Here is a 113,391-nt window from a genome sequence, read left to right as displayed (position 1 = left end):
CGGCGGCGACGGCTGGCGAACCGTCAGTGGAGCCGTTGTCGACCACGATGGCGCGGTAGCCGGACGGCAGCCCGCCCAGTACGGCAGGGAGCGCGGCTGCCTCGTCCAGACATGGCAGCACCACGTCGATCGTTGTGTGCATACCGGCGACGCTAGGCCCGCCACGGGCCGTCCGGAGCGCTGTGGCTCCTTACGAATCGCTTACCCGGCAACGACTCCTTACGACTCTCTGACGTCTCACCGTCCGGCTGTCGGTTGCCTGGTCGCAGGTCGTACCGTCGGCCGTCACCATGACCATGATGACCCGGCCGGGACGACCCCGGTCCGCCGACCTGATCGTCCTCGGTGCCGAGGCGGCACTGCTCGCCGTCGCCGTCTGCGTCGGCGCGCTGCTCAACCATCAGGGCGTACGGCTGCACGCCGACACGGCGCCGCTCTACGCCTCCTGGCAGCCGCACCTGGGGCCCGGCACCCCAGCCGCGCTGCTCGTCGCCGCGCTGGTCGTCTGGCAGGGCACGCGCTGGGCGACCGACCTGCCGTGGCATCGGCTGCTGGCCGTCGGCTACCTCGCCGCGGTGCTCTGGATGCTGTCGCTGGCCCTGGTGGACGGCTGGTCCGCAGGGTTGACCGAGCGGCTCACCGTGCAGGCAGAGTATCTGCACGAGGTACCCGGGGTGACGGATGTCGGCGTCATGCTGTCCGGCTTCGCCGACCGGATCCTCGACTTCCAGCCCGACTCGTGGTCCACCCACACCGCCGGTCATCCACCGGGGGCGTTGCTGGTCTTCGTCTGGCTGGAGCGGGTCGGCCTGGGTGGCGGAACGGTGGCCGGGCTCGCCTGCGTGGTGCTCGGCGCCACGGTCGCGGTGACGGTTCCGGTGGCGTTGCGGGCGCTCGGCGTCGAGGACGCGGCTCGGGCCGTGTGGCCGTTCCTGGTGCTCTTCCCGGGGGCGGTGTGGGTGGGCGCGTCAGCGGACGGGATCTTCACGGCGGTGGTCGCGGCCGGGCTGGCGCTGCTGGCGGTGGGTGGCCGACCAGCGGCCGCGTTCGGCGGGTTGCTCCTCGGCTTCGCGCTCTACCTGTCGTACGGGTTCGTCCTGGTGGGGTTGCTCGCGTTGGCGGTGGTGCTGCTCCGGACGCGGGACCGCCCCGGTGTGCTGCTGGTCGCGGCGACGGCGGTCGCGGTCGTCGTCGCCGTGTTCACCGTCGCCGGCTTCTGGTGGCTGGACGGCTACCACCTGGTGGCACGCCGTTACTACCAGGGTTGGGCGGCGGAACGTCCGTACGGCTACTGGGTCTGGGCGAACCTCGCCGCTCTGCTGCTCTCGGCCGGCCCGGTGGTCGGGCCGGCGGTGCGCCGGGCGGTGGCCGCCGTGACGATCCGACCATCGGGCGCGGCGGCCCTCCGACGGCGGATCACCGGCGCCGGACCCACTGTGTGGCTGCCCGTCGCGGCGGCGGCAGCGGTGCTCGCCGCGGACCTGTCCGGGCTCAGCAAGGCCGAGGTGGAGCGGATCTGGCTACCGTTCGCCGTCTGGTTGCTGGTCGCCACCGCGCACCTGCCCACCCGCCACCGCCGGTGGTGGTTGGCGGCCCAGGCCGCCACCGCCCTCGCCGTCAACCACCTACTGTGGACGGTGTCGTGACCGTCGCCGGCTCCCGCATCACCGCGGTGGTGAAGTCGACGATGCCGGCGGCGAAGCCGACCCGGGCGGTGAAGCCGAGCAGCCGGGTGGCGCGGGCCGGGTCGGCCACGACGTGCCGCACGTCGGCCGCCCGCCCACCGCCGACGGTGACCGGTGGTGGGCCGCCCATCGCCACGGCCAGCTCGTGGGCCAGCTCGCCGACGGTGTGCGGTTCACCCGAGCAGACGTTCACCGGCGTCAGCGGATCCGGTGCCGGGGTGTTCAGGGCCAGCAGGTTGGCGGCGGCCACATCGCTCACGTGCACGAAGTCGCGCCGTTGCCGGCCGTCCTCCAGGACCCGGGGCGGTTGCCCGCCGGCCAGGGCCGACCGGAAGATCGACGCCACCCCCGAGTACGGGGTGTCCCGCGGCATTCGCGGACCGTAGACGTTGTGGTAGCGCAGGGCCCAGACCGATCCGCCGGTCTGCCGGGCCCACGCGCCGGCGAGGTGTTCCTGGGCCAGCTTGGTGGCGGCGTACGTGCTCCGCGGCTCCAACGGCGCGTCCTCGGGCACGAGACCGGGGGAGAGTGACCGGTCGCAGCGCGGGCAGGTCGGCTCGTACCGCCCCTCGGCCAGGTCGGCGACGCGACGGCCGGCAGGCCGGACGACCCCGTGGGCGGGGCAGTGGTAGCGACCCTCGCCGTAGACGACCATCGAACTGGCCAGCACCAGTCGGCGTACCCCGGTGGCGTGCATCGCGGCGAGGAGGGTGGCCGTGCCGAGGTCGTTGTGCGCGGCATACCGGGGGGCGTCGGCCGGGTCGAGGCCGTGGCCGACCATGGCCGCCTGATGGCAGACCGCGTCGACGCCGGCCAGCAGCCGGGTCAGCAGCTCGACGTCCCGCACGTCACCGACCGCCAGGTCGTGCCGCTCGGTCCAGGACGGTGCGCTCGCGCCGTGCGCCTCGGGCAGCAACGCGTCCACGGCCACCACCTCGTGCCCGACCTCGGTGAGCAGGTCGGCGACGTGGGAACCGATGAATCCGGCCGCACCGGTGACAAGTATCCGCATTCCGGTCACCGTATGACAGCGGGCCGGCCCGCTCGGGTCTGCGCGCCCAGCCGTAAGAACCTCGCAAGGTTTGCCGGTGCGGGCGGGCCCCGGTGCGTGGCTACGCTGGGCCGATGGGCATCCGAGGGGCGACGGCGACCGGTCGGAACGGGGATGGTTCGTGACACAGCGCGTGCTGGTGGTCGACGACGACCAGACCGTGAGCGACGTCATTCGTCGTTACCTCGAGAATGACGGCTTCCAGGTGAGCCTCGCGGAGGACGGTGCGGCAGCGCTGGCGGCGGTGGAGCGGCAGGCACCCGACCTGGTGGTGCTCGACCTCATGCTGCCCCGGATCAACGGCCTGGAGGTGTGCCGGGCGTTGCGGGTACGGCCCGACGGCGTACCGATCGTCATGCTCACCGCCCGCGGTGACGAGGCCGACCGCATCCTCGGGCTGCAACTCGGCGCTGACGACTACCTCACCAAGCCCTTCTCTCCCCGAGAACTCGTGTTGCGGGTCCGTTCGGTGCTTCGCCGCGCCGGCGGTCACCCGCCACCCGAGCGGCCGGAGGTGCTCACCGACAACGACCTCGTGGTGCACACCACGTCCCGAACCGCCCGCCTCGGCGGCACCGATCTGGCTCTCACGCTGCGGGAATTCGACCTGCTCGTGCACCTCATGCGCCATCCGTCCCGGGTGTTCGGCCGGGCCGAGCTTCTCGAGCAGGTCTGGGGCTGGAACTTCGGGGACCACTCGACGGTGACAGTGCACGTACGCCGACTGCGGGAGAAGATCGAGACCAACCCGGCCGATCCGCAGCGCATCGTGACCGTCTGGGGCGTCGGCTACCGCTACGAGCCGGCCGATGCGTGACGTACTCCTGATCTTCGCGATCGCCCTCGGCGCGGCACTCGGCATCGGGCTCGCCGGCGCGGTGCTGCTCCGCGCCCTCCGCCGCAGCTCGATCACCGTGCATCTCAGCGTGCTGCTCACCACCACCGTTGTCGCCGTCGCCGTCGGGGTGATGGCGGTCGCGGAGGCGATGTTCCTCTCCACACACGACACCGAGGTTGTCCTGATCACCGTCGCGGCGGCGGCGGTGGTCAGTCTCGCCGTCGGCGGGCACTTCGGCCGCCGGCTGGCCCGCGCCGCGGTCTGGCGCGACCAGGCCCGGGAGCGGGAACGGCAACTGGAGAAGGGCCGGCGCGACCTGGTCGCGTGGGTGTCGCACGACCTGCGGACCCCGCTGGCCGGGCTGCGGGCGATGGCGGAGGCGCTGGAGGACCGGGTGGTTCGCGATCCGGACACTGTCGACGAGTACCACCGACGCATCCGCGTGGAGACCGACCGGATGACCCGACTCGTCGACGACCTGTTCGAGCTGTCCCGTATCAACGCGGGAGCGCTGCGGTTGTCGTTGACGGCGGTGCCGCTCGGCGAGGTGGTCTCGGACGCGCTGGCCAGCACCGTGCCGTTGGCCGAGGCTCGCCGAATCAAGCTGATCGCCAGCGAGTCGGGGTGGCCGACGGTCGCCGCGAGCGAACCCGAACTGGCCCGGGTCGTGGCCAACCTGCTGCTCAACGCGGTCCGCTACACCCCGGCCGACGGCACCGTACGCATCGAAGCAGGCCGAGAGGAGGACCACGCCTGGCTGTCGGTCGCCGACACCTGTGGCGGAATTCCCCCGGACGACCTTCCTCGGCTGTTCGACATCGCGTTCCGTGGTGAACCGGCCCGCACCCCCGGCCCCGGCGACGGTGGGGCGTCCGGAGGGCTCGGCCTGGCCATCGTTCGTGGCCTGGTGGAGGCACACGGAGGTCGGGTCGAGGTACGCAACACCCCCGACGGCTGCCAGTTCATGGTCCGACTGGCGACCGCCTGAGCAGAAACGGCGGGACCACACCGTTTGCCGGCTCTCACCACGCTTCGCATCTGTCGGAGCCGCCGTCGCGGTGTCTGCGCGCGGCCCGTCAGACCAGCCAGTGACCATCACGCATCAGGTCACGACCGGCGATCTCGTTCTCCTCCCGCCACGCCTGGATCCGCCGAGGTGTCACCCGCAGGTACGCGTACCGGGTTGCGCCGACCCGCGCATCCCAGAGTCTCGCGGCGAACGCGTCGGCCAGCTCGACCGGCACGGTGTCGCGGGTGAACGTCTCGACGGTGCCGTCGATGAGAACCACGTCGCGCGTCGTGCCGAGCGACATCCGCACCCGCCCGGAGGCTCGCAGATTACGGGCGGTCGGGCTGGACTCGGCGGTGGCCAGGGTGAGGGCCGTGCTGTCCCAGAGGAACGACAGCGGCACCAGGTAGGGGTTGCCCTCCCGGTCCGCCGAGGCGACCCACGCGTCCAGATCGTGTTCGAGGCGAGCGAGGGTGTCCCGCTTACGGTGCGCCGGATCGCGCGGTGCTTCGGGTTCCACGGCTGAGTCCTCCATGCGGTCGGCGTGGCGTCACCGGGCGTCCAGCCCCCGACGGCGCGGTACTTCGGAATCAGAAGGCGCGGCTCAACCGACCCGCTGGGCCAGCACCTGCCCGGGCCAGGAGCCGAACAGGAAGGGTTCGGTGCGGGTGAACCCTTGGCGCTCGTAGAACGCCACCAGCTTGCCGCCGCCGCCCGCCCAGCAGTCGACCCGCAGCAACCGCACGCCGGCTCGCCGGGTCTCCTGCACGGCGTGTGCCAGCAGGGCCGACCCGAGGTTCCGGCCGGCGAACCGCCGGTCGGAGACCAGGAGGCGGACGTACCGCTCGGGTTCGTCCACGGGCGCGATCGGTACGCGCGGGTCGGGCCCGGAGCCCAGCACCATCGCTGCGGCCGGCATCTGATCCACTTCCGCGATGAACGGGAGGTTCTCGGTCAGGTACCGATCGACCTGTGCCACCCGTGCCGGCTGCGTGGAGAACGGCGTCGTGCCCCACTGCTCGGTGTTGCCGCGGTCGTTCATCCAGGCCACCGCGGAGTCCAGCATGGCCAGGACGGCAGGCGCGTCGGCCGGGCCGCCGTTCCTGATGAGTACGCCGTGGCTGGTGTCGTTCATGGCGGAATGGTAGTCCGTGGCTGGCGGATCACGACCGCGGTCGTCAGCCGGTCGGGCTGCCGCCTTCGGGGCCGCGATCCTGGGAGGCCAGGTTCCGATCGATCGCCGCCAACAGGCGCTCAAGGGCCTTTCGGTCGCTGTCGGTCAGGCCGCGAAGGATGGCCGCCTCGTTGGCCAGATGCTCCTCGATGAGCCGGTCGGTCAATGCCACACCCGCCGGAGTCAGCCCGACCACTCTGCCACGCGCGTCGGCCGTGGAGACCGAGCGGGACACGAGGCCGCGGGCGATCAGTCGGTCCACCCGCTTGGTCACCGCCCCGGTGGTGACGAGCATCCGTTGGCTCAACTGCCCCGGGGTGAGCGTGTACGGCTCGCCCTCGCGGCGCAGCGCCGCGAGCACGTCGAAGTCGCCGTTGCCGAGGTCCGCGGTGGCGAACGGCGGTCGCAGGGCCGCATCGAGCGCGGTGGCCAACTGTTGGATGCGACCGATGATCAGCAGCGGAGTGGGGTCGAGGTCTGGTCGTTCGAGACCCCACTGGCCGACGATGTCGGCGATCCGGTCGTCATCCACTGTTGCATCTTACCTTCCAGGGAAGATAAATTGTCTTCCGTGGAAGATAACGTGACGTCGACGTCCGCCCCGGTAGCCACCACCTACGTGGATCCGTCCTGCCCGTTCGCCTGGATCACCGCACGCTGGCTCATGGAGGTCGAGAAGATGCGGCCGCTCACCCTGCGGTTCGAGGTGATGAGCCTCGCGGTGATCAACGAGCATCGTGACCTGGAGCCCTGGTACCGCGAATTCAACGACCGGGCGTGGGGGCCGGCCAGGGTCTGCGTGGCGGCGGCCGAGCAACACGGCGCCGCCGCCCTCGCGCGGCTGTACCCGGCGCTCGGCCGACGGATCCACGACGGCGGCGACAAGGACTTCGACACCGTCGTCCCGCAGGCCCTGGCCGAGGCGGGCCTACCCGCCGACCTCGCCGACGCCGCCCGGCGCAGTGACCTCGACCCGCAACTGCGGGCCAGCACCGCCCGCGCGCAGCAGCTGGTGGGCGAGGACCTCGGCACCCCGACGGTCGTCATCGACGACGTGGCCTTCTTCGGCCCCGTGCTGACCTCGATCCCTCGCGGGGAAGAAGCCGTCCGCGTCTTCGACGGCGCCCGCCTGCTCGCCGGCTGCCGGGCCTTCTCCGAGCTCAAACGCGCCCGAACCGACGACCTCACCTTCGCGTAGCCGCGCCACCGCGCTCCTCAGCGTTCGGGATGCCCCGGTGCGCCGCCCACTCCGGCGCGAGGATCGACATCACCGTGGCATCGACCCAGTCGTCGCCGTCGTGCAGAACCTGCCGCAACACACCCTCGGCAACGAAGCCGACCTTCTCGTACACCCGGCGGGCCCGAGGATTGAAGGCGAACACCTCCAGCGAGATGCGGTGCAGGCCCAGCCGCTCGAAACCGTGACCGACGACCAGGCGTACCGCCTCGGTGCCCAGGCCGCGGTCGCGGCCGGCGGCGGTCAGCAGGGTGCGGAAGTTGCAGTTCCGGTTGACCGGATCCCAGTCGTTGAGGACCACCTCGCCGACGCAGGCCCCGGTGGCGCGGTCGACGACCGCCAGGTCGAGTCGGTCGGTCTGCGCGTTGCGGCTGCCGTACCAGGAACGCATCCGCTCCTCGTCGGGGACGTCGTCGGCCGCGCTGCCGGTCAGCCGGGCCACCTCGGGGTCGGCCACCGCCGCCCGGAAGGTGTCCAGGTCGTCGTCCACGAAGGGACGCAGGATCACCCGCTCACCGGTGAGCGTGGGTTTGATCGAGAAGTCGGGGGTCGCCTGGTCACTGAGCATCGACTGATCCTCGGCGGGACACCGGCGAAGGGCAATCGGTTTCCGGCCGCCAGCCGCCGGCATCGACCGCCCGGCGCGCCAAGCGCACCGCCGTCGACGACACCGCGGCCAGTTCGGGCCGTGCCGGCAGGAACACTGTGGGTACGCCCAGCGACTGGTTCATCGCGGCGAGCTGGTACTCAGCCCGAAGGTCGGTGGTGTGACGAACTCCGCGGACGATCACTCCTACGTCGTGGAGACGACAGTAGGTGGCGGTCAACCCGCTCCAGGCCGCAACGGTGACCGAGGTCCACTCGACCGGCAGAACGGCCCGGACGGCGGTCGCTCGCTCCTCTTCGTCGCTGCCCGGCTGTTTGACGCTGTTGACCGCGACGAGCACCACCACTTCGTCGAAGAGGGCGCGTGCCCGGTCCACCACGTTCACGTGCCCCGGGGTGAAGGGATCGAAGCTGCCGGGGTAGACGGCTCGCACCCGTACCCGGTCGGAGGTCGGTGCTGTCGGATGCGACGGTTCGGGTGTCACGGCCGCAGGACCCGCTCAGCGTCGCGGACGACCTGCTCCGAGGCGATGAGGCCTGCGGTTTGCACGTCATGGCTGCGGCCGAGCGCGGCGAGTCGTTCGCTCACCCGGCAGAGGTGGGCGTACAGCGTGCCACCGGGATGGGTGATCTGCTCGGCCCCATGCCGGCGCAGCCAGACCCGCACGCCGTCGTTGGTGCTCATGGTCCGACTGTAGGGATCGGCCCTGGGATTCGGCGGCCCGCGGCGTGGACGATTTGTCACAGCGCCGGCGACATGGCGACCGCGCGCGTCGTGTCGCGGCCAACCACGTGCGGTACGCCGGCAGCGGCTGCCTGAGCCAGTGACGGTCGGGCAGGGGAGCGACGGTAGTCGATGCCTTGACACTGGTAGTTGCGATCGCTAACACTTGTCCGCAACGGCGTGGTGGGAGGCGTACCGAGGTGCCATCGACGCCGCCACCGCCCGTGGATTCAAAGTCATCCTCGCCTACTGGGAGGACGGCGCGGCCTCCGGCGGCAGGATCACGAACCTCGCCGCGTGGAACGCGATGTGGTCCACCGTCACGAACACGTACGGCTCGAACACCAATGTCTACTTCGAGCCGATGAACGAGCCACACGGATACAGCTCTGCCGAGTGGCGCACGGTGGCGGCGAACTGGCTCAGCTACCACTACTCCGCGGTGCCCGGTCGGGTGCTCATCGGCGGCACCGGCTTCAGCCAGGACCTGCGCGACATCTGCAACGACGGCCGCTTCAACTCCACGCTGCTGTCCTTTCACTACTACGCCTTCTTCTACGGCGCGATGACGTACGACGCGTTCCGCAGCCACATCCAGGCCCGCCTGGGCACCTGCGCCTCCCGTGCGGTCGTGACCGAGTTCGGCGCGCCCATGAACGACGGCCGTAACTACGCCGACGCGGGAAGTACCGACAACTTCGTGCGCTACATCCGGGCCATGGCGCAGGTCATGCGGGACAACCAGATGGGTGGCACCTACTGGCCGGCGCTCGGGGGCAAGCCCGGCACCATCGGCTACGACTGGTACTCGATGTTCGCCCTCAGCGGCAGCGGCACCGACCTCAACCTGAGCACCCGCAACACCTCCGGCGCGGACCAGATCCGGTACGCGTGGGGCGACACCATCGGCGGCGGCCCCACCACGCCTCCGCCGCCGACGGGAACGTTCTACCGGATCACCGCGCGGCACAGCGGCAAGGCCATGGACGTCCAGCAACCCAACACCGACAACGGCGCGCGCGTCGGCCAGTACACGTACGGCGGCAACGCGTGGCAGCAGTGGCAGTTCCAGGACGCCGGCAGCGGCTACTGGCGCATCATCAGCCGGCACAGCGGAAAGTGCCTCGATGTGGTGGGCGCGTCGACCGCCGACGGCGCCGAACTCATCCAGTACACCTGCGGCGGCGGCACCAACCAGCAGTTCCAACTGGTCACCAACGGCGGCTACTTCCAACTGCGGGCACGACACAGCAACAAGTGCGTGGACGTACCGGCCGCCTCGACAGCGGACGGAGTGGTCCTCAAGCAGTACACGTGCAACACCGGCGCGAACCAGCAGTGGTCGCGCACGGTCGTCTCGACGTAACGACCGATCTCTGGCTTCGGCGTCGGCATTCGCCGCAGTCGGGCCCGACCGCGAAGCGGCGGCAGGTGCTGGCGATGATCAGGCAGCCCTCCGGACGAGGGCCGGCGGTGACAGCGACTGCGCTGTCACCACCGGCGTGGCCTACCCGAGGGCAGTTACGGCAGTGGACGGCCGAGGCGGGCACAGGTAGGGGTTCCGTAGGTTCCGCCCGTGTAGGCGGGGAACTTCAGAGACGCGCGTGACTGCGGCCCGAACTGGCCGTCCGCGCTGATGCCCGCCTTGCTCTGGGCGAACTTCAGCGCGTTGAAGGTCAGTTGGCCGAACGCCCCGTCATCTTCGAGCCGCGCCTTGCCGGCGGGTGCGAGGTAGCAGTCGTTCAGGGCCCACTGGAGGGCCACCGTGCCCGGCCCGGCGTCGCCCCAGACCAGCGAGCACGGCAGGACGCCGTACTTGCCGACCGGCGCGGCGACCTGATAACCCGCCTGGTTGCTGACGACGTCGTAGGACTCGCATTCCGGCTGACTACGAGCGTGGGCGGGGCTGGCGGCGACGAGCGTGCCCGCGAGCACGGTCATGAGCAGTGCGAGCAGTGCTGCCAAACGCTTCATCGTGTTCTCCTTCATCGCAGTGTCGTCCGGTGCCCGGGGCCCCCGTCGGGCTGCTCCCCGGGCAGTCGGACTCCTCGGCGGACAACCACCGCACGGCTCGTGTCCTGGAGCCAGGCTGGTGCGGGGCGAGGTTGTCCGACAGAGCGGCGGCGCCGGACAAACAACGTCGGACAATTCCTCGGACGTCTGCGCAGCTCAGTCAGCGACTCGGCGGTGCGCCGCAGGAGGGGTCGTACCGCTCTGATCGGATGTGCGTCGCCCACTCCTGCCGGGTCAGCTCACGGCCGACCATGGCGCAGATCTGGGCCCTGGCGGCGCGGAGGTCGAACGACCAGCGGATGATTCGGCCGTCCTCAGCGCCGGAGAGGAGATCTCCGGCCGCGGTGAAGGCGAGCCCGCGGACTCGCGCGCCGTGGCCGCTGAGGGTCGCGACGCGTTGCCGGGTAACGGTGTCCCAGACGACGATGGTGCGGTCGTCGCCAGCGGACGCGATCCTGCGGCCGTCGCGACTGAAGGCAAGGACCTGGACCGGCGCGGTGTGGCCGTGCAGAACGGCGAGTTCGCTGCCGGTCGCGGCGTCCCAGAGCTTGACGGTACGGCTGTCGCCGGCGGTCGCGAGCAGGGCTCCGTCGGGGCTGACCGCGATGTCCTGCACCGTGCCCTGCTGGCTTTTCACCCGGCTGAGAAGTTTGCCGGTGGTGACGTCCCAGGTGTTGACGTAGCCGCCCACGCTCGCGCCCAGGAGCCGGCGGCCGTCCGGGGTGAAGGTCAGCGACGTGACGATCTGCGCCGGGAACCTGGCCGTGATGTCGGTCGGATTGTTGATGTCGCCGACGTCCCAGACGAAGGGGCCGAGCGTGGCAGCCGCGACGAGACGGCCACCAGGATCGAAGGCGACGTCCGTGGACGCACCGACTCCCTTGGATACGATCGGTCGTGTGGCCTGTCGTTGACGGCGCAGATCCCAGATCGTGATGATGTTGTTCCGGGTCACGGCGGCGATCCGGAGCCCGTCGGGGCTGAACGCGACGGCCTGCACCTCGTCTGCGTGCCCGGCGAGGACGGCCACCTGTCTGCCGTCGGTGTCCCAGAGGCGGACGGTGCCGTCGCTGCCGGCCGAGGCGACACGGGTGCCGTCCGGGCTGATCTTCAGGTCTTTGACCTGCGCGGCGAAACCGCTGAACGGGGCGTCATCCAGATCGTGGAGCACGATGGTTCCGTTGAAGCCGGCGGAGGCGAGCATCGTCCCGTCCTGGCTCAGTGCGACGGAGACCGTCTCGGTGCGGCCCCGGTCCTGAAAGGTTTGCAGGGACTCGCGGCGTCGCACGTCCCAGATGGTGATCGCGCCGTTCTCATCGGCCACGGCGAGCCTGCTGTCGGTGGGCGCGGAGATGGTCCATGCGTAGCGGCCGGCCAGCGGTAGCGGCGGAAGGCCGACCGGTTGGCCGTCAGCAAGATCCCACAGGTACACCCCACGGTCGTCGGCGGAACCCGCGAGGACATACCCCGAGGGCCCGAAGGCGACCGAGAAGACATGCTCGGCGGGCAGTCTGGCGAACACCGTGCCGGTCGCCACACGCCAAACGGCCGGGTGCTCCACCCCGTCGGTGGAGACAAGGATCGCGCCGTCGTGGCTGAACGTGAGCGACCTGACCGGACGCCGGTGCTCGCGCAGCACGGTGCGAGTCGTGGTCCGCAGGTCGTAGAGGGCGATGTCGCCGGCACGGCCGGCAGTCGTGTCGGTGCCGGGGCCGGCCGCCAGGCCGACGGCGAGCTTGGTCCCGTCGGGGCTGAAGGCCATGCCCGACCCGAGCCTGTTCTCCGTCAACCGGGTCTTCTGTAGACGCGTCGCTACGTCCCAGATGATGATGGACCTGTCGATCCCGACGGAGGCGAGCAACCTTCCGTGGTCTGCGAAGGCCAGGTCGGCGGTTCGACCGGTGTGGCCGGGAAGGGTGGCGACCCGCTCGCCGCGTGCGGGGTCCCACAATCCGATGGTGCCGTCACCGGCCGCGGAGGCCAACAGGGAATGGTCCGGGTTGAACGCGACCGTGTAGATGGATGGCCCGCCGACGTTGAGTTCGGCGCGGCGGGGCGCGGCCGCCGCGCTGAGCACGCTTCCCTGGGTCTCGGTGTTCGAGTCGAGGTGGTCGGCCTCGACGGCCAGCAGGCCGGCCAGATCGGGATCGGTGGCGAGCAGGGATCGGGCTTGCAGCGACAGTTCACCGGAGAGCGTGGTCACCTGCTGTCGGCGGGCGTCCTGGCGTTGTCGTACCGCGACGCCGCCACCCAGCAGAGCGAGTACCAGCAGCGTGGATATGCCTGCGACGAAACGCTTGAACAGGCGGGCCTGACGCCGGGCGACGTTCTGTTCGGACTCGGCGAGCGCGGAGCTGGCGTGCAGGAAGGAGCTTTCGAGCTCGTTGAGCTCCCCTGGCTGGTCCTCGGCCAGAGCCTGCGCGCCCAGCAGTTGGGTTCCCCGGTACAGGGCGCCGGCATCGCGGTCGAGCGTCGCCCAGGTGTGCGCGGCTTCGGTGAGTCGCCGGTGGATCAGCAGGTTCGCGCGATCGTCGGTCAGCCATCGGTGTAGCCGCGGCCAGGCCCGGATGAGCGCCTCGTGGGCCACCTCCACCGTGCCGTCGCCCATGACCACCAGACGGGATTCGGCCAGCTGGTCCAGGACACGGGCGGTGACAGCCTCGTCGGCGATACCGTCGAGTTCGGTACGCCTGATGGGCCGCCTGGTGTCCTCGGTGCCGTCGCCCAGTGCGGTGAGCCGCAGGAAGACCCGGCGAGCGGCTTGTCGCTCGGCTGCCCCGAAGTCGCCATAGGCCCGCTCGGCAGTCTGGGCGATCGACCCGCGTACGCCGCCGCTCGCCTGATAGGCCGACAGGGTGAGGGTCTCTCCGCTTCGTCGTTGCCACGTCTCGAGGAGCGCGTGCGAGACGAGCGGCAGCGCGCCCGGCTCGTCGGCGGCATCGGCGAGCACCGTGCTGATGAGGTCCGCCTCGACGCCCATGCCGACCTGGGCGGCGGGCCGGATGATGATCTCCCGCAGGTCGGTGGCGCTCACCGGCCGGACCAGAAGGTGCGCCTCGTCGTCCAGCACGGCGGCCAGGTTCGGATACTGCATGAGGTGGGTGAGGAAGTCGGCGCGTACCCCGAGCACCACTGTGGTGCGGCGGTCAGGCCCCTGCGCGGCGTCCAGCAGCGCCTCGATGAACCGTCGGCGTTCCGCCTTGTCGGGGCAGAGTGTGAACACCTCTTCGAACTGATCCACCACCAGCAGCGCGCGGGCCTGCGGCGGGCCGCCCGCCAGAGCGTTGCGCACCGCGATGTCGAGCGCGGCGCCATCCGACGCCAGGTCCTTCCGGATCTCTGAGGCATCCTGGCCGGTCAACTTGGCGACCTCGGCGGCCAACGCCTCCAGCGGGCGCTCGGTCGGCGTCAACAACATCGTCCGCCACCGCTGCGCGAGCTTACGGTCGGCGGTGATGGCTCCCAGCAGGCCGGCCCGCAGCAACGAGGACTTGCCGCTTCCGGAAGCCCCGATGACAGCGCTCAGGCACCGCTGATCGGCCCGTGCCAGCAGCCGTTCGACCAACTCCGTACGGCCGAAGAACAGCTCCGCCTGTTCCGGCTGGAACGCCGTCAGCCCCTGATACGGGCAGCGCTGGGCGATGGCCTCGGCGGCGCCGGAGGCTTCCGCCGCTTCGGCGATGGCCGACCACCGTGCCCGCCACTCGGCCAGGTCGCCGCCACAGGCCTGGGCGTACGCGAGCGTCACCTCCAGCGACGGCAGCCGGTCACCCTTCGCCGCGTCCGCCAACGTGCTTGCCGAGTAGTGCGCGCGCCGAGCCAGGAGCCGATAGCTCGGGTTGCCCGCGTGTTCCCGCAACTGCCGTAGCTGCCACGCCAACCGTTGCACCGGGCCCGCCGTCGGGTCCACCGGCTTCTCCGGACGGCCCAATACCCACCTCCGCACACTGGGCCGTAACTCTGGCCGCGCGACCATGGCGAGCTTCGGCACGGACACCCATCGGATCGGGCCAGGAGAAGTATCCAGTTGCGGCGATGCGGTCGCGGCCGGGGGCCCGCTGACACCGGCGGGCAGCAGGTAACGGCTGTCCCATCGGAGCGGGGGAACACTCAGCCTGGCCCGGCGTTGCGCTACCGTCAAGGCGCCCATGCTGGCGTCGATCAGCCCGCGTCCGCTGCTGGCCCGCAGGACCCCACGCAATCCAAGGAGAACCCGATGCCGGAGCCTGAGCCCGCCCAAGACGCAGACGCGGTGGCTGCCGACACCTCGACGACGGCCGATGCCGATACCGACCAGCCTGCCGTTCCCGCGAACCGGGCTGCCCGACGCGCGAAGGGTAAGGTCGCCTCGCCTCAGCCGCATGGAAAGGGCCAGCACCTCGGCGGCCGGGGTTCGGTCCAGAGCCCTCGCCAGTACGGTAACCGCCGTAGCGGTTGATCCGTTCCCGCCACGGCGCTCTCCAACCGTGGCCACCGGTGTCGTTTCGCGTTGCGGCGCAAGCAGACCGTGCACAGTGGAATTCGAAGGCCGACGGACGGCGGTTTGTCGGCGACCACGGGTACGGTGAGGTGCTCGACGCGCACGGGCATCGGCGGCACGTCGTCGGGGCGGGAGCAACCAGCCCGTGGCGACGCACCGTGGGAGGGAGCGAGGGTGACGCAGCGGAAAGCACTTGTGGTTCGGGGCGGATGGGAGGGGCACCAGCCGGTCAAGGCGACCGAGATGTTCCTCCCCTTCCTCGAACGAAGCGGCTACGCCGTACGGGTCGAGGAGTCGACGGAGGCCTACGCCGATGCCGCCGCGATGGCCGAGACCGACCTCGTCGTGCAGTGCATGACGATGTCGCAGATCACCGCGGAGCAGGTGGCGGGTCTCAGCGCGGCGGTCATCGCCGGCACGGGCTTCACCGGCTGGCACGGCGGCATCGTGGACTCGTTCCGCGCGTCAGCGGAATACCTGCACCTGGTGGGCGGCCAGTTCGCCACCCATCCGGGCCTGGAGCCGTGTGAACGTCACGGCGGCCCTGAGGACAACTTCCTGCCGCACACGGTGCGCGTCACCGACCTCGGCCGGGAACACCCGATCACCGCGGGGATCGAGGATTTCGACCTCGTCACCGAGCAGTACTGGGTGCTGCACGACGACCTCATCGACGTCCTGGCCGAGACCACCCACCCGACCCAGGCGTGGCACCCATGGCACCGGCCGGTCACCTCGCCCGCGATCTGGACCCGGCTCTGGGGTGCCGGGCGCATCGTCGTGACGACCCCGGGGCACAGCCTGGACGTGCTGGAGCACGCGAGCGTTCGTACCGTCATCGAGAGGGGGATGCTGTGGGCGACCCGCACCGCGTCGGCGTCGTAGGTCTCGGGGTCATCTCCCACGTCTACCTGGACACACTCGCTGACCACCCCGAGGTGAGCATCGTCGCGGTGGCCGATCTCGACGCCGACCGGTCGGCCGCGGTCGCCGCCACGATCCCCGGCGCCGAGGCGATGAGCGTCGAGCGTCTGCTGGCCCGCCCGGACGTGCAGACCGTGCTCAACTTGACCATCCCCGCAGCGCACGCCGACATCTCGCTGGGCACGATCGAGGCGGGCAAGAACGTGTACGTCGAGAAGCCGCTCGCCGTGACCTTCCCGGACGGGCGCTCGACCATCGAGCGGGCCGCGTCGGCCGGCGTCCGCGTCGGGTGCGCGCCGGACACCGTCCTCGGCACCGGCACGCAGACGGCGCGGGCGGCGATCGACGCCGGGCTGATCGGGCGCCCGATGTCCGCGTCGGCCGTCATGGTCACTCCGGGGCACGAACGCTGGCACCCCAACCCCGACTTCTACTACGCCCCGGGTGGCGGCCCGATGCTGGACATGGGGCCGTACTACGTCTCGGCGCTCATCCACCTGCTCGGGCCGGTCCGCGCGGTGACCGGAGCCGCCAGCCGCCTGCGCGCCGAGCGCGTCATCGGCTCGGGCCCGCGCGCCGGCCAGCGGATCCCGGTCGGGGTGGACACCCACCTCACCGGCGTGCTCGAACACGTCAACGGTGCGCTCTCCACCATCACGACGAGCTTCGACGGCGTCCAGACGACGGCCGCACCGATCGAGGTGCACGGGGAGGCGGGCACGCTCGCCGTGCCCGACCCGAACTACTTCGACGGCGAGGTCCGCCTCTTCGCCCTCGGCGACACCGAATGGCGCGCTCTGGAACCGCGGGCCGGTTACGCCGACGGTTCCCGGGGAATCGGTCTGATCGACCTGGTCCGGGCCGACGATCAGCGTCCGCCGCGCGCTGGCGGCGACGTCGCGCTGCACGTCCTCGAAACGATGACCAGCCTGCTCCGGTCGGCGACGGAAGGCCAGCGGATCGAGCTGACCACGGCGCCGGAGCGACCCGCTGCGGTTCCGCTCACTCCGGTCGAGCAGTGGAAGGCGCACCACGCGTACGGACACTGAACGGAAGCCCGGCTGGGCCACGAGCGGCGACCGGCTCGCCGAAGCCGAGGCGCTCGCTCGCGCCCGGCCGGGTCGGTCGGGCTCAGCCGGTACGGGTCGGGCTCAGCCGGGTCGGCGCGGGCCGGCAGGGTGCGCTGGTGGGCCGTGCCCGGTGGTCATCGTGTGCTGCCGAAGTGGTGGGTCAGCGCGGCGCGCAGCGTGTCGACGTTCCCGGCGGACCAGGCGATGAAGCAGTCGGGGCGGATGAGCAACGCGGCGGCGGTCGTGCCCTCCAGTTGCCCGGTGACCACGTCGACGCGGTCCCGCCAGGGCGCGGCGACCTCGGCGTAGGCGCCGGTGGAGTCCAGCAGCAGTGGCCGGGCGGTGCGGGTCAGCTCCGCGAGGCGCGTCGGCCCGTGGTCGCCGTGCACGATCACGTCGGGGGCGCAACGGCCGGCCAACGGGTCGGCGGGGTCGGCGGGGTAGTGGATGTCCGCGCCGGACATCAGCGCGGCGATGTGCCCGGTCACCTCCGGCTTGCGCAGCAGCTCGGCGAAGAGTTCCCGCAGGCCGGTGATCTCGTCGCCGGGGCCGATGAGCGCCGACTGCGCCTGAGTGGACATCACGACCCGTTCGGCGACGGGGCGACGCTCGGTCTCGTACGTGTCGAGCAGGCCCTGCGGCGCCCAGCCGCGCACGGTGGCGGCGAGTTTCCAACCCAGGTTGACCGCGTCCTGCAGGCCGAGGTTGAGGCCGGGGCCGCCGATCGCGGAGTGTACGTGCGCGGCGTCACCGACCAGCAACACCCGGCCGGCGCGGTAGCGGGCGGCGATGCGGGTGTTGCGGCCGGTCAGCCGTCGCAGCAGGCCGGGCCCGTCAGGCGCGTCGAGGGGAACGTCGGCGCCGAGCACCCGGGCGACGCTGGCCCGCAGCTCCGCCAGGTTCATGGGGGTCTCGTCGTCCGTCGGTGTGTCGGGCCACTCCGTCGTGCTCAGGATCGCCGGGCGGCCGGGGAACGGGGCCCAGGCGATCAGGCCACGGGCGGTGCGGGTGTGCTGGAACGGCGGGACGACGCCGTAGCCGGGCACGCGCAGGCCGCCCGTCTGGGGGTCGACTGATGACGCGGGCACGGTCACCGTGGCGGTGCGGGAGATCGACCGGTCGTTGGTGACACCGGGAAAGTCGATGCCGGCCAGACGGCGTACCGCGCTGCGGCCACCGTCGGCGCCGACGAGGAAACGGCAGCTGAGCTGCGTACCGTCGGCGAGGTCGACCTCGACCCCGTCGGGGCGTTGGTGGAGGTCGACGACCTCGTGGCCGCGGCGCAGGTCGACGCCGAGCTCGACGGCCCGGGCGGCGAGGGCGGCCTCGAGCTGGGCCTGCGGCACCCCGAGCACGTAGTGCGGGTTCTCCGCGAGCACCGTGAGGTCCAGCGGGAACGCGCCGAAGGTGAAGGCGGGCTGGGGGACCGGTGGGGTGCTCTCACCGCTGAGCCGCGCGTAGAGGCCGCGCCGGTCGAGCAGGCGGACGACCTGGCCCACGAGGCCGTTGGCGCGAGCTTCGCCGGTGGGCGCGGCGTGGCGTTCGAGGACGACGGGGTGCACGCCGGCAAGAGCCAGTTCACAGGCGAGCATGAGGCCGTTGGGGCCGGCTCCGACGATTGCGACATCGATCATTATGATGATCCCTTCGGGGTGCGCGTCATCGCCACGGCAGGCGCGGCACGTGGCCGGTCTGCCGCGGGAGGTGTGACGCGGCTTGAGGCGTGGGTGGGGTGGTGTCCTGGACGACGCGGGCGGCTCAGTGCGACGGGGCAGCTCAGTGCGACGGGGCAGGGAGGCCGGCGGCGACCTGGGTGAAGGCGTCGGTGATGAGGCGCTCGATCGGGGTGGGTGGGTCGGCGCTGTCCAGATAGTGGTGCATGGCAACGGCGACGGCTGCGCTGGCGGCGGCCGCGACGAGCCGCGGATACATGTCGGTGGCGAGGTCGGTGGCGGTTCGCTCGGCGACCGCGGCGGCAAGCTCGGCCTCGGCGAGCGCTGTGGCGCGCAGCCGTTCGCCCTGCAGCGCCGGCTCGGCGAGCATGGTGCGGACACCGGCAACCCACTGCGCGTGGTCGGGGGAGGGCATCGCCTCGACCTCGGGGCCGCGGGTGAACTGCGCCAACGCGGCCTGGGTGAGCGCCACCCAGAGCGGCTCGTCGGCGGGACGTTCCCGCAGTGCGGCGGCGGTGCGCAGGCTGCGGTCGAGGTGGCGGGAGGCGATCGCCTCGGCCTTGCTGGAGAAGTAGTTGTTGAAGGTGCGTGGGGAGACGCCGACCGCCTCGGCGATGTCCTCGACGCGGACGTTGTCGTAGCCACGCTCCGCGGTGAGGTGGATCGCCGCCCAGCCAAGCGCCGCCCGTGTCTCGGCCTTCTTGCGTTCCCGCAGCCCCGTCATGCCACCACGCTAGCACTAGTTGCGCGTCACGCAAATATGCGTGCCCCGCAAAACCTCTGATTCGCGTGCGTTCCGCTCACCCGGGCCCGCGAGGTGCTCACGTCGGCCGGCGGGACGGCCGGCCGACGCCGAGAATGGGACAGTGGCACCCGCCTTCGTCCTGCACGACCACCGCAGACCGCGACCGCACTTCGACCTGCGGCTCGAGGAGGACGGCGTGCTGCGCTCGTGGGCGGTGCCCCGCGGTCTGCCGGACAACCCCGGCGACAACCGGCTCGCGATCGCCGTGCCCGACCACGGCCTCGATCACCTCACCTACGAGGACGTCGACAAGTCGATCGCCGACATCGGCACCTGGGAGGAGCACGATCGCACCGACCGCCGGATGCTGTTCACCCTGCACGGCCGCACCGGCAGCCGGCGATACGCGTTGATCCGCACCGGCGAGGGGTGGCTGCTCCACCTGACGAAGCAGCAGCCTCCGGACGAGCGCGGATAGCCCAACCGTCAGGAGAACGTCGGCCTCAGTTCGAGGACGTCGCGTGGCACGTCGGGCTCCACCGTCTGCTCGCGGGACATCCGGGCGATCTGCATGGCGACCCGCCACACGACCTGGGCGTACGCGTGGTCGAAGCGCATCGCCATGATGCCGTAGAGCCCCTCCCTCTCGTATTGCTGCTGCGCCTCCGGATCGAGACCGGCGACGTTGAAAGCGTTGATCTGCGCGATCGCCTGCGGCATCGGCCCCGACGTCGGCACCCAGGACAGCGGCAGGAACCCGGTCGAGGGCACCGGCCCGCCGCCGCGTTGGTTCGTGGTCCGTCGCCGAGCGAAGCCGTCCCACTCCATCGCACACCAATGGCTGTTGAAGTACGCGGGGCTGAGCAGGCTGACGAAGACCTGACACGTCCCGACCGCGTGCAGCACCTGATCCTGCCAGCGTTCGCCGCCGTCCACCGTCAGGTCGACATAGCCGGCCACGTGGCCGGGCGGCACCCCGAGGATTTCGTTGACGTTCGACGACAGGTCGTCGAAGAACTGCGGCACGTACCGGCTGGCCTCGGCCCTCGGCGCGGCGGGGCGTCTCGGCCGCTGGACCCGGGCGTAGCTCAGGTAGAACACCGGGGTCAACATCGGGTGCGCGGCGGGCGGGTCGGGCTCCGTCCGCCGGGGCTCGGCGCGGGCGGGGGCGGTCGGGCTGACGATCAGGGACGTGTCCGGCTCGCGAGGGTACAGCGTCACGATCACCATGCCGCCGGAGAACGACACGGTCGGCTCGGGCGCGCCGATGCGACGGCACTCACTCAGCGCACGGGGGATGCCGGAGCCTTCGCCCTCCACGACCTTCACCCAGGTCAAGATGTGCGCCAGCCGGAAGTTGGGACGGCGGGACTCCGAGGTGAGGTCACCGAGGGAGCGCCGGACGTCCGGAGACAACTCGGCGCCCTGCCACGAGCCCGGGTTGACCACCTCGATCCGGTCGGCGTAGACCCGCACGTGCACGCAGCTCTGCGCGTGTTCGTAGTCCCGGTGTACCAGCGCGTTGGCGATGATCTCGCGGACCGCGATCATGGGGTAGTCGTAGACCGGCTGGGCGCGGGCGTCGTCCTCGGTGGGTTCCTCCCCCCGATGGACCAGCTTGGCGACGAAGTCGCGGGCGTACACGATCTGCTCCGGGACCGACCCGGCAAACGGCGGCTGCGCGTCCATCAGCGCGGTCTTGTCGAGCCCGTGCACCTGGGTGCACTGCACGACCGCGGTGGGCACCACGGCCGTCGGGTCGTCGCCGAACAGCAGCGCACCCGCCCGGGTCAGCCGGCCGTGGCGCAGCAGGTTCGCGCGTTGCAGGAACTCCACTGTGGTGAGCTGCTCGGGCATCCAGCCGGTGATCTCGGGTCGCAGGTCCGCCCGGAACCTCGCCACCCGGTCGGAGTCGATCCCGGTGTCGGCTGTTGTCTCGTCGATGAACGGCCGCGGCGACGCCGGTGCGGCCGCCGGCCCGGCCCGTTCGGCGGCGGTCGGCCGGGCGGGGCGCCGAGCGATGGGGATGTCACCTTTGCCGTCGAACTTCCGGTGCGGCGTGATGCGGTTCCTGAGCCGTTTCGCCACGTACGCGTACAGGTTGTCCAAGCCCACGTAGCCGGTTGACCCGTCGGTCGTCGCGTCGTGCCGGAGCCCGTCGATGAGCGCCTGGGTGAACGGACTCGGCATGCCGGTGCGTTCGGCGTCGGCGGCCGCCCCGCTCGGCGGGCAGGCGGCGATGAGAAAGCTGCCCTCGCCGAATTCCGCTGATTCCGGAAACGCGCCCTTCCAGGCGCCGGCCTCGCAACAATCGAGGATCACGATCTTTGTCCGAGCGGCAGCATCAGTGATCATCTGGCCGAGGGAAATGTTTGACACGGCCGTGCCCGCGAGCCGGCCGGTGACCGTGTTGCGGCAGCACAGGAACAGCGAATTGTGCCGGCTGCGGGCGTGGCCGCTGAAATAGAACAGCAGGGTGTCGTCCTGGCCGCTGTCGGCGAAGAACTGGCTGGCCGCGTCGAGCAGTTCGTGCGCCGGTAGGTCCATCCGGACGTCGACGTTGCGCTCGTCGAACATGCCGGTGTGCTGATCGACGAGAGCGTGCCGCAGCAGCGGACCGTCGGTGCTCGGGCCGCGTAACGTGGCCAGCGCCGAGGTGTCCGCCTCATAGACCGAATTGCAGACCAGCAGCGCACGATACACAAATCGTCCTCAGGATGTTCGGTCTTGTGCGGACAGGTTATCGTGCCGATGTGGCCGGACAGAAGGAGCGCGCGTGGCAACGGTGCGGGTGACGTTCGACGTCGCGGGGCTTCCCAGCCATCATTCCGCTGTTTCCGCCGCATTGGCGGAGTTCGACGCCGACCTGCGCAGTGCCGCCGTATTGCGGGCGGCCGCCCAGGAGGTGCCCGCCGGAACGCCCGGTACCAAGGGGCAGTGGGGCGACCTGGTCGTGACGCTGACCGGGCCCGCTGTGCTCGCCGCCGCGGTCCGCGTGTTCCACCTGTGGTTGAGCCGGGACAAGCGGCGCTCGATCACGGTGACGACGGTGGTGGCCGGCGGTGACGGGGAGCAGCGGAGCACCACCACGATCGAAGGCGAGAACGTCTCGGACGAGACCGTCCGCCAGGCCCTGGAGCGGTTCGAGTAGCCAACTCCCGCGTCAGGTCGCGGGCGGCTCCACCTCACCGCAAGATCGACCGCCGTCCGTCGGGTCCGGCCAACGGCCCTGCGGCGAAAGGGGCATTCGTGGCCGCTGTGGGGCATCGCCACGAACGTTGGCTTTACCGCAAACACCAATCTATGGTGGGGGCATGCCGTCGGTGACCTTCCGCTCGCCCGCCGCCACCATGGTGGCGGTGAGCGGTGCTGTCCGCGTGCCGACGGTCACACGCCGCAAGGCCGACATGCGGGTGCCGGTTGTCCGCGCGCCGCACGCCGCGCTCGCCGACAGGATGTCGAGCCCGGTGCGAACCGGCCGAGGCCCACCCGCGCAGTCGTTGCACACCCAGAACGACCGCCAGGGCGAAGCTATCCAAGCTTCGGCCCTTTTTGTTTTCCCCGTCCATTTCCCTTTGAAAGGGCAGAGCATGAGCGTCGATCATCGTCGCACCATCGACCAGAGTTGGCTCGCCGACATGCGAGCGTCCCTGGCGGACGACTTCGCCACCCAGACGGCCCGGCTGCGGGAACTGACCGAGCTCAACGCCGACACCGGCGACCCGGGCGAGGCCCACAACCAGGCCGCGCTGCTGGCCGCCACCCGTCAGACCATCGAGCAGATCACCGGTGCGCTGAGCCGCATCAGTGACGGCACCTACGGCGCCTGCCAGAGGTGCCACCGGAGCATCCCGGCCGAGCGGCTCGAGATTCTCCCGCACGCCCGCTTCTGCGTGCCGTGCCAGGAGAAGCAGAACAGGTGACGCCCGGTGTGGCTGCCGCGCCGCCGGCACGGCAGCCACACCATCCCGTACGGGACGTCTTTCATTCAGTGAAAGCTCCGGTTCCCCGGCGGGGACGTCACACGGGACGATCCGGCTCCATCGACGTCCGTCGGCATGGAGGTCCGGTCGCATGGCATTCGCGCGTAACCAGTGGTATGTGGCGGCCTACGGCAGTGAGGTGGGGCGCAGCCTGCTCGCCCGCACGGTGCTCGGTGAGCCGTTGGTGCTGTACCGCACCGGCGCCGGGAAGGCGGTGGCGCTCGCCGACCGGTGCGTGCACCGGCGCTTCCCGCTCTCGGAGAGCCGGCTCGACGGCGACACCATCGTCTGCGGCTACCACGGCTTCACCTACGACCCGAGCGGCGCGTGTGTCTTCGTACCCGGTCAACAGCGCATCCCCCGCACCGCGCGGGTGGTCTCGTTCCCGGTGGTGGAACAGGACTCCTTCATCTGGGTCTGGATCGGCGACCTGGACCGGGCCGACCCGGCCGCGATTCCCCGCGCACCCTGGCTCGCCGACCCGCGCTACGCGGTGGTGCGGGGCATGGCGCCGCTGAACGCGCGGTACAGCCTGCTGGTGGACAACCTCCTGGACCTGTCCCACGAGACCTACCTGCACGGCGGTTACATCGGCACGCCGGAGGTGGCGAACACCCCGATCACCACCGAGGTGGACGAGGACCGGGGGATCGTCTACGTCAGCCGGCACATGGACGACGCCGAGTGCCCGCCGTTCTACGCGCGCTCGACCGGGATCCAGGGCCGGATCACCCGGTGGCAGGACATCGAATACCACCCGCCCTGCCTCTACCTCCTGCACAGTCGCATCGCGCCGCAGGGTGTCTATCCGCCCGCCGAGGGCGAGGACAGCGAGGCGTTCCACGCCGAGATCGTGTACGCCATCACCCCGTCGACGGAGCACACCACCTATGACTTCTGGGCGGTGGCGCGCGACTTCGCCATCGACGACGAGTCGGTCAGTGAGTACCTGCACCACAGCAACCACACGGTGGTCATGCAGGACGTGACCGCGCTCAACATCCTGGAGCAGGTGCTCGTGACCGAGCCGGACCGGTACCAGGAGTTGAGCATCAACATCGACACCGGTGGCCTGGCCGCCCGGCGGCTGCTGGCCCGGATGGTCGGGTCGGGGACGGTGGGAGCGGCGCGGTGACGTCCCGGGCCGGCACGCTCACCGGGGAGCGGGTCTACCGGATCCACTGGGTGCCCGGCACCGACACCCTGCGCGGGATCTGCCACTGTGGTGCCGAGCGCCTCGCCGAGGAACCGGTCGAGTTGTGGGAGTGGCTGCTCGCCCACCCACAGGGCCACCAGGGTGCGGCCGTGCCGGTGCCCGGCCCGCCGAGGCGGCTGGCGATGCGCGGGTGACAGTGGACGCGCTGAACGGGGTGGAGCTGGTGGTCGCCGGACGCGATCAGGTGGCCGCCGACGTGGTGGCGCTGCGTCTGTGTCGCGCCGACGGTGGTGAGCTTCCCGAGTGGACGCCTGGCGCGCACATCGACCTGGAGTTGGGCGGCGGACTGGCCCGTCAGTACTCCCTCTGTGGCGATCCGGCGGACCGGTCCGCGCTGCGGATCGCGGTGCGGCGCGAACCGGCCGGACGCGGCGGCTCCCGGCTGGTGCACGAGCGGCTCACCGTCGGCGCGACCGTCCGGGTGAGCGGACCCCGCAACACCTTCCCGCTGGTCCCGGCGCGGCGGTACCTCTTCGTCGCCGGTGGCATCGGCATCACCCCCTTCGCGCCGATGGTCGCCGCCGCCGACGCCGCGGGCGCGGACTGGCGGCTGGTGTACGGGGGACGTACCCGCGCCACCATGGCCTTCGCCACCACCCTGCGGGAGAAGTACGGCGACCGGGTGAGCCTGCACCCGCAGGACGAGACCGGGTTGCTCGACCTGGCCGGGTTGCTGGGCCGGCCCGGTACCGGGCTCGTCTACTGCTGCGGGCCGGAACCACTGATCACGGCGGTGGAGGAGCTGTGCCGCGGTTGGCCTCCCGGCTGCCTGCACGTCGAGCGGTTCACCGCGCGGGGCGACGCCGGCGCGCCGGACACCACGATCGAGGTCGAACTCACGCTCTCCGGGCGGACGGTGACGGTGCCGCCGGGCACGCCGATCCTGCGGGCGGTGGAGGAGGCCGGCGTGCAGGTCCTCTCGTCCTGCCGGGAGGGCACCTGCGGTACCTGCGAGACCCCGGTGCTCGCCGGCGTGCCGGAGCATCGCGACAGCCTGCTCACCGCGCAGGAGCGGGCCGCCGGCGACACCATGATGATCTGCGTGTCCCGGGCCCGTACGCCCCGACTCGTGCTGGAGCTGTGAGCGCCCGGCGTGGGCGGGGATGATGACGGGGTGCGCGCAGAGCCGGGGCGGTCGGTGACGAGCAAGGTGCTGGCGCTGCTCGACGCGTTCAGCCCGGCCACCCCGGCGTTGACCCTGAGCGAGTTGGCGCGGCGCACCGGGATGCCACTGCCCACCGTGTACCGGCGGGCCGCGGAGCTGGTCGCGTGGGGGGCGCTGGAGCGCGGCGACGACGGCCGGTACCGGATCGGTCTGCGGCTGTGGGAGGTGGGTTCGCTCGCTCCGCGGGGCCTGGGGCTGCGGGAGCTGGCCCTGCCGGTGATGGAGGACCTGTACGAGGTGACCCACGAGAACGTCCAGCTGGCCGTGCGGCAGGGCCTCGAACTCGTCTTCATCGAACGGATCGCCGGGCGGCACGCGGTGCCCGTGCTCACCCGGGTGGGGGGTCGCTTCGCGTTGCACGCCACCGGGGTCGGGCTGGTCCTGCTCGCCCACGCGCCCGCCGAGGTGCAGGAGCAGGTGCTGGCCGCGCCGCTGGAGCGGTACACCGAACTGACCATCACCGACCCTCGGCGGCTGCGCCGCTGCCTCGCCGAGGTGCGCCGGGCCGGGTACGCGGTCAGCGACCGTCAGGTCACCATGGACGCCCTCTCGGTGGCCGCGCCGATCCGCGTACCGGAGGGTGTGGTGGCGGCGATCTCGCTGGTGGTCGCCCACGACCGGGCCGACCCGGTGGCGCTGGCCCCGCTGGTGCAGGCCGCCGGTCGGGTGGTCTCCCGGGCGCTGAACAACTCCACCGGCCCTGCCGTCTGATGTAGACAGACTGCAAATCGTTGACGCCCGGTCAAATTCTGCATTACGTTGCCGGTGCGCGTGTTCCTCCCCACCTTCGTGCGCGGATCGGCATCGACGAAAGGGAGCACCTCATGGCACTGGACGGCAAAGTCGCCATCGTCACCGGCGCCGGGCGGGGTCTCGGCCTCGCCTACGCGCAGGAGTTGGCCCGCCGCGGCGCCTCGGTCGTGGTCAACGACGTCGACGCCGAGGCCACCGCCGACGCCGTGGCGGCGATCGAGGCGTCCGGCGGCCGGGCCGTCGCGGTGGTCGCACCGGTCGGCCCGACCGAGACCGCGAAGGAACTCGTCAGCACGGCCGTCGAGCACTTCGGGCGGCTGGACATCCTCGTCACCAACGCCGGCGTGCTGCGCGACACGGTGCTGTGGAAGATGAGCGACGACGACTTCGACACCGTCATCAACGTGCACCTGCGCGGCACGTTCACCACCGTGCGTGAGGCGGTGCGGCACATGCGGCAGGCCGGCGAGGGCGGGCGGATCATCTGCGTCGGGTCACCCACCGGGCAGCGGGGCACCTTCGGCCAGACCAACTACGCCGCCGCCAAGGCGGGCATCGTCGGCATGGTCCGTACCTGGGCGCTCGAACTCCAGCGGGCCGGCATCACCGCCAACACCGTCGTACCGGTCGCCGCGACAACGATGACCGCCACCGTCCCCTACTTCGCCGCGGCGGTGCGGGCCGAGGCGAACGGCGAGCCGATGCCCGCGTTCTTCCGGCACGAGCTGGGGTTCGGCACGGCGGACGACGCGGCCGGGCTCGTCGCGTTCCTCGGCTCCGACGCGGCGGCCTCGGTGACCGGGCAGGTGATCGGGATCGGCGGCGACCGCCTGCAGATCTGGACCCACCCCGAGGCCGCGCTGACCGCGCACCGCGAGGGCGGCTGGACGTACGACGCGCTCGTGCAGGCCTGGCCGACGACCTTCGCCGGTGCCGCGCAGAGCGTCGGTGAACGCTTCCCGAAACTCCCCGAGGAGTTCGAGACCCCGACGTCCTGACCGCCCCGAACAGCCCCGGAGGGTGGCCCGATGTACCAGTCCGCGATCGACCTCGACGACGTCACGGCGATCGACATGCACGTGCACATCGAGGTCGACGACCACGGGCACACCTCACTGCCCGAGCCGCTCGTGGCGGCGGCGTCGGCGTACTTCAGGACGGACGGCCCACGGCCCGCGGTCGACGCGGTGGCACGGTACTACCGCGAGCGGCGGATGGTGGCCGTCGTCTTCACAGTGGACGCGCGTACCCAACTGAAGCACCAGCCGCTGTCGAGCACCGCCATCGCCCGCGCGGCGGCCGAGCACGCCGACGTGCTCATCCCGTTCGGGTCGGTCGACCCGCGCACCGGGGGAGCGGCGGTCGAGCTCGCCGACCGGCTGATCCGGGAGGAGGGCGTCCGCGGCTTCAAGTTCCACCCCACCGTGCAGGGCTTCGACCCCAGCCACGACGAGTACGCCCCACTGTGGGATCTGCTGGAGCGGGCCGGTGTCCCGGCGCTCTTCCACACCGGACAGACCGGCATCGGCGCGGGTACGCCGGGCGGCCACGGTCTGCGGCTCGGCCTGTCGAACCCGATGCTGCTCGACCCGATCGCCGCCGACTTCCCCCACCTGCAGATCATCATGGCGCACCCGTCGGTGCCCTGGCAGGACGAGGCGTTGTCGGTGGCCACGCACAAGCACAACACCTGGATCGACCTGTCCGGCTGGAGCCCGAAGTACTTCCCGGCCGAGTTGGTGCGCTACGCCAACTCGGTGCTGAAGCGACGGGTGCTCTTCGGCACCGACTACCCGATGCTCACCCCCGACCGGTGGCTGCGCGACGTGCAGAGCACCGACCTCAAGCCGGACGTGCTCCCGGGCATCCTGAAGGACAACGCGGCCCGACTGCTGGGCCTTGCCGCCCGGTGACGACGAGAGGAAACGCCATGACGACGACCATTACCTACGACCGGCTCGGCGACCTCGCCGGCACCGACCTCGGTCACACCGGCTACCGCACCGTCACCCAGGACCAGGTGGACCTCTTCGCCGACGCCACCGACGACCACCAGTGGATCCACGTCGACCCGGAACGGGCGAAGACCGGCCCGTTCGGTGCGCCGATCGCGCACGGCTTCCTCACCCTCTCCCTGGCCGTGCCCTTCTGGACCGAGTTGCTCGAAGTCAAGGGCGTGACCACGAAGGTGAACTACGGCCTCGACAAGGTGCGTTTCCCCGCGCCGGTGGTGGTCGGGGCGCGGGTGCGCATGCGGGCCACCGTCGCCTCGGTGGCCGAGGTTCCCGGCGGTTACCAGCTCACCGTCGACCAGACGATCGAGATCGCGGGCGGGAGCAAGCCGGCGGTCGTCGCGCGAGGGCTGTACCGCTTCTACGCCTGAGCCCGGGGGCGACCGTCGGGCCGGGCGAGCACACCACCTCCACCCCCGGGAGAAGATGATGCAGCAGCACGGAATCGGCGCCTGGGTGGCCAGGCGTCGGCTCAAGTCCCCGGACCAGATCGCGATCATTTACGACCGGTCGCCGTTGACCTACGGACAGTTCGCCGACGCCACGGACCGGATCTCGGCGGTGCTGCGGGAGCGGGGCGTCGGCAAGGGTGACCCCGTCGCCTACCTGGGCGAGAACAGTCCCGAACTGCTCCAGGTGATGTTCGCGGCGGCCCAGGTCGGTGCCGTCTTCGTGCCGATCAACACCCGGCTCGCCGCCCCCGAGGTCGCCTACGTCCTCGCCGACTGCGGCGCGCGGGTGCTGATCCACGACCCGGACTTCGCGGTGCCGGTGGCCGCCGCCGTGTCGGCCGCCCGGACCCCGTACGTCATCGTCAACGGCGACGGCACCGCGGACCGACCCGGGCTGGCCCACCTGACCCGGGAGTCCACCGGCTTCACCGACCACGCCGACACCACCCACGACGATCCGGCGGCGATCGTCTACACCTCCGGCACGACCGGCCGGGCCAAGGGCGCGGTGCTGACCCACGGCAACCTCACCTGGGTGGCGCTCAACTGCGTGGTCGACTACGACGTCGTCTCCACCGACGTCGCGCTCATGATCTCGCCGCTGTTCCACGTCGCCTCGCTCGGGATGGGCGCCCTGCCGGTGATCCTGAAGGGCGCCACGATGGTCATCGAGAAGGGCTTCGAGCCGGGGCGCGCGCTCGCGCAGATCGAGCGGTACGGCGTCACCATGCTCAGCGGCGTACCGACCACCTACCAGCTGATGGCCGACCACCCCGCCTGGGCGTCGACCGACCTGTCGACGCTGACGAAGCTCACCTGCGGAGGTTCGGCGGTGCCGGCCCGGATCCTCAACGCGTACGAGGCGCGGGGTCTGTCGTTCTCGCAGGGTTACGGCATGACCGAGGCCGCGCCGGGGGCCACCGCGCTGCCGCCGGCGATGACCCGCGTCAAACAGGGCAGTGTCGGCCTGCCGCACTTCTTCACCGACGTACGGATCACCGACGCGGCCGGTGCGGTGGTGCCCACCGGCGTCGTCGGTGAGATCGAGGTCGCCGGACCCAACGTCTTCCCCGGCTACCACGGGCTCGCGGAGGCGACCGCCGAGGCGTTCACCGCCGACGGGTGGTTCCGCTCCGGCGACCTCGGCCACCTCGACGCCGACGGCTACCTCTACATCACCGGCCGCCTCAAGGACATGATCATTTCGGGCGGCGAGAACATCTACCCGCTCGAACTCGAGCAGCTGCTCACCGAGGTCGACGGGGTGACCTCGGCGGCGGTCATCGGCGTACCGGACGAGCGTTGGGGGGAGGTGCCGTGGGCGATAGTGACAGTACGGGAGGGCGCGTCGGTGGACACCGCCACCATCCGGGCCCACCTCGACGGCAGGATCGCGCGCTACAAGCTGCCGAAGAACGTCGTCATCGTGGACGAGCTGCCGCGGACGGCGTCGGGGAAGGTGCGGAAGGCCGATCTGCGGGCCCGATTCGGCGCCTAGCCGCGGGCCGGGCCGCGACGAGGTCGGCGAACTCCGCGGCGGACGCCCCGGCCAGCTTCTCGTGCATCCGGCGGTAGGTCTCCACCGATCTGGTGGCGGGCCACTGCGCGTCCATGAACTCGGCCGGCAGCCGGGGGTCGGCGCGCAGCAGCGCAAGCCAGTCCGCCACCAGCATCGTCCGTACGGTGAGGGCGCTCGGCGCCAGCGTCGCCGCGGACGGGTCGTCCCACACGTCGATGAAGGCGAGGTGGGCGCGCCGGATCGCCTCGATGTCCCACGCCGCGCGTACGCTCTCGCCGATCGGGAACCCGGCGAGTTCGCGGGCGTGGAAGGCGATCACGGTGTTGGGTGCGAGGTCCTGGCGCAGCGGCTCCAACGACCCGGCGAGGTCGACCTCGCCGGGCGCGAGCCAGAGCCCGTCGCGGATCGGCGCGAAGCCCTCCCAGGTGAGGGTGGAACGCAGCCGGTGGCGCAGCATCCGCTGGCCCTCCGGAATCGAGAAGGTGACCAGGGTCCAGCCGCTGCCCTGCGGGTCGAACGGCCGGGGGCCGCGAACGCGGTCCTTCGCCTCGCGCAACACCGCCGCGCCGTGTTCGGTCAGCGAGAACAGCGTCTCCCGGCCGCTGCGGCTGCGGGCGAGGATGCCGCTGTGCACGAGCCGGTCGAGGGTCGCGCGGGTGGCCGGCGCGGCCACGTCCGCACCCTCCAGCACGGTGATCAGGACGCTCGCCCGGATCGGCCCGGTGTCACCGTCGACGACATGCTCGCCGAAGAAGGCGAGCAACAACTGCTTCGGCTGACGACTACCCACAGCCCTTCCCTTCGGCGAACTCGTTGACCTGGCCGTCGGTCACGGCGCGGATCGCGGGGCCACCGCCTGCCCGCGCTTGGCCCGCTGGATCTGGTCGTAGACGTGCGTCCGCAGCTCCGTGAAACGGGGCAGGGCGCGGGTCGTGATCTGATCGCGCTCCGGCGGCAGGTCGATCGCGAGGTCCTCCTGGACCCAGGTCGGCGACGTGGACAATACTAGAACCCGCTGACCGAGATACACCGACTCGTCGATGTCGTGGGTGACGAAGACAACGGAGATGTTGCGGCTCGCGTGCAGCTCCCGCACCAGGTCCTCCAGGTCGGCCCGGGTCTGCGCGTCCACCGCGGCGAACGGTTCATCCATGATCAGGACGTCGGGCTGGTAGGCGATCGCCCGCGCGATCGCCACCCGCTGTTGCATCCCCCCGGAGAGCTGCCACGGGTGGCTGCGTGCGGCGTGCGCGAGGCCCACCGCCTCCAGGGCGTCGACGACCAGCTTGCTCCGGGCCGCGCGGGTCAGCTTCTTGTGCCGCAACGGAAGCTCGACGTTGCCGCGCACGGTGAGCCAGGGGTAGAGGCTGCGGCCGTACTCCTGGAACACGACGGCCATCGCCGGGCTGGGGCCGGTCACCGGTGCGCCGTCCATCTCGACCACGCCGCTGGTGGGCCGCAGCAGGCCGGCGAGGCACTTGAGCAGGGTGGTCTTGCCGCACCCGGACGGCCCGACGACGCAGATGAGCTCGCCGGCGTCCATCGTGAAGCTGATGTCCCCGATCGCCTCGACGTCGCCGGTCGCGGACTCGTAGACCTTCCGCAGGTGCTCCACCCGCAGCAGGGTGCGCCGGTCAGACACGGTTGACCTCCCTGATTCCGTGGTACCAGCGCAGCACGCGCCGTTCGACGAGACCGAAAGCGACGGCGAGGAAGACGCCGACGAGACCGAGCAGGAGGATGCCGCTCCACATCTCGGCGATCAGGTAGTTGCGCTGGAAGTAGGCGATCCGGTAGCCGAGGCCGGACGACGAGGCGAACATCTCGGAGATGACCATCAGGATCAGCGCCACGGAGAGGGCCTGGCGGACCCCGGCCATGATCCGTGGACTGGCGGCCGGGAGCACCAGGAACCAGAGCCGCTCCCACCAGGAGACCTGGAACGACCTCGCGGTCTCCTTCATGACGCTGTCAGTGCCCCGGACACCCTCGATGGTGTTCAACAGGATCGGCCACATCGCGCCGGAGACGATCACGACCACCTTCATGGTGTCCGTGATCCCGAGCAGGAGCATGGCCACCGGGATCAGCACCGGTGGCGGGATGGCCCGGAGGAACTCCAGCAACGGTTCGAGGAGGTCCCGCAACCAGTGGGTCAGGCCGATGACGGTGCCGGCGGCGATGCCGAGCACGATCGACGCGGCGATGCCGAGGCCGAGGCGGGCGAGGCTCGGCAGCACGTCCTCGACGAACGCCGGCCCGACCCAGGTCTGCCGGAAGGCCTCGGCGATCGTCAGCGGGTCGGGGAAGAACGTGCTCGTCGCCCTCGTCGCCACCACACCCCAGAGCACCAGGAGCAGAATCGGCAGCCCCAACGGGTAGGCGAGGCCCGCCGCGATCCGGGACCCGACCGTCCGACCACGCCGCGTGGCGGCGATCCGCCCGGTGTACGCGGTCACAGCGGCTCCTCTCCTCGTACCGACTGGTGCCACGACAGCACCCGACGCTCGACGAACCGGAAGACGATGTTCACCGTGAGCCCGAGCAGGCCGGTGACCACGACCAGCGCGTACAGGCCGGGGGCGTCGCCGGCGGACCGGGACAGTTCGATCATGCGGCCGAGGCCGGGGTTGCCGATCACCATCTCCGCGGTGATGGCGAGGATGAGCGCGACCGCCGCCGCGAGCCGCAGCCCGGTCATGAGGTACGGCAGGGTGGTCGGCAGGACCAGGTGCGACAGTTGCTCCCGCCGGGTCAGGCCGAAACTGCGGGCGGTGTCGCGGGCCACCGCGTCGACGTCGGCGACACCGTAGATCACCTGCACGAACACCTGCCAGAACGACGCGTAGATGATGATGACGAGGGCTGCCTGCCGCTGGATGCCGAACATCAGCACGGCGAGCGGGATGAGGGCGACCGACGGGATCGGCCGCAGGAACTCGACCATCGTGTGGGTCGCGCGCCGCAGGAAGGGCACCAGCCCGACGACGGTGCCGAGGACGACGGCGGCGATGGTCGCCACCGTCAGGCCGATCGCCCAGGACGTCATGGTGCTGCCCAGCCGCCGCCAGAACGCGAGGTCGACGAGCTGCTCGAACAGCCGCGCCAGCACGTCCGTCACGTACGGCAGGTACAGCGGGTTGATCAGGCCCAGCGTCGGGATCAGCTGCCAGATGAGGAGGAAGCCGGTCAGGCCGACGACGCCCAGCGTCGCCCTGCGCAACGCGCGCAGTCGTCGGGTGGAGGGAACGCGCATGTCACTCCCGTCGTCACGCGGGGCGGTGAGGCCCTCCCCGCACCGGGGCCGGGGAGGGCGGGATCGCGCCGGCTACTGCTGCTGGATGAGACGGTCGAGGTTGGGTTGCTTGTCGAGCACCTTGTACTTCAGCGCGAGTTCGGCGAGCGTCTGCAGGCTCTGCCGGTCGATGTCCCAACCGAACGCCGGCAGCCGCACCGAGTCGGCCACCGGTGGCGGCAGCTCCAGGTTGTCCTTGATGGCCTGCCGCAGCGCCGCCTCGTTGGCGGGGTCCTTGGCCCACTCCAGCGTCTTCTTCATCGCCGCCGTGAAGTCCTCGACCAGCTTGGCGTCCTTCTCGGTGCGTTCCTTGGTGGTGATGGTGGTGAGCGTGGTCAGGCCGGGCACCACCGCCTGGTAGGGCGCGACGACGAAGGTGTCGCCGCGGCCCTTGAGCTGCGTGACGAACGGCTCCGGCACCCAGGCGGCGTCGATGTTTCCGGACTCGAGTTGGGCCGGGGCGTCCGGGAACGCGACCTCGACGAACTTGATCGTCGACGGATCGCCGCCGTCCTTCTCGACCGCCGCCATGATCGTCACGTCGCCGGCGGCGCCCAGGCTGTTGACCGAGACCCGCTTGCCGGCGAGGTCGGCCGGCCGCTTGATGCCGGACTTCGCCGAGGCCACCACGGCGTTGATGTCGTCGCCGTCGGCGTACGAGGAGGCGTAGTTGCCGATGATGACGACACCGAGATCGCGCAGGTCGGCCCGGAACGGGCCGAACGGCTGGCCGATCGCGAAGTCGATGTCGCCGTTCATGAGCGCGGGAATGGCCTGCGCGCCGCCCTGGGCGGGCAGCACCTCGACCTGGAGGCCGCGTTCGGCGAAGAGGCCCGCCTTGATGCCGCCCCACAGCGCGGCGGTCTCGGTGATGGGCAGCGCCGCGACCCGGACCGGGCGCAGATCGCCGGAATCCTGATCGGACGGTGTGGACGCGTCGGAGTCGGTACATCCGGTGAGGGCGATCGCGGTAGCGGCGATCAGCCCGAGAGCCATGACCTTCTTCATTGACGAGGCCCTTCCTGGGCGGGGGTGGTGGGTGCGTCGGAAGTCGGCGGATGCCTCGGATCTGCAGGTGAACTACCGCTGCGTGGGGGCGCACGCCGCTGTGGTGGCCATGGTCAGTCACGCCGGCATTGAAAGTCAAGAATTTCTGACGCCCGTCATGGATAAGTTGAACATCGCGACGTCGCGCCGGCTCCCGCTCACACCTCGGGCAGGCCCACGTAGTTCTCCGACAGGCTCCTGGCGTACGCCTCGGAGGTGGTGACATACCTCAGCGTGGCGATCTGCAACTTCGACTCGTACGGGTCGTCGCGCTCCAGCCGGTGCAGCATGGAGGTCATCCACCAGGAGAAGTGCTGGGCCCGCCAGACCCGGCGCAACGCCGTGGCCGAGTAGCCGTCCAGCAGATCGGTGCGGCCCTCGTCGTACCACGCGGCAAACGCGTCACCGAGCAGCGCGACGTCGGCGAGAGCCAGGTTCATTCCCTTGGCGCCGGTCGGTGGGACGATGTGGACGGCGTCCCCGGCCAGGAACAGCCGCTCCCACCGCATCGGCTCGACCACGAAGCTGCGCATCGGCGTGATGGACTTCTCCAGGATCGGCCCCTCGTTGAGTGACCACCCCGGCACCGTCTCCAACCGGGTCCGCAGCTCCGCCCAGATCCGCTCGTCCGGCCACGCGGCGATGTCCTCGTCCGGTGCGACCTGAAGATACAGCCGAGAGATCTCGGGGGAGCGCATGCTGTAGAGGGCGAAACCCCGCTCGTGGTTGGCGTAGATGAGCTCGTCCACGGCTGGCGGCGCGGCGGCGAGGACACCCAACCAGGCGAAGGGGTACGCCCGCTCGTAGGTGGTCAGCACCCCCTCGGGCACCGCGCCCCGGCTCACCCCGTGGAACCCGTCGCAGCCGGCCACGAAGTCGCAGCGCAGCTCCTCGTCGCGCCCGTCGCGTCGAAAGTGGACCACCGGTGAGTCCGAGTCGAGACCGTCCAGACGTACCGCCTCGGCCTCGAAGAGAATCGAGCCACCGGCCGCGAGCCGGGCGGCGATCAGGTCCTTGACCACCTCCTGCTGCCCGTAGACGGTGATCGCCCGCCCGGTCAGGTCCGCCATCGGCACCCGGTGCGACTCCCCGGCGAAGCGCAGCTCGATGCCCTCGTGGCGCAGTCCCTCCCGGCGCAGCCGTTCACCCACACCGCTGCGACAGAGCAGGTCGACAGAGCCCTGTTCGAGCACTCCGGCCCGGAGCCGGTGCTCGACGTGGTCGCGGCTGCGGCTCTCCAGCACCACGGAATCGATGCCGCGCAGGTGCAGCAGGTGCGACAGCATCAACCCCGCCGGTCCCGCGCCGACGATGCCGACCTGGGTACGCATCTCCGGCATGCTCCTCTCCTCCGGTGTCAGAACGGGTACCGCGTGATGGTGCCCCGCACGGTGAGCCACTGGGTCTCGGTGAACGCCTCGACGTTCGCCGCCGGCCCGCCGAACCGCGAGCCGGTGCCGGACGCTCCCACCCCACCGAACGGCGCCACCGCCTCGTCGCTCACCGTCTGGTCGTTGATGTGCACGATTCCGCTGGGGATCCGGTCGGCGAGCGCCATCGCCTTCATCACGTCGCGGCTCAGGATGCCCAGTGACAGGCCGTACTCGGTCTGCCGGGCCAACTCCACCGCCTCGTCCTGGTCGGTGAACGTGATCACCGGCGCGACCGGGCCGAAGACCTCCTGGGCGTACGCCGGGGTCGCGGGGGTGACGTCGGTGAGCACCGTCGGCCGGTAGAACAGCCCCTCGTACGTGCCCCCGGCCGCCAGCCGGGCGCCCGCGTCGACGCTCGCCGTGACCAGTGCGTGGATCTTGTCGCGCTGGCGCTCGTCGATGATCGGTCCGAGCGCCACCTGCTCCTTCGCCGGGTCGCCGACGGGCAGGTGGTTCGCCTTCTCCGCCAGCCGCTCGACGTACCGTTCGGACAGGCTCTCGTGCACCAGGTGCCGGCCGGTGGTCATGCAGATCTGCCCCTGGTGCAGGAACGACCCCCAGGCCCCGGCGGAGACCGCGAGGTCCAGGTCGGCGTCGTCGAGCACGATCAGCGCCGAGTTGCCGCCGAGTTCGAGGTGGGCGCGTTTGAGGTGGCGTGCCGCCGCCTCGCCGACCATGCGACCGGCCGCTGTCGAGCCGGTGAAGCTGATCACCCGCACGTTCGGGTCGGCCACCAGCGCCTCGCCGACGTCGACCCCGCCGGGCAGGACGTGCAGCAGCCCGTCGGGCAGGCCGGCCTCCTCGAAGACCCGGGCGATCGAGATGCCACCGCAGACCGCCGTGCGCGGATCGGGCTTGAGCACCACCGCGTTGCCCAGCGCCAGGGCCGGGGCGACGGAACGGGTGGCCAGGATGAGCGGGAAGTTGAACGGCGCGATGACTCCGACGACGCCGACGGGCAACCGGCGAGCCAGGCTGAGTCGCGGTTGGGCGCTCGGAATGATCTCGCCGAGCGGGTGCGAGGCCAGCGCCGCCGCCTCGTAGCACTCCTGCGCCGCGGTGTCGGTCTCCACGCCGGCCTTCGGAGCGATGGACCCGGCCTCCCGCACGATCCAGTCGCCGATCTCGGCGGCGTGCCGCTCGAACAGGTGCCCGGCCCGGCGCAGCACCGCGGCCCGTTCGGCGTATCCGGTGGCGGCCCAGGCGTGCTGGGCGGCGGCGGCGCGGGCGCAGGCGCGCGTCACATCCTCGGCGTTCGCCACGCCGACCTGGGCGATCTCCTCGCCGGTGGCGGGGGACCGCACGGGCGCCGTGCCGCCGGCCGGTTCCATCCAGCCGTCGCTGTGCAGCGTGCCCTGCCAGGTCATGGCGTCCAGCAGTGTCATGGCGGTCCTCCTCGGAGCGTGGGGCCGGTGGGGTGGTGAGGGGTGACGTTCACCCAGGGGCCCAGAGGTGTTCGCTGACCGAACGGGCGTTCTCTGTAAGAACGTTGGCACGTGGTCGGTCCCGCGTCAACGCATCGTCGACGGTGAGCGCCGAGCACTGTGGACGTCACTGGCCGGGCCCGGTGAACCTGTCGTTGACGGACGCCATTCCCCGTCGTACGTTCGAGATGAGCACGGCAGTCCGCATAGCGAACAGCGGACAGCACTGTTGTCGCGGGAGGCGGGAGGCCCATGGCGAAGCTCGTCTCGCTGGCCGAGGGCGTGGCGCACCTGGTCCACGACGGTGACGTGGTGGCCCTGGAAGGGTTCACCCACCTCATTCCGTTCGCCGCCGGTCACGAGATCATCCGTCAGGGGCGGCGGGACCTGACCCTCGTGCGGATGACCCCCGACGTCATCTACGACCAGCTCATCGGCGCCGGCTGCGCCCGCCGCCTGGTCTTCTCCTGGGGCGGCAACCCGGGTGTCGGGTCGCTGCACCGCTTCCGCGACGCCGTGCAGCACGCCTGGCCGCGCCCACTCGAACTGGAGGAACACAGCCACGCGGGGATGGCGAACCGGTACGTCGCCGGGGCGTCCGGGCTGCCGTTCGCCGTCCTGCGCGGCTACACCGGCACCGACCTGCCCCGGCACACCACCAACATCCGGCCCATCACCTGCCCGTTCACCGGCGAGACGCTCACCGCCGTCCCTGCCCTGCGTCCCGACGTGACAGTGGTGCACGCCCAGCGTGCGGACCGCAACGGCAACGTGCAGATGTGGGGCATCACCGGGGTGCAGAAGGAGGCGGTGCTCGCCGCCCACCGGTCACTGGTCACCGTCGAGGAGATCGTGGACGAGTGGGAACCCGTACCCGGGCAGGTCGTCCTGCCCGGCTGGGCGGTCACCGCGGTGGCCGAGGTGCCCGGCGGCGCACACCCCTCGTACGCCCACGGCTACTCGGTGCGCGACAACGACTTCTACCGGGACTGGGACGCCGTCAGCCGACACCGCGACACCTTCCGCGCCTGGCTGGACGAGCACGTGCACAGGGCCGGCGCGGCGGCATGAGTCAGCGCAGCGAGCGAGGGGAACGCGATGGCGGACTGGACCGCGGACGAGATGATGACCGTCGCCGCCGCGCGGCAACTGCGCGACGGCACCGCCTGCTTCGTCGGGATCGGGCTGCCCAGCACGGCGGCGAATCTCGCCCGGGCGACGCACGCCCCGAACCTGGTCCTCATCTACGAGTCCGGGTGCCTCGGCGCGAAGCCGGACCGGCTTCCGCTCTCCATCGGAGACGGGGTCCTCGCCGACACCGCTGACGCGGTGGTGTCGGTGCCGGAGGTGTTCAACTACTGGCTCCAGCCCGGCCGGATCGACGTGGGTTTCCTCGGCGCCGCGCAGCTCGACCGGTACGGCAACATCAACACCACTGTCGTCGGCGGTGACTACGACACCCCGAAGGTCCGGCTGCCCGGAGCCGGTGGCGCCCCGGAGATCGCCGCCTCCTGCGGCGAGGTCGTGGTGATCGTCCGGCAGGACCTGCGGACGTTCACCGAACGGGTCGACTTCGTCACCTCGGTCGGGTACGGGACGGGCCCGGGCGACCGGGAACGGCTCGGCCTGCGCGGCGGCGGTCCCCGCGTGGTGATCACCGACCTCGGCGTGCTCGAACCCGACCCGGTCACCCGCGAGCTCACCCTGACCCACCTGCACCCCGGCGTGACGCGGGAGCAGGCACGGGCGGCCACCGGCTGGGACCTCGCCGTCGCCGAGGAACCGGCCACCAGTGCGCCACCGACGGCCCGCGAACTCGCGGTGCTGCGGGCGCTGGAAGCGACGAAGTCCGACGGGAGACGACAATGACCACTCAGGACACCCGGGCGGGCGGCGGCCTGGTGCTGCCGCGGTACCGACGCGACGACGTCGACGCCCACCCGCCGCTGCTCAGTCCCGGCTACCGGTCGACAGTGGCGCGGGCGCCGAAACACCCACTGATCCACCTGCCGCAGCTGCTCACCGAGATCACCGGGCCGTTGCTGGGGGAGGGGCGGCTCGGCGCGCTCGACCACGACCTGACCCGCCAGCACGACGGTGAACCGCAGGGACAGCGGATCATCGTGCACGGCCGGGTCCGCGACGGTGACGGTCGACCGGTACCCCGCACGCTCGTCGAGATCTGGCAGGCCAACGCCGCCGGACGCTACCGCGACGCCCGCGACACCTGGCCGGCCCCGCTCGACCCCCACTTCACGGGGGTGGGTCGGGCGCTCACCGACGACCAGGGGCGGTACCGGTTCATCACCGTGCAGCCCGGCGCGTACCCCTGGCGTAACCACGACAACGCCTGGCGGCCGGCGCACATCCACTTCTCCCTCTTCGGCCGCGCGTTCACCCAACGGCTGGTGACGCAGATGTACTTCCCGGGCGACCCGCTCTTCTTCCAGGACCCGATCTTCAACTCGGTCCGCGACCCGAAGGCCCGGGAACGGATGGTCGCCCGGTACGACCACGCCACCACGACACCGGAGTGGGCGCTGGCGTACGAGTTCGACATCGTGCTGCGGGGCCGGGAGAGCACCCCCTTCGAGGACGAGGACGACGATGAGTGAGAAGCTGGGTGTCATGCCCGCGCAGACCGTCGGGCCGTACCTGCACATCGGCCTGCGCTGGCCCGACGGCCCGTACGTCGTACCCGAGGGCACGCCTGGCGCGTTCTGGATCAGGGGTCGGATCGTCGACGGCACCGGGATGCCGGTGGTGGACGCGATGGTGGAGAGCTGGCAGGCCGACCCGGACGGCCGGTTCGACCACCCGGACGACCCCCGGGGGGCCCGGCCGCCAGTGCTCGCCGGCTTCCGCGGATTCGGGCGCAGCGAGACCGACGGGCAGGGGTGGTACCGGTTGTTGACCGTCAAGCCGGGGGCGCTGCCCGATCCGGAGGGCGGCACCGAAGCCCCTCACCTGACCCTGTCCGTCTTCGGGCGTGGGCTGCTGCACCGCCTCGTCACCCGGCTCTACTTCCCCGACGAGCCGGCGGCGAATGCCGTCGACCCCGTGCTGCGCGGCGTCGACGCCGACCGCCGTGACACCCTGCTGGCGACACCCGCGGCGGACGGGTTCCGGTTCGACATCCACCTGCAGGGCGCGCATGAGACCGTCTTCTTCGCCGTCTGACGGGCTGCTCGGCGGCCTCTCCGGCACCCCGGACGTCGACGCGGAACTCAGCGACCCCGCGGTGCTCCAGGCGATGCTCGACGCGGAGGCCGCGCTGGCCCGGGCCGTGGCGGACGCCGGCATCATGCCCGCACCGGCCGCCGAGGCGATCGCCGCGCGGTGCCGCGCCGAGCGGTACGACCCGGGGGCCCTCGGCAGGGCGGCCGACGCCACCGGCAACCCGGTCGTCGCGCTGGTGGGTGAGCTGACCGCCGCCGTGCCGGAGCACCACCGGGCCTGGGTGCACTTCGGAGCGACCAGCCAGGATGTGCTGGACACCGCGCTGGCCCTGGTGGCGGTGCGGGCGCTCGGGCCGCTGCTGCGTCACCTCGACACCGCTGTGGACGCCGCCGCCCAGCTGGCCGACGTCCACCGGGACACCGTGATGGTCGCCCGGACCCTCGGTCAGCAGGCGGCACCCACCACGTTCGGGCTCAGGGCCGCCGGCTGGTTGACCGGTCTGGCCGAGGCCCGGGACCGGCTGCGGCAGGCCGGCGTGGCGCAGCCCGCGCAGCTCGGTGGCGCGGTCGGCACCCTGGCCGCGTACGGCCCGGACGGCGCCGACGTCGCCGAACGGTTCGCGGCGCACCTGGGCCTCCCGCCGAGCCCGCTGCCCTGGCACACCCGCCGGCAGCCCTGGCTCGACCTGGCCACCGCCCTCGGAGGGCTCCTCGTGGCCGCCGGCAAGGTCGCGCTCGACGTCGGCCTGCTCGCCCAGAACGAGATAGCCGAGGTCGCCGAGGGTGGCGTCGGCCGGGGCGGCTCCTCGGCCATGCCGCACAAGCGCAACCCGGTGGACTCGGTCCTCGTCACCGCCGCGACACGACGCGGTCCCGGTCTCGTCGCCACCGTGTTCGCCGCGGCGGTGCAGGAGCACGAGCGGGCCGCCGGCGCCTGGCACGCCGAGTGGGAACCACTGCTCGACCTGCTGCACGTGACCGGTGGCGCTGCCGCGCGGTGCGCCCGGATGCTCGTCGGGCTGCGGGTCGATCCGCGGCGGATGCGGGCGAACCTCGACGCGACAGGGGGCGTCCTGCTCGCCGAGGCGGTCGCCGCGCGACTGACGCCCGCCGTCGGTCGCCGGGCCGCGCACGACCTGGTGACCCGTGCCGCCGCCGCACCCTCGTTCCGCGCCGCGCTGCTCGCCGACCCCGAGGTCCGCGCTCACCTGTCCGACACCGAGATAGCCGAGGCGCTCGACCCGCACCGCTGGCTCGGCTCGGCCGGGCGGTTCGTCGACCGGGCCCTTGTCGCCGTTCGGGGAGCGGACGGATGACCGCCCGGCTGCATCTCACCGTCGACGGTCCGGCCGTCGCCCCGGTGCTGCTGCTCGGCAGCTCCCTCGGCACCGCCGCCGCGATGTGGGATCCCCAGGTGCCGGTGCTCGCCCGACGGTTCCGGGTCATCCGGTACGACCACCTGGGCCACGGGCGCTCGGCGGTGCCGCCCGGGCCGTACACCCTGGACCTGTTGGGCCGGGAGCTGCTGCGGACGCTGGACGACCTCGACGTGCCGTGGGTCCACTACGCGGGGCTGTCCCTCGGCGGCATGGTGGGCATGTGGCTCGCCACGTACGCGCCCGAGCGGGTTCGCCGGCTGGCGCTGCTCTGCACGTCGGCGTCGCTCGGCCCACCCGGGCAGTGGCGGGACCGGGCGGCGACGGTACGGGACGACGGGTTGCCGACGATCGCCGACGCGGTGGTGGCCCGCTGGTTCACCCCGGCCTTCGCCGCCGCCCGGCCGGAGGTGGTCGCCACCCACCGCGCCATGCTGACCGCGACGCCCCCGGACGGGTACGCCGCCTGCTGCGAGGCGATCGCCGCGATGGACCTCCGACCCGACCTCGGCCGGGTCGCGGCGCCGACGCTGGTCATCGCCGGGGCGGACGACCCGGCCACCCCGGTGTCGCACGCCCGCGAGATCGTCGGCCGCATTCCACAGGCTCGGCTGGCCGTGGTCGACGCGGCGGCGCACCTGGCCAACGTCGAGCAACCCGAGCAGGTGTGCCGACTCCTGCTGCGACACTTCGACGAGGAGCGTGGTGACTGATGAACGACGGCGAGCGGCACGAGGCGGGCATGACGGTACGTCGACAGGTGCTGGGCGACGCGCACGTGGACCGCGCGGTCGCCGGCACCGACGAGTTTACCGCCGACTTCCAGGACTTCATCACCCGCTACGCCTGGGGAGAGGTGTGGAACCGGCCCGGTCTCGACCGGCGTACCCGCAGTTGCATCACCCTCGCCGTGCTCGCCACCCTGCACCACGACGACGAGCTGGCGATGCACGTCCGGGCCGCGCTGCGCAACGGCCTGAGCCCGCAGGAGGTGGCGGAGGTCCTGCTCCAGGTCGGCGTCTACGCTGGTGTACCGGCGGCGAACCGGGCGTTCACAGTGGCCCGGGAGACCCTGCGGCAGGAGGCCGGGTGAGTGTGAGCGAGGAGGCGACCAGGTCGCCGGAGTTCGTTCAGTCGCTGGAGCGCGGCCTCGCGGTGATCCGCGCGTTCGACGGCGAACATCCGCAGCTCACCCTCAGCGAGGTGGCCAGAAGGACCGGGTTGACCCGGGCCGCCGCGCGCCGGTTCCTGCTCACCCTGGTCGAGCTGGGCTACGTGCACACCGACGGCCGGCTCTTCTCGCTGCGGGCCCGGATCCTCGAACTCGGCTTCGCGTACCTGTCCAGCCTCAGCCTGCCCGAGGTCGCCCAGCGGCACATGGAGGCGTTGGTGGCGCGGGTGCACGAGTCCTGCTCGGTGTCGGTGCTCGACGGCGACGAGGTGGTCTACGTCGCCCGCGTGCCCACCAAACGGATCATGACGGTGGGGATCAGCGTCGGCACCCGGTTCCCCGCGTACGCCACCTCCATGGGCCGGGTGCTGCTCGCCGCGCAACCGGCGGACTGGCTCGACGACTACCTCGCCACGGCGCAGCTGCGCCCGCTGACCCGGCGCACCGTCACCGACCCGGCGAAACTGCGCGCCGTCCTCACGAAGATCGCCGCCCAGGGGTACGCGATCGTCGACCAGGAGTTGGAGGAGGGGCTGCGCTCGGTGGCCGCGCCGATCCACGGCGAGAACGGGTCGGTGATCGCGGCGGTGAACGTCTCCGCGCACGCCACCCGGGGGTCCTTCGAGATGATCCGCCGGGAGCTGCTCCCGCCGCTGCTGGCCGCCGCGAAGCGGATCGAGGAGGACATCCGTGGTGGCCTGAGCCGGTCATCGGCGGCCGACGGGCTCAGCTCAGCTTGAGGGCCGGCGCGGTGACCGCCCGGGCCGGGCGCCGCAGATACCACTCGGCCACCGCAAGGTTGATCAGCCAGCCGGCGACCACCAGGCCGGCCCGGAGGTTCCCGTCGGGCTGTTCACCGACCGCGATGAGGTACGGCGCGTGGGTGAACGCCTGGGTGCCGGCGCCCAACCCGATCGCGTAGGCGCGCACCATCCACCTGCGGTGCCGGTCGATGTCCCGGCGGAGCACGGCGGCGAGACCGAGCAGGATCGCACCGGCCATGACCGAGCCGAAGACGAGCCGCATGCCGGCGAGCACGTCGTTGTCGTGGGCCGGCAGGTCGTACCCGACGGCCATCCACATGCCGCTGAACGCGACAGTCAGCCCGCACGGCACGAGCACGCGACCGGCACGGCGGTGCCAACGGTGGCGGCGCAGCCGGGGTACGAACTGGAACGCGCCCAGGACCGTGTAGACCACCGCGCCGACGATGTGCAGCACCACCGGCAGCGGATCGGCGACGAAGCGGGCGTTCTCCGGGGTGACCTCCGGCCCGGTGCCCAACTCCGTGAGCCGTCCCGCTCCGGCGAGCATCGGTATCAGGCCCAGCAGGATCAACGCGGCCGGCAGCCGCCACTCTCGCATCGTCATGCCACCGATGGTGGACGCCGCACCCGGCCCCGCTCATCGGCACATGGGCCGCGATCCGGTCGGCCCATGGTCGGACACCGCCGTCGTACCTTCGTCGCTCACCGGTGCCGCCGGCCGCGGTTGGTCTCGTACGCCCACATCGCCACCTCGACCCGGTTACGCACCCCCAGCTTGGTCATCAGGCTGGTCACGTGCGACTTGACGGTGCTCAACGTGATGTGCAGCTCCGCGGCGATCTCCTGGTTGGTGCGTCCCCGCGCGACGGCGACCAGGACCTGCTCCTCCCGGTCGGTGAGCGCGTCGATGGGCTGCTGGCGCGGCGCGGCCGGGTCCGCGTCGGCGAACGCCTTCAACAGCCGGGTGGTGACGCTCGGCGCGATCAGCGCGTCCCCGTTGGCCGCCGCGTGCACGGCCTGGCTGAGCAGTTCGGGACCGGCCTCCTTGAGCAGGAAGCCGCGGGCGCCGGCCCGCAGCGCCGCGTACACGTACTCGTCGAGGTCGAAGGTCGTGATGACGACCACCGCGAGCGGCTGCGCGACCGTTGGGCCGGCGAGCGCCCGGGTGGCCTCGATGCCGTCCATGCCGGGCATGCGAATGTCGAAGAGGCACACGTCGGGCCGCAGCCGCCGGGCGAGCTCGACCGCCTGCCGGCCGTCGCCCGCGCCGCCGACGACCTCGATGCCGGGCTGAGTGTTCAGGATGATGGTGAGGCCGGTGCGGACGATCTCCTGGTCGTCCGCCACGAGCACGCGAACCGTCACGCGCCGACCCCCTGGCGCGGGAGCACCGCCGTGACCGTCCAGCCACGGCCGGGATCGGGCCCGGCCTGGCAGGTGCCGCCGAGCAGGTCGGCGCGTTCCTTCATGCCCGTCAGGCCGAAACCGGGGGAGCCGGTCGGCCCGGCAGCCCCGGCCTCTCCGTCGTCGCTGACCCGCAGCCGCACCGACGTGTCGTCGGCCGCGACGCTGACCTCGATGCGGGTGGCGTGCCGGGCGTGGCGACGGGCGTTGGTGACCGACTCCTGGGCCAGGCGGTAGAGCGCGGAGCCGACACCGGGCGCGAGGTCGTCGAGGTCGCCGCGCAGATCCACCTCGACGCTCGGCCCGGTGCGGAACTGGCCGGCGAGCCGCCCGATGTCGGCGACCTGCGGGTGTGGCTCCCGGTCGGCGGGCTGGTCGTGGCGCAGGACGCGGACCATCGCGCGCATCTCGGCGAGCGCACGGGACGCCTCGGCCTCGATGGTGCGCAGCGCCTCGACTGCGGCGTGTGGCTGGCTCGCCGACACGGCGATGCCGGCCTGGGCGCGGATCGCCATCGCCGACACGTGGTGGGCCACCGTGTCGTGCAGGTCGCGGGCGAGTCGTTCCCGTTCCAACAGCTTCACCCGGTCGAGCTCGCGCAGCCGGGCGGCGGCCCGGAAGCGGATCGCGACACCCAGCGTGGCGGCGGCGAACATCACCGCGAAGCCGGCGACCAGTTCCCCGCCGTCGATCGAGCCGACCACGCCGGCGGCGGTCACCTTCGCCACCACGAAGAACGACCCGATCACGGCATCGCGACCGGAGCCCCAGCGCAACAGCGCGTAGACCAGCAGGACCAGGAAGCTCGCCGTGAACAGCTGGCAGGGATCGCCGGGGAGCACGAACGGGGCGACAGTCGTGCCGCCGAACGCGATCACCACCATCGCGAGCGGCCTGGTCCGTCGCCAGAGGATGGTGGGCAGCAGCGCGAGCGCGACGACGACGCAGCCCACCCGCCACGGCAGATCGGGTCGGAGAGCGCCTTCCACCAGCGTCGCCGGTGTCAGGACCGCGATCACCGCCCAGTCGCGCCAGAGCCGGGACGGGGCGGGTGAGACACGCGGCTCGGCCAACACCGCGTGCAGGCGAGGGTGCATGGGATCCATCGTACGAACGGTGGTGCGACTCCAGATCGTCCCAAAGTACGACCGGTGGCTACCGGGTGGCCTGCTCGCCGCATGGCGGGCGCCTCTCACGCCGGGTGGAGTCTGGTCCGGACGGTGGCGGCGTCCGGGTGGTCGAGGGCCGTGACGATGTCCAGGGCCCGCTGCCAGTCGGCGCGGCCGGCGGTCGGGTCGCCGAGGGCACACCGGGTGTCGCCGAGCCGGCTGAGGATGGCCGCCTCGCCCCAGCGGTCGCCGAGTTCGCGGGTCAGCGCGAGGGTGCGCTCGTAGCACTCCACGGCCCGGTCGTACTGGCCGAGGTGGTGGTGTGCGAAGCCGAGGCTGTCCCAGGTGGCGGCCTGGCCCTCGACGTCGCCAGCGCGGACGTACAGGTCGAGGGCGGTTTCGAGGGGGCCCAGCGCGTCGGCGTACCGGTCGGTCACGCTGTGCGCCCCGGCGGTCCCCAGCTGGGTGGCGAGGGTGGCCAGCCGGAAGCCGGACTGCTGCACTCGGGCGGCGACGACGATCAACGCCAGCGGCAGGCGGGCGCAGGCGGCGATGATCGCCTCCGCCGCCTCCGGCTCGGCGGCCACCCGTTGCGCGCCGAGCCGATCGGTGAGCAGCCGGCCGGCCGCGTCGCGGCTGAGCGGGCCGAGCGGGATCGGGTGCGCGCCGTCGAGGCCGACCAGAGCGGTGAGCTGGTTGCGGCTCGTCACCAGCACCATGGCGGTGGGTGTGCCGGGCAGCAGCGGACGAAGCTGTTCGACGTCGCGGGCGTTGTCCAGCACGAGCAGGATCCGTCTGCCGGCCAGTGCGCTGCGGTACAGGGCGGCCCGGGCGTCGAGGTCGGTGGGCACCCGGGCGGCGGGCACCCCGAGCGAGCCCAGGAGGCAGTGCAGCGCCTTCGCCGTGCTCAGCGCCTGCCCGCGCGGGTCGAAGCCGCGCAGGTTCAGGTAGAGCTGACCGTCGTCGAACCGGTCGGCGACGCGGTGCGCCCAGTGCACGGCCAGGGCGGTCTTGCCCACCCCGGCGGTGCCCGAGATCGCCGCGATCACGAGGGCGGTGGGCGCGGCGACGAGCGTGTCGAGCACTGCCAACTCGTCGTCCCGACCGACGAGGGTGGCCACGTCGGCGGGCAACTGCCGGGGCACCATCCGGTGGGGTCTGCGCGGTGCGCGGCGGCGGCGCTCCGCGATCCGATCCCGGGCGGTGGCCAACGCGCCCTGCTCGACCGGTGTGGCACCGAGGAGGCGGACCAGGGCGTCGAGCCGGTCGGTGGGCGGCAGGGTCTTCCCGGTGAGGTATTCCGCGATAGCGGTGTGCGACCAGCCCGTGCGGACGGCCAACTGTCGGTAGGTCAGCTCGCCGCCACCCTGGTGGCGGGCGTGCCTGCGTCGCAACGCCCGCAACAACCCGGCGAGGTCGTCGGGCGTTTGCGCCCCCGCAGCATCCAGCGCCCTGCCCCCCACCGTCAAAAATCGACGCCCGTCAGTGTACGGCGGTGTACGGAATCCCGGCCAGAGGCCCGACCCGATCGGCGATCCTGCCCGGGTGCAGAACGCACCGATCGAACCGATGGAGGTCACGTGTCCGTACGTCTCACCTCTCTGTTCCTGGGCCTGACCGTGCTCGCGGCGACGCTCACGGTCCCGGCGGCGACCGCGTCGGCGGCCCCCGACGCGGCCGTCTGCAAGACGAAGGCGGCCTGCGCCGACGGCGCCCTGCGCGTGATGTCGCCGAGCGGTTCGGCCCGCACCACCGGTGACATCACGGCCAACGCCATCCCGGTGCCCACGCCGCCCGCGTTCCCTCCGGGCACCCCCTGTTACCGCGAGGAGGTCTCCGAGGAGGTCTACGAGACCGCCACCTACACCACCATCTACGAGCTGTACTTCCAGGCGAGCGTCTGCCTGTTCCCCAACGAGATCGTGCTGTACGGCCTGGACACGTCCCTCGACTTCCCCAGCGGCGTGCAGGACCCCCGGCTGACCTCGATGCAGTTCGTGGTGCGCGACGAGATCGTCCACCTCAGCCCGACCGAGAAGGATGGCTACTCCGAGCTGTGGGTGACCTTCTGCACCGTCCCCGCGCAGCCGTCCACCTGCCAGCGGTACCTGCACCGACTGGGCCTCATCTTCAATCCGGCCTGGGTCTACCCGTTCTCCGTATTCGAGCGTCTGAGCTGACGGTGTCGGGGGCGTCGATGCTCCCATGACTGATCGGGGCGTCTCCCCGGCAACTCGCGGGACGCCCTGATCGCTCGTGCCGGCACCGGTTGCCAGCGGATCTCCACGGCGTTACGTTGAGACGCCATCGACGAACGTCTACATCGCTAGGTACGGGGGCCCGCATGTCCACGCCTGTCACTCGTCGCACCGTGCTCGCCGGTGGGGCCGGCGCCGCCATCGGCCTGGCCCTGCCCGGCCTCGCCGCCGCCCACCCCGACGGCCACCATCGCACCAGCGTGAGCTTCACCCTGGACGCGACAACCCTCGACGGCGGCGAGCAGGTCACCTCGGTCACCCTCGACACCAGCCGGCTCGGGCCGATCGATCCGGCCGGGCTGACCCCCGCCACGTTCACCGTGCACGCCAAGGCCACCAGCCCGATCCCGATCGCTCCCGGCGACCTGATCTTCAGCGAGTACGACCTGGACCGGACGGTGACCGCGGCCCGGCTCGACCGGCGCGGCAACATCGTGCTGGAGTTGAGCCACGGCGAGGGTCAACCCGGCGGCGGCACCCTCGGGTACATCCTGAGCAGGGGCCGCAACGTCCAACTGGACCTCGTCTACACCATCACCCAGAACACCCCGATCGTCCGACGCCACGGCTCGCCGCTCACCATCGGTCGCTTCGTGCAGGCAGGGCTGTCGAACCCCGAGGTGGACGCCTTCAGCTACCACGTCTCGGGCTCCGGCCTGAAGTACCGGCTGTACTCTCCCGACCACTCGCCCCGAGGCGGTCGACGGCCACTGATCGTCTGGCTGCACGGCGGCGGTGAGGGTGCCTCGCTGCCCGACGACTACTACGACAACGAGACCACACTGCGTGCCAACCGTGGCGCGCTCGGCTTCGCCACCCCGCAGGCACAGCAGATCTTCTCCGGCGCGTACGTCGTCGCTCCGCAGAGCACCTCCTACTGGATGGAGGACGGCCCCCGGTTCGCCCCGTTGATCCGCGAGATCGTCCAGGACCTGGTACGCCGCAAGCGGGTCGACCCCGACCGGATCTACGTGGTCGGTTGCAGCAACGGCGGCTACATGTCGCTGGAGATGACCTCGACCTATCCCGACCTGTTCGCCGCGTCGGTGCCGATCTGCGGTGTCGTCGAGCCGCTCGACGGGGAGGGCCCCCCGTTGCTCACCGACGCGGAGCTGGCCGGGATCCGCACGCCGACCTGGCTGGTCACCTCACGCGACGACGACACCGTGCCGCCCGAGACCAACACGATCCACGCGCACGACCTCATCCCGGGATCGTTGATCACCCTGTACGACCACGTCGTGTGGAACGGCTACCAGTTCCCCGGGCACTGGTCCTGGATCTACGTGGCCCGCAACGACCCGAGCCGCAACGGCACCCACATCTGGCAGTGGATGGCCCGCCGTCGTCGGTGATCCGCCGTCCGGCCCGGGTGGATCACCGCCTGCGGCGCAGCTCGCGCAACACCCCGTGTCGACGCAGCGCCCAGACGAGACGCCGCACGCGGGGGTGCCACACCACCAGCACCGCCGCCCGGCGGATCAGGCCGAACCGGTTGTCGCTCACCTGGTTCTCGACCGCCTGCCAGATCAGCTCGCGCACCTTGGCGCTCGCCAACACCGCCCGCACCTCACGCCGTACGGCGGGATCCTCGGCCGCCGACGCGATGGCCGCGGCCTGACCCGGCCGGTCCGCGAGCGGCTCCACCGCCGCCGCGACGAGGGGCCTGCGTACCTCGTCCCGCTCCAGCAGCAACAACACCGCTTCCCGGATCTGCGCGGTGTCCAGGGCCGACCGCAGCAGCCGGAGCAGGCTGCGTTCCACCTCGTGGTCGTGGTCCGGAACGGTGAGGGTGGCCAGCAGCCCTGCGACCTCGTCGAGGTCGACGACGTGTCGCACGCCGGTGCGGAACTCCGGCAGCTCCCAGGCAACCTGCAACGCCTTGACGAGATTGCGGTTCATGGGCCACCCGCTACCCGCGAGCGCCGGCCGGCGAAACCCCGCGACCGGTCCGGGGCGGCGCACCAGCCACGACCCCCCTGCGACGGGGCGAGCGGCCGCCCGGGGTCGGGCGGCCGCTCGTCATCGGGTCAGCACCAGGTCAACGTCGAGTTGATCCGGGTGACGTTGCTGATCGTGTTGTTCGCCCCACCGCAGGGGTTCTGGGTGATGTTGGTGTTGCTGACCGTCAGGTTCTGGAAGCGGATGCCCGAGGAGATCGGGAACTCCGATCGCGAGGCGATCCGCACCTCGCCACCGCCCGTCACCCTCCCGGACACTCCGGCGATGACGACGTTGTAGCAGTTCTCGACCAGGATCGAGTTGTTCCCGGTGTTCGAGATCGTCACCCGGTCGATGACCGCGCCACCGGACTCGGAGACGCAGAAGATGCCCCGACCGCCCCCGGACGCGATCACGGTGCCGACCCGGATGTTGGTCGGGTACGAGCTGCCCACCCGGCCGTTGCGGTTGGCCATCCGGAACGCCGCGTACCCGGTGCCGGTCCCGGCGCCCTGCGCGTCGACAGTGCCCACCGTGGCGTTGATCGTGTCGTTGAGCAGCAGCCCGGAATCCCGGGTGTTGCGCGCCGTGACCGTGCCGATCGTCAGACCGTCCACGCCGTACGTCTCCACCCCGTGCGTCCCGGTGCCCGACACGTACACGTTGTCGATGCGGATGTTGCGCACCTTGACCGCCCGATCGCCACCGTGGTTGTCGATACGTACGCCCAGGCCGGCGGAGAGCCGCATGTCGATCTGCCCGAGGGTCAGGTTGTTCACGTTGCGCATGAAGATCCCGTACAACGGCGAGCCGGTCAGTGTGAGGTTCTGCACCTCGACGTCGGTGGTGCCGCGCGAGTAGACCGGCGCCTGGTCGCCCGAGCCCGACCCGGTCACGTTGATCGTGCCGCACACGGCCAGTGTGGTGTACGACGGCAGCGACAGCCGGGAGCCGGCGCTCATCGATCCGGAACCGCGAACCACCACCCGCTGCTTCGACGTACGACCCGCCGAGAGCGAGTTGACCGCCGCCTGCATCGCCGACAGCATGTCCGATCCCGAGTAGACGGTCGACGAGCCGTTGCGGGCCGTCCAGGTGCTCCCGCTCAGCACCGCCTCGGCGTTTGTCGACCCGCTGCCGCAGCCGGTGGTGGGTGGCGTGCTGACACCGCCCACCGCGACCAGCTGCCACTGCTGGTTCGTGCCGTTGAGGTCGGTGTACTGACTGATCCGGCCGCCGTCGGCGGTGGACCGCTCCCAGACCTCCAGCACCTTGGCGGAGTGGCGGTTGACCAGCCGGACGTGACCGCCGTCGGAGTCGAGGACCTGGAACTGCTGGTTGGTGCCATTGGTGTCGGACCACTGCCGGTACTCAGCGCCGTCGGCGGTGTTCCACTCCCACAGGTCGACGACCTTCCCGCTGTGCCGGGCCTTGAGGCGGTAGTAGCCGCCGCCGGAGGAGACGAACTGGAACTGTTGCCACGCCCCGTCGTTGCGGGACCACTGCTGGATCACCGCGCCGTCCGCGGTCGAGGTGTCCCGGACGTCGAGGACCTTGCCGCTGTGCCGGTTGACCAGGACGTAGTAGGCGCTGGTGTCGATGGTCGCCGCGGCTGCCGGCGGTGCGCCGACCAGAACCGCGCCGGCCGCGCCGACCAGCGTGGTGATCATGGCGAGCACCAGGCCGGTACGCCGTCGGCGACGGACCGACCCGCCGCCGGACGGTTTTCTCGTGAGGGGGAAGGGCATCGCTCCTCCTGGCTGGATGGGCTCGGGGTGAGACGGGACGGGTGCCGAGGCCGGCGGGCGCTACTCCAGGTGAAAGGTCGCCGAGGCGCGGTCGGCGCTCGAACTGACCGCCTCCACGTAGAGCAGTCCGCCGCGATGGCGGACATGACGGCCGGGGAAGTTCTGCGACTCCAGGGAGATCCCGGCGCTGTCGGCGAGGCCGGCCTGGCGGCGGAAGCTCGCATCGCCAGCGAACAGGGCTGAGCCGTCGTTCTTCTCGACGTACAGGGCGAAGCCCCGGTGACGCAGGTAGTACCCGGGGAAGTTGGTCGACTCCAGCGACACCGATCCGCCGCCGGCGAGGCCGGTGACGATGCGGAACTGGGAGTCGGCCAGGTTGGTCACGTTCGGCTCGATCCGGGCCCGGTAGTCGTAGTGCCGGATGTAGCTGCTGGCCTGGTCGTGTGACCGCAACCGGACCGGGGTGGCCCCGTCGGGCACCGGGATGCCGAAGTTCGGGGTGCCGTCGGCGTTCCAGTACACCTTCTGCAACCGGGTGCGTCGGTTCGGGTCGTTGAGCGGATCACCGGAGATGTCGCGGTAGCTCCGGTCGTGGTAGACGAGGATGTCGCTCTGCCCGTCCTCGGAGACGGTGAACGAGTTGTGGCCGGGGCCGTACTGGTTGGTGGCCGCGTTGCTCGCGAACACCGGGCTGGGGCTCTTGCTCCACGAGGCGGCGTCGAGCAGGTTCGCGGTGGCGGCGGCGCTCAGCATCCCGAGGCAGTAGTTGGCGTCCGTCGCGCTGGCCGAGTAGGTCAGGAAGATCCGGCCGTTGCGTTGGATCACCGCCGGCCCCTCGGCGACGCGGTAGCCCCGGGTCTCCCAGTCGTACGTCGGCACGACGAGCCGGGTCACCGTGCCGGTGATCTGCCACGGGTTGGCACCCATCCGGGCGAGGTAGACGTTGGAGTTGTTGGAGATCCCCGGCTCCTGCTGGGCCCAGGTCAGATAGCGCACCCCGTTGGCGACGAAGGTGGAGGCGTCCAGACTGAAGGTGTCCCACGGGGTGGTGATCCGGCCGCGTTCGGTCCAGGAACCGGTGAACGGATCGGCGTTGGCGTTCTCCAGCACGTACATCCGGATCCGCCACACGTCATCGGTCCGTCCGGCGGCGAAGTAGACGTACCACCGGTTGTTGATGAAGTGGATCTCCGGTGCCCAGATGTGGGCGCCCATCTCTCCGCTGGTGTGGCGGCTCCAGATCGTGGTCTCCGCCGCCGTCGCCAGCCCCTGCAGGGTGGTCGCCCGGCGCAGCACGATCCGGTCGTACTGCGGCACCGTCGCGGTCAGGTAGTAGTAGCCGTCGGTGTGCCGGAAGATGTGCGGATCGGCCCGCTGGTTCGCCAACGGGTTGGTGTAGCTGACGGCCGGTGCGGCCTGCGCCGGCCCGGCCACGGGCAGGCCGGCCGACACGGCCAGCACCACCAGTACCGCGGCCAGCGCCGACCGCAGTCGCCGATGGCCGCCGCGGACGGCGGGCCCGTGGCGGAGGGCTCGGCGGGTGGTGGGGTCGGTGGGCGCGAGTGGCAGCGGCATCTGTCCTCCGCGAGCGTGGGAACGGCCATTGACCGGCGTGGGACGACACCCGCCGAGCGGCGTGCCGATGCGGTCGACGTCACCCGGCGATGTCGGGAAGGGCCGGGGGAGAGGCCCGAAAAGGAGGGAATGTGACGGTGGCGTTGCGGGCAGGTGGCGGACTCATGTTGGCGTTAACATCGATGCATGTCAAGGTATGCAAGTCGCTGACCTGGCGGCGACGGCCGCCCTCGTACCTGCGGGTAGTGTCCTCGGCGTGCTGCGACGGTGGATTCTGGCGATCCTGATGGCGGCCTGCGGCGTGCTGGTGGCGGCGACCCAACTGACCGCCGGGCTGACCGCCGTCGGCGCGGTCGAGTTGGTGGTCTTCCTGGTGTTGGCACTGCTGCTGTCACCGTGGGCCTTTCCCCGCTCGGTGAGCGCCGCCGAAGCGCGGCGGGCCAGCGCGGTGGACGGCCGGCCGATCGTGTACTGGCGTCCCGGCTGTCGCTACTGCCTTCAGCTGCGGTTCTCACTCGGCCGGCTCGCCCGGCGGGCCCACTGGGTGGACATCTGGCACGACCCGGCCGCTGCCGCCGCCGTCCGGGCGGTGGCCGGCGGCAATGAGACAGTGCCCACCGTCGTGCTCGGCGAACAGGCTGTGGTCAACCCCGACCGGGCCTGGTTCCGCCAGCAGCTCCGCTCGTCCTGAGCCGGCGTCACCCTCATCCCATCGGGTGGCCGGCACGGTACACGGCCAGCGGGCGACGCAGCGCCCTGATGTCGCTCGTCGGGTCGCCGTCCACGATCAACACATCGGCGTCGAACCCGGCGGCGATGCGGCCCTTGCGTCGTGCCAGGCCGCACACCTCGGCACCGACCGAGGTGGCCGCGGCGAGGGCGGCGGTGGCGGGAATGCCGCAGGCCACGTACTCGACGAGCGTCTCGGGCAGGATCCCGTGCGGCTTCGCCGGGCCGAGACCAGCGTCCGAACCGGCGACCAGACGGACCCCGGCCCGGTGCAGGGTGGCGACGCCGTCGCGCAGCGCGGCCTCGCTGAGCCCGGCCCGCGCCGCCATCGCCACCACCTCCGGTGGCGTGACCACGGCCGGGTCGGTGCCGAGCGTGGCGCAGACCGCCACCTTCGACGTGGCCAGCCGGTCCGCGAGGTCGCCGGGAACGCGGGCGCCGGACGCGGTCACGCAGGTGCAGTGCTCGATGCCGTCCACCCCGACGCGCAGCGCCTGCTCGACGGCGCTCAGCGCGTGCGCGTGCGCGGTCACCGGCAGGCCCAGCTTGTGGGCCTGGGTCAGCGCGGCGGTCAGCTCCTCGTCGGTGAACTGCGGTCTCGTGGTGTCGGTCCCCGGGGTGAACACCCCGCCGCTGGCCATCACCTTCACCAGGTCCGCGCCGGCCGCCGCGCGCCGGCGAACCCCCTCGCGGACCCCGTCGACGCCGCTCGCCTCGCCCCCCAACGACCAGCAGTGCCCGCCGACGCTGGTGAGCGGTGTGCCCGACGCCACCACCGTCGGCAGGTCGTCACGCACCCCCCGACCCCGCCACCGGAGCACCGCGTCGCGCCGGTCGCCCAGGTCCCGGACCGTCGTGACGCCGGCCGCCAGGTGCGTACGCAGCGACGCCTCGACGACCCCGTCGAGGTCGGCCTCGGGACGCTCGGCGAGCCGGCCGAGCGCGTCGGGGCCGGCGTCGGCGCACAGGTGCACGTGCGCGTCGACCAGACCGGGCAGCAGCGTGCCGTCGGGCTCCTCGCGTACCGGCCAGCCTGCCGGCGCCTCGGCCCTGCCCGGGTGTACGTCGGTGATCCGCCCGTCGGCGAGCAGGACCAGCACCCCGCCGTCCACGAGCCGTTCACCGTCGAACGTCCGGGCGACCCGAAGAGCCTGTTTCGTCATCGTCACCCCAGCCCACCCCGCTCGGACCCGGCTGACGTTCACGACGTCCTCGTCACCTGGCGTGGCCCGACCATCGCACCGTCACGTGCGCGCGGCCTCCCCCGCCAGAGCGATATCTCATCCCCGAACAGTGCCGCGGGTGTTCCACAATCCGCGTCGCCTCAGGAGCGGTGCGCCGCCACGTTGATGACGTTGCCGTCCGGGGCGCGGACGAAGAACCGACGCACCCCCCACGGCTCCGTGGTCAGCGGGTGCACGATCTCGTAGCCGAGCCGCTGTGCCTCGGCATACGCGGCGTCCACATCGTCCACCTGCACGCTGATGACCGAGTCCTCGGGTGCGGACGCGTCACCGGAGACGAGCTGCACGGCCACGTCGGGGTCGGGCGAGGTGTAGCGGGCCACCCAACCCAGGTTGAACGCCTCGGTGCTCAGACCGAGGAAGTCGGTGTAGAAGCCCTTCGCGTCGCTGATGTCAGCCACCGGAAGGTTGGGCAGGATGCGGACGACGCGCATGGGACCTCCAGCTCGGTTCCCACGATTATCCGCCTGACACGGCACCCGCCACGGTGCATCCTGACGCGATGGCAGCCGATGACATGATCGACTCCGAGAACTGGGCCGGCGGGTTCTACGAGCTGATCCTGGTCCTCGGGCCAGCCGATGACGCCCGACTCGACCGGGCCGCGGCTGCTCTGTGGCGAGCCGCTGACGTCCGCGGGTGCCGCGTCGGGGTTGACCTGGTGGAGATGACCCCCGGCGTGCAAGCGTTCACGACAGGCGGGCACCTGCGCGGGACGCTCACGCTGCCGTCCGGCGCGCGCGTGGTGTGCGGCAGCTACACGACCAGGTACGACAACGTCGACAACCTGGTGCTCTACCTGCCGCTCGGCGCGCTGGCCCGGGTGGACGGAAGGATCGGCGGGTACCCGTTCGGCCAGCGCAGCGGCGCCGAGTCGCTGACCTGGCGCGCCCCACTCGATCGTTGGCTGGCCGACATCGCTGTCACCGTCCACGCCGACGTGCCGTTCACCCGCGCCATCATCGGCTTCGAGGCTGACGACGACACCGACACCGCCGCCGGTGCCAGCTACACCGCTCGCCTGGTACCCGGGACCAACGGCATGGACTATCACCCTGCGACCAACTGACCGGGCACCGGATCCGGCGCGGTCCCCGTGCAGGTTGGCCGATGCCGGGCCGCCCGCCGAACGGCCGGGACCCGACTATTCCGCTGGTCGCACCCGGGCGACGCGTCGGCGGTAGTCGGCGGCCACGGCTATGACCAGCGGCCCCCACGCCAGAAGTGGGGCGTAGAAACGCAACACCTCCCAGCCGGGGACCGGATGTGCCGGTTCGTCGTCCCCGATTCCCACCCAGCCGCTCTGCACGACGTGGAACCGCTGATTCAGCAGGAAGTACGCGCAGACGGCGACGAGCAACCAGCCGCCGGCCAACGCCACGCCCACGACCGGACGCGCCGGGATGCGACGGCCACCGAAGCGGGGTATCCACGGCGGAACCCGCTGGCCCCACCCGTGCACCAGCCCGAGTGTCGACAGCGCCAACCCCATCGACACGGCGGACAGCAACAGCATGTACCAGTGCGAGACGGCATCGTCGGTGAACACCAGCGACAGTCGCCACAGCGCGGACGGCAGGACGCAGAGCGGAACGGCGTAGGCGGCCCAGAGCGCCCAGGGCGGCGCTGCGGTGCTCGGGTACGCCGGTGCCGGTGCCGGTGCCGGTGCCGGTGCCGGTGCCGGTGCCGGTGGTCCGGTTCGGGTCTGTTCGTCAGCGGCAGCCATGGACCAACGATCGCTGGCTGTGGGTTCGCTCTCCTCCCCGACAGCAGGGGAAGAGCTCCCTCACCAGGGGGACAGGGCCGCCCGGGTGCGGCCCCGGCTAGATCGTCCGCTCCTTGGCGAAGTAGGACTCGGCCGCCTCCAGTCGGGGCACCTCGACGTTCAGCCTGCGCGCCTCCGCCAGGGTGTCGCGGCAGACCGCGCGCAGTTCCTCGGGGTTGGCGTGCGCCTCCATCACCACGCGCATCGGCGGGAAGTGCCCGAACAGCCAGGCGAGTGCCGGCGCTGCCAGCCAGACCGGTGCCCTGAAGGGCAACAGGTCGCCGCGGTGCCGCCGCAGGTCGACGCCACGGGCCTCGACGAGCGGGAGGAGTTCGCGGATGGCGAGGACCGCCTCGCGCATGGTGCTGGTCGTGAGCTTGGACAACGAGCCCAGTTTCAGGCTCTGCGTGTGCAGGCCGGCGTTCTGCACGAAGTGGATCGACAGCCAGCCACGGAAGTCCCGGTTCTCCCGGAGCCTGAACCCCGCCTCGCGAAACACCTGGCGCACGGCCTGCTCGCGTTCGGTCGGAGCCCCGCCGAGGGTGCCGAAGGTGACCACGGGCAGGAGACTCCCACGAAGCACGCTGTCGTCGCCGAAACCGCCGCCGGCCCCGGGGAAGCCCCAGGCCAGCTGATCGGCGGGAAGGTGCGCTGTCGCGGCCAGCGGCTCGACCCACAGGTTGTTGAAGACGAGCACTGTGGCTCGGCCCACGCGCGGTCCCAGGAAGGCGGCGGCCTCCGCGAAGCTGTAGTGCTGCACGCTCAGCACGATCAGATCGAAGTCGTGGTCCGGCTCCAGGGACTCGCGATAGCGCACCGGCCACCGCTCGGCGACCCGCTTCCCCCACGGCCGTCGGCGCGCGTCCAGCAGATCAAGATCGATCGCATCACCGTACGCCGCTGCCCGCCCCGGCCGGACGTAGAACTCGACGTGGTGCCCGGCCTGTTCCAGGGCCCACCCGTACACCGCGCCGATCACGCCGCGACCGAACATCAGGATCTTCACCTGGCACCTCGTACCCTATAATTGGAGGTTGTCTCCGCTTTTAAAAATATGGAGACAGTCTCCACTTGTCAACCCTGGGGCCCCACGTGACCGATGCCAAGCCACTGCGCGCCGACGCCCGCCGCAACCGCGACGCCCTGATTGCCAAGGCTCGCGAGCTCTTCGCCGACGGTCGCTTCGACCTGCGCTTCGACGACTTCGCCAAACTCGCCGGCGTGGGCACCGGCACGCTCTACCGGCACTTCCCGACCCGTGAAGCGCTGGCCGAGGCGGTCTACCGTGAAGAACTCACCGCCATGTGTGAGCGCGCCCACGAGATGCAGGCCACCCTCCCCGCCGACCAGGCGCTGGAATCCTTCCTGCGCGGCTTCGTGGACCACCTGCACCACCACGAGGGCCTCGCCCGCACCCTCGCGACGCTGATGGCCACCCAGTCCGGCGCGCTGGCGGAGGGCACCCAGGCCCTGGGTCAGGTCGTCGCCGATCTCCTGGCCGCCGCCGCCGAGACCGGAGCCATCCGCGACGACGTGGGCGCCGGCGCCGTCATGATGACCCTGCACGGCATCTGCGCGGCCTACGACCACCCGAGCTTCCGCACCGATGCGGACGGCGTCGTCACCCTCGTCCTCGACGGCCTGCGCCGTGGGGAACCCTGATCAACGGGTCCCTGCGCCGACCGGCCACCTCAGTCACCGCCCAGCGCGGCCGCCTTGCCGAGCAGCACCGAGCGTTCGCGCTGATTGGCGCAGAGACGAGCGGCCAGCGCCAACTCGACGCGGGCCTCCGCCCGGCTTGATTGAATCGGCAGGTATCAATAGATTGAGGGTGGGCGCCGCCGAGGCCCGGGAGACCGGGCCGTCGGCGGCTGACAGGTCCGCCCCGAGCCGGGCATCTCGGTCGTCCGTACGACCGGCAGCTGTGGCGCACCGCCGCGCCGCATCCAGGGCACGTTCTCGCGTCGCGTCCGTCCAGGACGCGCCGCGGTCGTCGCCTCCGCTCAGCTCGATTCAGAAGGACCTTCCATGACGATTTTCCGTGCCCGCCCCGCCGCGACAGTGGTCGTCGTCGCCGCGCTGGCCGCCGCCGCGACCACCACCGGCGCGGCAGTGCTCACCGGCCCGGCGTCGGCCGCCCAGGGTTGCCGGGTCGACTACACACCCAACCAGTGGCCCGGCGGGTTCACCGCCGCCATCAAGGTCTCCCCGGGGGACACGGCCGTCTCCAGTTGGACCGTCACCTGGACGTACGCGGGGGACGAGCGGGTCACCAGCGGCTGGAACGCCACCGTCAGCCAGTCAGGATCGACGGTGACCGCCCGTAACGCGTCGTACAACGGCAGCATCCCGGCCGGCGGGTCCACCGAGTTCGGGTTGCAGGGGACGTACGGCTCCAGTCCCGGCGCACCGACCGGGTTCGCTCTGAACGGCGTCCCGTGCAACGGCGCCACCCCGCCGCCGACGACGCCCCCACCGACCACCCCGCCGCCGACGACGCCTCCGCCGACCACGCCGCCGCCCACCACCCCGCCACCGACCACCGAGCCGCCGACCGGGTGTGCCGGCGCGGTGCTCTGCGACGGCTTCGAGAGCCAGACCGGTTCGACGCCGTCCGGTGACTGGGCCGTGGTCAGCCCGGACTGTTCCGGCGCCGGCACCGCCGCCATAGACACCACCACCACGCACAGCGGCAGCCGGTCGGTCCGGATCAACGGCGCGGCCGGGTACTGCAACCACGTCTTCATCAGGTCCACCAAGAACCTCGGCAGTGTGGGCACCGTCCGCTACGGGCGGATCTGGGTCCGGCACACCAGCGCCCAGCCCACCGAACACACCACGATGATGGCGATGGTCGACGCCGCCGACGGCAACAAGGACCTGCGGTTGGGCGGCCAGAACGGCGCCCTGCAGTGGAACCGCGCCTCCGACGACGCGACCCTGCCCGAGCAGAGCCCGGCCGGGGTGGCACAGAGCGTGCCGCTGCCCACCAACCGGTGGACCTGCCTGGAGTTCATGGTGGACGGCGCGGCCGGTCAGCTGCGTACCTGGTTGGACGGCACCGCCATCGCCGGGTTGACCGCCGACGGCGCGCCGACGCACGACATCGACGGCCAGTGGTACAACCGCACCTGGCGACCGCAGCTCACCGACCTGAAGCTGGGCTGGGAGAGCTACGGCGGCGGAGCCGACACCCTCTGGTACGACGACGTCGCGGTGGGGTCCAGCCGGATCGGCTGCTGACCCGTCGGGGTCGTCGACGGCGACCGGCAGCGGTGCGCCGTCACGACGAGGGTGGTGTCTAGGGTGTGACCCCGAGGGTGGGTCACACCCTGGACCGCGTCGGCCTCGACCTGGCCGGGCCCCGCAGGAGAGAGCGACAATGGACCGCAACCTGGCCGACGTCCTGGACGCGGCGGCGCACGGGCACTTCCCACCACCGGACGGCGGAACCACGGTGGTGCCGCAACCCAGCCGCCGTGACGCCGGAGTCATCGCCTTCACCGGGCACTCGGTGGTGTTCACCGACGAAGACCCCCAGTGGGTACGCCGTGTGCTGAGCGGCACCGACTGCGACCCGTTGGCGGCCACGATGAACCCGCGTTTCCTGGGTGCGCTGCTCGACCGCACCCGGCGGTCCATGGACACCATCGACCTGCTGACCGTCGCGAGCAGCCTTGCCGGGCCGCCGCCACTGAGGCTGACCGAGCTTGTCGACGGCGATCATCCCCGCGAGGTCAGGGCCCGTCGGCGCCGCGACGACGTCCGGGTCTGGGCCGCCGAGGGTGGGGTGGTCGTGCTCGGCCGAGGGGTGGCCGGCCGTTGGGAGGCGGCGATAGAGGTCGACGACGCGCGTCGCCACCGGGGCCTGGGTCGGGCGCTGGCGACGGCCGCCCGGCATCTGGTGCCCGACGGCCAGCCGGTCTGGGCGCAGCAGGCCACCGGGAACGCCCGCAGTGTGCGCGCCTTCCAGGCGGCGGGATTTCGACCGGTGGGCGCCGAGGCGCTTCTTCTCCAGATCTAGAACCAACGCCGTTCAGTTAAGCGGCGGGTGTGGGTGTCAAGGCGTGTCTGAGACGGAAAGCAGCGGAGCTCCGGTATAGAGGGTGGTCACTCTAAGACGCCCTTGAACCTGGAGCTCCGCTGGCTGATCAGATTGCCATAACTCGGACGGTGTCGGTAGCTGCGGGGGTGTTCGCTGCGGGGCATCTGGGCGAGCTGACCCGGCTGGTGCCCTTCGAGATGGTCGATGATGTCCTGGCTTTGACCCGGCGCGCGCAGTCACGGATACGGCTGCTCCCGGCCCGGGTCGTGGTCTACCTCGTTCTCGCCTCGGTCCTGTTCGGTGACGTGGGCTATCGGCAGGTGTGGTCCCGGCTGGTCTCCGGGCTGCCCGCGCCCCGTGTATCACCGTCGGCCAGCGCGTTGCGCCAGGCCCGGCAACGACTCGGGCCGGCACCGCTGCGGGTGTTGTTCGACCTGCTGCGTGGCCCGGCTGCCACCACCGCCGGGCAGACGCGATGGCGAGGAATGCTGTTGACCGTGCTCGACGGGACCTTGCTGGTCGTCGCCGACTCGCCGGCCAACGCCGCCCGTTACACCAAACAACGCCTACTCACCGGCGGCTGCTCCGGATACCCCCAGCTACGACTTAGTGCCCTGCTGACCTGCGGCACCCGCTCAGTGATTGATGCCGTCTTCAACCCAGTCAGCGTCGGTGAACTCGACCAGGCCCGCGCCCTGGCCCGCAGCCTGCGCCCGGGAATGCTGCTGCTGGCCGACCGCAACTACGCCGGAGCCGACCTGCTCACCACGCTGGCCGCGACCGGTGCTGATCTCCTGATCCGCTGCAAGAACGGCCGCCGGCTGCCGATCCTGCGCCGCCACCACGACGGATCCTGGCTCTCCCGCATCGGCGCACTGACCATCCGTGTCATCGAGGCCCAGATCAGCATCACCACCGCCGCCGGCACCCGCACCGGCGACTACCGGCTGCTGACGACTCTGCTCGACCCGCACCACCATCCAGCTGCCGAACTGGTCCGGCTCTACCACGAACGCTGGGAGATCGAGACCGCCTACCTCGAACTCAAATCCAGCATCCTCGGCGGCCGCGTCCTGCGCTCACGCACCCCGGACGGCATCGACCAGGAAATCCACGCCCTGCTCATCGTCTATCAACTGCTGCACACCGCCATGGTCGACGCCACCGACAGTCGACCCGGTCTCGACCCGGACCGGGCCAGCTTCACCACCGCCCTGAACACCGCCCGCGACCAAGTCGTCCATGCCGCCGGCATCATCACCGGCACCGTCATCGACCTGATCGGCGCCATCGGCGCCGCCGTCCTGGACAACCTGCTACCCGACCGCCGAACCCGCACCAAAACCCGCATGATCAAACGCTCGAACAGCAAATACCAGGCCCGAGGCCCCACCATCGACCGACGCAGCTACCGAGCCACCACCAGCATCGACATCATCAGCCCCGACCCTTGACAGCCACCACCACGCCTTAACTGAACGGCGTTGGATCTAGAACGGATCGCGCGTCCACTGTGCGCAGACCGTGATCCGCAGGACGTTTCCACGATCACGTCCGGGGGCATCCCGGCGGTTGAAGGCAGCCGCCTCTACCCCCTGATCGAGGAGAAAACCATGTCGGTCCAGGCATTTCTCTACGTCGTCGCCGTCATCCTGATCGTGCTCGCGGCCCTGCCGTTGCCCACGAGGGGTGTCTCGCTCGCGCTTCTGGGTGCCGCCTGCGCCCTGCTCGCCTACGCCTGGCCGGTCATCACCGACTGATCCTGCCGTGAGTCATCGTGGGGTCCGTCGGTGGCCGGCAGCCCTAAGGCCTGTTTCATAAGGGCGGTCGAGCCGAGGCGGAGTCCGGGCGGCGGTCCGGCAAGGCGCGGTTTCGTCCGGATACCGATGTTGTATCCGGACGGAACCGCAACGCCGCCGGTCGTCGTCCGGGCCCGCCGCAGGCCGGCCAGTTCTTGTGAAACAGGCCTTAGCGCGATCGGGCTGCCGGCCCCGACCGTGAGTCTGTTGTCCTCAGGGGGCCGGGGTGCGCCGTCGCTGGCGGTACGCGGCTGCCTTGGCGCGGTCTCCACAGCCGCGCATGCCGCACCAGCGCCGCCGCGCGCCGCGTGACCGGTCGACGAACGCTCGGGTGCAGTGCTCGTCGGCGCACCAGCGGAGGGTCAGGCGGTCGCCACTGGCGTGCAACTCCAGGCAGTCGCGCGCCAGGACCGCCAGGACGGCGGCCAGGTCGCCGTCACGGTGCACCCCGTCGGCCTCAAGGCGCAGCGCGGGTAGCGGCTTCGCGGCGGCCGCATTGACCAGCTCGCGGTCTGCCGGACTCGGCCCGGTGCCGTTGATCAGGGCTTGGACCAGGCGGAACATCGCCTCTCGGAGCGCCTTGGCGTGGCTCAACCCGGCGTCGTCCACAGCGGGCGGCTGTTCGACGATGCCGGCCTGGACGGCCCAATCCGCTACGTCTCGCGGAGCGGTCAGCTGCTCGACATCGGTGTGCCCACGCTCGGCGAGCGTGGGGAGGAAGTCCAGTACCGGCCGATCGGCGATGAACTCGAACCTCACGTCACCATATTGACCGGTGACGGGATGCGATGCAAGAGTGATGCGATGGCATCACCGGTTGAACAGGTGACGAAGGTGGGTTCCGGTAGCCGTCGGGACAACGCTCGACTGGCCCGGTACCTGACCGCGGCGCTGCTGGCGCGTACCGCCGACGAAGGCGCACGTGTCGCGCTGGTGATCCTCGCCCTGGACCGAACCGGCAGCGCGGCCGTCGGCGGAACGTTGGTCGCCACCCTGCTCCTCCCACACGTCGTGGCTGCGCCCCTGGTCGGTGCGCTGGTCGACCGCGCGCGACGGCCGGCGGTCGTGCTCGCCGGCGCGATCGCCGTCTTCGCCGCCGCCCTCGCCGCCCCGGTCGCCATGCTCGGCCGTGCGCCGTTGTGGCAGACCTGCCTCGTCCTCGCGATCGCGGGGTGCTGCGGACCCGCGCTGACCGGCGGACTGACCAGCCGACTGGCGGCACTGGCCGGACCCGGACAGGAGGCTCGCGCCTTCGCGCTGGACTCGTTGTCCTACAGCGTCGCCGGCATGCTCGGGCCGGCCACGGTGGGGCTGCTGGCGGCGGCCGATCCCGGCGCCAGCGTTCTCGCGCTCACGGTGGCCGCCGCGCTCGGCGCCCTCGGCGTCACATCCCTGCGCCTGGTCGCCTCCACCACGACGGAGCGGCCACGAGCCGCCGGCCTGTTCGAGGGTGCCCGCGCGATCGCCCGGATCCCGGACCTGCGAACGATCACCCTCGCCACCAGCTTCGGTCAACTGGGCCTCGGCGGTCTGGCTGTCGTGGCCACCACCCTTGCTGCCGCGGCACAGGAACCGACCCGAGCCGGGCTGCTCCTCAGCGTGACCGCCGGTGGCGCATTGGTGGGATCGCTGCTCTGGGCATGGCGGCCGCTGCCCGCCCCCCACGCACCCCGGGTGACAGTCTGGGCGATGGCCGCGGTCGGCGTACCGCTCGCGTTGGCCGCCGCCGTGCACTCCCTACCACTGGCCGCAGCGCTGTTCGCGCTGTCGGGTCTCTGCACTGGACCGCTCGGCGCTGCGCTGTTCCTGGCCCGGAATCAGTTGGCCGACGAGACGATCCGCACTCAGGTCTTCACCATCGGCGCCGGGTTGAAGGTGGCGGCCTCGGCGATCGGGGCCGGGCTGCTGGGCCTCGCCGCCCCCCTCTCGGCGAGCGCCCAACTGCTGCTGGTCGCCGCCTTCCCGATCGTCGCGGGCATCGCTGGCGGCCTGCTGATGCGGCGCCGCCCGCGATCGTGTGCGGGCGGACTCATCGACCCTTGCTGAGTTTCTTTCACAAGCGTAGGAAGAACACCACCACCGTCAGCCCCTGCATCGATCCGCCGTCCAGCGTCGAAGGAGATGCCTGTGACCACCCTCAGAGGGCTCCGTCTCGCCGTGTCCGTGCTGGTGACCGCAGGCGCGGTCCTGCTCGGCACGGCGGCCCCCGCGGCACCGCCGACGCCACCCGCACCGGCCGGGCACCCGTCCTGCGACCCGATCGACCCGACCGCCTGCCTGCTGCCGTTCCCGAACGACTACTTCACCGTGCCGGACCGGAGCAGCCCCACCGGCAAGCGGGTACGGTTCGCCGCCGCCGCGATGCCCGCCAACGTGCAGGGAACCCCCATCGACCCGACGGAGTGGAACCGGCAGGACGGATTCAGCCCGGGCTCGCCGATCCTGGTGCGCGTACCCGGTCTCGACGCCACCGCGAGCGGGATCGCCCCGGTCACCGACATCGGCCGTTCGCTGGCACCGGACGCCCCGATCGTGCTGCTCAACGCCCGGACCGGCAAACGTACGCCGTACTGGGCCGAGCTGGACGCGCACGCCGCCGGCCAGCCCGACCGGCAGCTGCTGATCATCAGGCCGGCGGTGGCGCTGACCGAGGGCACCCGCTACGTGGTCGGGCTGCGTGGCCTACGCGACGGAAACGGGGCCCCGATCCGAGCACCGAAGGCGTTCACGGCGTACGTGACGGGTGCCGGCGTCACACACCGCGACCCCCGGGCGCCGCAGATGCGCAGGATCCTCACCGATCTGACCCGGACCGGCGTCAACCGGCACAGCCTCTACCTGGCCTGGGACTTCACGGTGGCCAGCCGGCACGGGCTGACCGGGCGGATGCTGGCGGTCCGCGACGACGCGTTCGCCGATCTCGGCCGGGCCGCGCCGTCGGTCACCGTCACCCAGGTGACCGACTACCGGCCGGAGCAGGACCCGCTGATCGCCCGGCAGGTCACCGGCACCATCGGCGTACCGTCCTATCTGACCGGCGACGGCGGGCCCGGCTCCCGGTTGCACTACGGCCCGGCCGGCGGCGCCGGGACGCCGCCCACGCCGAACGCACTGCCCACGCCGTCGGGCACGACACTGGCGGCGGACTTCGTCTGCAACATCCCACGCAGCGCCTCGGCAGCGAAGCCTGCACACCTCTCGCTGTACGGCCACGGGCTGCTCGGCCGGCCGACCGAGATCAACGCCGGCAACGTCAGGACGATGTCGAACACCCACAACTTCACCTTCTGCGCGACCAGTTGGATCGGCATGGCCGCCGCCGACGTCCCCTATGTGGCCGGCGCCTTCACCGACCTCAGCGCCTTCCCCGCGGTGGCCGACCGGTTGCAGCAGAGCTTCCTGAACTTCCTCTTCCTGGGCCGCGCGATGATCCACCCGGGCGGTTTCGCCTCCCACCCGGCGTTCCGGGACGCCACCGCCCGGCCGCTGATCGATCGCCGGGGCGGCCTGCACTACGACGGCAACAGCCAGGGCGGCATCAACGGCGGCGCGCTCACCGCCATCGCCCAGGACTGGACCCGGTCGGTGCTCGGCGTGCCGGCGATGAACTACTCCACGCTGCTGCAACGCAGTGTGGACTTCGCGCCGTTCCAGAGCGTGCTGGACGGCTACTACCCGGACAAGGTCGACCAGCAGTTGATTCTCGCGCTGCTGCAGATGCTGTGGGACCGGTCCGAGGCCAACGGGTACGCCCAGCACCTGACCGACCAGCCCCTACCGCGCACCCCCGCCCACCAGGTGCTGATGCACGTGGCCTTCGGCGACCAGCAGGTGTCACCCGCCGCCGCGGAGGTGCAGGCGCGCACCATCGGCGCTCGGCTGCACACCCCCGCGCTCGCCGACGGCTGGTCACTGGACGTGCACCCGTACTGGGGTATCGCGCCGATCCGCCGCTACCCGTACACCGGTTCGGCGATGGTGATCTGGAACAGCGGCGCGGCCCAGGCGCCACCGCCGACCAACCTCGCCCCGGCCGGGCCGGAGTTCGGCGACGATCCGCACGAGTTCCCCCGCGCCCAGGTCGGGGCCCAGAAACAGAAGGCGGTCTTCCTGCTCACCGGCAGGGTCATCGACGTCTGCGCGCGGACCCCCTGCCCCTGACCCGGACATCGTGACCCGGTGGGGCGCTGGCCCGGCCAGCACCCCACCGGGTACGTCGAACTCGTCAGGTCAGCAGCGCACCTCGGTCTCCTTCTGCGCCACGTCCGAGATGCCGCCGAGGGCGCGGGTGCACACCGACAGCGTGTTCGCGCCCAGCGACCAGACCTCCGGGCCGCTGGAACACTGCAGGTCGCGCAGCGTGCTTCCGGTCACGATGGAGGTGCACACCTGGTACGCGCCGTGGCTGGCCCGGTACTGCTGCCACACGTACGTGTAGGCGTAGTTCTTACCGCAGCCCTTGTACTGCTTGACCGATGCCGCGGTCTGACCGCCGACGGTGACGTACGCCGTCGCACCGATCTGCACCGAGCCCGCACAGCGCGGGTTGGTTTCGGCGTGCGCGGGGCCGGCGAACGCCAGCGTCGCGGGCAGAGCCAGACCGGCGGCCGCGAGGATGCGTACGCCACGTCGGATATGGCTTTTCATCGGGTGACCTCCTTCAATGCACCGGGGCGTCGCCCCCCGGTGTCGTCGATGCACCACATTGATGGCGGCCACCGCCCGTTCGGTACCCTCTGACACGCTCTGACAACGCCTGACAACGTCGTCTGACATGGGGGAGTGATGAAGGACCAACGTGCCGCCGCGGAGTCGACTCAGGACAGACGGGCCGCCGAGCGGTTCGCCGAACAGCTACGGGCCCTGCGGGCCGAGGCGGGTGACCCGTCGTTCCGGAAGATGGCGGGGCGCTCGGGCCGGATCTCGCACACCACGCTGCACGAGGCAGCCTCCGGAACCAGGTTCCCCTCCTGGGAGACCGTCCGGGAGTTCGTGCGAGCCTGCGAGGCGGACGAGGTCCAGTGGCGGCGTCGATGGGAGGACGCACAGCTCCCCGGGACGGTCCCCGGCATCGCTGACGCCGAGGTGACACCGGTGGGCACCGCTTCCCCGGCCGCCGTCGACACCCCGCCCGCCACTGCTGAGAGGCAGCCCGACAGCAGGATCGACGCCCCGCAGACCCACCGGCCCGTCGTCTCCGGCGTCCCCGTGACGCCGCCCGGGGATCGGGGCGCGCTGGTCGTCACGGGCTACCCGCAGACCGACGAGGAGATGGTGGGCGCGCGGCGGCACCGGCTGCCGTGGCTCGCCGCCGCCTCGGTCGTGCTGGTGGTGGCGATGGTTGCCGTCGTGGGTGTCATCGTCCGCGACAAGTCCCGGGACGACCCCGGCGCCGTGGCCGCGTCGCCCGCACCGCCGGCGTCGCCCTCCGAATCAGCGTTCTCGGACTCGCTGATCCCCGGCGACTCCAGCAAGTTCATCTCCGACGTGACCATCCCCGACGGCACCCGGGTGCGGGTGAACTCCCAGTTCGTCAAGGTGTGGGCCCTCAAGAACGTGGGGAAGGTCGCCTGGCACAACCGTTTCCTCGCCCGGACCAACCCGACCGCCGACGCCGACGGTTGCCAGGTGCCGGACCGGGTGGCGATCGGTGACACGCCCCCCGACGAGCAGGTGATGATCAGTGTTCAGGTCACCGCGCCGAGCCGCCCCGGTAAGTGCTGGGTCAGTTGGAAGATGGTCGACGAGAACGGGCAGGAGTTCTTCCCCACCCGCCGGCCGGTGTACTTCATGGTCACCGTCATCGCCTGAGCGCGGCCCCGATCGCCGGTGTCAGCGCACGATCAGCCGGTGTCAGCCCCGGTGCCGCCGAAGCTGACAACACCACATCCGTCGAGGTCGATGACCATCTGACGGATCTGACAGGACGGCGGGGGTACCGAACAGCCTGTCGATTCTTGCAAGGTGATGTCCGTTCCGAACGACTCACCAACCGCGAGGAGAATCGACAGTGCGTCGTCAGTGGTTATCCGTCGGGCTCGCCGCGCTCTGCGTGGCCGTCGGGGTCCCGGCCCACGCGTGGGCCGCCACATCCGGCACCACCGCGCAGCGAACCGTCACCACGGCCGTGCGGCCAGTCGTGGACATGGAAGCCACCGTCCTGGCCGCCCAGATCGACCCCCGTCGCCCCGACAACACCCTGACCCCGGGGGCGAAGAGCTCCGTACTCGCCGTCGAGCAGGCGTTGCAGGCGCAGGGCCTGCTGAACGCGCAGTGGGTCGACGGCTACTTCGGCACCGTGACCATCTCGGCGTACGCCGCGTACCAACGCTCGCTCGGTTACACCGGGCTGGCCGCGAACGGGCTGCCCGGCACGACGTCGCTGACGAAGCTCGGGCAGAACCGCTACACCGTCGCCAACACGATCGGCCCGGGCGCGAAGGTCCCGCGTGACGGGTACGTCGTCAACGCCCGTACCCAGGCGATGCTGGCCGAGGCGCAGCGGCTGCTCGGCTACCCCCTGGTGCTCGACCAGGGCTCGTACAACCCCGGCGGCGACCCCACCTCGGCCGGTACGCACGACGGCGGGGGTGTGGTGGACATCGCGGTCACCGGCATGACCGCGGCCAGGCGCACCGCCGTCGCCCGGGCCCTGCGCCAGGTCGGCTTCGCCGCCTGGGTCCGCAACCCGAATCAGGGCGACTGGCCGTGGCACATCCACGCCACCGCCATCAACGACACGGACCTGTCCAGTCAGGCGCAGCACCAGGTAGGCGACTACTACCTGGGCCTGAACGGCCTGGCCAACCAGGGACCGGACGACGGCCCCCAGGTCCCGATCAGGACCTGGGAGCAGTACCAGCGCGGGCAGTGACCCGCACCCCTCACCACATCCGAAAGGACACCATGAACATCCGGAAGAGCCTTGCCGCCGTCGGCGTCGCGCTGGCCGCGACCACATCGATCCTCAGCGTCGCATCGCCCGCCTCGGCGGCGGCCCGCGACGGGGTCTGCGAGAGCGGCGAGTTCTGCTACTACTACAACAGCGACAACGCGGGATCGGTCTCGGACTTCACCGGCTCGCTCGACGACTACGGCACCGAGCAGCCCTCGTGCTACGACTTCAAGGGCGCTGGCGCTGGCAAGGGCCTGTGCATCAAGAACGAGGCCGCCTCGGTCTGGAACCGCAGCACCAAGACCGTGCGCGTCTACTACAACAGCGGCTACGCCGGTTCCTACCAGGACTTCGCGGCCGGCGCGAAGGGCAACCTCAACGCCACGCTGAAGAACAACAACGCCTCGCACCAGTTCTCGCCGTCGACGCGCACGAACCTGTCGTACGCCCTGTACCAGGCCAGCGGCGGCTCGGTCACCTGCGGCTTCGACGGTTACACCACCACGCCCGGCCGGCACGAGGGCATCGACATCGCCCGCAGCAACGGCTCGGACGTGCGTGCCCTGGTCGCCGGAACTGTCATCTACATCGCGCGGGGCGCCACCGGCAGCGGCGGCCTGTCCACGATCTCGGTCTACAACTCCTCGCTCAACAAGTCGGTGATCTACCTGCACACCGCGCCGAGGTCCGGGCTGAGCGTGGGCGACGCCATCAGCAAGGGCCAGATCATCGCCGACGAGTCGTGGCACGGGGTGTCCTCCAGCTCAGGCGCGCACACCCACGTCGAGGTCCGGGCCGGCCGGCAGACCCACGCGGCCGTCAGCGTCAACGACCCCACCCTGGACAACGCCGACCCGACCGCGTTCTGGAACTCCCAGGGCTACAACGAGAGGTAGGACACCGTGAATATTCGCAAGGGCCTCGCCGTCGTCGGCGCCGTCCTCGCCATGTCCACCTCCATCCTGAGTGTCGCCTCGCCGGCAGCGGCGGCGGGACGGGACGGAACCTGCGACAGCGGCGAGTTCTGCTACTACTACAACAGCAACCAGGCCGGCTCGGTCTCCGACTTCACCGACTCGCTCGATGATTACGGTACGACCCAACCGACCTGCTACGACTTCAAGGGCGCGGGCAGCGGCAAGGGCCTGTGCGTGAAGAACAACGCGGCGTCGGTGTGGAACCGGACCGGCAAGACGGTGCGGGTCTACTTCAACAGCAACTTCGCCGGTTCCTACCAGGACTTCGCGTCCGGGGCGAAGGGCAACCTCAACGCCACGCTGAAGAACAACAACGCCTCGCACGAGTTGGTGAGCGGGCCGACGGGGTGCAGCACCGACGGCACCAACACCAAGCTGCCGAGCACGATCCTCGTGTACCGGGTCAGCCTCGGGCGCGTCGATCGGGTCGATTTCAAGACGTACGTCAAGAACGTCCTCCCGAACGAGTGGATCACGAGCTGGCCGGCCGCCTCGCTGGACGCCGGTGCGATGGCCGTGAAGAGCTACGGCTGGTACTGGGCGTTGCACTCGACCCGGAAGACGTCCGGCGGGCAGTGCTACGACGTCCGGGACGACACCGGCGACCAGGTCTACCGGCCGTCGTCGGCAGTGTCGTCGACGTCCGCCGCGGTGGACCGGACGTGGTCGGCCCGGATGACCCGCAACGGCAACATCCTGCGGGCGCACTACTGCGCGACGACGACCGCGTGCGGTGGCTGGGTGGACGGGGACTGGCTGTCGCAGTACGGCTCGCGTGACCTCGCCAACCAGGGCAAGACCTACCAGGCGATCCTGCGCTACTACTACAGCGACATCGCCCTGTCCTGAAATCACGTACCAACCGCGCCGCCCGCCGCAGATCGCGGCGGGCGGCGCGCGCGTGCCGGTTAGGCCGGCGGCTCGACGGCCTCGACGAGAATGTCCAGCACGTGCCGGTACGGCTGCCCGGTGGCCCGGCTCATGCCCAGCTCGCAGGTGCGGTTGCTGGAGGCGTACGCGTCGTGGTCGCGCTGGTTGATCTCGGTGGCCTGCGCCGCCGTGGCACCGGCAGTGACCTCGGGGTGCAGCAGCCCCCGGTCACCGGCGAAGGCGCAGCACCCCCAACTGTCCGGCACGGTGACGGTGTCGGCGACCGCTCGGGCCACGGTGCGCAGGTCGTCGATGCCGCCCAGGTGCACCGTGGAGCAGGTGGGGTGCAGGGCCAGCGAGCGCAGTCGCCGGGGCTGCGGCAGCGCCGGCAGGAGGTGCTCGGCGGTGAAGCTCACGCTGTCGACGACGCGCAGGCCGGCGTAGCGGGCCCGGTCCTCCTCGGCCAGCGCGGCGGTCAGCTGCATCAGCCCGTGCGTGCAGGACGACGCGTCGCAGACGACGGGCAGCCGACCCTCGTCGCTGGCCGCCCAGAGCGCGGCCAGGGTCCGTTCGGCCATCTCCCGGTGCCCGGCGGGGTAGCCCTTGGACTGCCACGGGGTTCCGCAGCACAGGCCCGCCGTTGCGGCCGGTACGACCAGCGGCACCCCGGCCAGTTCGCAGAGGCGCAGGAACGCCGCAGCCGTTCCGCCGGACCGGCCCTCCTCGGGAGCGAAGAGGCTGCCGACGCAGGCCGCGAAGAACACCGCCCGGGCGTCCGGAGCGCTGCGGGGCGCGGGGCGGGGCGCACCGGCGCGCGGCATGTCGTCGCTCCACAGCGGCATGAGTTCGGTCCCGCCGAGCCCACGGATCACCCCGGTGGCGGCGCGGGTCAGCGGCGCCGGTACGGCGTGCGCGGCGGTCAGTCCGACCCGGACGCCGGTCACGGCGGCCTGCCAGTGTCGTGCGGCGGTGCGGGCGGTGCGCTGGGCGCGGGGCGTGTGCCGCTCGGCGCGCAGCCGCTTCATGGCCGCCCCGGTGTCGATGCCGACCGGGCAGGCGGTGACGCAGAGGCTGTCCGCGGCGCAGCTGTCCACCGCGGCGTACGCGTAGTCGGCGGTCAGCTCCCGGCGGCGCTCCTCGTCGCCGGCGGCGGTGGCGAGGGCGATCTGTCGTTGCAGGACGATGCGCTGCCGGGGGGTGGTCGTGACGTCGGCGGTGGGGCAGACCGGCTCGCAGTAGCCACACTCGACGCAGGCGTCCAGCTCGGGGTCGACCGTCGGGACGGCCTTGAGCTGCCGCAGGTGCACTGTCGGGTCGTCGTTGAGCAGCACACCAGGGTTGAGCAGGCCGCTCGGGTCGCACAACCGCTTGAGTTCGCGCATCACGTCGTACAGTTCGTCGCCGTACTGCCGGCGGACGAAGGGCGCCATGGCCCGGCCGGTGCCGTGCTCGGCCTTCAGCGTTCCCCCTTCGGCCAGCACGAGGTCGACCATGTCGTCGGTGAACCGGGCGTAGCGGTCGATCTCGGCCGGGGTGTCGAAGGACTGGGTCAGCATGAAGTGCAGGTTGCCGTCGCGGGCGTGTCCGAAGATCACCGCGTCCGGGTAGCCGTGTCGGTCGAACAGGTCGATCAAGCCGTCGCAGGTGCCGGTCAGCCGAGGCATCGGCACCGCGACGTCCTCCAGCAGGGCGGTGGTGCCGGGCGGGCGCGCGCCGGCGACGGCGGTGTAGAGGCCCTTGCGCAGGTGCCAGAGGTTGGCCCGTTCGCGCGGGTCGCGGGTCAGCGCGGTGCCGGTGACGGCCGGCAGTTGGTCGAGCACGGGCCGGGCGTCGGCCAACGTCGCGGCCAGCCGCTCCGCGCTCTCCTCGGTGAACTCCACCAGCAGCGCGGCGTGGCCGGCGACGGTCAGCCCGCGCAGGGCCGGGCTCGCACCCGGGTCGCGCTGGCTGACCCGCAGCGCGGCCGCGTCGAGCAGTTCGGCGGTACGGGCGCCGGCGGCGAGCAGGGCCGGCAGCGCGTCGGTGGCGTCGGTGAGACGGGGCAGGATCAGCAGACCGGTGGCGGCGTGGTCGTGGATCTCGACGGTCCGGAAGACGGCCTCGGCCACGAAGCCGAGCGTGCCCTCGCTGCCGATCATCAGGTGGGCGAGCATCTCGACCGGGCTGCCGTGGTCGAGCAGCGAGTTCAACCCGTACCCCATGGTGTTCTTCATGGCGAACAGCCGCTCGATGGTGGCGCGTGACCCCGGCGTCGAGCGCACCCGGTCGCGCAGCCGCAGCAGCCCGGCGTGCAGCTCGGGCTCGTCGGCCCGCAGCCGGTCGTCGGCGTCGCGGGCGCCGGAGTCGACGACGGTGCCGGACGGGAGCACGAAGCGCAGCGATTCCATCGTCCGGTACGCGTTGTCGGTGGTGCCGCAGGTCATTCCGCTGGAGTTGTTGGCCACCATGCCACCGACGGTGCAGGCGGCCTCGCTGGCCGGGTCCGGGCCGAGCCGACGCCGGTAGCGGGCCAGCCGGGCGTTGGCCTGCCGGATCGTCAGCCCGGGTTGCAGCCGGATGCGCCGGCCGTCGTCGAGGACCTCGGCGTGCCGCCAGTCGGTGCGGACGTCGACCAGCACGCCCGCGCCGCCAGCCTGCCCGGCGAGGCTGGTGCCACCGCCGCGCAGGGTCAACGGCACGCCGGCCTCCCGGGCGCCGGCCATCAGCGCCCCGACCTCGGCCGCCGAGGCGGCGCGGACCACGGCCTGCGGTTCGAACAGGTACGGCGAGGCGTCGTGTGCCGCCGCCAGCCTCCGGGGCAGCTCGGCGCTGGCCCGGTTGGGATCATCGAGGCGCGCGCGCAGCAGTTCGGCGACCGCACGGGCGCGGACGCCGGCCGAGGTTGGCGCGGGTACGGCGGTGCTCATGGGCGATCCTCCCGGGGAGGGGCGGTCAGTCGGCGACGATCTGCAGCCGGTTGGGAGCGGTGCTGACCGGCGCGGGCAGCCGTAGCGGCTGCCGGCCGGGGGTGATGCTGCCGAGTACGGACGGGTGCCGCGCGCCGGTGCCCGAGCGCAGGGTGCCCGGCAGTCCGTGCACGGTCAGGTAGCCCAGCAGCGCGAAGGCCAACGCCTCCTTCGCGTCCGACGCGACACCCAGGTCGTCGCTGGAGGACAGCTCGACGCCGGGCAGCTCGTCGGCGATCATGCGCATCAGCGTCGGATTGCGCGCCCCGCCGCCGGAGACGACGAGCCGGGTGACGCCGTGATCGCGGCAGGCGTCGGCCACCGTGACCGCCGTCAGTCGGGTGAGCGTGGCCAGCACGTCCTGCGGGTCCGGCGTGGGCGCGTCGGCGAGGGCGGCCAGCAGGTAGGGCGTGTGGAACAGCTCCTTGCCGGTGCTCTTCGGGCTGGGCAGCCGGTAGTACGGCTCGTCGAGCAGCCGCCGCAGCAGGGCCGCGTTCACCTGCCCGGCGGCCGCTCCGCGTCCGTTCCGGTCGTAGTGCTCGGTGCCCCCGCTGAAGTGGCGGACGGCGGCGTCGAGGAGCGCGTTGGCCGGCCCGGTGTCGAAGGCGAGCGGGTCGGCGTCCGGCGCGACGACGGTGATGTTGGCGATGCCGCCCAGGTTCAGGGCGGCCGGGACGCCGGGCAGGCCGCCCAGCAGCAGCGCGTCGAAGAGGGCGACCAGGGGGGCGCCCTGGCCGCCGGCGGCGACGTCGCGGCTGCGCAGGTCGGCCACCACCGCAACACCGGTGGCCTCCGCGATCCAGGCCGGCTGACCCAGCTGGAGGGTGCCACGCACCGTGCCGTCCTCGACCCAGTGGTGCATGGTCTGCCCGTGCGAGACGAGCAGGTCGGCGTGGCCGTCGCAGAGTTCCGCGAGGGCCCGCACGCCGGCCTCGGCGAACGCCTGGCCGATGCCGGTGTCCAACACGCAGATCGCCTCGGTGGTGGTCGGGGCGGGCGGCAGGGCGGCGGCGATCCGGGTGCGCAGCTGCTCGGGGTACGGGTGACTGAGCCGGCCCAGCGTTCGCATCCGCAGCGTGTCACCGCTGAGGTCGAGGTCGGCGGCGGCGGCTTCGATGCCGTCGTAGGAGGTTCCGGACATCAGGCCGATCACGCGCATCACGTCCTCCTTCATGCCCGGCCGGCGGGCGCTGCCGTCTCGTCGACCTCGTCGGTGCGTCCATGGTCGTACGGCGTCTCCGGGGCCGGGTGGAACCGGCTCGACACCGCGCCGACGACCAGGGTGATCAGGACGCCGATCGGGACCAGCCACTGCGCGGCGATGGCGGTGGCGGTGGTGGTCCCGGCCGTCGTCACATCGATCTTGACGTAGCGGACGATGTAGGTCATCACCGCCACGGTGACCAGGAAGGCGATCACCGCGTCGACCTGGTTGGCCCGCTTGACCAGGCGGCCGAGCAGGAAGGCCCCGAGCAGTGCCCCGTAGGTGTAGCCGGCGATGGTCAGACCGGTCAGGTAGACGTTTCCGGTGCTGGAGCTGAACGCGCAGGCGAAGATCGCCATCAGCACCGCCCAGACCAGGGTCATCACCCGGGCGAGCCGGAGCATCACGTCGTCCGAGGGGACCGTGCGGAAGAAGCTGTGGATGAAGTCGGCGACGGTGGAGTTCGACATCGAGTTCAGCGCCGACGACAGCGAACCCATCGCGGCGCCGAGGATGCCGGCCACCAGCAGGCCCGAGATGCCCACCGGCAGGGCGTGCAGGATGAAGCTCGGGTACAGGTTGTCGCTGCTCGCCAGGCCGAGCTCCTTGAAGGTCTGACCCTTGTTGTACGACCACAGCAGTGCCCCGACCAGGGAGAACGCCGCGAACTGAATCACCACGAAGATGCCCGAGGAGATCATCGCCTGCTGCCCCTCGCGCAGCGTCCGGGTGGACAGGATGCGCTGGACGATCAGCTGGTCCGACCCGTGGCTGGCCATCGCGAAGATCGCGCCACCGATGATCGCGGTCGGCAGGGCGAACGGGCTGGTGAGCACGTGCGCGAGGTCGAAGTTGGTGTCGAAGAGCTGGAACTTGCCGGCGTCGAATGCCTGCGAGTAGCCGTCGAAGCCGACGGCGTGGCTGAGCACCGCGATGGCCAGGATCGCCCCACCCAGGTACAGCCCCATCTGGATGGCGTCGGTCCAGATGACCGCTTTGATGCCACCGAGGTAGGTGTAGACCACCGTGATGAGCGTGAGCACGATGATGATGGCCTGGTAGCTGACGTTCAGCCCGAACTCGTCGAGGAGCAGCTTGATGGGGATGGCCGAGGCGAACAGCCGTACGCCCTCGGCGAGCAGGCGGGTGAAGACGAACGTCACCGACGCCAGGCCCTGGAGTTTCAGGCCAAACCGCTCACCGAGGTACTGGTAGGCGCTGACGAACCCACCCCGCTTGTACAGCGGGATGAGCACCGCGGCCACGACGACCCGACCGATGACGTAGCCCAGGGCCAGCTCGACGTTGCCGAAGCCCTGACCGCTGTAGGCGCCGCCGGGAACACTGATCACGGTCAGGACGCTGGTCTCGGTGGCGACCACGGAGAACGAGACGGTCCACCAGGGCAGTCGGCCCTCGCCGACGAAGTAGTCCTTGGCGGACTTCTGTCTGCCGGACAGGCGTAGTCCGACGAAGGCGATCACCACGAGGTACAGCACGATCACGACGAGGTCGAGTTGACGCACGGCTCGCTCCCAACCAGCAGTTGTCAAGAAGTGACGTTGGACCAGGGTAACGCGAAACTTTTTGCCACCGCCCGTCCGGGCTGGTTACGCTGTGGTTTCAGCCTGCTGATACGGGGACTGTTCGCAGCTGCGCCACGGCCTGGCCGTGGCGGCGGGTCGCGAGGACGCGCTCGACGACGAGCCGTCCCGGGCCGCCGGGCGACCGGAGATCCGCGCCCCACCGGCCGGCGACTGCACACCAGCGAGAGGAACGAGCACCCCGTGGACCTCAGCACCCTCGGCACCGAGACCCGCAACGACAAGACCAGCGACCTCGACCGGATGTCTCCCACCGAGTTGCTTCTCGCGATGAACGACGAGGACCAGACGGTCGCCGAGGCCGTCCGCCGGGCCGTGCCGGACATCGCCGCTGCCGTCGACGTCATCGTGGCGTCGCTCCGCCAGGGCGGACGGCTGATCTACCTCGGCGCGGGCACCAGTGGCCGGATCGGCATGCTCGACGCCGTCGAGATCCCACCCACCTTCGGCACCACGCCCGACCGGGTCGTCGGGCTGCTCGCCGGCGGGGCACGCGCCTTCGGTGTCGCCGTCGAGGGCGCCGAGGACGACCCGACCCGCGCCGTCGCCGACCTCGACGCGGTCGGCCTGACCGCCCGCGACACGGTGGTCGGGCTCGCCGCCAGCGGCCGTACCCCGTACGTGGTCGGCGGGTTGGACCACGCCCGCGCGCGCGGCGCGGCGACCGTCTCGGTGGCCTGCAACACCGGCGCGGTGACCAGCCGGCACGCCGACGTCGCCATCGAGGTGCCCACCGGGCCCGAGGTGCTCACCGGCTCCACCCGGCTCAAGGCCGGCACCGCCGAGAAGCTGGTCTGCAACATGCTCTCGACCGCCGCGATGGCCCGGCTGGGCAAGGTTTACGGCAATCTGATGGTGGACATGAACGCCACCAACGAGAAGCTCGTCGACCGGGCCCGTCGGATCGTCGCCGAGGCCGCCGACACCGACCTGGACACCGCCGCGCGGGCGCTCGCGGCGGCGCACGGGCACGCCAAGACGGCCATCGTGCTGCTGCTGGCGAACTGCACCGCCGAGGAGGCCGCGGCCCGGCTGCGTGACGCCGACGACGACGTCCGGGCGGCCGTCGCGGCCTGACCCGCCACGAGGCCGGCCTTCGGCGGGGCGAAGCGTTGACCACACCTTCTGTCGATGCTCAGGTGAGCACTGTGGACGGAGCGGGGGTGGGCTTCACACCCGGGCCTCGGTGGGGGCCGGCGTGGGGTCGAGTGGCAGGTCGCGCAGGCGGCGGATCGGCGTCGACAGGTAGATGATCGGGGACAGCACGGTGAGCGCCCCGAAGATCAGCAACGTGGTGCGGGCACCGAGCGGCCCGGCCAGGAGGCCGGCGAGCAGGCCGCCGATCGGGATGGCGCCCCAGGAGACGAACTTGACAGTGGCGATCACCCGGGACAGCAGCTCCGGTGGGCTGGCGAGCATCCGGTACGTGCGGGTGGTCACGCTGAGCACCACTGTGGAGCCGGCGAAGATGAGGTTCCCGGCGGCGAAGGCCAGGAATGCGGCGGTGCCGGTGCCCAGCGGGATGATGAGCGCGCCGGCCACGCCGACGAAGGCCGCGATGATCAGGCCACGGGCGGTGCCGAACCGGTTGGTGAAGCGGGTCGTCAGCGCGGCGCCGATGAGCGTGCCGAGACCGTCGGTGGCGATCAGCAGCCCGACCATGACCGGCGATGCGTGCAGCTCGCGCACCAGGTAGAACGGGAAGAGGGCCAGCATCGCGCCGTTGACGAAATTCGTCGCGGTGGCGTCCCACATGGCCGGCCTGATGATCGGGTGTCGGAGCACGAAGTGCCAGCCCTCCCGGATCATTGTGACCATCGGGGTCAGCTCGGCCGGTCGCTGCACCCGGCGAGCCGGCAGGGTGCGCAGCAACACCGCGGAGACCAGATAGCTGACGGCGTCCACGAACAGCGTCGGCACCGCGCCCAGCAGCTGCACCGCGAAGCCGCCCAGGGACGGCCCGCCCAGTGTGGTGGCGGCATGGGTGCCGGAGGTGAGGCTGTTGCGGGCCTGCAACTGCGCGGCCGGCACGATCTCCGGCAGGAACGTCTGGTTCGCCACGTCGAACAGCACGTTGGCGAAGCTCACCACCAGGGCGACAGCGATCAGCTGGGCCACCGTCAGCATGTCGAACCACCAGGCCAGCGGGACCGACGCGATGGCGAGGGCCCGGACCAGGTCCAGGGTGACCTGCATGCCGCGCAGCGGCAGGCGCTGCACGATCACGCCCGCCGGCAGGCTGATCAGCAGGTACGCCAGATAGCCCGCCGCCGTGATCAGACCCATCTCGAAGGCCGACGCGTGGAGCACTGTCAACGCGGTCAGCGGTAGGGCCAGCGCGCCGACCGCCGAGCCGAGGTGGCTGGTCGTGCCGGCGACCCACCACCGCCAGAACGTAGTAAGTCCCATAATGGAACTCACTATAGGGGCGGGTGGCGGACGGCGTCGACCCCGTTCCCCAGGGTCCGTCCGGGAGGGCGCTGTCTATCCCGCGCGGCGGACCATCTCGGTGATCCAGATCGGCGCGAACGGAGACGTGCAACCGGGGGAGGTCGGATAGTCCCTGAGCACCCCGAGGCGTTCGCCGATGTCGATCGCCCGGGCGCGGTGCTCGACGTGCTCGATCCCGATCTGCGCCAGGCAGTGGTTCATCGCCCACTGGAGGCGATCCGGCGCGTCCGCCATCTCGGCCGCGATCACATCGAGCAGTCCCGGGAGGTCGAGACTCTCGGGACTCTTCGTCACGCGTTCGGTGGTCAGCGCCCAGCCGGCACTCGCGACCACGGGATCCGCGTCGGCGAACCAGGCCAGCCGCAGCTCGTCGGCGTGCCGGCTCTTCTTCACCACGTAGTTCACCAGCCAGTCGTGCACCTTCGGGGTACGCGCCTCGCGCACCATGACGTCCAACTCGTCACGCGCGAACGCCCGGGGACGACAGATCAGGATCGCCAGCAGTCTCGCCGCGGACTCACCCGTCGCCCAGAGCTGGCGCGCGAGATCGTGCTGCGTCTTCAGCCGCTTCGCGAGCGCCCGAAGCGCGCCGAGGTTCACACCATGATCGTCACCGTGTCTGGCGTTCACCTCGAGTGCCCTCGGGTCCGCCAGCTCGGCCAGCTCGGCCGTCACCTCGGCCACCGTCGCAGTGCTCGTCGTCGCCGCCACCGTAGCCTCCTGCCCATCGGGGTTGATGCAGCTTACGGCGTTGGCTGGCCGGCCAGAACCGACGCGTTCGGCAGGACCGGTGCGAGCCACCGGGACCGGACGTTTCACATTCGCGTGACGGGTATCCAGGCGTACCAGTGCGACCGGCGGTGAACAGCTTCACGGAGTGAGGGGGCACCAGTCATGCCTGATCCACAGCCCACCATCGTGCTCGTGCACGGCGCGTTCGCCGAGTCGGCGAGCTGGAACGGAGTGCTCGAGCGAATGGGCGCCGCGTACGACTCGGTGGCCGTCGCGAACCCGCTGCGCGGCGTCGCGGGCGACGCCGCGTACGTGCGGGACGTCGTACGCGGGATCGGTGGACCGGTCATCCTCGTCGGCCACTCGTACGGCGGCATGGTGATCACGCAGGCCGCAGCCGGCGACACCTCGGTGCGGGCCCTCGTCTACGTCAACGCCTTCGCCCCGGACACCGGGGAGTCGGCACTGTCGCTGTCGGGCAAGTTCCCCGGCAGCACCCTGGCCGACACGCTGGTGCAGTACCCGGTGTCGACAGGTGGCAACGAGGTGGCGATCGCCCAGGACCGGTACCACGCGCAGTTCTGCGCGGACGCCTCGGGCGACATGGCCGCGCTGATGGCCCGGACCCAGCGGCCGATCACCGAGCAGGCCCTGGGGGACCAGCTCACCGGCGACCCCGCCTGGCGGTCGCTGCCGAGCTGGTTCGTGTTCGGGGACCTGGACAAGAACATCCCGGTCGAGGCGCACCGCTTCATGGCTGAGCGGGCCAACCCTCGGGGGCAGCGCGAGGTCGTCGGCGGGTCGCACGCGATGGCGGTGGCCGACCCGAGCGAGGTCGCCGAGTCGATCATCGAGGCGGTTCGGGGGGTCAGCTGACGGTCCGGACGGTCAGCGCTGACGGTGGGCCGACGCTGGAAGGTCGCCGGCCCACCCCGCCTGCTTGTCTAGCGGACCCGCAGCTGCTGATGGACGGCCGCGGTGGGGGCGTGCACCGGGTCACCGGAGTAGGCGACGTGCACCGGGTACACCCCTGCGGACAGTCCGTCGGTCGGCAGGTCGACGACGGCCGCACCACCGCGCAGCGCCACCACGTGGGTCGCGCCGCCGAAGCTGACCGCGACCTCGCCGGTCACCGTCGGAGCCTTCGGGCGCGGCGACTGTGCCCGTACGTCGACGCGCAGTGTGAACGTGTCACCGCGAACGACCGAGGCAGGCGCCGCCTTGGCCTTCACCACGACTCGTGCCGTGCCCGGCGGCACCACTGTGACCTGGGCCGAACCGGACTTGGTCGGATCGATCACCGACGTCGCCGCCACGGTGAGCGACGACGCGGTCTCCCCGGCGGCGACCGAGAGCAGGCCCGCCGCGGAGATGGTGGTGTCCGGGGAGGTCGCCCCCCGCACCGACCACGTCACCGCCGGGCTCACGCCCTCGTTGGTCGTCACCCGGGCGTGGAACTGCCTGGCCCAGTTCCACCCTGTCGTCAGGTTCACCGACGCGGGCGTCACCGACACCGAGTCCACCCCGGACCACAGGTGGTCCCGGGCGAAGATCGTGAACAGTTGGCCCGCCGTCATCCCGTCGTGCGCGCCGGGAACCTGGGCCGTCGCGGCGGCGTACCCCCGGGCCCGGAAGTTGTCAGCGATGGCGTTCTGGGCGTTGAGGTTGCCCTCGAAGACGCCGTTGCCGAGGAAGACGGAGAGGTCGTCGTCTCCCACCGCGTCGGCGATGGTGTCGTAGTCCCCGGTGGTGAGCGACGGGTTGCCGGAGAAGTGTCCGTAGAACGCGAAGGTGGTCGGGTAGTTCCTGATCACGACGCCGCCCGTCATCCCGCCGTACGAGAACCCCGCGTAGGCGCGCCCGGAGCGTTCGGTCGAGACGTGGTAGCTGCCCTCGATGAGGGGCAGGATCGTCTGGACCAGGTTGTTGGCCGCGTTGGTCTGGTTGTAGGAGGCGAAGCCGAGGCTGGTGCCCGTGAAGTGGTTGCCCATGGTGACGACCACCGTGGGCTCGATCTCGCCCTTGGCGATCATGTTGTCCAGAATGTTCGGGACGTTCGCGGGGACCATGAAGTCGGTCTCGTCGCCGAAGATGCCGTGCGCGAGGTACGCGACCTTGTACGGCTGCGCGCGGTTGGCGTCGTAGCCGGCCGGCAGGTACACGCCGAGGTAGTGGCCGCTGTCGCCCAGGATCGTGGTGTACGGGATGTAGGTGACCGTGCCCCGCTTCGCGCGGTCGTCCACCGGCAACTCGTAGCCCGCGCGTTCCTTGAGCACCGGGTCGTTCTGCTTCTCGGCGTACGGCACGGACACGGCGTCGAGAACGTCGTTGTTCCTGACCCGGAACGAGGACTCGCCCGGGGGCCGCGGGTTCGTCGAGGCGGGATCCCAGATGCGCTTGTTCTCCCAGCCCTGGGTCGGATCCCAGACCCGGTACCAGTAGCTGAGGCCTCCGGCGTGCAGCGGGACCGAGACCGACCAGTTCCCCTTCGGGTCTCTGGTCATGTCGCGGAGGAACTCGGTGCCGCCGGAGTGGTAGCGCCCCGGTTGCCACTGTTCCGGCTGGTAGCGCGTGGTGCCGGTGTTGACGTCGAGCAGGGTCAGGTCGCCGGCGAGGCGGACCTGGGTGGCGTGCGGATTGCGGTAGACGAACGTGACGGTGTAGCCGGTGGGTGAGGTGCGGTCCGCCTTGACGGTCGCGCCCGGCGCGGGGGTGGGCCTGCCGGCGGCGGCAGCTGGCGTGGGGACGACGGCCCCCGCTCCGAGTGCCGTGAACGCGAGAATCGAGATCGCAAGCCGGAGCCTGCGTCTTCCGGTCGTTTCCCTCATGCGCGAAGACTCCTCTGTGGTCGCACGTCGCGGTCTGGTCCGGGCACTGGCAGTCGAGGGCTTCAACAGACGCTAAATCGAATTAGCATCGGAAAGTCTGGCGGGGTATGCCGTTCGGTGTCAAGGTTTGCGGCGCCGATGCCGGCCTGTGCCCCGCTCACCCGACCATGCCCGCACCCCCGCAGCCTGCGGGTTCGCCCGGCTGGCCGCCGCCGGGGTGGCAAGGTGAATTCCATGGACCGTACGCACGTCGAGGACTGGCTCGCCGCCTACGAGCGACTCTGGCGTACGCCGGGCACGGACGGCCTGGCCGGGCTCTTCACCGAGGACGCGAGCTACCAGCAGGGCCCGTACTGGACGCCGGTCGTCGGACTGCCGGCCATCGCCCGGATGTGGGAGAAGCAGCGCAAGGGTCCCGACGAGGTGTTCCGGATGACCACGGAGATCGTCGCGGTCGAGGGCGACACCGCCGTGTCGCGCCAGGAGGTCCGCTACGGGGACCCGGTCGAGCAGGAGTACCGCGACCTGTGGGTCATCCGGTTCGCCGACGACGGCCGGTGCCGGTCGTTCGAGGAGTGGCCGTTCTGGCCGGGGCAGCAGCCGGCCAGCTCTCCGGACGGGTCGTGACGTGGGAACGCGGCACCCGTCGGGTGGTGTGCTCCGTCACGGCGGCGGGCACGGGCAGGACGTTGGGGTGCCGCGAGGTGGCTGCTACAGTCGAGATTGTTGCGGCCGCAAATTTATCGACAGCAACTACTTTGGGAAGGGATGCCTCCGATGACCAAGCTCTCCGTCATCTACTACTCGTCCACCGGGACCCTGCACGCCATGGCCAAGCGCCTCGCCGAGGCTGGCGAGAAGGCCGGTGCCGAGGTGCGACTGCGTCAGGTACCGGAACTCGCGCCGGAAGAGGCCATCGCCTCCAACGCCGCCTGGAGCCAGCACTTCGACTCCACGAAGAACGAGCCGAAGGCGACCGCCGACGACGTCGTCTGGGCGGACGCGGTGCTGTTCGGCACCCCCACCCGGTACGGCAACGTCGCCAGCCAGCTCAAGCAGTTCATCGACACCCTCGGCCCGCAGTGGGCGCAGGGGCTGCTCGCCGACAAGGTGTACGCCGGTTTCACCGCGTCCATGACCGCGCACGGCGGCCAGGAGTCGACCCTGCTGGCGCTCTACAACACCATCCACCACTTCGGCGGTCTGATCGTGCCCCCGGGTTACACCGACCCGCTGAAGTTCGCCGACGGCAACCCGTACGGCGTCTCGCACGTCACCGGCGGTAACAACGACGCCCCGCTGGGCGACGCCCAGTTCGCCGCCCTGGACCACATGGCCTCGCGAGTCGTCAAGATCGCCGGGAAGCTCAACGCCTGAGGGTGCTTGCTGCCGTCGAGCCGGCCGCCCGGTTCGACGCGGGTGCGCAGTTGCGCGAGGGCCGGCCTCCCGGGAGGGGGGCCGGCCCTCGGCGGCCTCACACCACCACCGCGGCCATGGCGGCGTGCGGCCGGTGCTGGTCGTCTCCGGCTCGGGGTAGGCGTTCGACCTCCCGGAAGCCGGCCTGGGTGAGTCGCTCGGAGAGCGCGTCGAGCGGCCACCGGTAGGCGGTCACGACCTTGTGGTCGAAGGCGCCGACCTCGTCGGCGGAGAAGGTGCCCAGCACCAACCGCCCGGCCGGGACCAGCACCCGGCGAAACTCGGTGAGTACGCCGTCGAGCTCCTGCGGCGGAAGATGGATCAACGAGTACCAGGCCAGGATGCCGTCGACGGACCCGTCGGCGACGTCGAGGCGGGCCAGCGACCCGAGCCGGAACTCGACGTCCGGGTGGGCGGCCCGCGCGTGCGCGATGAACTCGGGGACCAGGTCGATCCCCGCCGCGTCGACACCGAGTGCCCGAAGGTAACCGGTGAGGTGGCCGGGCCCGCAGCCCAGATCGAGCACCGGGCCCTGTCGACCCCCCAGGTGTCGCTCGATGAGGGCGAGGTCGTCGGGGTGTACCTGCTCCTTGGTGCCGAACAGCTCGATGTACAGCTCTGCGACGGACGTGTAAGCCTGCCGCACCGGGTCCGTTTCCATCGCGGCACTATACGGGTCACCACACCTTGCGGGCCGCGCCTACCGTGATGGCCATGACACGTCGAGCCACGCTGGCCGGCATCTCTGTGGGCCTGCTTCTGTTGGGTTGCTCGGTCGGCACGCGGGCGGAGCGCGACCCGGAACCTCGAACCGCCTCGGAGCCGACCGCCAGCGCCGACGGCGCCACCACCGCCGAGGCGGTCGGTCTGCTGCGGGCGGGCACGGCGTTCGTCAATCAGACGAGCTATCGCAGCGATGTCGACATCGCCAGCCAGATCACCTCGCTCTCGCACACCGACAACGTCAACAAGCGTTTGAACGCCACGATCACGGCGCCGGGCGGGACGATCGAGATCCGGATGATCGACGACGACGTCTACCTGAAGGCCGGTCAGCTCCTGCGGGGTGTGGGCGACCAGTGGTTCATCCTCGACCCGGCCCAGGTGCCGGCGGGCTTCGCCCTGAGCTTCGCGCCGGGCAGGAACGACTCCGGCGGCTCGGGCCGCCTCATCGACGCGATCGTCGCCGCACGTGCCGACGGCCGTCAGATCACCGGGGCGATCGACGCGACCCGGATCGGCGTCGGTAACGGGATCAGCTTCCGGCTCGATCCCGGTGGTGTCTTTCCGGACAGCGCACGGCGGCACGCGTTCCGGGCGATGCTGGACACCGAGGGTCGGCTGGTCAGCTTCCTGATGCCGGAGGCCAGTGGTCTGCCGAGCGCGTCCCTGCGCTACAGCGACTTCGGCTCGACGGTCAGCGTCGTCCGGCCGGCCGGGGCGGTCGTCGCCCCCGATGCCCTCTATCCCCAGCTCGGGATGGGTGGCGGCGGGTAACCGGGCCAGTCGTTTGCCTCCTGCGGCTAATGCGGTTAGCCTAAAGCTAATCGCATTAGCTCGTTGTGGAGGCGTCATGACCGAATACCTGGACATTGCCGGCAACACCATCGCCTACGACCTCACCGGCCAGGGGCCACTGGTCGTTCTGGCGCACGGCATGGGCGACAGCCGGCACTCGTACCGGTTCGTCGCTCCGGCCCTGGCCGCCGCCGGATACCGGGTCGCCACCGTCGACATCCGCGGCTGCGGTGACTCCAGCCTCGGCTGGGACGGCTACAGCCGCACCGACATCGCCGGCGATCTCGTCGCCGTGGTACGCCACCTCGGCGGCCCGGCGGTGATCATCGGCCAGTCGATCAGCGGCGGTGCCGCGACCATCGCGGCGGCCACCGCACCCGACGTGATCTCCGGCGTCATCGAGCTGGCGCCGTTCACCCGCGCGCAGTCCGTCGACCTCGCCGGGCTGGTGCGGGTCAAGCGCTTCCGGTCCGGCTACCTGCACCTGGCGCAGGTGCTCCTGCGGGGCAGCGTGGCGAGCTGGCGCAACTACCTCAACCTGGCGATCCCGACCAAGCCTGCCGACTGGGACAGCGAGCTGGCGCGCATCGAGGTCAAGATGAGTGAGCCCGGCCGGATGAAGGTCCTCCAGGCCATGGCCAAGACCAGCGCTGGCGACGCCGGTCGGCAGCTGCCCAACGTCACCTGCCCGGTCCTGGTGATCCAGGGCAGCGTCGACCCCGACTGGGCCGACCCGCGGGCCGAGGGCGAACGCATCATCGCCGACCTGCCGCAGGGGCTCGGCGAGCTGGCCGTCATCGAGGGCGCGGGACACTACCCGCACACGCAGACGCCCGACGAGGTCGTCGCGCTGGCCCTGCCCTTCCTCGCCCGGACGCTGACCAATGCCTAAGGCCCGGCTCACCCCGGCGTCGGTCACCGAAGCCGCCGCCGCGCTTGTCGACGAGGTCGGCTTCGACAACCTCAGCATGGGCCTGCTCGCCGAACGGCTCGGGATCAAGACCCCCTCGCTCTACAAGCACGTCAGCAGCCAGGCCGACCTGGCACACCGGATCGCGATCCTGGCCATGACCGAGGCCGGCGACGTCATCCGCGACGCCATCCAGGGTCGGTCCGGCAGCGACGCGCTCGCCGCAGGGGCGCAGGCGATGCGCACGTACGTGCGGGAACACCCCGGCCGGTACGCGGCGACCAACGCGGTCCGCCCGACCGGCCCCGACGACCCGTTCATCCCGGCCAGCGAGCGGGTGCTCGCCTCCTGGGCGGCCATGCTCAGCGGGTACGGGCTGGACCCGGGCCAGGAGATCCACGCCATGCGGACGCTACGCAGCGTCCTGCACGGGTTCGCGACCCTGGAGGCGGCCGGCGGTTTCCAGATCGACACGTCGGTCGACGAGAGCTTCACCTGGCTGATCAACTTCATCGATCAGGGCCTTCGTGCCGGCGCCAGCACCGGCAGCGCCCTCGCTCACGCCGCCCAGGAGGAGCCGGAAGAGTGGCGTATCGGCCGGTGAACGGGTCGCCTGATCGTGTCGCTGTCGTGCGAGGATTTCCGGCGTGGCAGAGACCGCGGTGACGCTGACCGAGATCCGCGCTCGGATCGACGAACTCGACGGTGACCTGGTCGGCCTGCTCGCCCGGCGCGAGGCGCTGGTCCGGCAGGCCGCCCCGCTCAAGAGCGACGGTCAGGCGGTCCGCGCACCGGAGCGCGTGGTGCAGGTGGTGGCCCGGGTCCGCGCGCTGGCGGGCGAGGCCGGCGCCGACCCGGATCTGATCGAACGGATCTACCGAAGCATGATCCAGGCTTTCATCGACATGGAGACCGATGAGCACCACCGGATCATTGGCGGGTCGGCGCCGACGACGCGGTGATCGTCCGGGCCGGGCGTGCTCAGGTCGCGTCGTGGCCGGCGCCGTCTGGGCTCACCGCCGCTGGCGGCGCGTAGCCGAGCTCGTACGAGATCTTGTTGGCGGTCTCCAGTAGCAGCGGAAGGTTGCTCTTCAGCTGATCGAGGCTCGCGATGACCTCGATCGCCGTGATCGAGGCGGCGGCGATGACCTGCCCCCGTGAATCCCTGATCGGTGCGGCCACGCACATCACGTAGGCGTCGTGCTCGCCGTTGTCCACGGCCCAGCCGCACTGCTGGATGCGGGCGAGTTCGGCTTCCAGGGCGTCGTGGTCGGTGAAGGTGGTGTCGGTGAACTTCTCGAAGACGACGTGGGAGAGCAGGCGGTCGCGTTCCTGCCGGGGCAGGTACGCCAGGATCGTCTTGCCGACGGCGCTGGCGTAGATCGACACCGCGCGTCCCACCCGTGACGGCAGCTTGACGGCGTCGAACGCCGGGCTGTCCACCTTGTCGATATAGATGATCTCGTCGCCGGTCAGCTGTGCCAGGTGTACGGTGTGGCCGGTCTCGCGTTGCAGCGCACGAAGGTGCGCTGCCGCGGGCTGGCGGAGGTCCATCGAGCCGAGCGCGAGCTCGGACAACTCGATCAGGCCGCTGCCGAGCACGTAGGTGCCCGCGCCGGTCCGACGGACGAAGCGCGCGGACTCCAGTGTTTGCAGGATGCGCAGGGCTGTGGACTTGTGGACGCCGAGCACGTCCGCAGCCTCGGTAAGGGACAGCGGGTGCTCCGCGGATCGCCGGATGAGGTCGATCGCGCGACGAATCGATTGCGCCAAGGCTGTTTCTCCCCTCGCGCGACGGATAGCGCCGTCGCTGCCATTGCATATTATGCAATATAGATGACGCGATGCGCAATCGCCACTTGACACCGTTGCACATGGCGCTACGATCGTTGCAATTTCACCCCCTTGACGCCAACTCGTAACAGTGGAGTAACGATGGGTAATCAGCGCTCTCGCTTCGGCATCGTCAGGGCGACATGTGCCCTGGGCTTGGTTGCCGCTCTCTTGACCGGTTGCGGCTCGGACGGCGACTCCGGTGACGGCGTCACCAAACTGACCTTCGCCGCCTCGACCTTCGGCGACCCCGGCCGTGGGCCCCTGTTGACGAAGTGGCTCGAAGAGTTCAACCAGAGCCAGACCAAGGTCCAGGTCTCCGCCGCCGCGGTGCCGTACCCGACCTTCGGCCAGACCGTGCTCACCCAGATGGGCAGCGGCAAGGGCCCCGACCTGGTCCGCTTCGACATGCCCGAGTTCGAGGCGGCCTCGGACGCCGGCCTCGTCGCGCCACTGGACAAGGTGATCGACGCCAGCAAGTACGACCTGCTCAAGCAGCCGGACCAGTTCATGGTCCACGACGGTGTCCGGCACGGCGTCATCTTCGAAGCGTCGAACTACGCGATGTTCTACAACGCGGACCTCATCCCGACGCCGCCGACCACCTTCGAGCAGTTCACCTCGACGGCGAAGTCGCTGACCAAGGGCGACGTCTTCGGTCTGGCGTTCCGCCAGACCGAGGCCGAGGAGGCCGGTGTCTGGCAGGACATCTTCAACTACGTCTACGGCTTCGGCGGCGCCTGGTCCGACGGGAAGAACCTGACCATCAACTCGCCCGAGAACCTCAAGGGCCTGCAGGCGTTCAAGGACCTCTACGACGCGAACGTGATCCCGCGCGGAGCTGACGCGGCGACGTTCCGGCGGATGTTCGCCGAGGGCAAGGTCGGGATGGAGCTCAACAACGGCGGCTACGTGACCGCCACCCGCGGCCAGAACGCCAAGCTGAACTTCAGCGTCGCCCCCATCCCGTTCCCGGTCCGCAAGCAGGGCGCGATCCTCGCCCCGGTCGTGATCAACGAGGCGAGCGAGCACCAGGAGGAGGCGGGCACCTTCATCAAGTGGGCGCTGGAGCCGCAGAACCAGGTCAAGCTGCAGGAGATCCTCGGCGCGAGCAGCGTCGCCACCACCACGCAGCGCAGTGCGGAGACGCTCAAGGAGACCCCGTTCCTCACCGTCTTCGACGGGCTCACCGAGACCAGCCTGCCGCAGATCGTGTTGGGGTTCGAGGCCAAGACGCCGGACATCCGCAAGGTGGTCGTGCAGAACGTCGTCGCTGCCCTGCAGGGCAAGACCGACCTGAAGTCGGCACTGGACCGCGCCCAGCAGCAGGCGACCGAACTGGTCCGCTGACCGCTCGACACGGCGACGCTGCCGGCGCGACGATCCGTGCGCCGGCAGCGTCCTTCCCCAGAAGGATCGAACCCGATGACTGTGGTCGAGCAGACCGGAGCACCGAAGACAACATCCCCAGGCCGGGCCCGGCGTCGGCCCAGCCCCCTGGGTAGCAAGTGGACGCCGTACCTGTTCCTGGCCCCCGCCGCGCTGTTCATCCTCGTCTTCCAGGCGGTACCCCTGCTCCAGGAGGTGTACCTCAGCTTCACCAGGACGAGGCTGCTCAATCCCACCCGCAGCGAGTGGGTCGGGCTCGACAACTACAACCGGATCTTCGGTGACCCCGAGTTCCACCGCACCCTGCTGATCACCGTCGTCTACGTGATCACCTGCGTCGTCGTCGCGATCGGCGCCGGGCTGGTCGTCGCGCTGCTGCTCAACAAGAGGTTCCGGGGCCGTGGCGTGGCGCGGGCGCTGGTGACGGTGCCCTGGGCCGCCCCCGGTATCGCCGTCGCGCTCATCGCCACCTGGATGCTCAACGCGCAGTACGGCATCGTGAACCGCTTCCTCGACGCCGTGGGGCTCGGGGTGCCCGGCGGCGCCATCCTGGACAGCCCGCGCTACGCGCTCCCGGCGGTGCTCGCCACGACGATCTGGCAGCTGTTCCCGTTCACCTCCGTGGTGCTGCTCTCCGCGCTGCAGTCCGTTCCGCAGGACCTCAACGAGGCCGCGACCGTCGACGGCGCGGGACGGTGGGCCACCTTCCGCGCGGTCACCTGGCAGGTCATCAAGCCGACAGTCGGCCTGCTGGCCCTGCTGATGACGATTTGGTCGTTGCGGCGGTTCGAGCTGATCTGGCTGATGACCAAGGGCGGGCCGGTCGGTGCCACCGAGACGCTCGTCATCGACCTCTACTCGCAGGCGTTCGACTCCAAGGAACTGGGATCGGCGGCGGCCATCGGCATGGTCGGCGTCGTCATCTCGCTCATCGTCATCATCGGCAGCCGCCTGGTCGCCCGTGCCGTGGAGAAGGGGGACGTCCGATGAGGCGCTTCCGTTTCGGTGTCACCGCACGGATCGTCGCCGTGCTCGTCGTGCTGGGTGTCGCGGTGTTCCCGCTGTACTGGATGTTCGTCACGGCGTTGTCCAGCAACAGCGACCTCTTCGCCGACCAGCCCCGGCTCACGCCGGACCTCGGCCAGTTCGGGGTCTTCGTGGACGCGCTGGCCGAGGGCAAGGCCGCCGGTTGGCTGCTCAACAGCCTGATCATCGCCGTCGGCACCATGGTCGTCTCCGTCGGCCTGGGCATCCCGCTCGGCTACGCGCTGTCCCGGTTCTCGTTCTGGGGCAAGGCCGTGCTGACCGTCGTGCTGCTGTTCACGCAGATGCTTCCCGAGGCGCTCATGGTCGTCCCGCTGTTCGCGCTGTTCCGCCGCTTCGAACTGCTCGACTCGCTGACCGGCCTCGTCCTGGTGAACTCTGCCTTCGTGCTGCCGATCGTCGCCCTGATCCTCAAGGGCGCCATCGACGGCATCCCGAAGGAGTTGGAGGAAGCCGCCCGCGCCGACGGCGCCCGGCCGTTCACCACCCTCACCCGCATCAACGTGCCGCTCATCGCCCCGTCGATCGCGGCCACCGCGGTCATCGCCTTCTTCCACGCCTGGAACGAGTACGTGTTCGCGGTGACCTTCATCTTCAACCCCGACCTGCAACCCGCCTCCGTCGGCATCGCGAACTTCATCGGCGAGCTGGGAACACCGATCCAGACGGTGATGGCCGTCGCCTTCCTGTTCACACTGCCCGCCGTCGCCTTCTACCTGTTGGTCCAGAAGTACGTGGTGTCCGGCATGACCGCCGGTGCGGTGAAGGGTTGAGCCGAACGATGAAGATCATCTCTGTCGACACGCTGGTCGTCGACTTCTACCGCACGAACCTCGTCATCGTGCGCGTGCACACCGACGAGGGGATCACCGGGCTCGGTGAGGCCACCCTGGAGGGCAAGGAACGCGCCGTCCAGGGTGCGATCGCCGAGCTGTCCGAGGCGGTGGTGGGCCTGGATCCCACCAGCATCTCGAAGATCCTCTACGAGACCGCGCGGGACTGGTACTGGCGCGGCGGCCCGGTCATCATGACCGCGTTGAGCTCGCTGGAGATGGCCCTGTGGGACATCTCGGCGCGTGAGCTGGGCGTCCCGGTCTCCCGGCTGCTCGGCGGTGCGACCCGGGACCGGGTCCGCGCGTACGCGAACGGTTGGTTCTCCGGCGCCGTCACACCGGAGGACTATGCGGCCGCCGCGCGCCGGACGGTGGAGTCCGGATTCCGGGGACTCAAGTGGGACCCGTTCGAGAACTACGACCTCACCATCACCACCGCACAGTTGGACCGGGTGCTGGCCCAGATCGACGCCGTCCGTCAGGCGGTGGGCCGCGATGTCGAACTCTTCGTCGAGGGGCACGGCCGCTTCGACGTCCGCCACGCCATCAAGGTCGCCAACGAGATCGCCCAGTTCGACCCGGTGTGGTTCGAGGAGCCGTGCCCACCCGACAATCTCGACGCGCTCGTCGACATCCGTCGCGCGTCGCCGGTGCCGATCGCGGCGGGGGAGCGGTGGTACGGCCGGCAGGACTTCGCCCCGGCGCTGGCCCGCCAGGCCGTCGACTTCGTCCAGCCCGACGTGACGCACGCCGGTGGGATCGCCGAGCTGGCCTTCATCTCCACGCTCGCCGCGACCAGCTACGTGGGGTTCGCGCCGCACAACCCGAGCGGTCCCCTCAGCACCGCCGCGACGCTGCAACTCGGGGCGACGCTGCCCAACTTCCGGTACCTGGAGATCATGGCGACCGACGTGCCGTGGCGCCCGGAGATCACCAACGAGCGGCTGGTGCTGACCGAGGACGGCGACATCCTCATCCCGACCGGGGTCGGCCTGGGCATCGAGGTGGATCTCGCCGCGATCGAGCAGCACCCGTTCACACCCCATCCGCTACGGATGTTCCAGGACGCCGTCTACGACATCCGTCCCCGCGACGAGCGGTCCTTCTTCAACCTGGAGAGCGACTCATGACGGTGCCACGGCCGCGAGGGCAGGCCGCGGGTGCGGACTGGGTCGGCACCGCCGCCGAGGCGTTGCCGGACGACCCCGACAGCGTCCTCATCGGCCGGATCTGGGATCCGACCGGCGACGGTCCCTCGCCGGTGACCGTCCGCGACGGCGAGGTCATCGACCTCAGCCACCGGTTCCCGACCGTGCGCGACATCTGCGAGCTGCCCGACCCGGCCGCGGCGGTCGCCGGGACCGACGGGCCGAGGGTGGGTGACTTCGGGGAGATACTGGCCAACACGGCGGCCGCGACCCGGGACCGCGACCACCCCTGGTTGCTCGCCCCGGTCGACCTCCAGGCGCTCAAGGCCGCCGGCGTGACCTTCCCCATCTCCATGATCGAACGGGTGATCGAGGAACGGGCGCGGGGAGACCTCGCGCTGGCGGCGGACATCCGTCAGCGCATGCTCGACGACGTCGGCGTCGACCTGCACAACCTGGCGGCGGGCTCACCGGAGGCGGACCGGCTCAAGAGCCTGCTGGTGGCCGAGGGCATGTGGAGCCAGTACCTGGAGGTGGGGATCGGTCCGGACGCCGAGATCTTCACCAAGGGACAGATACTCTCCGCCGTCGGCACCGCCGTCCCGGTCGGCGTGCTCGCCGCCTCGACATGGAACAACCCGGAGCCCGAGGTCACGCTCATCGTCCAGTCCAGCGGCCGGGTCGTCGGCGCCACCCTCGGCAACGACGTGAACCTGCGCGACATCGAGGGCCGCTCGGCGCTCCTGCTCCCGCTGGCGAAGGACAACAACGCCTCCTGCGCCCTCGGCCCCCTGATCCGGCTCTTCGACGACCGGTTCGGCATGGATCGGGTCCGCGAACTCGAGGTGCGACTGGAGGTTCGCGGTGTGGACGGCTTCCACCTGGAGGCGGTCTCGGAGATGACCCGGATGTCGCGTGATCCGCAGGAGTTGGTCCGGCAGCTGATCGGGCCACACCACCACTATCCCGACGGCGCCGCCCTGATGCTCGGCACCATGTTCGCGCCCATCCAGGACCGGGACCGCCCCGGCGAGGGCTTCACCCACAAGGTCGACGACGTGGTACGGATCAGCTGCCCGGCGCTCGGCACCCTGGTCAACCGGGTGCGGCACGCGGAGGAGTGCGAGCCCTGGCACTTCGGAGTCCGCGATCTGATGGGCAATCTGGTGAGGAGAGGACTGCTGTGAACGTGGTCAGCACTGTCGATCCGCGCGACGGTCAGCGTCGCGCGACGGATCTCAGCGAGACCGACGAGTCTCGGCTGGAGGTGATCGCCGGTCAGGCGTCCGGGGCGGCGCAGTGGTTGGCCGCCCGCGGGCGGGTCGGCCGCGCGGAGTTGCTGGACGCGATCGCCGCGTCGCTGGAGTCCCGGCGGGCGGACCTGGTCGCCGCCGCGGAGGCGGAAACCGGGCTGAGCCACGCGCGACTCGACGGGGAACTCACCCGGGCGGCGGTCCAGTTCCGGATGTTCGGCGATGTGCTGCGTGACGGAGCGTACGTCGAGGCGGCCATCGACCACGCCGCCGACACACCGCTCGGGCGAGGCCCGGACCTGCGGCGGATGCTCGTGCCGCTCGGGCCGGTCGCCGTCTTCGGGGCCAGCAACTTCCCGTTCGCCTTCTCGGTCGCCGGAGGTGACACGGCCGCCGCGCTCGCCGCCGGGTGCCCGACGATCCTGAAGGCCCACCCGTCGCACCCGCTGACCTCGCAGGCCTCCGCCGCCGCGATCGAGTCGGCCGTCCGCGACCTCGGCGGGCCCGAGGGCGTCATCTCGATCGTCTACGGCGAGCAGGCGGGCCGCTCGCTGGTGCGCCACCCGGCGATCCGGGCGGCCGCCCTGACCGGCTCGGTCGGCGCCGCCCGCGCCATCCAGGCGGCCATCGACGAACGGCCCGACCCCATCCCGCTGTACGCCGAACTGAGCAGCGTGAACCCGATCGTGGTGCTGCCCGACGCGGCCGGCGCCCGGGCGGACCAGATCGCGGAAGGGCTGTTCGGGTCCTTCACGAACTCGGGCGGTCAGCTGTGCACCAAGCCCGGCCTGGCGTTCGTCCCGTCGGATCAGGGTGGTGACCGTCTGGTCGACGCGCTGCGGTCGAGGGTCGACTCGTCGGGCGGCGCGGTCCTGCTCAACGAGCGCATCCGGGACGCGTACGAGAGTCGGGCCACGGAGTTCGAGCGGGCCGGCGCGCGGGTGGCGGCGCGGCCGCAGGTCGACCGCGGCGCGGGCTTCACCGTGGCGCCGACCCTGCTGGAGGTCGGCCTCTCCGGCCTGACCGCCGAGATCGCCGACGAGTGCTTCGGACCGCTCCTGGTCGTGGTCCGCTACGACGACGACGCCGACCTCGACGCCGCGCTGAACGCCGTCCCGCCGTCGCTGACCGGCTCGCTGCACAGTGGACCGGGCGACGACCCCGACGTGGTACGCCGCCTCGTCGACGTGTTCGCCGCCCGCGCCGGTCGCGTCGTCTTCGACGGCTACCCCACCGGTGTCCGGGTGTCGTGGGCCCAGCACCACGGTGGGCCCTGGCCGTCGACGAACGCCGTGCACACGTCGGTCGGCGCCACGTCGATCCGACGGTTCCTGCGCCCGCTGGCGTGGCAGGACGCCCCGGCCTGGGTCCTGCCCGAGGAGTTGCGCGACGAGTACACCGCCATTTCCCGGCGAATCGACGGGAGGTTGGTGCCGGCGGCCGGGTAACCGACCCCGCCGGTCGTTGCGGGTGCGTATTCGCGCCACCTGTGGCTGGCGCGCGAATTCCTTGCCGAAATTGACCAGACAGGGAATTCGCGCGCCGGTCGTTCTGGCGCCGTAGAAGTGTGCCCAAATTGTTTGTGGCGCAATTTATCTGATCCGGGTTCACGGACCCTTCTTGACCATCAATACAATTCATGGTTTTGTTTTCGACAGGGAACGATGTTAGCGCTCGCATCGCTGCATCGCTCGTTACTGGTATCCCTTCGCCTCACCATCGAATGGTCGGTCGGCCGCTCGGTCGCGGTCTGACCAGACGCCGAAGAGGGAGCAGGACATGCCCGTTGCACCCCGTCCCCTGATGCCGGCACCGACGCGCCGGCTGATGCTCGCGCTGCTCGCCGCCATCACCATCACGGCCGGCACGGTCGCCGCCCCGGCGGCCTCGGCCGCACCGCCGGCGCCGCCCGCGTCGCTGGGCCCGACAGTCACCCGCACCGACCAGGCCCCCACCGGCTACACAGTCACCTTCCGGTACCAGGCGCCCGCAGATGTCCAGCAGGTCCACATCTACGGCGACTGGTTCTACTCCCGACCGGAGAACATCGGCTGCCAGGACTGCGGCGACGCGCGCCCGCCCACCGAGTGGCAGCCGGGCGACGTCGCGGCCACCCCGTGGCACACCCAGGCCATGCGGAAGGGGCCCGACGGGGTGTGGACCTTCACCACCCCACTGCCGGCGGGCACTTTCCGCTACGCGTTCACCCACGACTGCGCCAACGAGCTCGCCACCGGCTGTGCCCTGCACGACGACCCCGCCAACCGCTGGCAGATCCAGCCGCAGTACCCGGGAGCGCCCGGCGCGGTACGCAGCACGATCTACGTCCCGGCCAGCCGGAAGTTCCCCACGTACGACACCGGTTACCAGGCGCCGGCGGCCAAGGTCGGCCGGCTGGAGTCCCGGCGGTACGCCTCGCCACTGTCGACCAACCCGGCCGGAGTGCACGACATCGTGGTCTACCTGCCGCACGGCTACGACCCGAACCGGGCGACGCCGTACCCGACGCTCTACCTGAGCCACGGCAGCGGTGACCACTCGACCGCTTGGACGATGCAGGGCGTGGCCCACCTGATCCTGGAGAACGCGGTCAAGGACCGGGCGGCGCAGCCGATGGTGATCGTCTCCACCGACTTCAACGGCCTCCCCGGTGGCAACGAGGGCTACGTCAACGAGCTGCGCGACAACATCTTCCCGTACGTCGAGCAGAACTACCACGTGTCGACCCGGGCGCAGGACCGCGCCTTCGCCGGCTTCTCCGCCGGTGGCAGCCGGGCGTACACCATCATGTACAACCACACCGACCTGTTCGGCTACCACGCGGCGTGGAGTGCGGGCGGCCCGGCGGCCACCCCGGCGCAGGTCGACAGCATGAAGGCGGTGACCGGTGGCATCATGATCGGCACCGGGCTCCAGGACCGGCTGGGCAACATCGCCGAGAACTCCCAACGCAACGCCGCCGCGCTGCGGGCGGCCGGCGTCGAGTTGGACGAGTACAACGTGCCGGGCGTGCACACCTGGCACGTCTGGCGTCCGCTGTTGGACCACTACCTGCGTACCCTGGCCTTCCGGGCCACCACCACCGATCTCGACGTCACCACGTCGTCGGCGGGCGGGTCGCGCCAGACGAAGGTCACCGCGACCGCGACCGTCGACGCGGTCAGCACCAGCGCGTCGGCACCGGCCGGCCGGGTCGACTTCTTCGCTGGTGACACGCGCCTCGGGTCGGCCCCGGTGCGCCACGGCGTCGCCCGGTTGACGACGACCGTCCACGGTGAGCTGGACGCGCCGGTGGTCGCCCGCTACCAGGGCGACAAGCTCTTCAACGACTCGCACAGCGATCCGGTCGACGCCCGGTAGTCCCCGGCTCGACCCCGTACTCCCTGTGGTGGGGAAGCCCCGGCCGCGCACCCCTGGTGAAGCCAGGATGTGCGCGGCCGGGGTGCTTCCTCAGCCGATCACGCGGTGGTGTCGGTGGCGCGCAGCCGCAGCATGGTCCAGGACGCCTGCGGCAGGGTCAGCCCGACGCTGGCGTCGGCGCCGCGTGCCGTGCCGTTGGGGCGCGGTGCGGCGTGGTCCGGACCGTCGGCGGTGTTCTTGGCGTGCAGGTCGGTGCCGCCGACGGTGACGCACTCGATGATGTCGGTGACCTGGGCGCCGGCGACGTCGATGGTCACCTCGGCCGGTGTGTCGAGGGCGCGGTTGACCAGGAAGACGGTCATCTCCCCGGTGCTGTCGTCCCAGGTGGAGACCGCGTCGACCGCGTCGACCTCGCCGTAGCGGCCGGTGGTCGTCGTGCTGCCGTCGCGCAGCACGTCCAGCACGGCGCCCTGGGCGTGCCGGGCGGTGCGGGCGAAGGGGTGGAAGATGGTCTGCCGCCAGGCCGAGCCGCCCGGCTCGGTCATGATCGGTGCGATGACGTTGACAAGTTGGGCCTGGCAGGCCGCTGTCACCCGGTCACTGTGCCGGAGCAGGCTGATCAGCAGGCCACCGACGACGACCGCGTCGGCCACGCTGTAGTGATCCTCCAGCAGCGGCGGCGCGACCGGCCAGTCCTCGCCGCTCGGGGGCGTGGACGGGGCGGCGGACTGGTACCACACGTTCCACTCGTCGAACGCGATCATGATCTTCTTGGTCGACCGGCGGATCGCGCCCACCGAGTCGGCGATGGCGGTGACGGCGTCGATGTACCTGTCCATCTCCTCGGCCGAGGCGAGGAAGCTGGCCAGGTCGTCGTCGACCGGCTGGTAGTAGGCGTGCAGCGAGATCAGGTCGACGTCGTCGTACGCCTCGGTCAGCACGTCACGCTCCCAGCTGCCGAAGGTCGGCATACCGAGGTGTGAGGAGCCGCAGGCGACGAGTTCGAGATCGGGGTCGAAGCGGCGCATGGCCTTCGCGGTCTGCGCCGCGAGACGCCCGTACTCGGTCGCGCTTCGCTGGCCCACCTGCCACGGGCCGTCCATCTCGTTGCCCAGGCACCACAGCTTGATCCCGTACGGGTCGGTGGCGCCGTTGTCGCGGCGCTGGTCGGCGAGGTGACTTCCGCCGCGGTGGTTGGCGTACTCCAGCAGGTCGACGGCCTCGGCGGTGCCCCGGGTGCCGAGGTTGACCGCCATGATCGGGTCCAGGCCGGCCTTGCCGACCCAGCGCATGAACTCGTCGAGCCCGAACGCGTTGGTCTCCAGGCTGTGCCAGGCGAGGTCGAGCCTCGTCGGTCGTTTGTCGACCGGGCCCACGCCGTCCTCCCAGCGGTAGGAGGAGACGAAGTTGCCGCCCGGATAGCGCACCGTGGTGACGCCCAACTCGCGCACCAGTTCGAGGACGTCGCCCCGGAAGCCGTCGGCGTCGGCCCTCGGGTGGCCCGGCTCGTAGATTCCGGTGTAGACGCAGCGACCCAGGTGCTCGACGAACGTGCCGAAGAGCCGGCGTGGCACGGGCGCGACGCGTCGGCGGGGGTCCAGGGTCAGGCGGGCCGTGTTCACGACGTGCTCCGGCGCGCTGTCGGGGTGGGTGTTCAGGGCTGGCTCCCTTCGTGCGCGGTACGACGCGGAGTCCTACTACCCGAGCGCCGAGACCGAGGGGTGGTGGAGGCGGTGTGAGCTCTGGACAACGTGATCGCGCTCGATTACGTTGTCGATCGATGTAAACGTTACCGATTACGTTTACGTAAGGGAACACGGCGCCTGGATCAATGTCGGAACGAGCTTGTCGCGGTGATGGGGGTGACCGGGTGACCAGTGTTGAGCCGGCGATCGAGGCGACCTACGCCGACGCGAACGCGCCCGTCGACGAACGGGTGTCGGATCTGTTGGCCCGGATGACCCGCGAGGAGAAACTCGCGCAACTGGGCAGCACGTGGGCGTTCACCCTGTTGGAGAGCGGGCGGTTCGCACCGCAGCGGGCCCGGTCGATCCTGGCGCACGGCCTGGGGCACGTGACCCGCGTCGCGGGCGCGACCAGCCTGAAGGCGGCGCAGGTGGCCCGGGCCGCCAACGCCATCCAGCGGTTCCTGGTGACCGAGACCCGGCTGGGGATCCCGGCGATCGTGCACGAGGAGGTCTGCTCGGGGGTGATGGCCCGCGAGGCGACCATCTTTCCGCAGGCGATCGGCGTCGCGAGCACCTGGGAGCCCGAGCTCAACCGGCAGATGGCCGATGCCGTCCGCGCCCAGATGCGCGCCATGGGCAGCCACCAGGGCCTCTCGCCGGTGCTGGACGTGGCGCGCGACCCACGGTGGGGCCGGACGGAGGAGACCTACGGCGAGGACCCGTACCTGGTGTCCCGGATGGGGGTGGCGTTCGTCCGGGGCCTGCAGGGCGTCGACCTGGCCGACGGTGTGCTCGCCACCGCCAAGCACTTCGTCGGGTACGGGGCGTCCGAGGGTGGGTTGAACTGGGCGCCGGCGCACCTGCCGCCGCGGCTGCTGCGCGAGGTGTACCTGTACCCGTTCGAGGCGGCGGTCCGCGAGGGCGGGCTCCAGTCGGTGATGGCCGGCTACCACGAGCTCGACGGCGTCCCCTGCCACGGCAACCAGGAGCTGCTCGCCGACGTGCTCCGTGGCCAGTGGGGCTTCACGGGCAGCGTGGTCTCCGACTACTTCGCCGTCAACGACCTGCACACGTACCACCACTTCGCCCCGGACAAGCAGCAGGCCGCCGCGGTGGGTCTCGGCGCGGGCGTGGACGTCGAACTGCCGGCGACGGACGCCTACGCCGACGCCCTCAGTCGCGCCCTGGACGCCGGCGAGGTCAGCGAGGCCCAACTCGACGAGGCGGTCTCGCGGGTCCTTCGGCACAAGGTCGAACTCGGGCTCTTCGAGAACCCGTACGTCGACGAGGACGCGGCCACGACGACGGTGAACGCCGAACGGCACCGGGACGTGGCGCTGGAGATCGCCCGCCGCAGCCTCGTCCTGCTCAAGAACGACGGCGTCCTGCCGCTGCTCGCCGAGGCCGGAACCGTCGCGCTCATCGGCCCGAACGCGGACAACGCCCGGCATCTGCTCGGTGACTACTCGTTCGTGGCCCACATCGAGGCGTTGATCGCCGCGCGCAAGCGGCGCGGGTTGCTCGGCGAGATGATGACGATCCCGGACGACCTGGAGATCGACGAGAGCATCGGCGGGGTGCCGACGGTGCGCGACGAGCTCGCGGCGCGGCTCGGCGAGCGGCTGCGCTTCGCCCCGGGCTGCGACGTGCTCGATCCGTCGACGGAGGGGTTCGCCGAGGCGGTCGCGGTGGCTGCGGCAGCCGACGTCGCGGTGCTGGTCCTGGGGGACCGCTCGGGGGTGACACTCGGGACCACCACGGGGGAGTCGCGCGACCGCTCCAGTCTGGACCTGCCGGGCGTGCAGGAAGAGCTGGTCCGGGCCGTCGTCGCCACCGGTACGCCCGTCGTGGCGGTGCTCGTCGCGGGCCGACCCGTTGGCACTGACGTCCTGCACGAGGAGTGCGCCGCGGTGCTGATGGCGTGGCTGCCGGGGGAGACCGGGGCGCGGGCGATCGCCGAGGTGCTTCTCGGCGAGGTGAATCCGAGCGGGAAGCTGCCCATCTCGTACCCCCGTAGTGTGGGCCAGATCCCCGTCTTCTACGGCCACAAGGTCTCCGGCGGGCGGTCGCACTGGCACGGCGACTACGTGGATTCGCCGGTCGCCCCGCGCTACGTCTTCGGCCACGGCCTCGGGTACACCTCGTTCGCCATCGACGACGCCGTGGTGGAGAGCGCGCAGGTCCCCGCCGGGGACAGCGTCGGGGTCGAGGTCACGGTCACCAACAGCGGACAGCGGGCGGGGGAGCAGGTCGTGCAGCTCTACGTCCGGGACCCGCAGGCGACGATCACCCGGCCGGTACTGGAGCTGAAGGCCTTCGCCCGTGTCGCGCTGCCCGCCGGTGGACGGGCGGCGGTGCGGTTCGCGCTCCCCACCGGCCAGCTCGGTTTCTACGACCGGAGCATGGCCTACGCGGTGGAGACCGGGCAGATCGAGGTGTACGTCGGTTTCTCGGCCGCCGACCACACCCACGCCGGCACCTTTGTCATCACCGCGGACCCGGGCCAGCCGACGCCGAAGGTCTTTACCGGGACGGCAGAAGTTCGACAGCTGTGATCGCTCACCCGATCCCGGGAATGGTTCTTGACGCAGCGTGCCGTCCCGTTGTCAACGAGTAGAAGCAGCGCGGAAAACGGGGGCTCAGGGGCCTCTTCCGCACTGTCGACTATGGGCGAAGAGGTCTTGTGTTCGTAATCGTTCTCCGTTACGTTGGCAACATCCTGGAAACGTAACCGATAACGATTGCAGTCCAGAGAGAGCGGGCATGATTGAAGCCAATGCGCCGGTAACAATGAGTGATGTCGCCCGAGTCGCCGGCGTTTCCACCGCCACCGTCTCGCGCGTCGTCAACGGTCATTACGGCGTCAGCGCTCGCACGGTCGCTCAGGTTCGATCCGCCATCGACCAGCTCGGCTACGAGTCGAGTCTGGTGGCCAGCAGCCTTCGGCGCAGCCGCACCAACGTTCTGGGTCTCGTCGCGCACAGCTTCCAGTCGTACACGGCAGAGGTGCTCAAGGGCGTCATGAAGGCCCTCAGCCGCTCCGGCTTCGATCTGATCATCTACGCCAACAGCGACCTCTACGGCTCCTATTCGGAGGGCTGGGAGCAGCGGCACCTCACCCGACTGTCCGGCACCCTCACCGACGGGTGCATCGTCGTCACGCCCTGGGGTGAGGTCCGCAGCCGCACGCCGGTCGTGGCCATCGACCCGGTGCGGGGCTCGACGGCGCCGTCGGTGATGGCCGACAACCTCGCGGGCGCCACCACCGCTGTCGAGCACCTGCTCGGGCTGGGCCACCGGCGCATCGGGTTCATCGCCGGGCGCGACAGTCTGGCCTCGGCCTGGTCGCGGGAGGAGGGATACCGGGCCGCGCTGACCGCCGCCGGCGTGTCGGTCGACCCGTCGCTGATCGGTCGAGGGGATTTCAACCCGGAGTCGGCGACCCCCCTGGCGCGGGTCCTGCTGCAACGACCGGACCCACCATCGGCGATCTTCGCGGCGAGCGACGGGATGGCCCTCAAGGTCCTCGAGGTCGCCCGGGAGTTGGGGTTCTCCGTGCCGGGGGATCTGTCCGTCGTCGGGTTCGACAACATTCCCGAGTCGGCGTCGACCGAGCCGGGGCTGACCACTGTGGACCAGTCGATGTACCAGCTCGGGTACGAAGCCGCCCGGATGCTGAAGTCACTGGTGACCGGCGAGTGGGACGAGCCACGCCAGATCGTGCTCCCGACCAGCCTCGTCGTGCGCGACTCGACCGCACCACCGACGAGCGCGGCACGACCATGACATCCGCCCATGGGCGCGCACGCCTGATCGCTCCCGACAGAGCGATCAGGTCGGCTGTGCCCGTGGCAGCAGCCTGAAGGAGGTGCACGCAGCACACACGGCCAGATCCACCGTTGAGTTGAGCCGGTCAGTCGGGTCGCATCCGCTGCCGGCACATGAAAGGAGTGGAGCGTGACTACCGAACAGTATCATGGGCGCTTACGCCGTCCGGGCGTGCGTCGACGGCTCTCGGCGGCGTTCACCGCCGGGGTCATCGCCACCGCGGCGGTTCTCCTCGCGCCGCAGCCGGCGGCGGCGGACACGCCGTGGCTGGACGTCTCCGAGGACCGATACGCCTCGTTCACCGTCCCGGCGGCGTACGTCCAGGAGAAGCTGGGCACCGTCTCGCAGGTCGTCGTCGAGGGTAACTTCGGGCCGTCCGCCAGCTGGGCGGAGTTCGGTCTGACCCGCCGAGGTGACGTCTGGTCGGGCGTTCTCGGCGCGCTGGAGCCCGGGCTGTACAACTACCAGCTCACCGCCGACGACACCTTGACCATCAAGGACCCGACGAACAGCGCCGGTGTCGCGTCCGACCCGCTGCTGAGCACCTTCCTCGTCGCTGGTGACTCGGCGCGGTGGCTCGTCGACGCGCCAGCGGGCACCGGCGGCAAGATCGAGACACTGACCTACCGCACCGGGAACGCGCAGCGCTCCGCGGTGGTCTGGACACCACCGGGTTACGCGGCCAAGGGTCCGAAGGGTTACCCGGCGCTCTTCCTGCAGTCGGGTGCCGGTGTCGCCGCCACCGACTGGCTCGATCTCGGTCGGTCCAAGCAGATCCTCGACAACCTCTCGGCCTCGGGCGCGATGAGCCCGATGGTCGTGGTGATGAACAACGCCGACGTTTCCAACGCCAAGGAGGTGAAGGACCTCCGCAAGGCGGTCACCGACACCTACCGGGTCCTTCGCGACCCGGCGCACCAGGCGATCGCGGGTGTGTCCGACGGTGGCACGCAGGCGTTGCGGGCCGCGCTCACCAAGCCGGGCCAGTTCGGTCACGTCGGCTGGTTCTCGGGCAGCTCGGCTCCGGAGATCGACCGGAAGGACGCCAGGGCGATCAACCGTAGCGTCAAGCTGCTGCGCCTGTACACGGGCAACGTCACCGACCCCGCGTACAACGCCACCTACCGGCTGACGAAGGCGCTGGACCGCGCCGACGTCCGGTTCGAGTTCGACGGGGTCAACCCGGACGGCGGCGCGAACTGGACCACCTGGCAGGAGAACCTCGTCGACTTCCTGCCGCGACTGTTCCGCGACGTGCGGGACCACGGGCCGAGCCCCGGTCACCAGCCGCTCAAGCGGGAGTTCACGCCACCGCCGGCCGGCACCACCCCGACGCCCTTCGTCACCGAGGACGGGTTCGTCACCTTCGAGACGACCACCGAATTCACCGCCGCCCAGCACGTCACGGTCTGGGCGAACGTCGCGCCGGGCGGCAGCTGGCTGCGGCTGCCGCTGCACCGCGACGGTGACCGGTGGCGGGCGACGGTGGGTCCACTGAAGCCCTGGTTCTACTACTACCGGCTGATCGTGGACCGGGTCGCGGTCAAGGACACCTCCAACCCGACGAAGGTGACCACCGAACCGATGTGGAGCACCTTCTTCATCCCCGGGCCCGGCGCTCGACTGCTGTCGGACGTGCCCGCCGGTCAGGGCGGAACTGTCGAGAGCATGACCTACTCCAGCACCGTGGCCGGTCAGGACCGCACCGCGCTGGTATGGACCCCACCGGGGTACGACCCCGGCCGGGAGCAGCCGTACCCCGTCCTCTACCTGCAGCACGGTGGCGGCCAGAACTACACCGACTGGGTCGAGATGGGCCGGGCCAAGCAGATCCTCGACCACCAGTTCCTCGACGGCGACCTCACGCCCATGGTGGTCGTGATGGGCAACGGCAACTCCTCGAACTTCAACCGGGAGTTGCGGGAGAACATCGTCCCGACGGCCCGTTCCCGCTACCACATCTCCAGCGACCCGTCCCAACAGGCCCTCGCCGGCCTGTCGATGGGCGGCGGGCAGGCGTTCGGGGTGCTGAAGGCCTACCCGGGCGAGTTCGCCTACGTGGCGGCGTTCTCGGCCGGGTTCGGCAGCAGCACCGGCGTCGACGCGGCGGCGATCAACAACGGCACCAGGATGTTGCGCCTGTACGTCGGTGACCAGACCGACTTCGTCTACCCGAGCTTCATGGCCTCGCTGACCACGATGGACAGCCTCGGTATCCGCTACGAGTTCGACGGGGTCACTCCCGGGCCGCACGGCTGGGACGTGTGGCAGAAGAACCTCATCGACCTGGCGCCGCGTCTGTTCAAGCGCTAGGAGCCGTTCCAGGCGACGCCACCGGGAGCAGGTTTCCTGCCCCGGTGGCGCCCGCCACGGCACGGCCGCCCCCCGCACCGCCACCCGAAGGGAACCACCTCAATGAAGAGAAGACGGATACTCGCCACGGTTGCCATGCTCGCGGTCGGGACCGGCCTCGCGGCCTGCTCCTCCGACGAGGGCGGCAGCGACGCGAGCAATTGCACGAACACCATCACCAAGAAGGACCTGCCGGTCGTGACGATGTGGGGTTGGTACCCCAACACCCAACTCGTCGTCGACAACTTCAACGAGCTGAACAACGAGGTGCAGGTCTGCTGGACCAACGTCGGGCAGGGCGGGGACGAGTACGACAAGTTCCAGACGGCCATCTCGGCGGGCACCGGGGCGCCCGACGTGATCATGGTCGAGGCGGACCGCATCCCGACCTTCCAGATCCAGGGCGCGCTCGTCGACATCAAGAAGTACGGCTACGACGCGGTCAAGGCCAACTACAGCGAGGGTGCCTGGAAGGACGTGTCGGTCGGTGACGCGGTCTACGGCGTCCCGGTCGACGGCGGCCCGATGGGCATGATCTACCGCAAGGACATCTTCGACAAGTACAAGATCACGCCGCCGAAGACCTGGGCCGAGTACGAGCAGGCCGCGCAGAAGGTCAAGGACGCCGGTGGTCCGCTCTTCGGGGACTTCGGCGCGAACGTCCCGGCGGTCCTGATGGCGCTCCAGATCCAGAAGGGCGCCACGCCCTTCACGTCCGATCCGGCGCAGCCGAACGCCATCGGTGTGAAGCTCAACGACCAGGCGTCCAAGGACGTGCTGGACTACTGGGGTGGCCTGGCCAAGAAGGGCCTGGTCGGCACGCAGAACCAGTTCACCCCGGAGTACATCTCCGGCGTGATCAACGGCAACTACGCGACGTACATCTCGGCGGCGTGGGCACCCGGCTACCTCACCGGCGCGGGCGTCGGCAAGGGCCAGGACACCGGCAAGTTCGCGGTGGCGCCGCTGCCGCAGTGGGACCCGGCCAACCCGGTGCAGGTGAACTGGGGCGGGTCGGCGTTCTCGGTGACCAAGCAGGCGAAGAAGCCGGAACTGGCCGCGAAGGTCGCCTACGGGCTCTACGCCGACAAGGAGTCGCTCACCGACGGCTGGACCAACCAGATCATCTTCCCGCTGAACCTCACGGCGCTCAAGGATCCCGCCTTCGTCGACCTGAAGGTGGCGTTCTTCGGCGGCCAGCAGGCGAACAAGGAGGTCTACGTCCCGGCCGCCGACGCCTACCAGGGCGTCCAGTACGCCCCCTTCGGCCAGTACTACCTCGACGCCATGGAAAAGCAGGTCAGCGAGGTCATCAAGGGGTCCATCACCGGATCGCAGGCTGCCGACCGGCTCCAGGAGGACGTGTCGAAGTACGCCAAGGAACAAGGCTTCACCGTTCAGTGACCGGCTGGGTGGGCCGCGCCGGCACCGCTCGGCCGGCCCACCCTCCCCCCTCAGCGTCCACGTCCCGGAGACCACAATGACATCGCTGACCGAGAAGCGCGCAGCGCGTACGCAGCCTGAGACGCGCACGATCCGTGGCAAGGTACACCTTCGCGAGCACCTGATGGGATGGCTCTTCGTCGGGCCGTTCGGGGTCGTGTTCCTGGCGTTCCTCATCGCGCCGCTGGCGTACGCGCTGTATCTCAGCCTCTTCCAGAAGAAGCTGATCGGCGGCACCAGCTTCGTCCTCTTCGACAACTACGTGAAGGCGTTCACCGACCCGAGCTTCCTGTCCGGGGCGTGGTTCGTCGTCCGCTTCTCGCTGGTCTCGATCCCGGTGCAGATCATCATCGCGCTCGCGATGGCGCTCATCCTCGACTCGGTGACCACTCTGTTCGCCCGCTTCTCCCGGCTCATGATCTTTCTTCCGTACGCGATCCCGACGGTCATCGGCGCGGTGATGTGGGGGTTCCTCTACAGCCGGGGCTTCGGCCCGCTCACCGACATCTTCGGGCTCTTCGGCGCCACCGCTCCCGACTTCCTGAGCAGCGACCTGATCTTCTACGGGCTGCTCAACGTCGTCACCTGGCAGTGGGCCGGCTACTACATGATCATCCTGTACGCCGCCCTGCAGGGCGTCGATCCGACGCTCTACGAGGCGGCCCGGATGGACGGCGCCGGGCGGTGGCAGATCGCGACGCGGATCAAGATCCCGCTGATCGCGCCGGCGCTGATCCTGATCCTGGTCTTCTCGCTCATCGGCACCCTGCAGTTCTTCAACGAACCGCAGATCCTGCGTTACCTCGCCGCAGGCACGATCGGCTCGGACTTCACCCCGAACATGTACGCGTACCAGCAGGCGTTCTCCCTCGCCAACTTCAACTACGGGTCCGCGATCTCCTTCGCCCTCGGCGGGATCGTGTTCATCTGCGTGTACGCCTTCCTGTTCTTCACCCGCAAGCGGAGGAGCTTCCTCTGATGACCGACCACACGAGCGTCCGCGCAGGCGCCCGCCGACCGCAGCGCTACCTCCCGATGCAGATCCTGCTCGGCTTCCTGGTGATCTACTTCCTCGTACCGTTCTGGTGGGTCATCGTCAACAGTTCCAAGGACGCGCCGGGCCTGTTCGGCGGCGGCAACACCCTCTGGTTCACCGACCAGATCGACTACCTCGGCAACCTCAGGCAGCTCTTCACCTACGACGGTGGCATCTACCTGCGGTGGATCCTCAACTCCACCCTGTACGCCATCGCCGGCGGAGTCGGCGCCACGGTCCTGGCGGTCATGGCCGGCTACGGGTTCGCCAAGTACCGGTTCGCGGCCCGGCGCTTCAGCTTCGCCGTCGTGCTCGGCGCGCTGATGGTGCCCGCCACCGCCCTGGTCATCCCGACCTTCATCATGTTCTCCCGGCTCGGCCTGACGAACACGGTCTGGGCGGTGATCCTCCCGTCGCTGCTCAACCCGTTCGGCGTCTACCTGATGCACGTGTACGCGCGCGACGCCGTACCCGACGAGCTCCTGGACGCGGCACGGGTCGACGGTGCGGGGGAGCTGCGGACGTTCTTCCAGATCGCCCTTCCGCTGATGCGTCCCGCGGTGGTCACCGTGCTGCTGCTGTCAGCGGTGGCGTCCTGGAACAACTACTTCCTGCCCCTGGCCATGCTCTCCGACAACCGGCTCTTCCCGGTCACCGTGGGCCTCGGCCTCTGGCAGGGAATCGCGTCGGCGAACAACGCGGGAACCACCTCGCTGTGGAGCCTCATCATCCTGGGCTCCCTGGTGTCGGTGATCCCACTGATCATCGCGTTCTTCAGCCTCCAACGACACTGGCGCGGCGGCCTGTCCGTCGGAGGTCTCCGGTAGGCCACGCCACCAGCCAACGCACCACACGCGCATGGATCGCCGCACTGGACGCGGCCGGACGGATGACAGAGAGGTGTGCTGATGTCGACGACGAATCGACCGCTGCGCAGCGGGGAGTGGTTCGGTGCGGAGGGCCGCAACGGGTTCATCCACCGGTCCTGGATGCGCAACCAGGGTTTCGCTGACGACGTGTTCGACGGTCGCCCGGTGATCGGCATCGCCACCACCTGGTCGGAGCTGACGCCCTGCAACGCCCACCTGCGCGACCTGGCCGAATCGGTGAAGCGGGGGGTGTGGGAGAGCGGTGGCCTGCCGCTGGAGTTTCCGGCGATGAGCCTGGGCGAGCCGCTCATGCGACCCACGACCATGCTCTACCGCAACCTGCTGGCGATGGAGTTGGAGGAGTCGGTCCGCGCCAACCCGCTCGACGGGGTGGTCCTGCTCTCCGGCTGTGACAAGACCACCCCCGGTCTGCTGATGGGAGCGGCGAGCGTCGACCTGCCGACCCTGATGTTGACCGGCGGTCCGATGCTCAACGGCAAGTTCCGGGGCCAGGACATCGGCTCGGGCACCGTCGTGTGGCGCTTCACCGAGGAGATGCGGGCCGGCCGGATGACCGCTGCCGACTGCTCCGAGGCGGAGGTCGGCATGTCCCGCAGCCGGGGTCACTGCATGACCATGGGTACCGCCTCCACGATGGCCTGCGTGACCGAGGCGTTGGGCGTGCAACTGCCGGGGGCGGCCGCCGTGCCGGCGGTCGACTCGCGGCGGTACGCGCTCGCGCACGCCGCCGGACGCCGGATCGTCGCCATGGTCGAACAGGACCAGCGGTTGTCCTCCGTGCTCACCAGGCAGGCTTTCGAGAACGCGGTACGGGTCAACGCCGCGATCGGCGGCTCCACCAACGCGGTCGTCCACCTGCTCGCGATCGCCGGACGCCTCGGCGTCCCGCTGTCGTTGGCGGACTTCGACACGCTCACCGCCGACGTGCCGATGCTCGTCAACCTGATGCCGTCGGGGACGTACCTGATGGAGGACTTCGCCTACGCGGGCGGCCTGCCGGTGGTGATGAAGGAGTTGGCCCCGCTGCTGCACATGGACCACGTCACCGTCAGCGGCAGGAGCGTGGCGGAGAACGTCGACGGCGCCCAGTGCTGGAACCGGGACGTCATCGGCACTCTGGAGGAGCCGTTCCAGCCCGCCGGCTCGGGCACCGTGGTGCTGCGCGGGTCGCTCGCGCCGTCCGGTGCGGTGTTGAAGGTCTCCGCCGCCTCCGCGAACCTCCTCACGCACACCGGCCCGGCGCTGGTCTTCGACCGGATCGAGGAGTACGTCGCCGCCGCCGACGACCCGGACCTCGACGTCACCCCCGACACGGTGATCGTCGTCCGCAACGCCGGCCCACGGGGTTACCCCGGCTTCCCGGAGGTGGGCAACGTGCCCATGCCACGACGACTGCTCGCCGACGGCATCACGGACATGGTGCGGATCTCCGACGCCCGGATGAGCGGTACCGGCTACGGCACCTGCATCCTGCACGTGGCACCGGAGGCGTCAGTCGGTGGCCCGCTCGCGCTGGTCCGTACCGGTGACCTGATCTCCGTCGATGTCCCTACGCGCCGGCTGGATCTCCTGGTCCACGACGGGGAACTGGCCCAGCGCCGCGCCGCCTGGCAGCCTCCGCAGCCGGTGGCCGACCGGGGTTGGGTACGGCTGTACAGCGAACACGTCCTGCAGGCGGACAGTGGCGCCGACCTCGACTTTCTCGTCGGTGGCAGCGGCAGCGCGGTGCCCCGTCACTCACACTGACGACCACGGACGGACGAGGTCCACGAGGAACTGATCCCATGGAAGAACGGACGGCCCGCCAGTGCGAGTTCACGCAAAGGCCGCTGTGACAGCGGCCGACCGGCCACCGGTCATGGCCGACGTCGCTCGCCTGGCGGGCGTGTCACACCAGACGGTGTCCCGGGTCATCAACGGGGCACCCAGCATCAGGCGCGAGACGCGGGAACGGGTCCTGGAGGCCATCCGTCGGCTCGACTACCGCCCCAACACGGCCGCCCGTGCGTTGGTGCGCGGGCGGTCCGGGATGATCGGCATCATCGGCACGGCCCGGACGCTGTTCGGCCCGACGAGCATCCACCGCAGCGTCGAGGACGCCGCCCGCGCGGCCGGCTACTTCGCCACCTCGGTGAGCCTCTCCGAGGTGACGGTACGGGCGCTCAGCGACGCCACCGAACACCTCATGCGCGTCGGCGTGGAGGGCGTCGTGATGATCGCCGGCAACGACGAGGCTCTCGAGGTGGTGCGGATGACGCGCTCGAGTGTCCCCTTCGTCGTGGTGGAGGGCGACCTGTCCCGGGCGAGCGTGACGGTCGGTGTCGACCAGGTGCTCGGTGCCCGGATGGCCACCGAACACCTCCTCGACCTCGGGCACCGGGAGATCGTGCACGTGAGTGGCCCGCTCAACTGGGCCGAGGCCCGCGCCCGCCTCACGGGTTGGCGTCAGGCGATGAGCGCGGCGGGCCTGCGCCCGCCGGAGCCGGTCGAGGGCGACTGGCGGGCGCACAGCGGCTACGTCGCCGGGCTGCGGATCGGTGCGATGCGCGCGACCACCGCGGTGTTCGCCGCCAACGACCAGATGGCCATCGGCGTGCTGCGTGCGCTGCACGAGCGCGGCCGTCGGGTGCCACACGACATCTCCGTCGTCGGATTCGACGACGTCCCCGAGGCGCCCTACCTCATCCCGCCGTTGACGACGGTCCAGCAGGATTTCGACGCTGTCGGTCGTCGGGCCATCACCGCTGTCACCCAGGCCATCGACGACACGGTGCCGCAGCGCCTGCCGCTGGTCGTCCCCAAGCTCGTGGTGCGGCAGAGCACGGCGCCGCCGGCCGGGGCCGGCGGCTGACCCGCGCGGGCTACGCGATCGGGCGGGAGCCCCGGCCTGCGGCCGGGGCTCCCGAGACGACGATCGTCCAGGTGCTCAGAGGGTGAACACCACTGTGGAGATGCTGCGTGCGCCGACGTTGATGGTGGCCTGAGGGCCGTTGACGGTGGTTGGTTGGCTGGCCGCGTTGGTGTTTTGCGAGGTGAGGTAGTGCTCGGCCCGGGTGACGTTCTGTGGTGCCTGGATCACGGCGTTGTTGACCGCGCTGTTGGAGCGGTTGAGGATGACCAGGGTGATCTTCCCGTCGCCCTGGTAGGCGGTCACCTCCAGTGGCGAGGCTTTCGTGCTTTTGGTCAGGGCGATCCGCTGGTAGCCGGGGCGTACGTACTTGGCGTACTGGGAGAAGGCGTAGCCGCGTTTGAGGGGGGCGCCGGCGACGGTGCCGTAGGCGGACTCGCCGTCACCGATGAAGGAGT

At 70.8% G+C, this 113,391-nt stretch carries 107 protein-coding genes (1 of these 107 only partly in view); 64 read left to right on the top strand and 43 right to left on the bottom strand.

The window, feature by feature from the left end; genetic code table 11:
• Positions 1–142, bottom strand: partial view of a glycosyltransferase family 2 protein gene (locus QCZ28_RS07975; RefSeq protein WP_279515961.1) — the 5' end (the start) only. It extends 536 nt beyond the left edge of the window; 142 of the gene's 678 nt are visible here — the first part of the coding sequence; its start codon is at positions 140–142; the stop codon falls past the left edge of the window.
• Between the two features lie 157 nt (positions 143–299).
• On the opposite strand from QCZ28_RS07975, the gene QCZ28_RS07970 reads away from it, so the two are divergent.
• Entirely contained in the window at positions 300–1,646 is a 1,347-nt protein-coding gene (locus QCZ28_RS07970; RefSeq protein WP_279515960.1) for a hypothetical protein, read from the top strand.
• Here QCZ28_RS07970 and QCZ28_RS07965 read toward each other — a convergent pair.
• Positions 1,618–2,697, bottom strand: a complete 1,080-nt coding sequence (locus tag QCZ28_RS07965; protein ID WP_279515959.1) for an NAD-dependent epimerase/dehydratase family protein — start codon at positions 2,695–2,697, stop codon at positions 1,618–1,620. The two genes, QCZ28_RS07970 and QCZ28_RS07965, sit on opposite strands and share 29 nt — an antisense overlap.
• 160 nt (positions 2,698–2,857) lie before the next feature.
• On the opposite strand from QCZ28_RS07965, the gene QCZ28_RS07960 reads away from it, so the two are divergent.
• Positions 2,858–3,553, top strand: coding sequence for a response regulator transcription factor (locus tag QCZ28_RS07960; RefSeq protein WP_279515958.1), 696 nt, complete (start codon positions 2,858–2,860; stop codon positions 3,551–3,553).
• Positions 3,546–4,562, top strand: coding sequence for an ATP-binding protein (locus tag QCZ28_RS07955; protein WP_279515957.1), 1,017 nt, complete (start codon positions 3,546–3,548; stop codon positions 4,560–4,562). The genes QCZ28_RS07960 and QCZ28_RS07955 overlap by 8 nt, the downstream gene beginning before the upstream one ends.
• Positions 4,563–4,650: 88 nt before the next feature.
• Here the strand turns inward: QCZ28_RS07955 and QCZ28_RS07950 are convergent, their stop codons facing one another.
• The 3 genes from QCZ28_RS07950 to QCZ28_RS07940 all read right to left on the bottom strand — a co-directional run bounded on the left by QCZ28_RS07950 (position 4,651) and on the right by QCZ28_RS07940 (position 6,289).
• Positions 4,651–5,103 carry a pyridoxamine 5'-phosphate oxidase family protein gene (locus tag QCZ28_RS07950; RefSeq protein WP_279515956.1) on the bottom strand — a complete coding sequence of 151 codons (453 nt, stop codon included), beginning with the start codon at positions 5,101–5,103 and terminating at the stop codon, positions 4,651–4,653.
• Positions 5,104–5,187: 84 nt separating this feature from the next.
• Positions 5,188–5,718, bottom strand: coding sequence for a GNAT family N-acetyltransferase (locus QCZ28_RS07945; RefSeq protein ID WP_279515955.1), 531 nt, complete (start codon positions 5,716–5,718; stop codon positions 5,188–5,190).
• A 43-nt stretch (positions 5,719–5,761) separates the two neighbouring features.
• Complete coding sequence (locus QCZ28_RS07940) at positions 5,762–6,289, bottom strand: MarR family transcriptional regulator (RefSeq protein ID WP_279515954.1); 528 nt, start codon at positions 6,287–6,289, stop codon at positions 5,762–5,764.
• 39 nt (positions 6,290–6,328) lie between these two features.
• Here QCZ28_RS07940 and QCZ28_RS07935 point away from each other — a divergent pair, with 39 nt between their 5' ends.
• On the top strand, positions 6,329–6,955 hold the full coding sequence (locus tag QCZ28_RS07935; RefSeq protein WP_279515953.1) for a disulfide bond formation protein DsbA: 627 nt from the start codon (positions 6,329–6,331) through the stop codon (positions 6,953–6,955).
• Here QCZ28_RS07935 and QCZ28_RS07930 read toward each other — a convergent pair.
• The 3 genes from QCZ28_RS07930 to QCZ28_RS07920 are packed head-to-tail and all read right to left on the bottom strand — an operon-like array spanning position 6,942 to position 8,285.
• Positions 6,942–7,562 carry a GNAT family protein gene (locus QCZ28_RS07930; protein ID WP_279515952.1) on the bottom strand — a complete coding sequence of 207 codons (621 nt, stop codon included), beginning with the start codon at positions 7,560–7,562 and terminating at the stop codon, positions 6,942–6,944. The two genes, QCZ28_RS07935 and QCZ28_RS07930, sit on opposite strands and share 14 nt — an antisense overlap.
• Positions 7,552–8,034, bottom strand: coding sequence for a pantetheine-phosphate adenylyltransferase (gene coaD, locus QCZ28_RS07925; RefSeq protein WP_279515951.1), 483 nt, complete (start codon positions 8,032–8,034; stop codon positions 7,552–7,554). Before coaD ends, QCZ28_RS07930 begins: the two co-directional genes overlap by 11 nt.
• A 47-nt stretch (positions 8,035–8,081) precedes the next feature.
• A complete protein-coding gene (locus QCZ28_RS07920; RefSeq protein WP_279515950.1) occupies positions 8,082–8,285 on the bottom strand; it encodes a DUF6817 domain-containing protein in 204 nt (67 codons plus the stop codon).
• Between the two features lie 205 nt (positions 8,286–8,490).
• On the opposite strand from QCZ28_RS07920, the gene QCZ28_RS07915 reads away from it, so the two are divergent.
• On the top strand, positions 8,491–9,690 hold the full coding sequence (locus QCZ28_RS07915) for an RICIN domain-containing protein (RefSeq protein ID WP_279515949.1): 1,200 nt from the start codon (positions 8,491–8,493) through the stop codon (positions 9,688–9,690).
• 155 nt (positions 9,691–9,845) lie between these two features.
• Here the strand turns inward: QCZ28_RS07915 and QCZ28_RS07910 are convergent, their stop codons facing one another.
• Both QCZ28_RS07910 and QCZ28_RS07905 read right to left on the bottom strand, forming a co-directional pair.
• Positions 9,846–10,313: a peptidoglycan-binding domain-containing protein gene (locus QCZ28_RS07910; RefSeq protein ID WP_279515948.1), complete on the bottom strand. Its 468-nt coding sequence runs from the start codon at positions 10,311–10,313 to the stop codon at positions 9,846–9,848.
• A 184-nt stretch (positions 10,314–10,497) separates the two neighbouring features.
• The gene (locus tag QCZ28_RS07905; protein ID WP_279515947.1) at positions 10,498–14,247 is read right to left on the bottom strand and encodes a helix-turn-helix domain-containing protein; all 3,750 of its coding nucleotides are present in this window, start codon (positions 14,245–14,247) and stop codon (positions 10,498–10,500) included.
• 744 nt (positions 14,248–14,991) lie between these two features.
• Between QCZ28_RS07905 and QCZ28_RS07900 the strand changes: the two genes are divergently transcribed.
• A complete protein-coding gene (locus tag QCZ28_RS07900; RefSeq protein ID WP_279515946.1) occupies positions 14,992–15,702 on the top strand; it encodes a ThuA domain-containing protein in 711 nt (236 codons plus the stop codon).
• Positions 15,672–16,790 carry a Gfo/Idh/MocA family oxidoreductase gene (locus tag QCZ28_RS07895; protein WP_279515945.1) on the top strand — a complete coding sequence of 373 codons (1,119 nt, stop codon included), beginning with the start codon at positions 15,672–15,674 and terminating at the stop codon, positions 16,788–16,790. Before QCZ28_RS07900 ends, QCZ28_RS07895 begins: the two co-directional genes overlap by 31 nt.
• 155 nt (positions 16,791–16,945) lie before the next feature.
• Here the strand turns inward: QCZ28_RS07895 and QCZ28_RS07890 are convergent, their stop codons facing one another.
• Together QCZ28_RS07890 and QCZ28_RS07885 are read right to left on the bottom strand one after the other, a co-directional pair.
• Positions 16,946–18,445 carry an FAD-dependent monooxygenase gene (locus QCZ28_RS07890; protein WP_279515944.1) on the bottom strand — a complete coding sequence of 500 codons (1,500 nt, stop codon included), beginning with the start codon at positions 18,443–18,445 and terminating at the stop codon, positions 16,946–16,948.
• Between the two features lie 142 nt (positions 18,446–18,587).
• Positions 18,588–19,208: a helix-turn-helix domain containing protein gene (locus QCZ28_RS07885; RefSeq protein WP_279515943.1), complete on the bottom strand. Its 621-nt coding sequence runs from the start codon at positions 19,206–19,208 to the stop codon at positions 18,588–18,590.
• A 142-nt stretch (positions 19,209–19,350) separates the two neighbouring features.
• On the opposite strand from QCZ28_RS07885, the gene QCZ28_RS07880 reads away from it, so the two are divergent.
• A complete protein-coding gene (locus QCZ28_RS07880; protein ID WP_279515942.1) occupies positions 19,351–19,707 on the top strand; it encodes a DNA polymerase ligase N-terminal domain-containing protein in 357 nt (118 codons plus the stop codon).
• An 8-nt stretch (positions 19,708–19,715) separates the two neighbouring features.
• Here the strand turns inward: QCZ28_RS07880 and QCZ28_RS07875 are convergent, their stop codons facing one another.
• On the bottom strand, positions 19,716–21,932 hold the full coding sequence (locus QCZ28_RS07875) for a TIR-like protein FxsC (RefSeq protein ID WP_279515941.1): 2,217 nt from the start codon (positions 21,930–21,932) through the stop codon (positions 19,716–19,718).
• 73 nt (positions 21,933–22,005) lie between these two features.
• On the opposite strand from QCZ28_RS07875, the gene QCZ28_RS07870 reads away from it, so the two are divergent.
• The 10 genes from QCZ28_RS07870 to QCZ28_RS07825 all read left to right on the top strand — a co-directional run bounded on the left by QCZ28_RS07870 (position 22,006) and on the right by QCZ28_RS07825 (position 30,308).
• The gene (locus tag QCZ28_RS07870; RefSeq protein ID WP_279515940.1) at positions 22,006–22,380 is read left to right on the top strand and encodes a hypothetical protein; all 375 of its coding nucleotides are present in this window, start codon (positions 22,006–22,008) and stop codon (positions 22,378–22,380) included.
• Between the two features lie 163 nt (positions 22,381–22,543).
• On the top strand, positions 22,544–23,152 hold the full coding sequence (locus tag QCZ28_RS07865; protein ID WP_279515939.1) for a TraR/DksA C4-type zinc finger protein: 609 nt from the start codon (positions 22,544–22,546) through the stop codon (positions 23,150–23,152).
• A gap of 151 nt (positions 23,153–23,303) precedes the next feature.
• Positions 23,304–24,347, top strand: coding sequence for an aromatic ring-hydroxylating dioxygenase subunit alpha (locus QCZ28_RS07860; RefSeq protein WP_279515938.1), 1,044 nt, complete (start codon positions 23,304–23,306; stop codon positions 24,345–24,347).
• Positions 24,344–24,562 (top strand): hypothetical protein, encoded by a 219-nt coding sequence (locus tag QCZ28_RS07855; protein WP_279515937.1) that lies wholly within the window; start codon positions 24,344–24,346, stop codon positions 24,560–24,562. The genes QCZ28_RS07860 and QCZ28_RS07855 overlap by 4 nt, the downstream gene beginning before the upstream one ends.
• Entirely contained in the window at positions 24,559–25,512 is a 954-nt protein-coding gene (locus QCZ28_RS07850; RefSeq protein ID WP_347815093.1) for a PDR/VanB family oxidoreductase, read from the top strand. Before QCZ28_RS07855 ends, QCZ28_RS07850 begins: the two co-directional genes overlap by 4 nt.
• A gap of 30 nt (positions 25,513–25,542) precedes the next feature.
• Positions 25,543–26,304 (top strand): IclR family transcriptional regulator, encoded by a 762-nt coding sequence (locus QCZ28_RS07845; protein ID WP_279515936.1) that lies wholly within the window; start codon positions 25,543–25,545, stop codon positions 26,302–26,304.
• 113 nt (positions 26,305–26,417) lie between these two features.
• Positions 26,418–27,344: an SDR family NAD(P)-dependent oxidoreductase gene (locus QCZ28_RS07840; RefSeq protein WP_279515935.1), complete on the top strand. Its 927-nt coding sequence runs from the start codon at positions 26,418–26,420 to the stop codon at positions 27,342–27,344.
• A 30-nt stretch (positions 27,345–27,374) separates the two neighbouring features.
• Positions 27,375–28,259 carry an amidohydrolase family protein gene (locus QCZ28_RS07835; protein ID WP_279515934.1) on the top strand — a complete coding sequence of 295 codons (885 nt, stop codon included), beginning with the start codon at positions 27,375–27,377 and terminating at the stop codon, positions 28,257–28,259.
• Between the two features lie 17 nt (positions 28,260–28,276).
• Positions 28,277–28,729, top strand: a complete 453-nt coding sequence (locus QCZ28_RS07830; protein ID WP_279515933.1) for a MaoC family dehydratase — start codon at positions 28,277–28,279, stop codon at positions 28,727–28,729.
• 58 nt (positions 28,730–28,787) lie between these two features.
• Positions 28,788–30,308: a long-chain fatty acid--CoA ligase gene (locus tag QCZ28_RS07825; RefSeq protein WP_279515932.1), complete on the top strand. Its 1,521-nt coding sequence runs from the start codon at positions 28,788–28,790 to the stop codon at positions 30,306–30,308.
• Here QCZ28_RS07825 and QCZ28_RS07820 read toward each other — a convergent pair.
• From QCZ28_RS07820 to QCZ28_RS07790, 7 genes are all read right to left on the bottom strand, one after another.
• Positions 30,232–31,119 carry a PaaX family transcriptional regulator C-terminal domain-containing protein gene (locus QCZ28_RS07820; RefSeq protein WP_279515931.1) on the bottom strand — a complete coding sequence of 296 codons (888 nt, stop codon included), beginning with the start codon at positions 31,117–31,119 and terminating at the stop codon, positions 30,232–30,234. The two genes, QCZ28_RS07825 and QCZ28_RS07820, sit on opposite strands and share 77 nt — an antisense overlap.
• A 39-nt stretch (positions 31,120–31,158) precedes the next feature.
• Positions 31,159–31,971 carry an ABC transporter ATP-binding protein gene (locus QCZ28_RS07815; protein WP_279515930.1) on the bottom strand — a complete coding sequence of 271 codons (813 nt, stop codon included), beginning with the start codon at positions 31,969–31,971 and terminating at the stop codon, positions 31,159–31,161.
• Positions 31,964–32,788 (bottom strand): ABC transporter permease, encoded by an 825-nt coding sequence (locus tag QCZ28_RS07810; protein ID WP_279515929.1) that lies wholly within the window; start codon positions 32,786–32,788, stop codon positions 31,964–31,966. The genes QCZ28_RS07815 and QCZ28_RS07810 overlap by 8 nt, the downstream gene beginning before the upstream one ends.
• The gene (locus QCZ28_RS07805) at positions 32,785–33,585 is read right to left on the bottom strand and encodes an ABC transporter permease (protein ID WP_279515928.1); all 801 of its coding nucleotides are present in this window, start codon (positions 33,583–33,585) and stop codon (positions 32,785–32,787) included. The genes QCZ28_RS07810 and QCZ28_RS07805 overlap by 4 nt, the downstream gene beginning before the upstream one ends.
• A gap of 72 nt (positions 33,586–33,657) precedes the next feature.
• Positions 33,658–34,632 carry an ABC transporter substrate-binding protein gene (locus tag QCZ28_RS07800; protein WP_279515927.1) on the bottom strand — a complete coding sequence of 325 codons (975 nt, stop codon included), beginning with the start codon at positions 34,630–34,632 and terminating at the stop codon, positions 33,658–33,660.
• A gap of 197 nt (positions 34,633–34,829) precedes the next feature.
• Positions 34,830–36,011: a 4-hydroxybenzoate 3-monooxygenase gene (gene pobA / locus QCZ28_RS07795; RefSeq protein ID WP_279515926.1), complete on the bottom strand. Its 1,182-nt coding sequence runs from the start codon at positions 36,009–36,011 to the stop codon at positions 34,830–34,832.
• A gap of 17 nt (positions 36,012–36,028) precedes the next feature.
• Positions 36,029–37,489: a benzaldehyde dehydrogenase gene (locus tag QCZ28_RS07790; protein WP_279515925.1), complete on the bottom strand. Its 1,461-nt coding sequence runs from the start codon at positions 37,487–37,489 to the stop codon at positions 36,029–36,031.
• 291 nt (positions 37,490–37,780) lie between these two features.
• Here QCZ28_RS07790 and QCZ28_RS07785 point away from each other — a divergent pair, with 291 nt between their 5' ends.
• From QCZ28_RS07785 to QCZ28_RS07750, 8 genes are read left to right on the top strand one after another with little or no spacing between them, the layout of a single operon-like run.
• Entirely contained in the window at positions 37,781–38,599 is an 819-nt protein-coding gene (locus tag QCZ28_RS07785; protein ID WP_279515924.1) for a CoA transferase subunit A, read from the top strand.
• Positions 38,600–38,626: 27 nt separating this feature from the next.
• Positions 38,627–39,397: a CoA-transferase gene (locus QCZ28_RS07780; protein ID WP_279515923.1), complete on the top strand. Its 771-nt coding sequence runs from the start codon at positions 38,627–38,629 to the stop codon at positions 39,395–39,397.
• Positions 39,394–40,143, top strand: coding sequence for a protocatechuate 3,4-dioxygenase subunit beta (pcaH, locus tag QCZ28_RS07775; protein WP_279515922.1), 750 nt, complete (start codon positions 39,394–39,396; stop codon positions 40,141–40,143). The genes QCZ28_RS07780 and pcaH overlap by 4 nt, the downstream gene beginning before the upstream one ends.
• Positions 40,136–40,708 (top strand): protocatechuate 3,4-dioxygenase subunit alpha, encoded by a 573-nt coding sequence (pcaG, locus tag QCZ28_RS07770; RefSeq protein WP_279515921.1) that lies wholly within the window; start codon positions 40,136–40,138, stop codon positions 40,706–40,708. The genes pcaH and pcaG overlap by 8 nt, the downstream gene beginning before the upstream one ends.
• Complete coding sequence (pcaB, locus tag QCZ28_RS07765) at positions 40,683–42,023, top strand: 3-carboxy-cis,cis-muconate cycloisomerase (protein ID WP_279515920.1); 1,341 nt, start codon at positions 40,683–40,685, stop codon at positions 42,021–42,023. The genes pcaG and pcaB overlap by 26 nt, the downstream gene beginning before the upstream one ends.
• Positions 42,020–42,796, top strand: coding sequence for a 3-oxoadipate enol-lactonase (gene pcaD / locus QCZ28_RS07760; RefSeq protein ID WP_279515919.1), 777 nt, complete (start codon positions 42,020–42,022; stop codon positions 42,794–42,796). Before pcaB ends, pcaD begins: the two co-directional genes overlap by 4 nt.
• Entirely contained in the window at positions 42,796–43,176 is a 381-nt protein-coding gene (pcaC, locus tag QCZ28_RS07755) for a 4-carboxymuconolactone decarboxylase (protein WP_279515918.1), read from the top strand. Before pcaD ends, pcaC begins: the two co-directional genes overlap by 1 nt.
• Positions 43,173–43,994 (top strand): IclR family transcriptional regulator, encoded by an 822-nt coding sequence (locus tag QCZ28_RS07750; protein WP_279515917.1) that lies wholly within the window; start codon positions 43,173–43,175, stop codon positions 43,992–43,994. The genes pcaC and QCZ28_RS07750 overlap by 4 nt, the downstream gene beginning before the upstream one ends.
• On the opposite strand, the gene QCZ28_RS07745 is transcribed toward QCZ28_RS07750, so the two are convergent.
• The 4 genes from QCZ28_RS07745 to QCZ28_RS07730 all read right to left on the bottom strand — a co-directional run bounded on the left by QCZ28_RS07745 (position 43,981) and on the right by QCZ28_RS07730 (position 47,997).
• A complete protein-coding gene (locus QCZ28_RS07745) occupies positions 43,981–44,625 on the bottom strand; it encodes a DUF2306 domain-containing protein (RefSeq protein WP_279515916.1) in 645 nt (214 codons plus the stop codon). The two genes, QCZ28_RS07750 and QCZ28_RS07745, sit on opposite strands and share 14 nt — an antisense overlap.
• A 98-nt stretch (positions 44,626–44,723) precedes the next feature.
• The gene (locus QCZ28_RS07740; protein WP_279515915.1) at positions 44,724–45,386 is read right to left on the bottom strand and encodes a response regulator transcription factor; all 663 of its coding nucleotides are present in this window, start codon (positions 45,384–45,386) and stop codon (positions 44,724–44,726) included.
• Complete coding sequence (locus QCZ28_RS07735; protein ID WP_279515914.1) at positions 45,383–46,522, bottom strand: sensor histidine kinase; 1,140 nt, start codon at positions 46,520–46,522, stop codon at positions 45,383–45,385. Before QCZ28_RS07735 ends, QCZ28_RS07740 begins: the two co-directional genes overlap by 4 nt.
• Before the next feature lie 95 nt (positions 46,523–46,617).
• Positions 46,618–47,997, bottom strand: coding sequence for a tetratricopeptide repeat protein (locus QCZ28_RS07730; RefSeq protein ID WP_279515913.1), 1,380 nt, complete (start codon positions 47,995–47,997; stop codon positions 46,618–46,620).
• A 117-nt stretch (positions 47,998–48,114) separates the two neighbouring features.
• Here QCZ28_RS07730 and QCZ28_RS07725 point away from each other — a divergent pair, with 117 nt between their 5' ends.
• Together QCZ28_RS07725 and QCZ28_RS07720 are read left to right on the top strand one after the other, a co-directional pair.
• Entirely contained in the window at positions 48,115–48,714 is a 600-nt protein-coding gene (locus QCZ28_RS07725) for a hypothetical protein (protein ID WP_279515912.1), read from the top strand.
• A gap of 164 nt (positions 48,715–48,878) precedes the next feature.
• Positions 48,879–50,147 carry a PHB depolymerase family esterase gene (locus QCZ28_RS07720; protein ID WP_279515911.1) on the top strand — a complete coding sequence of 423 codons (1,269 nt, stop codon included), beginning with the start codon at positions 48,879–48,881 and terminating at the stop codon, positions 50,145–50,147.
• Between the two features lie 22 nt (positions 50,148–50,169).
• Here the strand turns inward: QCZ28_RS07720 and QCZ28_RS07715 are convergent, their stop codons facing one another.
• From QCZ28_RS07715 to QCZ28_RS07705, 3 genes are all read right to left on the bottom strand, one after another.
• Complete coding sequence (locus QCZ28_RS07715) at positions 50,170–50,694, bottom strand: hypothetical protein (protein ID WP_279515910.1); 525 nt, start codon at positions 50,692–50,694, stop codon at positions 50,170–50,172.
• Between the two features lie 128 nt (positions 50,695–50,822).
• Positions 50,823–52,403, bottom strand: a complete 1,581-nt coding sequence (locus QCZ28_RS07710) for an RICIN domain-containing protein (RefSeq protein ID WP_279516129.1) — start codon at positions 52,401–52,403, stop codon at positions 50,823–50,825.
• 138 nt (positions 52,404–52,541) lie between these two features.
• On the bottom strand, positions 52,542–54,056 hold the full coding sequence (locus QCZ28_RS07705) for a family 43 glycosylhydrolase (protein WP_279515909.1): 1,515 nt from the start codon (positions 54,054–54,056) through the stop codon (positions 52,542–52,544).
• A gap of 256 nt (positions 54,057–54,312) precedes the next feature.
• Between QCZ28_RS07705 and QCZ28_RS07700 the strand changes: the two genes are divergently transcribed.
• Positions 54,313–54,747: a glutaredoxin domain-containing protein gene (locus QCZ28_RS07700; RefSeq protein ID WP_279515908.1), complete on the top strand. Its 435-nt coding sequence runs from the start codon at positions 54,313–54,315 to the stop codon at positions 54,745–54,747.
• Positions 54,748–54,760: 13 nt separating this feature from the next.
• Here QCZ28_RS07700 and QCZ28_RS07695 read toward each other — a convergent pair whose 3' ends face one another.
• Both QCZ28_RS07695 and QCZ28_RS07690 read right to left on the bottom strand, forming a co-directional pair.
• Entirely contained in the window at positions 54,761–55,948 is a 1,188-nt protein-coding gene (locus QCZ28_RS07695) for an amidohydrolase family protein (RefSeq protein WP_279516128.1), read from the bottom strand.
• 161 nt (positions 55,949–56,109) lie between these two features.
• The gene (locus tag QCZ28_RS07690; protein WP_279515907.1) at positions 56,110–56,463 is read right to left on the bottom strand and encodes a VOC family protein; all 354 of its coding nucleotides are present in this window, start codon (positions 56,461–56,463) and stop codon (positions 56,110–56,112) included.
• Between the two features lie 68 nt (positions 56,464–56,531).
• Here QCZ28_RS07690 and QCZ28_RS07685 point away from each other — a divergent pair, with 68 nt between their 5' ends.
• A complete protein-coding gene (locus QCZ28_RS07685; RefSeq protein WP_279515906.1) occupies positions 56,532–57,098 on the top strand; it encodes a hypothetical protein in 567 nt (188 codons plus the stop codon).
• Positions 57,099–57,173: 75 nt separating this feature from the next.
• Here QCZ28_RS07685 and QCZ28_RS07680 read toward each other — a convergent pair whose 3' ends face one another.
• Entirely contained in the window at positions 57,174–57,755 is a 582-nt protein-coding gene (locus QCZ28_RS07680; RefSeq protein WP_279515905.1) for a hypothetical protein, read from the bottom strand.
• 97 nt (positions 57,756–57,852) lie between these two features.
• Positions 57,853–58,800, bottom strand: coding sequence for a 2-dehydropantoate 2-reductase N-terminal domain-containing protein (locus QCZ28_RS07675; RefSeq protein ID WP_279515904.1), 948 nt, complete (start codon positions 58,798–58,800; stop codon positions 57,853–57,855).
• Between the two features lie 86 nt (positions 58,801–58,886).
• Here QCZ28_RS07675 and QCZ28_RS07670 point away from each other — a divergent pair, with 86 nt between their 5' ends.
• From QCZ28_RS07670 to QCZ28_RS07650, 5 genes are all read left to right on the top strand, one after another.
• Entirely contained in the window at positions 58,887–59,456 is a 570-nt protein-coding gene (locus QCZ28_RS07670; protein WP_279515903.1) for a TetR/AcrR family transcriptional regulator, read from the top strand.
• Positions 59,457–59,822: 366 nt separating this feature from the next.
• Positions 59,823–61,037: a cellulose-binding domain-containing protein gene (locus QCZ28_RS07665; protein WP_279515902.1), complete on the top strand. Its 1,215-nt coding sequence runs from the start codon at positions 59,823–59,825 to the stop codon at positions 61,035–61,037.
• Between the two features lie 139 nt (positions 61,038–61,176).
• Positions 61,177–61,818, top strand: a complete 642-nt coding sequence (locus QCZ28_RS07660) for a GNAT family N-acetyltransferase (RefSeq protein WP_279515901.1) — start codon at positions 61,177–61,179, stop codon at positions 61,816–61,818.
• Positions 61,819–61,967: 149 nt separating this feature from the next.
• Positions 61,968–63,293, top strand: coding sequence for an IS4 family transposase (locus QCZ28_RS07655; RefSeq protein WP_279515900.1), 1,326 nt, complete (start codon positions 61,968–61,970; stop codon positions 63,291–63,293).
• A 159-nt stretch (positions 63,294–63,452) separates the two neighbouring features.
• Positions 63,453–63,599, top strand: a complete 147-nt coding sequence (locus QCZ28_RS07650) for a hypothetical protein (RefSeq protein ID WP_167337290.1) — start codon at positions 63,453–63,455, stop codon at positions 63,597–63,599.
• A gap of 252 nt (positions 63,600–63,851) precedes the next feature.
• On the opposite strand, the gene QCZ28_RS07645 is transcribed toward QCZ28_RS07650, so the two are convergent.
• Positions 63,852–64,397, bottom strand: a complete 546-nt coding sequence (locus QCZ28_RS07645; protein WP_279515899.1) for an ABATE domain-containing protein — start codon at positions 64,395–64,397, stop codon at positions 63,852–63,854.
• Positions 64,398–64,442: 45 nt separating this feature from the next.
• On the opposite strand from QCZ28_RS07645, the gene QCZ28_RS07640 reads away from it, so the two are divergent.
• Together QCZ28_RS07640 and QCZ28_RS07635 are read left to right on the top strand one after the other, a co-directional pair.
• Entirely contained in the window at positions 64,443–65,684 is a 1,242-nt protein-coding gene (locus QCZ28_RS07640) for an MFS transporter (protein ID WP_279515898.1), read from the top strand.
• Positions 65,685–65,765: 81 nt separating this feature from the next.
• A complete protein-coding gene (locus QCZ28_RS07635; RefSeq protein WP_279515897.1) occupies positions 65,766–67,799 on the top strand; it encodes a hypothetical protein in 2,034 nt (677 codons plus the stop codon).
• A 69-nt stretch (positions 67,800–67,868) separates the two neighbouring features.
• On the opposite strand, the gene QCZ28_RS07630 is transcribed toward QCZ28_RS07635, so the two are convergent.
• Positions 67,869–68,285: a hypothetical protein gene (locus tag QCZ28_RS07630; protein WP_051708298.1), complete on the bottom strand. Its 417-nt coding sequence runs from the start codon at positions 68,283–68,285 to the stop codon at positions 67,869–67,871.
• A gap of 138 nt (positions 68,286–68,423) precedes the next feature.
• On the opposite strand from QCZ28_RS07630, the gene QCZ28_RS07625 reads away from it, so the two are divergent.
• From QCZ28_RS07625 to QCZ28_RS07610, 4 genes are all read left to right on the top strand, one after another.
• Positions 68,424–69,449, top strand: a complete 1,026-nt coding sequence (locus tag QCZ28_RS07625) for an NBR1-Ig-like domain-containing protein (RefSeq protein WP_279515896.1) — start codon at positions 68,424–68,426, stop codon at positions 69,447–69,449.
• Positions 69,450–69,648: 199 nt separating this feature from the next.
• A complete protein-coding gene (locus QCZ28_RS07620) occupies positions 69,649–70,512 on the top strand; it encodes a peptidoglycan-binding protein (RefSeq protein ID WP_279515895.1) in 864 nt (287 codons plus the stop codon).
• 32 nt (positions 70,513–70,544) lie between these two features.
• Positions 70,545–71,429 carry a peptidase inhibitor family I36 protein gene (locus tag QCZ28_RS07615; RefSeq protein ID WP_279515894.1) on the top strand — a complete coding sequence of 295 codons (885 nt, stop codon included), beginning with the start codon at positions 70,545–70,547 and terminating at the stop codon, positions 71,427–71,429.
• 6 nt (positions 71,430–71,435) lie between these two features.
• Positions 71,436–72,359: a peptidase inhibitor family I36 protein gene (locus QCZ28_RS07610; RefSeq protein WP_279515893.1), complete on the top strand. Its 924-nt coding sequence runs from the start codon at positions 71,436–71,438 to the stop codon at positions 72,357–72,359.
• A 59-nt stretch (positions 72,360–72,418) separates the two neighbouring features.
• Here QCZ28_RS07610 and QCZ28_RS07605 read toward each other — a convergent pair whose 3' ends face one another.
• Genes QCZ28_RS07605 through QCZ28_RS07595 form a run of 3 tightly spaced genes read right to left on the bottom strand, consistent with a single transcriptional unit; the run spans position 72,419 to position 78,055 of the window.
• Positions 72,419–75,286, bottom strand: coding sequence for an FAD-binding and (Fe-S)-binding domain-containing protein (locus QCZ28_RS07605; protein ID WP_279515892.1), 2,868 nt, complete (start codon positions 75,284–75,286; stop codon positions 72,419–72,421).
• Between the two features lie 25 nt (positions 75,287–75,311).
• On the bottom strand, positions 75,312–76,484 hold the full coding sequence (locus QCZ28_RS07600; RefSeq protein WP_279515891.1) for an anhydro-N-acetylmuramic acid kinase: 1,173 nt from the start codon (positions 76,482–76,484) through the stop codon (positions 75,312–75,314).
• An 11-nt stretch (positions 76,485–76,495) separates the two neighbouring features.
• Positions 76,496–78,055 carry a sodium:solute symporter gene (locus QCZ28_RS07595; RefSeq protein ID WP_279515890.1) on the bottom strand — a complete coding sequence of 520 codons (1,560 nt, stop codon included), beginning with the start codon at positions 78,053–78,055 and terminating at the stop codon, positions 76,496–76,498.
• A gap of 261 nt (positions 78,056–78,316) precedes the next feature.
• Here QCZ28_RS07595 and murQ point away from each other — a divergent pair, with 261 nt between their 5' ends.
• Positions 78,317–79,210, top strand: coding sequence for an N-acetylmuramic acid 6-phosphate etherase (gene murQ / locus QCZ28_RS07590; RefSeq protein ID WP_279515889.1), 894 nt, complete (start codon positions 78,317–78,319; stop codon positions 79,208–79,210).
• Positions 79,211–79,303: 93 nt separating this feature from the next.
• On the opposite strand, the gene QCZ28_RS07585 is transcribed toward murQ, so the two are convergent.
• Positions 79,304–80,542 carry an MFS transporter gene (locus tag QCZ28_RS07585; RefSeq protein ID WP_279515888.1) on the bottom strand — a complete coding sequence of 413 codons (1,239 nt, stop codon included), beginning with the start codon at positions 80,540–80,542 and terminating at the stop codon, positions 79,304–79,306.
• A gap of 75 nt (positions 80,543–80,617) precedes the next feature.
• The gene (locus tag QCZ28_RS07580) at positions 80,618–81,295 is read right to left on the bottom strand and encodes a DNA alkylation repair protein (RefSeq protein ID WP_279515887.1); all 678 of its coding nucleotides are present in this window, start codon (positions 81,293–81,295) and stop codon (positions 80,618–80,620) included.
• Positions 81,296–81,478: 183 nt separating this feature from the next.
• Here QCZ28_RS07580 and QCZ28_RS07575 point away from each other — a divergent pair, with 183 nt between their 5' ends.
• Positions 81,479–82,192 carry an alpha/beta hydrolase gene (locus QCZ28_RS07575; protein WP_279515886.1) on the top strand — a complete coding sequence of 238 codons (714 nt, stop codon included), beginning with the start codon at positions 81,479–81,481 and terminating at the stop codon, positions 82,190–82,192.
• 68 nt (positions 82,193–82,260) lie between these two features.
• Here QCZ28_RS07575 and QCZ28_RS07570 read toward each other — a convergent pair whose 3' ends face one another.
• Positions 82,261–84,144, bottom strand: a complete 1,884-nt coding sequence (locus QCZ28_RS07570; RefSeq protein WP_279515885.1) for an alpha/beta hydrolase-fold protein — start codon at positions 84,142–84,144, stop codon at positions 82,261–82,263.
• A 234-nt stretch (positions 84,145–84,378) separates the two neighbouring features.
• Here QCZ28_RS07570 and QCZ28_RS07565 point away from each other — a divergent pair, with 234 nt between their 5' ends.
• Together QCZ28_RS07565 and wrbA are read left to right on the top strand one after the other, a co-directional pair.
• Entirely contained in the window at positions 84,379–84,771 is a 393-nt protein-coding gene (locus QCZ28_RS07565) for a nuclear transport factor 2 family protein (RefSeq protein WP_279515884.1), read from the top strand.
• Positions 84,772–84,921: 150 nt separating this feature from the next.
• Positions 84,922–85,521: an NAD(P)H:quinone oxidoreductase gene (wrbA, locus tag QCZ28_RS07560; protein ID WP_279515883.1), complete on the top strand. Its 600-nt coding sequence runs from the start codon at positions 84,922–84,924 to the stop codon at positions 85,519–85,521.
• Between the two features lie 97 nt (positions 85,522–85,618).
• On the opposite strand, the gene QCZ28_RS07555 is transcribed toward wrbA, so the two are convergent.
• Positions 85,619–86,221: a class I SAM-dependent methyltransferase gene (locus QCZ28_RS07555; RefSeq protein ID WP_279515882.1), complete on the bottom strand. Its 603-nt coding sequence runs from the start codon at positions 86,219–86,221 to the stop codon at positions 85,619–85,621.
• A 53-nt stretch (positions 86,222–86,274) separates the two neighbouring features.
• Between QCZ28_RS07555 and QCZ28_RS07550 the strand changes: the two genes are divergently transcribed.
• The 4 genes from QCZ28_RS07550 to QCZ28_RS07535 all read left to right on the top strand — a co-directional run bounded on the left by QCZ28_RS07550 (position 86,275) and on the right by QCZ28_RS07535 (position 88,950).
• On the top strand, positions 86,275–87,057 hold the full coding sequence (locus tag QCZ28_RS07550) for a hypothetical protein (RefSeq protein ID WP_279515881.1): 783 nt from the start codon (positions 86,275–86,277) through the stop codon (positions 87,055–87,057).
• Between the two features lie 76 nt (positions 87,058–87,133).
• Positions 87,134–87,970 (top strand): alpha/beta hydrolase, encoded by an 837-nt coding sequence (locus QCZ28_RS07545; protein WP_279515880.1) that lies wholly within the window; start codon positions 87,134–87,136, stop codon positions 87,968–87,970.
• Entirely contained in the window at positions 87,963–88,592 is a 630-nt protein-coding gene (locus QCZ28_RS07540; RefSeq protein WP_279515879.1) for a TetR/AcrR family transcriptional regulator, read from the top strand. Before QCZ28_RS07545 ends, QCZ28_RS07540 begins: the two co-directional genes overlap by 8 nt.
• Positions 88,593–88,635: 43 nt before the next feature.
• A complete protein-coding gene (locus QCZ28_RS07535) occupies positions 88,636–88,950 on the top strand; it encodes a chorismate mutase (protein ID WP_279515878.1) in 315 nt (104 codons plus the stop codon).
• Between the two features lie 19 nt (positions 88,951–88,969).
• Here the strand turns inward: QCZ28_RS07535 and QCZ28_RS07530 are convergent, their stop codons facing one another.
• A complete protein-coding gene (locus QCZ28_RS07530) occupies positions 88,970–89,854 on the bottom strand; it encodes an IclR family transcriptional regulator (protein ID WP_279515877.1) in 885 nt (294 codons plus the stop codon).
• 123 nt (positions 89,855–89,977) lie between these two features.
• Here QCZ28_RS07530 and QCZ28_RS07525 point away from each other — a divergent pair, with 123 nt between their 5' ends.
• The 7 genes from QCZ28_RS07525 to QCZ28_RS07495 all read left to right on the top strand — a co-directional run bounded on the left by QCZ28_RS07525 (position 89,978) and on the right by QCZ28_RS07495 (position 98,848).
• Entirely contained in the window at positions 89,978–91,171 is a 1,194-nt protein-coding gene (locus tag QCZ28_RS07525) for a sugar ABC transporter substrate-binding protein (protein ID WP_167337288.1), read from the top strand.
• A 75-nt stretch (positions 91,172–91,246) separates the two neighbouring features.
• Positions 91,247–92,200 (top strand): sugar ABC transporter permease, encoded by a 954-nt coding sequence (locus QCZ28_RS07520; RefSeq protein WP_279515876.1) that lies wholly within the window; start codon positions 91,247–91,249, stop codon positions 92,198–92,200.
• Positions 92,197–93,027, top strand: coding sequence for a carbohydrate ABC transporter permease (locus QCZ28_RS07515; RefSeq protein WP_030330610.1), 831 nt, complete (start codon positions 92,197–92,199; stop codon positions 93,025–93,027). The genes QCZ28_RS07520 and QCZ28_RS07515 overlap by 4 nt, the downstream gene beginning before the upstream one ends.
• A gap of 8 nt (positions 93,028–93,035) precedes the next feature.
• Positions 93,036–94,217: a mandelate racemase/muconate lactonizing enzyme family protein gene (locus QCZ28_RS07510; RefSeq protein WP_279515875.1), complete on the top strand. Its 1,182-nt coding sequence runs from the start codon at positions 93,036–93,038 to the stop codon at positions 94,215–94,217.
• Positions 94,214–95,422, top strand: coding sequence for a fumarylacetoacetate hydrolase family protein (locus QCZ28_RS07505; RefSeq protein WP_279515874.1), 1,209 nt, complete (start codon positions 94,214–94,216; stop codon positions 95,420–95,422). The genes QCZ28_RS07510 and QCZ28_RS07505 overlap by 4 nt, the downstream gene beginning before the upstream one ends.
• Entirely contained in the window at positions 95,419–96,936 is a 1,518-nt protein-coding gene (locus QCZ28_RS07500) for an aldehyde dehydrogenase family protein (RefSeq protein WP_279515873.1), read from the top strand. The genes QCZ28_RS07505 and QCZ28_RS07500 overlap by 4 nt, the downstream gene beginning before the upstream one ends.
• A gap of 331 nt (positions 96,937–97,267) precedes the next feature.
• The gene (locus tag QCZ28_RS07495) at positions 97,268–98,848 is read left to right on the top strand and encodes an alpha/beta hydrolase-fold protein (RefSeq protein WP_279515872.1); all 1,581 of its coding nucleotides are present in this window, start codon (positions 97,268–97,270) and stop codon (positions 98,846–98,848) included.
• 98 nt (positions 98,849–98,946) lie between these two features.
• On the opposite strand, the gene QCZ28_RS07490 is transcribed toward QCZ28_RS07495, so the two are convergent.
• Entirely contained in the window at positions 98,947–100,470 is a 1,524-nt protein-coding gene (locus QCZ28_RS07490; RefSeq protein ID WP_279515871.1) for an alpha-N-arabinofuranosidase, read from the bottom strand.
• Between the two features lie 248 nt (positions 100,471–100,718).
• Between QCZ28_RS07490 and QCZ28_RS07485 the strand changes: the two genes are divergently transcribed.
• From QCZ28_RS07485 to QCZ28_RS07450, 8 genes are all read left to right on the top strand, one after another.
• On the top strand, positions 100,719–103,091 hold the full coding sequence (locus QCZ28_RS07485; protein WP_279515870.1) for a glycoside hydrolase family 3 N-terminal domain-containing protein: 2,373 nt from the start codon (positions 100,719–100,721) through the stop codon (positions 103,089–103,091).
• 235 nt (positions 103,092–103,326) lie between these two features.
• Complete coding sequence (locus QCZ28_RS07480; RefSeq protein ID WP_279515869.1) at positions 103,327–104,322, top strand: LacI family DNA-binding transcriptional regulator; 996 nt, start codon at positions 103,327–103,329, stop codon at positions 104,320–104,322.
• Positions 104,323–104,535: 213 nt separating this feature from the next.
• Positions 104,536–106,677 (top strand): alpha/beta hydrolase-fold protein, encoded by a 2,142-nt coding sequence (locus QCZ28_RS07475; RefSeq protein WP_279515868.1) that lies wholly within the window; start codon positions 104,536–104,538, stop codon positions 106,675–106,677.
• A gap of 102 nt (positions 106,678–106,779) precedes the next feature.
• Positions 106,780–108,120 (top strand): extracellular solute-binding protein, encoded by a 1,341-nt coding sequence (locus tag QCZ28_RS07470; protein ID WP_279515867.1) that lies wholly within the window; start codon positions 106,780–106,782, stop codon positions 108,118–108,120.
• Positions 108,121–108,196: 76 nt separating this feature from the next.
• Positions 108,197–109,138 carry a sugar ABC transporter permease gene (locus tag QCZ28_RS07465; RefSeq protein WP_279515866.1) on the top strand — a complete coding sequence of 314 codons (942 nt, stop codon included), beginning with the start codon at positions 108,197–108,199 and terminating at the stop codon, positions 109,136–109,138.
• Positions 109,138–110,022, top strand: a complete 885-nt coding sequence (locus QCZ28_RS07460; protein WP_279515865.1) for a carbohydrate ABC transporter permease — start codon at positions 109,138–109,140, stop codon at positions 110,020–110,022. Before QCZ28_RS07465 ends, QCZ28_RS07460 begins: the two co-directional genes overlap by 1 nt.
• Before the next feature lie 81 nt (positions 110,023–110,103).
• Positions 110,104–111,831, top strand: a complete 1,728-nt coding sequence (locus QCZ28_RS07455; RefSeq protein ID WP_279515864.1) for a dihydroxy-acid dehydratase — start codon at positions 110,104–110,106, stop codon at positions 111,829–111,831.
• 112 nt (positions 111,832–111,943) lie between these two features.
• On the top strand, positions 111,944–112,936 hold the full coding sequence (locus tag QCZ28_RS07450) for a LacI family DNA-binding transcriptional regulator (protein ID WP_030330588.1): 993 nt from the start codon (positions 111,944–111,946) through the stop codon (positions 112,934–112,936).
• Positions 112,937–113,011: 75 nt separating this feature from the next.
• On the opposite strand, the gene QCZ28_RS07445 is transcribed toward QCZ28_RS07450, so the two are convergent.
• The coding region (locus QCZ28_RS07445; RefSeq protein ID WP_279515863.1) for a glycoside hydrolase family 30 beta sandwich domain-containing protein at positions 113,012–113,391 on the bottom strand (380 nt) is incomplete at its 5' end.

Origin of the sequence: Micromonospora sp. DH14, assembly GCF_029809455.1 — a bacterium.
In the GTDB taxonomy this organism is placed as follows: domain Bacteria; phylum Actinomycetota; class Actinomycetes; order Mycobacteriales; family Micromonosporaceae; genus Micromonospora; species Micromonospora parva.
The sequence above is the reverse complement of the archived record's forward strand: the minus strand, read 5'-3'. Positions and strand labels throughout refer to the sequence as shown.

What these genes read in the sequence shown, in the direction of transcription:
- QCZ28_RS07520 (WP_279515876.1), top strand. Translation starts at nt 91,247, where the DNA reads ATGACTGTGGTCGAGCAGACCGGAGCACCGAAGACAACATCCCCAGGC.
- QCZ28_RS07965 (WP_279515959.1), bottom strand. Translation starts at nt 2,697, where the DNA reads ATGCGGATACTTGTCACCGGTGCGGCCGGATTCATCGGTTCCCACGTC.
- QCZ28_RS07930 (WP_279515952.1), bottom strand. Translation starts at nt 7,562, where the DNA reads ATGCTCAGTGACCAGGCGACCCCCGACTTCTCGATCAAACCCACGCTC.
- QCZ28_RS07450 (WP_030330588.1), top strand. Translation starts at nt 111,944, where the DNA reads ATGGCCGACGTCGCTCGCCTGGCGGGCGTGTCACACCAGACGGTGTCC.
- QCZ28_RS07825 (WP_279515932.1), top strand. Translation starts at nt 28,788, where the DNA reads ATGCAGCAGCACGGAATCGGCGCCTGGGTGGCCAGGCGTCGGCTCAAG.
- QCZ28_RS07745 (WP_279515916.1), bottom strand. Translation starts at nt 44,625, where the DNA reads ATGACGATGCGAGAGTGGCGGCTGCCGGCCGCGTTGATCCTGCTGGGC.
- pcaC (WP_279515918.1), top strand. Translation starts at nt 42,796, where the DNA reads ATGAACGACGGCGAGCGGCACGAGGCGGGCATGACGGTACGTCGACAG.
- QCZ28_RS07455 (WP_279515864.1), top strand. Translation starts at nt 110,104, where the DNA reads ATGTCGACGACGAATCGACCGCTGCGCAGCGGGGAGTGGTTCGGTGCG.
- QCZ28_RS07695 (WP_279516128.1), bottom strand. Translation starts at nt 55,948, where the DNA reads ATGACGAAACAGGCTCTTCGGGTCGCCCGGACGTTCGACGGTGAACGG.
- QCZ28_RS07970 (WP_279515960.1), top strand. Translation starts at nt 300, where the DNA reads ATGACCCGGCCGGGACGACCCCGGTCCGCCGACCTGATCGTCCTCGGT.
- pcaB (WP_279515920.1), top strand. Translation starts at nt 40,683, where the DNA reads ATGAGACCGTCTTCTTCGCCGTCTGACGGGCTGCTCGGCGGCCTCTCC.
- QCZ28_RS07570 (WP_279515885.1), bottom strand. Translation starts at nt 84,144, where the DNA reads ATGAGGGAAACGACCGGAAGACGCAGGCTCCGGCTTGCGATCTCGATT.
- QCZ28_RS07605 (WP_279515892.1), bottom strand. Translation starts at nt 75,286, where the DNA reads ATGAGCACCGCCGTACCCGCGCCAACCTCGGCCGGCGTCCGCGCCCGT.
- QCZ28_RS07685 (WP_279515906.1), top strand. Translation starts at nt 56,532, where the DNA reads ATGGCAGCCGATGACATGATCGACTCCGAGAACTGGGCCGGCGGGTTC.
- QCZ28_RS07720 (WP_279515911.1), top strand. Translation starts at nt 48,879, where the DNA reads ATGTCCACGCCTGTCACTCGTCGCACCGTGCTCGCCGGTGGGGCCGGC.
- QCZ28_RS07890 (WP_279515944.1), bottom strand. Translation starts at nt 18,445, where the DNA reads ATGATCGATGTCGCAATCGTCGGAGCCGGCCCCAACGGCCTCATGCTC.
- QCZ28_RS07555 (WP_279515882.1), bottom strand. Translation starts at nt 86,221, where the DNA reads ATGGAAACGGACCCGGTGCGGCAGGCTTACACGTCCGTCGCAGAGCTG.
- QCZ28_RS07920 (WP_279515950.1), bottom strand. Translation starts at nt 8,285, where the DNA reads ATGAGCACCAACGACGGCGTGCGGGTCTGGCTGCGCCGGCATGGGGCC.
- QCZ28_RS07780 (WP_279515923.1), top strand. Translation starts at nt 38,627, where the DNA reads ATGGCGGACTGGACCGCGGACGAGATGATGACCGTCGCCGCCGCGCGG.
- QCZ28_RS07710 (WP_279516129.1), bottom strand. Translation starts at nt 52,403, where the DNA reads ATGATCACCACGCTGGTCGGCGCGGCCGGCGCGGTTCTGGTCGGCGCA.
- QCZ28_RS07885 (WP_279515943.1), bottom strand. Translation starts at nt 19,208, where the DNA reads ATGACGGGGCTGCGGGAACGCAAGAAGGCCGAGACACGGGCGGCGCTT.
- pobA (WP_279515926.1), bottom strand. Translation starts at nt 36,011, where the DNA reads ATGCCGGAGATGCGTACCCAGGTCGGCATCGTCGGCGCGGGACCGGCG.
- pcaG (WP_279515921.1), top strand. Translation starts at nt 40,136, where the DNA reads ATGAGTGAGAAGCTGGGTGTCATGCCCGCGCAGACCGTCGGGCCGTAC.
- QCZ28_RS07785 (WP_279515924.1), top strand. Translation starts at nt 37,781, where the DNA reads ATGGCGAAGCTCGTCTCGCTGGCCGAGGGCGTGGCGCACCTGGTCCAC.
- QCZ28_RS07515 (WP_030330610.1), top strand. Translation starts at nt 92,197, where the DNA reads ATGAGGCGCTTCCGTTTCGGTGTCACCGCACGGATCGTCGCCGTGCTC.
- QCZ28_RS07575 (WP_279515886.1), top strand. Translation starts at nt 81,479, where the DNA reads ATGCCTGATCCACAGCCCACCATCGTGCTCGTGCACGGCGCGTTCGCC.
- QCZ28_RS07840 (WP_279515935.1), top strand. Translation starts at nt 26,418, where the DNA reads ATGGCACTGGACGGCAAAGTCGCCATCGTCACCGGCGCCGGGCGGGGT.
- QCZ28_RS07800 (WP_279515927.1), bottom strand. Translation starts at nt 34,632, where the DNA reads ATGAAGAAGGTCATGGCTCTCGGGCTGATCGCCGCTACCGCGATCGCC.
- QCZ28_RS07690 (WP_279515907.1), bottom strand. Translation starts at nt 56,463, where the DNA reads ATGCGCGTCGTCCGCATCCTGCCCAACCTTCCGGTGGCTGACATCAGC.
- QCZ28_RS07550 (WP_279515881.1), top strand. Translation starts at nt 86,275, where the DNA reads ATGACACGTCGAGCCACGCTGGCCGGCATCTCTGTGGGCCTGCTTCTG.
- QCZ28_RS07680 (WP_279515905.1), bottom strand. Translation starts at nt 57,755, where the DNA reads ATGGCTGCCGCTGACGAACAGACCCGAACCGGACCACCGGCACCGGCA.
- pcaD (WP_279515919.1), top strand. Translation starts at nt 42,020, where the DNA reads ATGACCGCCCGGCTGCATCTCACCGTCGACGGTCCGGCCGTCGCCCCG.
- QCZ28_RS07705 (WP_279515909.1), bottom strand. Translation starts at nt 54,056, where the DNA reads ATGCCGCTGCCACTCGCGCCCACCGACCCCACCACCCGCCGAGCCCTC.
- QCZ28_RS07835 (WP_279515934.1), top strand. Translation starts at nt 27,375, where the DNA reads ATGTACCAGTCCGCGATCGACCTCGACGACGTCACGGCGATCGACATG.
- QCZ28_RS07830 (WP_279515933.1), top strand. Translation starts at nt 28,277, where the DNA reads ATGACGACGACCATTACCTACGACCGGCTCGGCGACCTCGCCGGCACC.
- QCZ28_RS07640 (WP_279515898.1), top strand. Translation starts at nt 64,443, where the DNA reads ATGGCATCACCGGTTGAACAGGTGACGAAGGTGGGTTCCGGTAGCCGT.
- QCZ28_RS07955 (WP_279515957.1), top strand. Translation starts at nt 3,546, where the DNA reads ATGCGTGACGTACTCCTGATCTTCGCGATCGCCCTCGGCGCGGCACTC.
- QCZ28_RS07665 (WP_279515902.1), top strand. Translation starts at nt 59,823, where the DNA reads ATGACGATTTTCCGTGCCCGCCCCGCCGCGACAGTGGTCGTCGTCGCC.
- QCZ28_RS07660 (WP_279515901.1), top strand. Translation starts at nt 61,177, where the DNA reads ATGGACCGCAACCTGGCCGACGTCCTGGACGCGGCGGCGCACGGGCAC.
- QCZ28_RS07805 (WP_279515928.1), bottom strand. Translation starts at nt 33,585, where the DNA reads ATGCGCGTTCCCTCCACCCGACGACTGCGCGCGTTGCGCAGGGCGACG.
- QCZ28_RS07715 (WP_279515910.1), bottom strand. Translation starts at nt 50,694, where the DNA reads ATGAACCGCAATCTCGTCAAGGCGTTGCAGGTTGCCTGGGAGCTGCCG.
- wrbA (WP_279515883.1), top strand. Translation starts at nt 84,922, where the DNA reads ATGACCAAGCTCTCCGTCATCTACTACTCGTCCACCGGGACCCTGCAC.
- QCZ28_RS07480 (WP_279515869.1), top strand. Translation starts at nt 103,327, where the DNA reads ATGAGTGATGTCGCCCGAGTCGCCGGCGTTTCCACCGCCACCGTCTCG.
- QCZ28_RS07860 (WP_279515938.1), top strand. Translation starts at nt 23,304, where the DNA reads ATGGCATTCGCGCGTAACCAGTGGTATGTGGCGGCCTACGGCAGTGAG.
- QCZ28_RS07735 (WP_279515914.1), bottom strand. Translation starts at nt 46,522, where the DNA reads ATGCACCCTCGCCTGCACGCGGTGTTGGCCGAGCCGCGTGTCTCACCC.
- QCZ28_RS07545 (WP_279515880.1), top strand. Translation starts at nt 87,134, where the DNA reads ATGACCGAATACCTGGACATTGCCGGCAACACCATCGCCTACGACCTC.
- QCZ28_RS07650 (WP_167337290.1), top strand. Translation starts at nt 63,453, where the DNA reads ATGTCGGTCCAGGCATTTCTCTACGTCGTCGCCGTCATCCTGATCGTG.
- QCZ28_RS07625 (WP_279515896.1), top strand. Translation starts at nt 68,424, where the DNA reads ATGAAGGACCAACGTGCCGCCGCGGAGTCGACTCAGGACAGACGGGCC.
- QCZ28_RS07945 (WP_279515955.1), bottom strand. Translation starts at nt 5,718, where the DNA reads ATGAACGACACCAGCCACGGCGTACTCATCAGGAACGGCGGCCCGGCC.
- QCZ28_RS07600 (WP_279515891.1), bottom strand. Translation starts at nt 76,484, where the DNA reads ATGCGCGTGATCGGCCTGATGTCCGGAACCTCCTACGACGGCATCGAA.
- QCZ28_RS07865 (WP_279515939.1), top strand. Translation starts at nt 22,544, where the DNA reads ATGCCGTCGGTGACCTTCCGCTCGCCCGCCGCCACCATGGTGGCGGTG.
- QCZ28_RS07495 (WP_279515872.1), top strand. Translation starts at nt 97,268, where the DNA reads ATGCCCGTTGCACCCCGTCCCCTGATGCCGGCACCGACGCGCCGGCTG.
- QCZ28_RS07540 (WP_279515879.1), top strand. Translation starts at nt 87,963, where the DNA reads ATGCCTAAGGCCCGGCTCACCCCGGCGTCGGTCACCGAAGCCGCCGCC.
- QCZ28_RS07465 (WP_279515866.1), top strand. Translation starts at nt 108,197, where the DNA reads ATGACATCGCTGACCGAGAAGCGCGCAGCGCGTACGCAGCCTGAGACG.
- QCZ28_RS07470 (WP_279515867.1), top strand. Translation starts at nt 106,780, where the DNA reads ATGAAGAGAAGACGGATACTCGCCACGGTTGCCATGCTCGCGGTCGGG.
- QCZ28_RS07615 (WP_279515894.1), top strand. Translation starts at nt 70,545, where the DNA reads ATGAACATCCGGAAGAGCCTTGCCGCCGTCGGCGTCGCGCTGGCCGCG.
- QCZ28_RS07585 (WP_279515888.1), bottom strand. Translation starts at nt 80,542, where the DNA reads ATGGGACTTACTACGTTCTGGCGGTGGTGGGTCGCCGGCACGACCAGC.
- QCZ28_RS07790 (WP_279515925.1), bottom strand. Translation starts at nt 37,489, where the DNA reads ATGACACTGCTGGACGCCATGACCTGGCAGGGCACGCTGCACAGCGAC.
- QCZ28_RS07505 (WP_279515874.1), top strand. Translation starts at nt 94,214, where the DNA reads ATGACGGTGCCACGGCCGCGAGGGCAGGCCGCGGGTGCGGACTGGGTC.
- QCZ28_RS07565 (WP_279515884.1), top strand. Translation starts at nt 84,379, where the DNA reads ATGGACCGTACGCACGTCGAGGACTGGCTCGCCGCCTACGAGCGACTC.
- QCZ28_RS07510 (WP_279515875.1), top strand. Translation starts at nt 93,036, where the DNA reads ATGAAGATCATCTCTGTCGACACGCTGGTCGTCGACTTCTACCGCACG.
- pcaH (WP_279515922.1), top strand. Translation starts at nt 39,394, where the DNA reads ATGACCACTCAGGACACCCGGGCGGGCGGCGGCCTGGTGCTGCCGCGG.
- QCZ28_RS07630 (WP_051708298.1), bottom strand. Translation starts at nt 68,285, where the DNA reads ATGAAAAGCCATATCCGACGTGGCGTACGCATCCTCGCGGCCGCCGGT.
- QCZ28_RS07460 (WP_279515865.1), top strand. Translation starts at nt 109,138, where the DNA reads ATGACCGACCACACGAGCGTCCGCGCAGGCGCCCGCCGACCGCAGCGC.
- QCZ28_RS07910 (WP_279515948.1), bottom strand. Translation starts at nt 10,313, where the DNA reads ATGAAGGAGAACACGATGAAGCGTTTGGCAGCACTGCTCGCACTGCTC.